Below are 115,343 nucleotides of genomic sequence, written 5' to 3'. Positions count from 1 at the left end.
CGTCACAACATCATTTGGCTTCATGATTAATCATTCACTTCTAAAGTTAAAAAGGGATTAATGAATATGCAGTAGCTCACGCGGTCTAACTGTATTCACTAAATAAAGGTTCTTTAGTTTAACTATAGGTGAATGATCTCTCAACCGTTAACTTAGGTATTTGATTTCAATTCGTTCATTTTCAAATTGGAAAATACAATAGCTTACCAAATCGTAAAATATCCGCTTTTGACTGAGCCAGCAGATCAGTGCATGCTCTTAGGGTCAGACAAGCTTTATGAAGACGCATGATCTAGAAGAAATGACTTTGTAAATCAATGCATAAATAAGATACGATTTTTATGTTTTTAACAAAGAAAATTATGTTTTTGCTTGCCTTGTCGATTGTAGTTTGCTTATGCTTCCTTCATTCAGAAAAAACCATGGCATTAGTCCATGATTAGGAGATTACACAATGAGTTTTCCTCAAGTCGAATTAAACACCAATAAAGGTCGTATTGTTCTTGAATTAAACGCTGAAAAAGCACCTAAAACAGTAGCTAACTTCTTGCAATATGTACGTGACGGTTTTTATGACGGCGTAATTTTCCACCGCGTTATTGATGGTTTCATGATCCAGGGCGGCGGCATGGATGAAAACTTCAAAGAAAAAGCAACACGTGATGCGATTGAAAACGAAGCTGACAACGGTTTAAGCAACGATGTAGGCACCATTGCAATGGCACGTACTCAAGCACCTCACTCTGCTTCTGCTCAGTTCTTCATTAACGTGAAAAACAACTCTTTCCTTAACCACACTGGTAAAACTGCACAAGGTTGGGGTTATGCCGTATTTGGTAAAGTAGTTGAAGGCATGGACGTTGTTGATGCAATCAAAGGCGTTCGCACTGGCAACCGTGGCTACCACGCTGACGTTCCTTTAGAGAACGTTGTGATCGAATCTGCAAAAATCATTTCTGAGTAATTTTAAATTCTCCCTAACCCTCCTTTAATAAAGGAGGGAACCACCATTTTTAAAGATGGTTTTTCTCCTCACTTTTGCAAAGGGAGGTCGGGAGGGATTAAAAAATAAGGAAAAGATTCGTGACCTATCTGTTTATCTCAGATTTACATTTGTCACCTGATCACCCTCGACTCGTTCGGGGGTTTTTAGATTTATTGGCAGCTTATCAGCATAAAAATACCCAACTGTATATTTTGGGCGACTGGTTCAATGCCTGGATTGGAGATGACTACACTGCTCCCTGGCTGGATGAAATCGTCAGTGCTTTAAAACAGTTTAATCAAGCCGGCAATCAAATCTATTTTCTCGTCGGTAACCGTGACTTTGCCTTAGGCCAAGATTTTCTGGATCAATTTTCCGGACAGCTTTTACCTGAAATGACCAGTTTAAATATCGGTTCGATCCGATACCGGATCGAACATGGCGATGCACTCTGTACCGATGATGTGTCCTATCAACGTTTCAGAAAAGTCATCCGTCATCCCTGGATTTTAGGCTTTTTAAGAAAAATGCCTCTTAGCTTTCGAGCCAGACTCGCCAACGGTTTCCGCAAGAAAAGCCATGAAGCACAGCAATTGAAAAGCTATGAGGTTATGGATGTAAACCCATCTGCGGTAGAAGCAGCACTCAAAGAAGCAGATGTGCTAATTCACGGACATACTCACCGCGCTGCAATCCATGATGTAAATGGTAAAAAAAGAATTGTTTTAGGAGATTGGAAAGCTGATTATGCTGAGATTTTAGAGCTGGGCAGCTCGGATATTGATATTCATAACATTCAGCTAAAAATCTGGTATTACCCATAAAAAAAGCAACTGCGAGTAGTTGCTTTTTATATTTTATTTAACTTAAACGGTATAACTGGTTAAAACCAGTATAGAAACTTTTACCATCCAGATTAAATGGATATTGTTCACCATTTTCAAGTTCAATCATCTTGCCCACATTGACCATAATCATACCATTGATGGTATTTTGCTGACGTTGCATTGGTACAACTTTGACTTGAATTTCACAACCATTAATGGCGGTCGCGATAGACCATGTATTTAAATTTTTCAAAATATTCACTCATAATATGAGCTTTTTGTGATTAAACAAGGAGAGCTATAGACTAAAAATAAATCTTATTTCTGGGTTTGCTAGAGTTTTTTTAACAGGAAAACCTGTCTTTCGTGTATCACAATCAGCTAAAAATAAACCAGCGAAAACAGTATTCGCTTTAAAGTAATTATCTTATAACTCTTTTTTGACCAAATAGCAAAATTACATTGTAATGACATATGTCAAGAGTAGTATTTTTCAGATGCTTTTTCGCCTATCTGAATGTCCAGTAAAGAAGTATTTCAACATATAAAACAAACCGATCAACATCATGATACTAAAGCCAGAGATCAAATCACCTGAATCAAGAAAGTTTAAAACTGCCAGATATCCACTAAGCAATGTATAAGTCAGCATTAAAGACGAATAAGATACGTTGCCCTAAATGATAACGTTGTTGTTTTTTTGCTCATGGATCTGTTTTTGCTGCTCAAAAAATATATCAATTTCTTCTGGTTTCATTTTACAATCCCACCCATCTTATTTTTTAAACTACTATAGCTAAAGTAAATAAAAAAGCTCTGACAAATCAGAGCTTTTATAAAATATCTTCTATGTAAGTAATCAATATTGAGAAACCACAATTTACGACTCTCTGATATTTTTATAATCAATAACCGCCTTCTGACTTGATGACTTCAGCATCAGGTTTATATTTCGCCAAAAGTTCACGAAGCGAATTCATCAGAACACTGGTATCAACCCCTACTGCAACGAACTCAGTTCCAAGCGCCAGATATTTCTGGGTAGCTTCATGCTGAGTCGATAAAATCCCAGCAGCCTTACCTGATGCACGAATCCGCTGAATAGCGTCTACTACTGCTTTTTGTACTTCAGGATGGTTCGGATTCCCCTGATAACCCATAGTCGCTGAAAGATCTACCGCCCCAATAAATACACCATCAATCCCCTCAATCTTGAGGATTTCATCCAGATTTTCCAGACCTGTCACCGATTCAATCTGAATTAACAAACAGATATTTTCATGAGCAGTCTGATAATAATTCGGGATACTGTTCCAGCGTGTCGCACGTGCCAGCGCAGCACCCACACCACGAATTCCTTCCGGTGGATAACGGACTGCTTTGACCATTAATTCGGCCTGCTCCACAGTTTCTACCATAGGAATCAATAAGGTCTGTGCGCCAATATCGAGTAACTGCTTGATCAGTTGTACACTGCCGATTGGTGGGCGTACTACAGCTTGAGATGGATAAGCAGCGATACTCTGTAATTGAGAGAGCGTTGTTCTTAAATCGCTTGGGGCATGCTCACCATCAATCAAGAGCCAGTCATAGCCCGCATTTGCCGCAATTTCTGTTCCATACGCGTCAGCCAGTCCGACCCACAAGCCAATTTGCTGCTGCGTCTTTAATTTACGTTTAAAGTAATTGGTATATTGCATCGGCCCACCTATCTTGCATGCTATTGCCTGAAGTTCTTATTAAACTCCTGTTACCAGAAACTGCCAATATACAAAAGCTTGCTTTTTATCTGATTTAACTCTTAGTTTTTCATAAAATTTCACTCAAGATTATATAAATATAAACTTTGCCGATGATGTTTTTATTGTAATAATCTTTTGATCAGAAAAATCTAGATGCCTAAAGCATATTTCTAAACGCCTTATCAAAAGATTGGAGTCCATCAATGGATTTACTCAAGATCGCTCAAACCCGTTATACCACTAAAGCTTATGACCCTAACAAGAAGGTTCCAGCAGAACAATTTGAACGTTTATTAGAAATCTTACGCCTGACGCCATCTTCGATTAACATTCAGCCTTGGCATTTTTTTATTGCCGACAATGATGCCGCTAAACAGCGTATTGCCAAAGCACTAGTTGGAACTTATGCCTACAATGCTCCCAAAGTGCTGGACTCTTCACATACCATTTTATTTTGTACCAAAGCCGATATTGACGAGTTACATCTGGACAATCTGTTAAATCGTGATGATCTCAGTGGTCGTTTTAAAGATGAGAGCGCCAAAGAAGGTCAAAAGAATACCCGTACCGGCTATGTACATTATTATCGTAATGAAAAAGGTGATATTCAGCGCTGGGCAGAAAACCAGACCTTTATCGCGCTGGGACAAATTCTATTAGCTGCAGGAAGTGAAGGGATTGATGCCACTCCGATCGGTGGTTTTGATGAAGACATTCTGAGTGAGGAATTACAGTTAGCTGAACAGGGCCTGATTCCATCAGTACTGCTTACTTTAGGTTATCGCAGTGAAAATGATTTCAATGCCAAATTACCGAAATCCCGTCTGCAAGCTGAAGATATTTTCACCAAACTGTAAGCATTTTATGTTATAAAAGGGGTCTAGTGCCCCTTTTCTTGTCAATTTGGGCCTAATTTTTGCTTTATTCTCCAAACATCCAACTAGAATAACAATTAGAGGTACCCATGTCTGTTTTACCATCCAGCTCTTTAAAATTCGAATGCAAACACTGCGATAAGATCTATTTACATCACTATGCTAATGCCCAGCATCGTTATCCGCATTGTCCAGACTGCAAACAGGCAGGCTTATTGCTTGGACGGGCTGAAAAAGAAGACCTGTTACGTTATCCGCTTGAATTTGCATCTTCCTATGTTAAACAGACATTGCATATGCTAGGCAAACAACACTAATCACACCTAGAATCAACCCGATCACACTTGCAGGTTTGAGTCGTTCTTTAAAGATGAGCAATCCTGCAATCACACCAAAAATCACCACCAGAATATTCATGCCCGCAAATACAATCGCTGGCGTATCTTTGAGCATCATGTGTGCTTTGACGTAAAAAGCAATATTGGCAAAGTTCAACGCACCCAATAACAGACCGAAACCAATATCCTTGCCAGAACCCAGATGACGATATTGCAGCAGCAGATAGATCATCGACAGAATCATGGCGCAGATAAACATCAAGTTCAGTGCCACAGCAAATTGTAGACCAAGGCTGGTGGTATATTTCAACAAGACATCAATCAGTGCATAACCAAACCACACCAGACCCAGAAAAAACATTCCCTGCCTGGAGCTTTCTGATGCCTGACGGTGTGAGAATAGAATGCACAGTACGGAACTTATGCCTAAGACAATACCCAGCATCTTGAGCTGGTTAAATTGTTCCTGAAAAATGAAATAAGCAGCGGCCAGTGATAGTACAACCGATAATCGCTGGGCAATTTCAGTTTTTAAGATCCCTGCTGTTTGTAATGACTTGGCCAGAAACAGGAAGACACTCGGTAATAAAACGCCAAGCGCCAGAATCAGTAGCCATGGAGTCTGACTCATGGAAATATGCTGGATGTCTGGCTTGAACCAGAAAAAACACAATACGCTGGCTGTAACATAATTCCAGCTAATCATGTGGATGGGGCTCAAGCCTCTATTTTTAGCAATTTTTAAGAGTATCGAGACTGCAACACTACATAATGCTGCAATAAAAATCAGTTCCATATGCTGCTCTTATTCTTCATCTTTATTTATATATAAAAAAGCCCACATTCGCTGTGGGCTCTTCTTATAAATTATTCACAAGGAATTATTTATAACGCTCAACCATTTTCTCTAAAGAGATTGGACGAATCTTGTCTGCATTACCTGCAGTACCAAATGCTTCGTAACGGTCGATACAGATTTGCTTCATTGCATCTACAGTTGCGCTGAAGAATTTACGCGGATCGAATTCGCTTGGTTTTTCAGCCATCATACGGCGCATTGCACCTGTAGACGCTAAACGCAAGTCAGTATCGATGTTGATTTTACGAACACCGTGTTTGATCGCTTCAACCAGTTGCTCAACAGGAACACCATAAGTTTCTTTGATGTCGCCGCCATACTGATTAATCACAGCCAGCCATTCTTGTGGCACAGAGCTTGAACCGTGCATTACAAGGTGAGTATTTGGCAGTGCTTCATGAATTTCTTTAATGCGGTCAATTGCAAGAATATCGCCTGTAGGTGGACGAGTAAACTTGTATGCACCGTGAGAAGTACCCACAGCAATGGCTAATGCGTCAACATTGGTATCTGCAACGAATTGACGAGCTTCTTCAACTGAAGTTAGCAGTTGAGAATGGTCAAGTACGCCTTCAGCGCCTACACCATCTTCTTCGCCTGCCATACCTGTTTCAAGGCTACCCAGACAGCCGATCTCACCTTCTACTGAAACGCCACATGCGTGTGCCATTTGTACAGTACGGCGAGTCACATCAACATTGTATTCGTATGAAGTTGGTGTTTTACCATCTTCACCCAGTGAGCCGTCCATCATGACTGAAGTAAAGCCTAACTGGATTGAACGTTGACATACGTCAGGGCTAGTACCATGATCCTGGTGCATTACCACTGGAATATGTGGCCATTCTTCAACTGCAGCCAAGATAAGGTGACGTAAGAATGGTGCACCTGCATATTTGCGAGCACCTGCAGATGCCTGCACGATTACAGGTGAATTCGTTGCATCTGCTGCGAGCATGATTGCGCGCATTTGTTCTAAGTTGTTTACGTTAAACGCTGGTACGCCGTAAGCATGTTCGCCGGCGTGATCCAAGAGCTGGCGCATCGAAATAAGAGCCATAATATCCTCCCAGGTAATGGGCCATATTCTACATGTTCAACTATTGCAATACAGCCAAAAAATACAATATTTTATAAAAAATCCCTGCAAAAGCAGGGATTTTTACTTGCATAGTCTGAGTTATGGTGTCATAGGCTCGGAAGCGCCTGATACAGATTGATCTACAGTCGCAGCATCTGCAGGTGCATTGGCAATTTCAGCTGGAACATCTGTATTTTTTTCATCCAGAACCGGTTTATCAATTGCATCAATTGCGGCCTGCTGTTCCGGACTAATGAACTCTTCATTTACAGCTGTTGTATTTTCTACGTCCTCGGCTGGTGTATTTTCCTGCTGGGTACAGGCAGTAAAAATAAAAGATGCTGCCAGCAATGCAGCTAAAGTGAGGTGCTGTTTCATCAAAAGATCTCATCTCCATACTCTATTGTCTGCATCTTATGACAGCTTTATTGCACTTTAATGAATCAGTGATGAACAGATCTGGAATAAATAAGCGATAAAAATAAAAAAGCTGGCATCAAGCCAGCTTTTTACATTAGGACATGCGATTAAGCACGTTCTAATAATACCGCAACTGCAGGAAGTGTTTTGCCTTCAACGAATTCAAGGAATGCACCGCCACCAGTCGAGATGTAGCCAATTTTGTCAGCAACTTCGTATTTGTCGATTGCAGCTAAAGTATCGCCACCACCAGCAATCGAGAAGCCTTCAGATTCAGCAATTGCTAAAGACAGTGCTTTAGTACCTTCACCGAACTGATCTACTTCGAATACGCCGACTGGACCATTCCAAAGAATTGTTTTAGACGTTTTCAGGATTTCAGCAAATGCTTTTGCAGTTTCTGGACCAACGTCAAGGATCATGTCATTGTCAGCAACGTCTTCAACTTTCTTCACAGTCGCTTTAGCCGCAGCCAATGAACCCAGGAAGTCATCAAAGTTGATTTCAGAGGCATCAGCAACCACAACATCAGTTGGAAGTGGAACTGAAACTTTTGCTGCAATGGCTTTCGCTGTATCGATCAGGTCATTTTCACACAATGATTTACCCACATTGTAGCCAGCAGCTGCAAGGAACGTATTTGCAATACCACCACCGACGATCAATTGATCACAGATATCAGACAATGAAGTCAAAACATCAAGCTTGGTAGAAACTTTAGAACCCGCAACGATCGCAACCATTGGTTTTTCAGGCGTTTTCAATGCACGGCCAAGAGCATCTAGCTCAGCTGCCAATAAAGGACCTGCTGCTGCTACTTTAGCTAAACGAGCGACACCTTCAGTTGATGCTTCTGCACGGTGTGCAGTACCAAATGCATCCATCACGAATACGTCACAAAGTGCTGCATATTTTGCTGCAAGTTCAGGATTGTTTTTCTTTTCACCTACGTTGAAACGGCAGTTTTCCAGTAAAACCACTTGACCCGGCTGAACTTCAACACCGTCCAGATAGTCTGTGAAAAGTTTTACTTCCTGACCCAATGCTTCTGTCAGATAAGCTGCTACAGGTGCAAGAGACTGTTCAGCCTTCGGCTCACCTTCAACTGGACGACCAAGGTGTGAATACACCATGACAGCCGCGCCCTTTTCTACTGCAGCTTTAATTGTTGGTAATGCAGCACGTAGACGCGCATCGCTAGTGATTACACCATTTTTAACCGGTACATTTAAATCTTCACGGATCAGAACACGTTTACCCGTCAGGTCAAGGTCAGTCATACGCTGAAAGTTCATTGTAGAGCTCTCTTTATAGATATTAAAAACGAGGCGATTTTAAATGATTATGCAGAAAAAGGTTAGCATCTTTTGCAGAAAACATTATGAATGCCAAAGTTTTGTTATGATAGAAAAAAGCTTCTTCCAGATTCAGTACCTATGTCGATACATCCTGATCCTAATCTTAACCGTCTTAATGTTCTGGGCGAGCCTTTGGCGAGCTGTTGTTTTGATCCCATTACTGGATATTTCCGTAATGGCTTTTGTCATACCGCACCTACCGATCTGGGACAGCACACTGTCTGTGCACAGATGACTTCTGAATTTCTGAATTTTTCCCAGAAAGTGGGCAATGACCTGATTACACCGTTACCAGAACTGGGATTTCCTGGACTGCAACCTGGTGATTTCTGGTGTATCTGCGTCACACGCTGGGTAGAAGCTTATGAAGCTGGACAAGCACCACCGATCAAGCTGCAAGCCTGTCACAAAGCTGTCCTCGCTTATGTTCCTCTCCATATTTTAGAAGAATACGCTGTCTAATGAATACCGCAAAAATCATCTTGGCTTCTTCAAGCCAGACCCGTAAAGAACTGATGAATCGTTTACGCCTTGATTACGTATCGGTCGTCCCGGACATAGATGAATCACCCCAAGGTGAAAATCATGCGGACGAATTAGCCAAACGCCTGGCTTTTGAAAAAGCTCGTCATGTCGCTGAGCAACATCCTGATGCGATTGTGATCGGTTCTGATCAGGTAGCCTGGCGTGAAGGCGCACCAGATATCTTTATGGGTAAGCCTTTAACAATAGAAAAGGCCATTCGCCAGCTGCAGGCCAATTCGGACAAGATTGTGTATTTCAGTACGGCTCTCAGCGTTCAGCAGAAATCTACCGGTTTTGAACGTACGCTGGTAGAACATTATAAAGTCAAATTCCGCAAACTGTCTCGAGCGGAAATTGAGCGTTATGTAGAGATCGAACAGCCGCTGCATTGTGCCGGTAGTTTTAAATGTGAAAGCCTTGGGATTAGTCTGTTTGAAACCATGATCGGTCAGGATCAAACTACCCTGATGGGTATGCCGATGATTCAGCTATGTAATATTCTGCGTGAGCTAAAGATTTTAGTTCCTTAATCTCCTTTATTTTAGGCTTTATTCATGTCCCTACCTCTAGACGTTTTAGGCGGTATTACCGCTGAACAATTCCTTGCCGAATACTGGCAAAAAAAACCGCTGCTGGTACGTAATGCCATGCCTGAAATCGCAGGCCTGCTAGAGCCTGATGATGTCATGGAGCTAGCACTTGAAGAAAATGTCACTGCACGTCTGATCAAGCAGAAAGATCGTGATCCAAATCAGTGGTCGGTCAAGACATCCCCTTTATTAAAAGCTGACTTCCAGAAGATGCCTAAGCTCTGGACTTTGCTGGTTCAGGCTGTGGATCACTATTCGTTCGACCTATCTGAACTCTGGAAAAAGTTTGCTTTTATCCCTCAATGGCGTCGTGATGACATCATGGTGTCTTATGCGCCTCAAGGTGGTTCAGTCGGTCAACATTTCGACTTTTATGATGTTTTTCTGGTTCAAGGCTATGGTCATCGCCGCTGGCAACTGGGGCAAATGTGTGATGCCGAGACCGAACTTGTACCGGGACAGCCATTAAAATTATTGCCAGAAATGGATGTGCATTTTGATGAAGTTCTTGCACCCGGTGATTTGCTGTATGTTCCACCCGGTCTGTCTCATTACGGCGTAGCAGAAGATGACTGTCTGACTTTCTCTTTTGGTTTCCGTATGCCAAATGTCAGTGACATGATGGACCGTGTAGGCGATAAATTTTCGGAAAATGAAGTCTTACGCAATCCATTGACTGACATTATTCGTGATCAAATTAGTGCTGCGGGTGAAGTCACAGGCAATGAACTTGAATATCTGAAAGGCAAAATTATGGAGCAGTTGCATAACTCCAATGTGCTTGAAGACGCCATCATGAGCCTGATGTCAGAACCAAAATATGAAGAGAATATTCCGGAGGCTGAAGAAATTGGCACAGGTGATCTGGAAGAAGCACTTGATCAGGGCTATAGCCTGATGCTTGAACCCGCTTCACGCCTGCTCTATACAGAAGAAGACGGTGAAACCTTGTTCTGGGCCAATGGTGAAAGAATCTGTATTTCAGAAGCATTTACTTCAAAACTGAAGCAGATTGCTGATGGTGCGCGTGTCTTATTGGATGAAGATTTCGCTGACGAAGATATACTGGAGGATGTTGCTGAGCTATTGAATGATTCTGTACTGATGCTAGTGCCACCGGCTGAAGAAGAGTAAGTTTTTATATCTCGGTCATTTTAAATCTATAAAAAAAGAGGATCATATGATCCTTCTTTTTTATGTATGTATAATTTTGAGATGATTAAGGCTGATAGAGTTCCATCACCACGTGTACGCAAGTATCGCCTTTCGCAGACTGAATATCCAGCATTCCACCCATGCGTTCAATACGCATTTTCATACTGCGCATACCAATGCTCATGCCATTTTTCTGCACCATCTCCGGATTAAAACCGATACCATTGTCCTGAATTTTTAAAGTCAGTTGATGTGGTTGTGTATATTCCATACTCACACTCACTTTTGTGGCCTGACTATGCTTGATAATATTGGTCAAGCTTTCTTCTACCACACGGATCAGGGTCAGACATTGTAAAGCCGTAGGTTCACGCTGCCAGACTTTAGGAAATGACCATTCTACGGCGATATCCATTTCTTCCAGCAATTGAGTAAATCGGTAACGTACTGGCGCAATCCAGATCACTGGCGTTTCAGGCACTTTATTGTCAATAGAAGAACCGCTATCGATGATTTGACGCAGGTCATCCCTAAGCAGCTTCAGCATAGATAAAAACTGTCGATTGGAAATGTTTTCGGTACTTTGATCCACCAGAATCATGGAACGCACAATCGAGCCACCTAGTCCATCATGCAGTTCATGTGACAGATTAATCCGTTCCTGCAAACGCACATTATCCAGTTCCAGCTTATGCTGATCACTCAGGCTTTTATTTAGATCTGCACTGACTTGCCGTACTTTGGATTCCAGCTGCGTATTAAATTTTTCGATTTTTTTAATATTACGATTCAGTCGTGTCCCCATAATTAGCACGACAAACAGGATAATAATCGGTGATGTATAAGGTGATAAAGGTGAGAATTCACTAACCGCCGTTTGACCCAGAATGATCAGATCTATAATGACACACAGCAAAATTCCCCACAGACAAAGCATCAGAAACAGATATTCGCCATTTCGAGTTTTAATTGCCCAGTAGCTAACATAGATGACACAACTAATATAAAGCAGCACATAGCAGACAAAAGCAACACTTAGCACTGCTTCTAAATGATCTAAAGAACTGGCTATGATGAATAGACTGAATAAAGCAGTCACCCCGATAAGTCCCCGCTCCAAACGCTGAAATTTCTGCTTCAAGAACCGAATTAGATACAGACAAAAACAGTGCATATAGAGGATAAAGAAAATCAGATTGGCTTTACCGGCCCATATACTGGAGGGAAAAGGAAAATTCTCTGTGGTTAATACATTGGAGATAAACAGAATCCACAATAATGAACTCAACGCCAGCCAGCCAAAAGTGGTTTCTGAACGTCGGAATAGCCAGATAATCAGGCTAATGACTCCAATCGTACCGGATAGAATCATATTGATCTGAAAGAGCGTACGGCGATCCCAGATCTTTTTTGAGTAATGCTGGTCATTGGCCATGATGTTGTGAAATTCAATTCTGCCAAGCCCTGCACCCTGGAAACTATAGCCTCGTACATAAATCAGCAGTTCATTGTCTGTCTGCTTCAAGCCCGCAATGGGCAAAATCCAGTAACGTGGTACATTCCAGCTTTTAGACAAAGGCTCTTGCAGGTTTTGATCCGACCACAGCAGATCATCATTCAGGAAAACAGCTCCAGCAGAGTTCAGATAATCAATACCAAAAACAATGGGTTCAGCGAGACGTATATTGTCCTGACAAGACCAGCCCCAGCGAATTTTATACCAGGCACCCCCATTATATTTCGGCCAGTTATTTTTCCAGTTATCCGGCAATGTTACAGGTTGCCAGCCCGCATCCGGAATTTCGAGATGACTTGGGACTTGAACTTTTTGTTGCTGTTCAATGTTCACCTGACAAAGCTCGTTAATCTGAAAATTATTCTGTGCCAAGCTGATGCAAGAGAATAGGCTCAGCCAGCTCCCTATCATTAATAGAGCGAAGAGCCTTAATCTTTGTCCAACCATCTTGCTAATAGATAGCGTTTGCACTAAAGAATACCTAAATGCCGTGCTGTGCTGACTGCTTTGGTTCGCTTGCTGACAGAGAGCTTGCGGTAAATATGCTTGATATGACTCTCTACGGTATAACGTGACACGCAGAGTTCATCAGCAATTTCACGATTGCTGAGTCCCTGTGCCACCAATGAAAGAATTTCTTTTTCCCGTTGAGTCAAGCTTTCCTGTTCAGGATCAAGTACGATCTGCTCCAAAGAGGAAGATGGCTCTGAACTGGAAATCTGCTTGAGAATTTCCCGTGCAATAAAAGGATCAATGGGTGCACCGCCACGCAAAATACTACGAATTGCGAGACTCACTTCTGTATCATCGCGTTCCTTGAGTACATAACCGGTTGCTCCCGCCTTAATTGCTTTTAACAAGCTATCCTGAGTGCTCCAGGCAGATACCACTAGTATTAAGGTTTGTGAACCGAGCTCATGTATTTTTTCAATAATGGAAATGCCATTTCCATCTGGCAGTCCAAGATCAATCAGTGCTAAACAGAACGGTTCTTGTTGCAGAAGATATTCGGCTTCCCTGACATTATTGGCGAACAGCAATACCTCATCACTATATCCCAGATCCTTCAAAATATTTTTTAAACGGCACTGAATGACATATTCGTCTTCAACAATTAATACAGGTACCGGTAGTACGGCGTCTTGTGCTGTCATAAGCACACCCCTTATCGTTATTCTTATTACCCCATTGAAATTAAAATATAAACAAAAAAAGAAGAAAAATCATGAGTTTTTTTAACTTTATTGTGAGTAGCTCTAAGTATGAATAATTTTGAAAGCAGAGTTCTTGTTCTTGGAAAATTCAAATTTATAAACCATAAAAATGCCATCTATTTTCAGATGGCAATTTTTTATCTTCCAAATATTAGGAGCAGTTTATTTTCTGCTTTTCTTCTCAGAACCGTATTGCTGCTTCAAATACTCCACAATATCTTTGGACTCAAACATCTTTGTATTGGTATTTGGGTCAACGAGATAAGGAACCTGAATATTATCTCCCATTACTTTTAAGACCTGTTCACGCTTACCACCCGGTAAAGGTTCATATTTCCCCGGTTTTAAACGCAGTTTTGCCAGACCTTGATCCTGCCAACGTTCTTTTGCCACATTATGATAGATGTAAGGGATTTCCAGTTCAGACAATACGCCACGGACAATACGGGTATATGGACTGGCTTCAAAGCCCCACAGCTCAAGAAGCTGTTCAGGCGCAGGGCTATTCTTCGACAACGGTTTAGCCATGCCACCACGTAGACCATTCACCATCGTACCTGCAATGGCAGCAACCGGCACTTTTGGATAATTTGAATATTTGGCTGGAGTCTTACCTGTCTTGCCATAATGCTTAAACAGGTGATGAATAATATCTTGAGATTCGTATAGCTTATCTCCGGTATTTTCATCTACTAAAAATGGAAATTGAAGTTTGCCACCTTGCTGTTTCACTTCGGGACGAAAGCGTTTACCGCCTCGTGGGCATGGATACACTTCATAATCGAGGTTCAGTAAAGTCATCACCTCACGAACACGACGACAAAATGGTGATCCTTCATATTCATAAAGCTTGAGAGGCTTTTCAGGCTGATTCGGAAATGGTGTCCCGGTCGTACCACGTCCACCTTCCAGAAATGCGGATGCCAATGCCTGTGCTACTTTAATCTGATGGCCTAACATATCGTCTGTCCTCTTTATTATTTTCAAACCGTGAAAGCAGCAATCTAAACTGCCTGACTTCCACGGTATAGCTTGTTTTTGTATATTTTCAATAACCGGAATTAGTCCACCAGTTGCTCTTTGGACAGGACAATGCCGTTGTTATCAGCATAGACATACTCGCCTGATTTAAAGGTCACGCCACCAAAATAAAGCGGCACATCTACCTCACCAATCCCCTTACGGTTGCTCTTTTGAGGAATAGAAGCTAAAGCATGTACACCAAGATCAAGCTCAGCAATCGCATCGACATCACGGACACAGCCGTAGATAATCACACCATTCCAGTGGTTTTTCACCGCAGATTCAGCAATCAGGTCACCCATCAATGCACAGCGCATCGAAGCACCACCATCTACAACCAGAACCTTGCCGGAACCATCTGTCGCCAATAACTCTTTTACGCGAGAGTTATCTTCAAAGCATTTTACGGTCACAATCTGGCCGCCAAAGCTTTTACGTGCACCATAGCTTCTAAAGAATTTGCCATCTAGGCATGGGGTGACTACCTGCAGGTCTTTATCCGGATTGTCATCAAGCAGGTCACAAGTTACAAATGGTACGCTGGACACGATTTTTTACCCTCATTTCATTTTTTGTATGGCTAAATTATCATAAATTTCAAATTTCACAGTCTGATTCAGTGCTGCATATACCATAGTATGAGCCACCTGCTCTGCTGTCACTGGCTTGTATTTAAAAGAATCGGGGATGAAATGCGAAAACTTGTCAAACAGGTTCTGTGCCGCATCTTCCAGTAAACGCTGATGATCTCGCTCACCAATCAACAAAGAAGGTCGGAATAAGCTGATACGCTCCAGAGACAAGGTCTGGATATAATCCTCTAATTCACCCTTTACCCGGTTATAGAACAGTCTGGATTTTGAATTGGCACCCATCGCACTAATCAACAGATAATGAGCATCCGTTTGCTGCACCAGTTCGGCAAAATGGGCGTTGATGGTGTAATCGGTATTATAAAAAGCTTCTTTGGAGCCGGCTTTCTTTAGCGTGGTACCCAGACAGCTAAAGGCATGAGTATGGCCACTGACATCCTGATCATTGAGCATTAAGAAATCCTCAACGACCACCTGCTTGACCTTGTGCCACTGTTCAAATTCTGGTTGATGTTTACGCACGATGACGCTAATACGCTTACAACTAGGTTCATTTACCAGCTGTTGTACCAAAGTCTTTCCGACCAAGCCTGTAGCGCCAATCACGATAGGATATGTAATGGTTTTAGTCATTTTTTGTACGATCTCCCTGCTTAGATACTAATCTAACGTTTTCTTTAGAATTTTTCTGCAACTAAAATGTTGTCAAAGCATGTCAAGACTTGACTTAAGCCCATAGTTTCCTCAAAATATGGCACTTGTTTACGGGCTGGTGATAGTTCTTCTGATGTGGTTTTCAGTTGAGTTTCAGCCCGCCCAGACCAATCTATTTCAAGGAGTGCACGAGTGGCAAACTCTGCTCAAGCAAAAAAACGTGCTCGTCAAAACGTTAAAGCACGCAAACACAACGCAAGCTTGCGTTCTATGGTTCGTACATATCTTAAACGTACAGTAGCTGCTATTGCTGCTGGCGACTATGCTGTTGCTACTGAAGCTTACAAAAAAGCTGTTCCAGTAATCGACCGTATGGCTGACAAAGGTATCATCCATAAAAATAAAGCAGCTCGTCATAAGAGCCGTTTGAACGCGCAAGTTAAAGCATTAGCTTCTAACTAATCGCAAATCAAAAGAAGCCCTTTTAGGGCTTTTTTTGTGCCTGAAATTTAATACCAAATCAACAATAAAGAATGACGAATACCAGATTATTCCCAATTCTAGTCATAGAAATCTTTTACTTAGACAAAAACAGAATAAACTATTCATCCTTATCCATAGAATGAGGTGTTGTGGTCTGATCTTGCTGCGCATTGTCTGTATCACGCTGACAGGCAGTTAATCCCAGCATAACGACCAGACTTAAAATTGTGATTATTTTCATGATAACTCCTATGCTTCCAAAATTGGTTTAAATATCAGCATAGTGATATTTCATCATTACTCTATTTCACTTTCATACGATAAATGTAAAAAGCTCAACCTAAATGATTGAGCCTTTGAATTATTTATTGACCTTTAATTCGGTATTCTGAAATTGGGAAATATCCAGCTCATGCACTTTGCCCCGCCAGATCCATTTTAGTTTAGATTCCTCAAATACATCACCTTCAAACCAGACAAACAGACCTTCCATCATTTTCGGCCAGTCTTCACGGCTGACTTCCTGATGCCCAGACATCACTGCAATCATCGCTGCCAGAATGGTGTCATGACTGACCGCCAGACTGAGTCCATACGGCGTTTTCGGATGAGTGTTATAAATCAATTCCAGTACATCCACTACGCCATTAATTGGATGTTTCATTCCGGGCAAGGCATTATTGACGAAGCTATTAATAAAGCCCAATGCCCCCTGCTTTTTGAAATATGGCCCTGCTTTTTGAATATCCAGTACAAAGCTGCCTGGCTCAACTAGCAAACCCTGTTCCACGATTTCAATCTTATGGGTATGCGGTGCTTTATCCGTTGCATCTGCCCCCTCGATCATCAATGCTGCGGTATCTACGCAGCGCTGAATCGGACTCGATATACAATGCTGGATATGCCGATCTGTCTGATTGACCAGATAAGCGCCCCATTCCTGCGCCAGATCACGTCCTTGCGGCGTCAACTGCAAATCATACCCTGCCAGTCCCTGACCAGCGACATCTTCACGCAGAGAATGCCGCGTAAACAGAGTCACAGGTGTCTTGGTATCAGGCAATAAATCTATTGCACTGAGCATACTTGGTGGAAGCAGTTTTAATGCCACAATCTTGCCAACTGATCTATCAACGGAATCTTCCTCACTATACCATGAACGGCTATGAGCTCAATCATTGTCTTGCATGTCCGCCAGTGCCTGTAAGGCTAGTATTTTCATAGCTTCATTCTTATAGGCGATAAATCCGCCATTCAGTAAGGTCTTGCGCTGGTTGTAGATGAATGGCCGACCTTCCAGATCAACCAACCCTCCGCCAATCCGCTCGAGCATGCATTGACCGGCACTGGTATCCCACTCAGAGGTTGGATGGAAACGAGGATAAATATCTACCCGGTCTTCAAGGATCATGCAGAATTTATAGGCACTTCCTGCCTTGAACTCGGTGTACGCGCTAAGTTTAGCCAGACTTTGCAGATACTCGATATATTTTGGCTTCTGCTGACTGCTCTGACTCAGACCGACAAAGACATCCTGATGATCGGTAGCTGACTCATAGCCAAACCATGCCTGATTCTGAATATCGTATTTAATCGGCAAGCCTTCTTCAGGACAGAAATAAATTAGCTGCTGCGCAGGAACCGCCAGAATCGCAAAGGTAGTCAGACTGCCTCTGACCAGACTCAAGTTAATAGTGAATTCTGGGCGCTGATGCAAAAACTCTTTGGTGCCATCCAGAGGATCAAGCAACCAGAAGTCTGTCCAGGCATGACGCTGATCCTGCTGCCCCTCTTCTGACAATAAAGGCAATTCTGAGATTTCCGCTAAAGCTTGGGTTAAATAACTATTCACCCGATAGTCTGCCTGGGTCACAGGAGAATCATCACTTTTCTTGACAATATCAAACGCAGCACCTGAACAATAACGCTGATATTCTTCTCGCAAAATTTCACAGGCCTGTGTCAAAATGGGCACAAACTGCAAAATCATCGGATCTTGTGGTGCTATTGTCGCTTTAAACATAGAAAACCTTATATGTCGAATTGCTCAGAAAAACCGCCTGTCATTTTTGATATGGACGGAACTTTACTTGATCTTGCCTACGATGATTTCATCTGGAACGAGTTATTACCGGTCCGTTATGCTGAAACACATGGCTGTAGTCTGGAACAGAGCCGCGAAACGCTTTATGCATTCTATCAGCAACATAATCATACCCTAAACTGGTACTCTTCTCGCTTCTGGACGGCTAAAGTCGAAGTCGATGTTCTGGCCATGCAAATTGAGCATAAAGATAAAGTTAGCTTACGCCCTTATTGCCTCGAATTACTCGATTATCTTAAAAATAATGGCTATCCGATCTGGCTTGCCACCAATGCCGACTGTGCAGGACTCGCCTTCAAACTGGATCATCTGAATCTCAAAGATTATTTCAATGTCATTGTCAGCTCGGAAAGCATTGGACATGCCAAGGAATTTGTAGAATTCTGGCAAGGTCTGAATGCTTTGCACCCCTTTGATCCTGAGCAGGTCTATTTTATTGATGATACCGAAAAAGTCCTGAATGGCGCCAAGGCTTATGGCATCCAGAACCTGTTCTGCATCCAGCAACCTTCTTCCAGTAAAGTTGCACGCCAGACTTGCAATTACCCGATGCTGCACCAATTAACAGATTTAATCACTCATTTAAATCAGTCTGAGGTAAACAAGCAATATGCGTAAATCGTCTTTACCCGAAGATGCGGTAGGCATGCGTATAGATAAATGGCTGTGGGCGGCACGTTTTTTTAAAACCCGTTCCATTGCCAAGAATGCTATTGAGGGCGGTAAAGTCCATCATAATGGTGAGCGTGTAAAAGTATCTCGCGAAGTCCGTGTGGGTATGGAGTTGACGATTCAGCAAGGTATCGACAAAAAAACCGTAGTTGTAAAAGAACTTTCTGATGTTCGTGGTCCTGCACCTGTGGCACAGAAACTGTATGAAGAAACTGAAGTCAGTATCGCTCGCCGGGAATTGATTGCATCACAAAGAAAGTTGCATAATCTAGCGCGTCCCGATCATCGGCCAAGCAAAAAAGATCGTCGAGACATCAGTCGATTCAAGAATGAAAATAGTCAGAACTTTGATCAACATTGGTCATATAATGATGATTAAATTCAAGCGTCAGCATGTGTCGTAACACTGCTGGATTTTATAGAACACAAGGGAAATTTCTGTCACTATATTCCTGTGGAACGAAGCTCTAATGTAAGACATCCACTTGAGTACTAAGTTTGTGACATCGTATTGAGGTTGTAAGATGGATGAGAATAAAAACAAGGCGCTCAACGCTGCCTTAAGCCAGATTGAAAAACAGTTTGGTAAAAACACAGTGATGCGTCTTGGTGACAATACCGTGCAAGCAGTTGAAGCTGTATCTACAGGTTCTTTAACGCTTGATATCGCACTCGGTATTGGTGGTTTACCGAAAGGCCGTATTATCGAGATTTATGGTCCTGAATCTTCAGGTAAGACCACAATGACATTGCAAGCGATTGCTGAATGTCAAAAAGCTGGCGGTACATGTGCATTCATCGATGCCGAGCACGCGCTTGATCCTCAATATGCCCGTAAACTCGGTGTAGATATTGATAACCTGCTGGTTTCTCAGCCAGACAACGGTGAACAGGCACTTGAAATCGCTGACATGCTGGTGCGTTCTGGTGCGATTGACCTGATCGTAGTCGACTCTGTTGCTGCCTTGACCCCTCGCGCAGAGATTGAAGGCGAAATGGGTGACTCACATATGGGTCTGCAAGCACGTTTGATGAGCCAGGCACTGCGTAAAATTACCGGTAATGCCAAGCGTTCAAACTGTATGGTGATCTTCATTAACCAGATCCGTATGAAGATTGGTGTAATGTTCGGTAGCCCAGAAACGACTACTGGTGGTAATGCACTTAAATTCTACGCTTCGGTACGTCTGGATATTCGCCGTATCGGTCAGGTAAAAGAAGGCGATGAGATTGTAGGTTCTGAAACCAAAGTCAAAGTTGTGAAAAATAAAATGGCACCTCCATTCAGAGAAGCTCTGTTCCAGATTCTGTATGGTAAAGGTGTTAACCATCTTGGTGAACTGATTGACCTTGCAGTACAGCAAGAAATTGTTCAGAAAGCGGGTGCATGGTATTCATATCAAGGCGACAAGATTGGCCAAGGTAAGAACAATACCATCCGTTATCTGGAAGAACACAAAGAGCTGGCGGATACTATTGAAAAACTGATCCGTGAGCAACTGCTTACTACAGGCAAAGTAGTCGAAGATAAAGACGAAGAAGAACCAGCAGACTTTCTGGATGCATAATCCTTGAACGTCATAACAGAGCGCCCTACGGGGCGTTTTTGTTATTATGGAATAGATATTTTTATCGAGATCAATATGTCAGACGCAAAATTCAGCAAACTTTTGGACTATGACGCGATTAAACAGCAGTTTGGTGATGCTGAAGACTCAGTCACTCCTGCACCTGTTGAGCCACAGACTTTGCCAGAATTTGATCCGGAAGACAGCTTATTTGGTAACTCCGATAAAGAGCAGAAGAAACCCGGTCTAACCGGCACCCGTTTGCGTTCTTATGCCTTTGCTGTACTAACTCGTAAAGAATACTCCAAAGCTGAACTCATTGAGAAACTGGCGCTTTATGCAGAAGATCGTAATGAAGTGGTCACTTTGGTTGAGGAACTATCTAGAGAAAACTATCAAAGTGATCAACGTGTCGCTGAAATCATGTTATCGAGCCAAAAGCGTAAAGGCAAAGGTCCCAATCAGATTAAAATGAAGCTGAAAAGCAAAAAAATTGATACTGCCCTGATCAGTGAAGAACTGAAAGAAACGGACTGGGTACAACAGGCTTATGAACTGAAGCTTAGAAAATATGGTCCAGAAGTGACGAAAGACCCAAAACTTAAAGCCAAACAGATCCGTTTTCTAATGTATCGTGGTTTTGAAATGGATGCGATCATGAAAGCGATTAGCCGCAAAGCCGAAGATTAATTCTTTTGTATTTGTGAAAAATATGCTTAGGCTATTTTTTTATTTTCCTCTTTGCCATCCTGCTTAACTTAAATAGTTTCCCTTAATTTACAATTAATCCCGAACAACAAAAAGCTTTCAAAAGCTCAAATTAAGATAGTCTATTCAAAAGATTGAATTTCTATATTCCAAACAATATGGCATCCACGAAAGCAGCTGTGAATAGAAGATTGAAAGTAAAGATTAAAAGGAATAGAAAACAATAGAAATTAAGATTGAAAAATAAAAAAATAATATAGAGAAATTTTATAATTATAAATCTGGTGGCAACCCTACCAGCAAAGCTCCGGCACATCATAGATCTACTACCGTTGCTACCTTCCGGTCCTGGCGGGGTTCATAGAGTACAATTGCGAAGTAACCGGCAGGGCTACCATTACAGGAACAGAGTATAGAGATTTTTATTGAAGTTGCAAGGGCTGTATTTCAAATTTTCGGCATAAGCTATCCGTTTGATTATTTTAAAAACAATATGCCCCAAGATGCTGATTTTTTAATATTCTTCACAATTAATTCATGAATATCGAAATTCACATGATCTTTGTAAAACCTTGTTGCAATTTCTAAAAATGCCGTTTTAAATGTGAAGCTATAAACGGGTTATCTCTTTTAGAATAAATGAGCTGCGGATACATAATCTCGCCAAGAATCATGGAACTTATATGATGTTTAAGAAACAGGTATTGTGTGCCCTCACTGCACTCTGTACAACCTCTCTTTTTGCTGCGATTCCTATCGAATCACGTGGACTCAGCCAAGGTGCTCAATCAAATAATATCAGCACTCAATCTGCCATTGCTACAGGCGCAGATGCACCTCAGACCAATACCAGCTGGCAGCTTATGCAAAAAAACCAGCAGCTTGAAAATGATCTACGCAGTTTACGTGGAAAAATCGAAGAACAAGAAAATGAGATCGAGAGATTAAAGAGCGAATTAACCAACCGCTATGCCGATCTAGATCAACGTCTGGAACTATTGCAGCAAAAAATTGAACCTGCTGAAGATACCTCCACGGAGGATAACCAACAGGATATTTCTCCCAGTTTAAGCTCTAATGCTCCAGCTACCACTCATCAGGCATCCACAACGCAACAGCCGAGTGAGCAGGAAAAAGCGGCTTATACCATTGCACTAGATGCCTATAAAAATGGTGGTGCAGCTAAAGCCATTGCGCCCATGCAAAATTTCATCAAGAATAATCCGAATAGCGTCTATATCAGCAATGCTCACTTCTGGTTAGCTGAGTTTAACCTGTCCATTGACCCACCGAATTTTAATGAAGCAAAGAAGAATTATCTGATCGTGGTTGACCGCTATCCGAATTCTGCAAAAGCCTCTACTGCTCTTTATCAGCTTTATAATATTAGTAAGGATGTAGAAAAGAACGCTACTCTTGCTTCACAATATAAAGCGAAACTACTCAAGAATTATCCGAAAGCTGAAGAAGTTAAATTTTTGAAGTAAATAAAAAGTCCATAAAAAAAGACACCACGAAGGTGTCTTTTTTTAATTCTACTTTCATTTCTTTAGCTTAGCGCACAATGCCACGCTTTGATTGTTCGAGTGAATCAATCAGACGTTGTGCTTCAGAAACTTCTGGAAGAATCTCGTTACGGATTTTCTCGATGGCTTCCTGAGTCGTTAAGCCAGATTTGTAAATCAGCTTAAAGGATTCACGTAAACCGTTAATCACGTCTTTTGACCAGCCTTTACGACGCATGCCTTCCACATTCATGGCAAATGCATGTGCCGGATTACCCGATACCATCACATAGGCAGGAACATCTTTCAGAATCAGTGAAGCGCCCCCAATCATGCTGTAAGAGTCAATTTTACAGAACTGGTGAATACCTGAGTTACCACCAATCACGACATAATCGCCTACGTGTACGTGACCCGCCACACCGACATTATTTGCGAAAATATTATGATCACCAACCATACAGTCATGTGCAATATGGGTATTTACCATTAACAGGTTATGACTGCCAATCTTGGTAATACCTTTGTCTTGCACCGTACCACGGTGCAGACTGCAGTGTTCACGAATCTTGTTATAATCACCAATTTCCAGCCAGGTTTCCTCGCCTGCATATTTCAGATCCTGGCAGACTTCACCGACACTGGCGAACTGAAAAATTTCATTATGTTCACCAATACGTGTGAAACCACCCACCACGACATGTGAATGCAGTTTGGTACCAGCACCAATCGTGACATTTGGCCCAATAATACAGTAAGGGCCAATCTGTACATCTGCAGCAATTACTGCAGATGCGTCAATGATGGCAGTTGGATGAATTAGGGGATTATTGCTCATGCCTGCTCGACTTTCAGATGGGAAACCATAATTTCCGCGGTTGTTGCGACAATGCCATCTACTGTGGCAATGCAATTATATTTATAAATGCCACGTTTTTGCATCACTAATTCAGATTTAAGTACTAATTGGTCACCAGCAACCACTTGTTTTTTAAATCGAACCTTCTCAGCGCCAGCAAAAAGGAATAATGAACCTTCTTTTGGAGTTTCATTATTCATGACAAAACCAAGGATACCTGAGATCTGTGCTAATGCCTCTACAATCAATACGCCTGGCATGATTGGATAGTTCGGAAAATGGCCTTGCAGAAACTCTTCATTAATTGAGACGTTTTTATAACCAACAATACCATTTTCAGTAATATCGACGACGCGATCTACCAGCAGAAATGGATAGCGATGGGGCAAATATTCACGAATCTTTTGAATATTCATTGGCAATTCAGGCTTCGTGAATGTAGGCAAATTCGACTCTGTCATCATAATTATTTACGCAACTTAAATGTTGATTCAATGGACTCAATTTGAGATTGCATATGATCCAATCGTTTCACCAACTGGGTCAATGGCACATCTGCTAATTGTCTTAAGCGAACCACTGTGCGTTTCCATTGCTGATTTGGCAACAATCCCATGCCTGAAGAATAAGTACCTTCTTCAGTAATGTTATTTGTCACCATTGACATTCCTGTCAAGGTCACATTATCGGTGATATGTAGGTGTCCTGCTACCCCACAGGCCCCCGCGAGAATACAGTTTTTGCCAATCGTGGTACTACCAGCAATCCCGCATTTGGCTGCGATCGCAGTGTTTTCACCAATCTTGACGTTATGGGCAATTTGCACAAGATTATCAATAATGACACCTTGCTCCAGAATTGTGTCATCCAGTGCACCTCGGTCAATACTACAGTTTGAACCGATCCGGACATCATCTGCAATACAGACTGAACCCAACTGGGCAATTCGATGCCATTTCCCTTGATAAGGTGCAAACCCAAAACCTTCACTACCAATTACGGTATTGGCATGGATCCGAACACGATTACCGATTTTTGTAGCACCTGTTAAAGTCACATGTGCATCAATAAAACAGTCCCGACCAATTTCAACCTGGTCGTCGATCTGAACGTGTGACTGGATAATCGTATTTTCACCCACCACACAATTCTCACCAATAACGGCATAGTGGCCAATATAGGCACTGTCAGCAATGATGGCAGATGGATGAATTTGTGCGGTACTTTCAATTCCCTGAGTCGTATGTTTTTTCTCAAAAACGTGAGTCAGAATTGCAAAAGCCAGATAAGGATTGGCTACGACAATGAAGTTCTGCTGGGAAGTTAGCTGCTCTTTTAATTCAGCAGTCACAATTAAAGCGCCCGCCTTACTCTGAGCTGCCTGTTCCAGATATTTATCTGCATTGACAAATGCAAGGTCATGAGAGGTTGCATTTTCAAGACTTGCCAAACCTCTCAAACATAAATCTGCCTGACCTACATACTCACCTTGGACAAGACGAGCGAGGTCAGCTAACTGAAGTTTTTGATGATTCATCGATTATTTAATTGCATTAACCTTTTGAATCATTTTATCAGTTAAATCATACTTCGCGTCATAAGCAAGTACGGAATTTTTATTTAAAACCACATCTAGCTTGTTTTCTTGGCGCAATTGTTCAGCAGCACGCTTCAGATTTCCTTCAAAAGCTTTATTCACACTTTGCATGCGCGTTTGCACGGTTGCCTGTACCTGTTGCTGCACACCTGCCAGTTGAGTCGCTTTGCCTTCAAATTCTTTGGCTATTTTTTCACGTTCTGCCTGTGTTTTTGCAGCCTGACCTTTTTGCTTGATTGCAGTAAGGTCTTTTTGAAACTGTGCAATCTGTGCAGTTTGCGGCTTAATATCATTTTCCAGAGTGGCATTTTGCTGCTTTAAATAAGTACTGTTTTGTACCACTTTTTCCAGATCAACGATTCCGTAATCATCGGCATGTGACAATGAAGTTAAACCCGCTAAAGCAATACCCATTGCCATCATCATTTTTTTCATGTTTTTACCCATTCAAAAAATTTTGCTCACAAAACCTGATGGCTTCATGAGCAAAATTTGTATTTAAGATCAAAATCTTCTTAGAAAGTACGCCCAATTTCGAACTGAACATTTTGAGTTTCATCACCGTCTTTATCATTCAACGGGTATGCATAGCTCAGTGATAATGGACCAATCATGGTAATCCAGGTGAAACCAGCACCTACGCTATAACGCATATTGCCTGCATCGAAATCAAAGTTATCCTTACAATATTGGCGCAGCTCAGCAGATTGTGAAACATCACATTTTGTATCAAATACTTGAGCACCTTCAGCAAAAAGAACTGGACGAACCTGACGCGCCCAATCCCCCTTAAATGGAACAGGAAGAACTAATTCAGTACCAAACTGAACCAAGGCATTACCGCCCACTTCTTCTGGATCAAAATTACTCAAGCCTGAATTTTCAGCATATACACTGTCATACTTTGGACCTAAAGTACTATTTTCATAACCACGCACAGAACCATAACCACCGGCATAGAAGTTCTTATAGAAAGGTAGGTCATTACCATAGCCTAAACGGCCATAACCACGTAGAACAAAATCTTTGCCTAACGGGAAGAAAGCCTGCGCATCATAAGTCAGTTTTTGATACTCCACATCGCTACCTGGCAAGGCAATTTCTGCATTGACACGATGTGACATACCTGTCGTCGGGAACATTGGACGGTTTAAAGTATTATAAGACCATCCTAAGTTTAGGTTATAGGTTAAAAATTCACCTTGGAAACGATCTGCTTTTGGTTCTGTAGCACAAGGGTTAGCATCATCAATACAATAAGGACTTTGGCCTATTGTTTTACCATCATTTGCTAATAAGTAATCACGAACATAAGTAGAAACACCATTACCCGTAGTTACCTCAGTATTATCGATATTTAAACCTAAGCTTACACTCTGATTCTCATCAATTGGATAACCAAAATTAATACCACCACCAAAACTGTCTGTAACATAATTATTTACGTTGTAATTATCATCTAGCTTTGTTTTACGGTAGTAAAGATTATAACCGCGACGTACACCATCAATCGTGAAGTACGGATCCATTACACTCAAGTTATAATAATCTTGAGTTTCGGAACGTGACAGGTCAATCGAAACGCTGTTCCCTGTACCCAGGAAGTTAGTCTGACTTAATCCAGCCTGGAACGTTACACCACCGCTTTGTGAGAAACCAACAGCTAGAGTACTAGTACCTGAATGCTGCTCTTCAACTGCCACATTCAAATCAATTTGATCCGGTGATCCTGGAATACGAACAGGTTTGATATCAACTGTTTTAAAGAAACCAGTACGTTCTAAACGTACTTTAGACAGGTCAATCTTCTCATTGCTTGCCAGCGCACTTTCCATCTGGCGCATTTCGCGACGCAATACTTCATCGGCAGTTTTAGAATTACCTGTGAAGTTGATCCGACGTACAGTCACTTGTTGACCCGGATTAATATAGTAGTTCAGGTCAACCTGTTTAGTTTCATTATTAATTTGAGGTACAACATTTACTTCAGCATAATAATAACCAGCATTACCATATTTACGTAGCAATAGCTGCTTGACCGCATTCACTCGTTCCTGAGAATAGGTATCACCTTCTTTATACAACTGCAAAGCTTGTAGCTCTTCAGGTTTATAAAGCGCATCGCCTAGGAATTTGGTTTGTCCAAACTTAAACTGTTCGCCTTCATTCACTGAAACTTCAATAAAGACATTCTTTTTATCTTCACTCAGATTCAGACTTGAATTGGTAATATTGAAGTTGATGTAACCGCGGTTCAGATACATCGCACGTAAAGCTTCCAAACTCGCAGCCATTTTTTCACGTGCATAACGGTCATTACGCGAAATGACCGAGCTCCAGCCACTTTCTTTAACAGCGAAAGCCTGCTTGATATCTGATTCTTTAAAGACAGTATTGCCGATAATATTGATATCAAAAACTTTAGCGGCTTTACCTTCAACAAAATCAATCAGCACTTCAACGCGGTTATTTGGTCGCGGTGTCGTTGTTACCGTAATATCGGCATCATAACGACCTTGCTGCATATATTGCTGTTCCAGCTCGGTTTCGACTGTTTGCAGTGCAGATTTCTTCAGTACCTCACCTTCAGCCAGACCCATTTTTTTCAGGCCTTCTTCCAGCGCTTCCTTTGGAATCAGCTTATTGCCTTTCAGCTCAATTTTCGAAATTACCGGACGTTCTACGACCTGGAATACCAAGGTATTGCCCTGTTGAACGGCTTTGATGTCATCAAATAGTCCAGATGCATACAGGCTACGAATCGCATTGGCAATGATCGGATCATTCACCCGGTCACCACTGTTGATTGGCACCAAGCCGTACACATTTTCTGGAGTTAAACGTACCAATCCATCAAATTTTATATCTTGTACAATGAAGTCTTCTGCCGCATATACTTGTTGTGCTACTGCCATTGCACTAACGAGTGCCAAAGGCATAAATAAATGTGTGTGCTGCATGCCAGTCTTTTCCGCTGTTAATTATTCCATTTACGTTATTATAAACGCATAAAGTCATTAAATAATGCCAAAAGCATCATACTGCCGAGCAGTACCATACCAATTTTTAATCCAATCAATTGTATTTGTTCAGAAACAGGTTTACCACGAATTAATTCGATAAAATAATAAACCAGGTGTCCGCCATCAAGCATTGGGATTGGCAATAAGTTTAATATCCCTAAACTTACACTCATTAGCGCCATAAAGGAAATAAAAGTTTCCCAACCCATTTCCGCGCTTTGTCCCGCCACTTTGGCAATGGTAATCGGGCCTGAAAGATTATCCAGACCAATCAGACCACGTACCATTTTGACGATCGAGTTCAGAATCATTGAAGACAGATGTGCTGTCTTGTCAAAGGCCATCACCATCGCCTCAACAGGCGTATAGTGAATAGTCTGTTTATATTCAGCAGGAATTGTCACCTTGCCCGGATCGCTTTGAACTCCGAGCATACCGGTTACATTCCCCATATTGTCACGTTTGCCTTGCGGCATGACCTGAAGATGCACGACCTGATTACCACGTAATACATCTATCTTAAGTAATTTTTCTGGTGATGCCTGTACCACTTGTACCACATCGAACCAGTCTTTCATCTGTACACCATCAATCGCCAGAATCTTGTCACCTTCTTTAAGACCCTGACGAATGGCTGCACCATCTTCACTCAGTTTGCTCACCACAGCCGGAATTTCCGGACGATATGGCAAGAAACCTAGTGTATCAAGGGGTGACTGACTTTGATCTTTAAGAAAGTCTTGAATTGGTAACTGGAATATCTTGTTTTCACCCGCACGATCTGCCTGAATCGAAACCACACCAGTTTCACCCACACGATCCACCAAGGCATAACTCAGTTTTTCCCAAGTTTCGACTTGTGTACCATCTACAGCGACAATCTTGTCGCCCGGCTGCATCTGTACCGCGGCTGCAGGTGTGTTTGGTAAGACCTTACCTACACGAGTATTCAGCTGTTCCTGTGCAGGTAAAAAAAGTACCCAAAACAGGACAACAGCTAAAAGCAGGTTAATGAGAGGACCCGCAGCAACGATGGCAATACGTTTCCAGGGATGCTGACGGTTAAAGGCTTTAGGCAAGTCTTCTTCTGCCACACTGCCTTCACGCTCGTCCAGCATTTTGACATAACCACCCAAAGGCAAAGCTGAAAGCTGATATTGGATACCGGATTTTTTGGAAGTCCACTTTAGAAGGGTTGGTCCAAAACCAATGGAATAGACCAGTACTTTAACGCCCAGTTTACGTGCCACAATGTAGTGACCAAACTCGTGAATCGCAATTAAGGGACCGAGTAATAGGATTGCGGCTGCAATAATAAACAAGGCGTTCATGTCTTAACTTCCTTTATTCACAACATATTGCTGTGATAAACCTCGTGCTGTGTGATCTGCATGCAGGATAGTATCCAGATCGTGTGCTGGTTGATTGTTCATCTGGTTCAGGACAGTTTCAACCACCTGAGGAATTTGGGTAAATCTGATTTGCTGATTTAAAAATGCAGCAACTGCAATTTCATTGGCCGCATTCAAAATTGTAGGCGCAATTCCACCACTCTTCATGGCTTGACGCGCTAATTTCAGTGCCGGAAAACGAACCACATCCGGTTCCTGAAAATTCAGTTGTGAATGCTTAAACAAATCCAGAGCCGGGATATGGGTACTGATCCGTTGTGGCCATGCCAAAGCATGTGCAATTGGCGTGCCCATATCCGGGTTACCCATTTGTGCCAATGTCGACCCGTCCACATATTGCACCATGGAATGAATAATACTCTGTGGATGCACAACAACTGTAACAAATTGTTCTTGAACTGCAAACAAATGACACGCTTCGATAAGTTCCAGCCCTTTATTCATTAAAGTAGCGGAATCTACGGAAATCTTTTGCCCCATTGACCAGTTAGGATGTTTGCAGGCTTGAGCAGGTGTCACATCATGCAATTGTTCAAGCGAATGGTTCAGGAATGGACCGCCAGAAGCAGTCAGTAAAATCTGATGAACACCGAGCTTAGGTTGACCATTACGTTCGGCATCAAAGTAGTTTTGAGGCAGGCACTGGAAAATTGCATTATGTTCAGAGTCGACAGGCAATAATAATGCACCATAATCTCGCGCGGCTTGCATCATGATGTCGCCGGACATGACCAAGGCTTCTTTATTGGCCAATAGGACACGCTTACCCGCTTTGACTGCAGCCAAGGTAGGAAGCAGGCCTGCCGCCCCGACAATTGCTGCCATTACGATATCAACATCCGCATGCTCTGCAACTGAAATTAAGCCTGCTTCGTTCTGAAGAATTTCGATATCTGATAAGCCCTGCACTTGTAGCAGCTGAGAAAGTTCATCGACTTTATTTGCAGGCACTACAGCCACTTTAGGACGGTACTGCTGACAGATTTCTGCCAGCTCAGTAATACGACTTTGCGCTGTCACAGCGAAAACCGAGTAAGCTTCAGGATGTTGCTGCAAAATTTTTAAAGTACTTTGACCAATTGAACCTGTAGCACCCAGTATACAAACAGCTTGTGACATTTATAAATCTACGCCAATAAGTTTTAAAACATATATGCCTGTTGCAAAGATAGGAGCTGCAGCAAGCAAAGAATCAATACGATCTAGTACACCACCATGACCCGGCAAAATACGGCCCGAATCCTTGATTCCAGCACGACGCTTAATCATGGATTCAAACAAGTCACCTAGCACTGAACTAAACACGGTAATAACAGAAAGAATCAGGAATAGACATAGCTCTGGCCAAGTCATATCCAGATAAAGTGAAGCGACGGCAACCACGATGAGCATGGAGGTAAGAATACCGCCATAGAGACCTTCTACCGACTTGTTTGGGCTGACATTTGGTGCGAGTTTTTTCTTGCCGAACTTGCGTCCAACAAAGTAAGCGCCACTGTCTGCACCCCATACCAGCAGGAACAGGTACATCAACCACCATGGGGAGTTTAGCCAAACCGAGAAGATTGCTGTAACAGCAGCAGAAACCAGTACAATCCCGATGCCATGCAAGCTGACATTGTACCAGCCATCATAATCAGGATAGGTTTTAACCCAGTAGATACTTAGCAACCAAGTCAGGATAGAGGCCGACCACAATAATAAGGCCACATCCCAATAGTATAAAGCCAGTGCAGATAAGGCTGCAGTCAGTAGACCATAGCCCCACGCCACTGGCTTGATTACATTTTTACATTTTCGCGGCATGAGTTTAAACCACTCATAGCCTGCCACCCCGGCAGCCACAACCATCAATGCGAACATTGGATATTGTGATTTGGTCGCAAACATACAGCTCAGTACGACCGCAACCAGCACCAATGCGGTTATAATCCGCTCAAACATGTGTATTAATTCTCAAGTCTTTCTTGAAGAATCTGCTCTGATGTTTTACCGAAACGACGTTCGCGCCCGCCAAATACAGCAAGTGCGTCATCGAATTCCTCTACGGTAAATTCTGGCCATAAGGTCTCAGTAAAATACAGCTCTGCATATGCTGCCTGCCAGAGCAGGAAATTGGACAGGCGGAAATCTCCACCGGTACGAATCAGCAGATCAACAGGCGGCAAGTCACTCAAACTGACATATTGACCGAACACATCAGTATCAATTGCTTCAAGATCTAATTTATTTGTTAAAACATCCGCAGCAATCTGCTTTGCAGCTTGTGCCATGTCCCACATTCCACCATAGCTGATTGCAATGGTAAGCGTCATACTATCGAAATTAGCAGTCCTTTGTTCTGCTTGCAACATCAATGCTTGCAGTTCAGGAGATAAACGCGACCGATCACCAATAAAACGTAAAGCAATATTAAATTTTTGCATACGTGGCAACTGTTCATGAATCGTGTCTTCCAACAACTTCATGAGCAGGTCGACCTCATATTGGGGACGGTTCCAGTTTTCGCTGGAGAATGCAAAGACCGTTAAAGCCTGGATATTTCTTTTTCTACAATGTTCAACAATCGGGTCTAGAACCGTTTTTCCTTCACGGTGTCCATCGCCTTTCTGCATCTGATTTTTTTTGGCAAAACGATTGTTGCCATCCATGATGATGGCAACATGTTTTGGAAGACGGGAATTTTCTTCAGAAGCGGTCATTGATGAATTAGACCTTCATCAATTCAGCTTCTTTCGCAGCCAAGCGCTTGTCAACTTCAGCAACAAATTTGTCTGTGATTTTCTGAATTTCGTCAGACGCACGACGTTCGTCATCTTCAGAAATTTCTTTTTCTTTCAACAATGCTTTGATGTCACCCAATACATCACGACGGATGTTACGGATCGCAACTTTGGCATTTTCAGCTTCGTTACGTGCAACTTTCTGCATGTCACGACGGGTTTCTTCAGTTAGTGCAGCCATCGGTACACGGATCGCATCAGCAGTAATCGGGTTCAAACCAAGATCAGACTCACGGATCGCCTTATCAATCGCAGCAACCATTGAACGTTCGAATGGTTGAACCAGCAATGTACGTGAATCTTCCACGCCTACGTTTGCAACCTGATTCAATGGCACATCAGAGCCGTAGTAAGGAACCATGACGCCGTTCAAAATTGATGGATGCGCACGTCCGGTACGAACTTTAGCGAAACCATGTTCTAACGAGTCAAGAGACTTGTTCATACGCTCTTCTGCGTCTTTTTTAAGATCGTTAATCATATGATCTTCCTTACTTAATTCTTAAAAGATGTATTTACTAAATTAGGAGGTAGTATAAAGGGCTTTGTAGCTCACGTCATTAATTGGTGACGTGAGTTCCTTCTTTTTCACCCATCACCACTGAAAGCAATGCGCCAGATTTGTTCATGTCAAATACTTGAAGTGGCACATTGTGGTCACGACATAAGCAGATCGCAGTTAAATCCATGACGCCCAACTTCTCGTCCAACACCTGATCAAATGTCAATGTGTCGTATTTCACGGCATCTTCGTATTTGCTTGGATCTTTGTTATAAACACCATCAACCTTAGTAGCTTTCAGGATCAGGTCAGATTCAATCTCGATACCACGCAAGCATGCTGCTGTATCCGTAGTAAAGAACGGATTACCTGTACCCGCTACAAATACGCACACTTCACCTTGAGTCAGATGACGAATCGCATCACGGCTAGAATAAGATTCAACCACTGCACCAATCGGTAATGCAGACATCAAACGGGTTTTGATATTACGGCGTACCAAAGCATCACGTAATGCCAGACCGTTCATGACAGTTGCCAGCATACCCATCTGGTCACCGGTTACACGACCTACCAGACCATCTTTTTGCAACTGGCTACCACGGTACAGGTTACCACCGCCCACGACGATACCGACTTGTACACCCAAACCCACGAGATGCGCAATAGAAAGTGACATCTGATCGAGCACTTGTGCATCGATACCCATGTCTTTGTTCCCTGCCAGTGCTTCACCAGATAGCTTTAGCAGGATGCGACCAAATCGTGGCTTTTTAGAATCCAACATCATAAAACTCCAAATTATTTAATATAAATTTTTTTAATTCAAAATCTTAAGCAGACTTGATTGAGATCAGCTTAGCAAATAAATCATATTCATCTGCATCAGTGATTTCGACTTCAAGCAAATCCCCTGCCTTAATCACACTTTTGTCGATATCTTCAACAAAAACATTACCATCAATTTCAGGCGCATCCGCATATGAGCGTGCTACAGCAACCGGGAATTCTTCTTCTAGATCATCGACTAGCACAGTCATTTTCTGGCCAATACGTTTTTGTAGCTTCGCTGCTGAAATTTCCTGCTGAACCTGCATGAAACGTTCATAACGTTCTTGCTTGATCTCTTCCGGCACATGGTCTGGAAGATCATTCGCTGTCGCACCTTCAACTGGTGAATAAGTAAAACAGCCCACACGATCTAGCTGTGCTTCTTTCAGCCAGTCCAGAAGCATCTGGAAATCTTCTTCCGTTTCGCCCGGGAAACCCACCACAAATGTAGAACGGATGACTAGGTCAGGACATTTCTCACGCCAAACTTTTAAACGCTCCAGTGTATTTTCACTGTGAGCAGGTCGTTTCATCAGCTTCAGGATTCTTGGGCTGGCATGCTGGAATGGAATATCCAGATAAGGCAGGATTTTGCCTTGCGCCATCAAATCGATTACGGCATCTACGTGTGGATATGGATAAACATAGTGCAGACGCACCCAGATGCCCAATTGACCCAGTGCTTCACACATGTCATAGAATTTGGTTTTAACTGGCTGGCCGTTCCAGAAGTCCAGTTTGTATTTGGTGTCAACGCCATAAGCAGAAGTATCTTGGGAGATTACGAGTACTTCTTTGACACCTGAACGTTTCAGTGCTGCAGCTTCTTCAAGCACAGAACCGACTGGACGGGAAACCAGATCACCACGCATACTTGGAATGATGCAGAAGGTACAACGGTGGTTACAGCCTTCCGATATTTTCAGGTATGCATAATGTTTAGGGGTTAAACGAATACCCTGCTCAGGTACCAGATCAATAAATGGATTGTGTTTTGGCGGCTCAGGAACATATTCATGTACCGCATCCATCACTTCTTCATAGGCCGCTGCACCTGTCACTTTCAGGACGTTCGGGTGCATTTGGCGAATTTTATCTTCGTCTTTTCCTAGACAACCTGTTACGATTACACGACCATTCGCGCTCATCGCTTCACCGATGGCATCTAAAGACTCTTGTACTGCAGATTCAATAAAACCACAGGTATTTACTACTACTAAATCAGCACCGTCATAATCCGATGCGACATCATAACCTTCAGTCTTTAACTGAGTTAAAATTCGTTCAGAATCTACCAATGCCTTAGGACAACCTAAAGATACAAAACCGACTTTGGGGGACTTCATGAATCTGCGCTCCACTAGAATGCGCGTATTGTATGTCTTTTCGCATCATAAAAATAGTTGAAATGGCCACTCTTTGCATCACGCACTAAAATAACGCCATAAAATATTCAATATAAAAGCTTATGCACCAAAATGAATCATTTTAGGTTTACAGCCTCAATTTAATCCGTTATACCTGAGTTTGATTGGGCATCCCTGTCAGATTTCGTGCATTTTTCAGCAAAATTTTAACAAGAGTTCTAAAGTTGGCGTGCATCTTGCTTATTTTGCCTCAAATCTGAACTTTGAAATTGTTATTTTGCTTTATGAAGATGCCATTGCGCCATTTTAATACAGGAAAACCACCGCTAATGGATCAGCCTCTTTCCATCGACTATCGCCTTTTGGTGGACAACCTGACCACTGCCATTATGCTGGTTGATAGTCATCTGAATATTTATTACTTAAATACAGCCTGCGAGGCCATGTTTGATGTCAGCCTGTTACGCGCATCAGGCACGCCGGTATTAAATATACTGCAAGCGCCGACAGATGAATTCAATACTGAAGAATCACTCTATAACACGCTGCATACCGGCCAACCTTATACTCGCCGTGAGGCGACGATCATCGTCAACTTTAAAGACATTCATGTGGACTATACGGTTTCCCTGCTCAATGCGGGCAAGCCAAATCACCCTTTATTACTGATCGAGCTGAATCAGCGTGACCGTATGCTGAAAATCTCACGTGAAGAAAACTATATCCAGCAGCATCAGGTCGCGCGTCAGTTGATTCGTGGCGTGGCACATGAGATCAAGAATCCACTCGGTGGCATTCGTGGTGCAACCCAGCTTCTGGCACGTAGCCTTGAAGATCCAAAATATAAAGAGTTCACTGACATTATTATTAGTGAAGTGGATCGCCTGAGAAATCTGGCAGATAGCATGCTCGGTTCACGCCAGTTACCCAGCTATGAAATGGTTAATGTGCATGAGCCTTTAGAACGCGTTCGTTCACTGATTGTGAACCAGACTAAAAAGAAAATTAAAATTACCCGGGACTATGACCTGTCCCTGCCGGAAGTTCTGGCAGATCGCGATCAGCTGATTCAGGTCATGCTAAATATCTGCGTGAATGCCGTTCAGGCGATGACAGAAAACAAGGATTTCTTTGTCGAGCATCAACCGGAACTTATTTTAAGAACCCGGATTCAGCGTCTTTATACCATTAGTGGTGTGATTCACCGATCTGTGGTTCGAATCGACATTGAAGATAATGGTCCGGGTGTTCCAGACGATATTATCGAAGCCGTGTTCTACCCGCTTGTGACCAGCCGTGCCAAAGGTACCGGACTAGGTCTCAGCATTGCTCAAAATATTATGCATCAACATAACGGAATGATTGAATGCCAGTCAGTTCCAGGAAAAACCGTATTTAGCTTATTTTTACCTTGGGAGTCAGATCATGTCGCGAAATAAAATATGGGTGATTGATGACGATCGTGCCATGCGTTGGGTACTAGAAAAAACATTTAAAGAAGAAGGTTTCGACGTTACTAGTTTTGAAGAAGCCCAGTCAGCACTTGATCAGTTGGGCGTAGATGCACCTGATGTGATCCTAACCGATATCCGTATGCCAGGTATTGATGGTCTGACCTTTTTAGGCAAGGTGAAAAATACCAATCCTGATTTGCCGGTTATTATTATGACGGCGCATTCGGATCTGGAATCTGCTGTATCCAGTTATCAAACAGGTGCTTTTGAATACCTGCCAAAACCATTTGATATTGATGAAGCGCTAGCACTGGTCAATCGTGCGATTTTACATATCACCAAATTACAGCAGCAAGAATCTGCCAAATCTGCACCAACCATTCAATCGACTGAGATCATTGGTGAATCGCCAGCAATGCAGGAAGTCTTCCGTGCCATTGGTCGTTTGTCTCAGTCCCATATTACCGTGCTGATTAATGGTGAATCCGGCACAGGTAAAGAACTCGTTGCGCATGCCCTACACCGCCATTCACCACGTAGCAATAAACCGTTTATTGCACTGAACATGGCTGCAATTCCAAAAGACCTGATTGAAACTGAATTATTCGGTCATGAAAAAGGTGCATTCACTGGTGCAAATACGCAACGTCAGGGCCGTTTTGAACAGGCCAACGGCGGTACGCTATTCCTGGATGAAATTGGCGACATGCCTTTTGAAACACAAACGCGTTTATTACGTGTCCTGGCAGATGGTGAATTCTATCGCGTTGGTGGTCACATTCCGGTTAAAGTTGATGTACGTATTGTGGCTGCAACGCATCAGGATCTGGAAAAGCTGGTACATGATGGCCGCTTCCGTGAAGACTTGTATCATCGTCTAAACGTGATTCGTATTCATATTCCTAAACTGGCACATCGCTCTGAAGATATTCCAATGCTGGCACAGCACTTCCTGGCGCGTGCAGGTAAAGAACTGGGTGTAAATCCTAAAATCTTACGTCCTGAAACTCAGGAATATATGCAGAAGCTGCCTTGGCAAGGTAATGTGCGTCAGCTTGAAAATACCTGTCGCTGGCTAACCGTGATGATCACAGGCCGTGAAGTTTATCCAGAAGATCTGCCACCTGAATTAAAACAGATTCCAATTCAGCAGCAAGATCCGGGTGCTCCAATTCCAAACCTGAATCAAATTGCGCCGCATCACTGGGATGAATTACTGGGTCAATGGGCAATCCAGAAACTGAAAAACGGCGAAATGAAGCTGTTAGATGTGGCTACACCAATGTTTGAACGCACACTCATCAATGCTGCACTACAACAAACCCGTGGTCGTAAGCGTCATGCAGCCGAACTATTAGGTTGGGGACGTAATACCCTCACCCGTAAGTTGAAAGAACTCGGCATGGACAGTGCGGACGATGATGAAGTCGAAGAAGTCGAAGGCCAGGCCTGAAATTAAAAAAGCACCCTTGGGTGCTTTTTTATTGCTTATGTATAGTAATGAGATTCCTACACTGTTAAACCGATATAACGCGAATAACCTGCTGCACCTAAATCTGACTTTAAAATCAGATAATTCGGATAAGTACTTGTGGTGATTTCCTCGAACATGTTTACAACATCATCATTAGCATGCAGTTCATCCACTGTTTTTCGCATAGTTTGCTCAAATTCATCGGTGATGTATTCAAAACCGATATCCATGGCAATAAATAAGGTATGTTCACAGGGTTGAACATACTGTTCTTCTTGCCAGTTAATAATTTCTTGATGGCAATGTGGGCAAGCGATATTGTCAGTGGCTTGGATGTCGAGTTCAATGAGTTGGTATGGCATTGGAATGATCTAGATGTGGAACTTTTGAATATTTTAGCAAATCCCAACATCATCGCAGTCATTCTTTAGAAAATTTCTACAACCATTGCACAAGCAATTCTTCCACCATTTCTTTACCTCGTAAATGATTCATCCAAGATGATGGAATTGCATCTACACCATAATATAAACCAGCTATACCACCCGCCACACATGCAGTCGTATCTGTATCATTACCCAGCGCAATTGCTGTCTTAATCACCTTTTCATAATCGCTAGCTTGTAGTGCGTAATATGCCGACTTTAAACAATCTACGACATAGCCAGTACCTGTCGGTCGATCCCAGTCATCACTTAAAATATGGTGCTCAAGCTCATCTAACGCACCATTCTGATCACTCAATTCACGCTTGAGTATTTCAATTGCTTCTATCCATGAATCTTGAATAGAACAACCATCTAAAATTTTACGTACCTATAAACAATATAATGCACAACATAATTTAGAACGGATATGCGCATGAGTCAGATGTGATTGTATAAATGCCGCCTCTATTAATTCACGATTAGAGCCTTGATGCCAGAGCGCTAAAGGCAATACACGCATCAGCGCACCATTACCATTGGCATATTCATCATTTTTCGCAACTTGATTTAACTAGATACCCGATTGATAACGATGTATCGCATCAACCGTTTGAATTCCCACATCGAATACCTGACCATCGACAGCCATATAACCTGATTGGTACCAATCGCAAATCCGTTGCATAAAATCTTCAGGATTGAGTTTCTTTTGATCTAACAATGAGGCCAACAAACATAATGCTTGTGCACCATCATCTGACCACGTTCCAATTGGAAGACTGGCATAAGTCCGCGCAAATCCTTTTGGGGGAATCATATCAATCTGTTCAATATCAGGCAGCTGGCTCGGCACTTTAAACTCATAAGGCACACCTACCGCATCACCAACAAGTAAACCGTAAATCGCGCCCCGTATGTATTTTTCTCTATCCATGTTTTGGCTTCATTGTTGTACATTTCCCATAATTAACATAGCAAAATTACTGAATTTATTCATGAAATAATTGATCTTTTAATTTTTTTAACTTCATTAAATATAAAAAACCCGCACTTAGCGGGTTTTCTATTACTTCATGATCTTAAGCAGATTTTTTCGCTTGAGCATTCTTACGAATAGTGATCATCACCAATTGAACTGCTGCTGGTGTTACACCCGGAATACGGCTTGCTTGAGCCAGTGTTTCAGGACGAATATCTTTTAACTTCAATGTAATTTCACGCGAAAGACCTGAAACAACATCATAGTCAAAATCAGCAGGAATCTTGGTTTCCTCTAAACGCTTCATTTGTGCAACGTCTTGATGCTGACGGTTGATATAACCTTCGTATTTCACCGCAATCTCAATTTGATCACCGACTTGTGGCGAAACTTCTGAACCTGTCAATTCTGCAATTTGAGCAAAGGTGATGTTCGGACGTTTTAACAAATCAATTGCAGAACATTCTTTAGAAAGATCCGCTCCGGTCATCTCAACGAATTTTTTACCCATTGGATTGTTTGGCGCTGCCCAAAGATGTTGCAAACGACCTGTTTCTTTCTCTACAGCTTCCATTTTTTCACAGTAAGCTGCCCAACGTTCATCATCTACCAGACCCATTTCACGGCCGATTGGTGTTAAACGTTGATCCGCATTGTCTTCACGTAGCATCAAACGGTATTCCGCACGAGACGTGAACATACGGTACGGTTCTTTAGTACCTAGTGTGATCAAGTCATCAACCAGTACACCCATGTACGCTTCATCACGTTTTGGTGTCCATTGCTCCTGATCCCAAGCACGACGTGCTGCGTTCAAGCCTGCAAGCAAGCCTTGTGCCCCCGCTTCTTCATAACCGGTTGTACCGTTGATCTGACCAGCAAAGTATAGGTTATTGATCGCTTTGGTTTCCAAAGTGAACTTCAATGCTTGCGGATTAAAGTAATCGTATTCAATCGCATAACCTGGACGAAGAATGTGCGCATTCTCCATACCACGGATTGAGCGTACCAATTCAAACTGAACATCAAATGGTAAAGAAGTAGAAATACCATTTGGATAAAGCTCATGTGTATCTAGGCCTTCTGGTTCAAGGAAGACCTGATGGGAGTCTTTATCAGCAAATTTATGAATTTTATCTTCAATTGATGGACAGTAACGTGGACCTACACCTTCAATCACACCAGTGTACATCGGTGAACGGTCTAAACCGCCACGAATGATCTCATGAGTACGTTCATTGGTATGAGTGATGTAGCAATTCACCTGTTCAGGGTGCATAGACACATCACCCATAAATGACATGGTTGGAGACGGGAAATCACCCGGCTGCGGTGTCATGACAGAGAAGTCGACTGAACGCGCGTCAATACGTGGCGGTGTACCTGTTTTTAAACGACCCACAGGTAAATTTAATTCACGTAGACGATGCGCCAGGGAAATTGACGGAGGATCACCGGCACGACCGCCTGAAGCATTGTTTAGACCAATGTGAATCACACCACCCAAGAATGTACCCGCAGTCAGCACTACAGTTTTCGCATCAAAACGAATACCCATCTGGGTCACGACACCTTTAACAGTATCGCCTTCAACAATCAGGTCGTCTGCCGCTTGCTGGAAGATATCCAGATTCGTCTGGTTTTCCAGAGTTTCACGAATGGCCGCTTTATAACGTACACGGTCAGCCTGCGCACGGGTTGCACGTACTGCTGCACCTTTACGTGAATTCAGAATACGGAATTGAATACCGCCTTTATCGGCAGCCAGTGCCATTGCACCGCCCAAGGCATCAATTTCACGCACTAAATGTGATTTACCGATCCCGCCAATGGCCGGGTTACAGCTCATCTGCCCTAAAGTCTCAATGTTATGAGTTAAGAGTAATGTCTGTCGACCCATACGTGCTGCAGCCAGTGCTGCTTCCGTACCTGCGTGACCGCCACCGATAACAATGACATCGTATACTTTAGGATAGTGCATAGTGGTAAATAGAGAGATAGAAAAAGGATAGCTGAACATTATAGCAAACTTCCTTCCAAAGTTGACAAAATCACTTGAATTTATCCTTTGGAATTTGCCCTGCCCGCCTATAAAGCAATGTAATTAAACTTTGCAGACTTACTATATAAATTAAACATCTAAACTCAAAAAGTTACTCGACTCATATTGTTTAATATTGATTAGTTTTTAATCTATAAAGTGGTCACATTACAAACAAAGGTATACATGATGAATAAGAATATTTTCCTAGCAACAGCGCTCTGCGGTCTATGTTTCGCTCCATTTGCAGCCTCAGCAAATGATAAAGTCGAGAAGGTTTATAATGCCCAAAAATACCAGCAAGTTTGTAAAGGTAAATCAGAGGGCGCTCCTGTAAGTTTTGCTTACCGCGGCATTATCTGGAATGGTACCTGTCAGCAACAGTTCTTCCCTTCATCATCAACCAATATCAAAGGCGATGAACCTGAACTTTATACATCTTGTAGTTCAGGCGGCAAAACTTCAGCAACCATTAATGGCACTCAGGTCAATGGTAAATGTGCATTAGGCTTTACCCCTCCACGTCCACAGTCACAAATGCAAACTCAGCCTCAAACCCCATCTCAATCAGGGATGTAAATCACTATATAGCTGATTAAATATATTTTTAATCAGAAACTTAACGGGTAAAATGCATAAATTTTACCCGTTTTTATATTGCTTATTTATTCATCTACGCTAAACTCAAAACATACCTAAAAAATGAATAATAAAAAGGAAACTTCATGGATTCGGGGTTTTTTAGTTTGTTTTTGCCGATTACTTTGGCAATTACAATGATGGGGTTAGGACTACAGTTAACAGTCAAGGATTTTCTGCATGTTAGTCGTTATCCCAAGGTGATTTTTATTGTCTTATTCTCACAACTGGTCATTTTAACCGGTTTAACCTTTTTAATCTGTCTGGTACTGGATCTGCCACCATTGCTTGCTGTAGGCATGATGCTGCTAGCTGCCTCTCCAGGAGGTGCCACTGCCAATCTGCTGAGCTATCTTTATAAAGGTGATGTGGCGCTTAATATCACGTTAACCGCCATCAATACGATTATTTCTATTTTCACCTTACCTTTTATTATGAACCTGTCCCTGTACTATTTTATAGGACAGGATACCGGCATCGGCTTACCGCTTGAAAAAATGGCTCAGGTTTTTCTGATTACAATTATTCCGGTTGTGATCGGCATGCTGATTCGGGCAAAATTTCCAAAGCTTTCAGATATTGTACATATGCCAATGCGGTTTCTATCTATCGCTTTTTTAAGCATGCTCTTGATTTATGCCATTTTCCAAGAGCGCTTTAACATCATCGAATATTTTGCCAGTATCGGGATTGCTACTTCCATATTATGTTTTTCCAGCCTGTTTCTCGGTTATTGCCTGCCTTTATTAATGGATATCCCAGACAAGATGGCACGCGCCTGTACCTTTGAAGTCGGCATTCACAACACAACTGTATCAATGACGATTGCGATTTCTGTCCTCAATAATGTCACCATTGCCATCCCTGCGGGTATTTATTCAATTGTCATGTACGTTTTTGCCGGTATTTTTGGTTTTATGATTAGTCAGCAAAAGCTTAGCTATAGTGGCAAGAGTCGTTTATCAGATTTGTAACTTCTTAAGTCAAATGCCTGCTTAAGCTGTATGCTTTTTATAGAAAATTTAAAACTATTAAAATAAATTTCTATAAGGAGCATGCAGATGGACTCTGGCATCATAACAATATTCCTCCCCCTCGCACTCGCCATCATCATGGTGGGATTAGGACTCGAACTCACGCTCAAAGATTTTGCCCGGGTAAGCCAGCACCCTAAAGCAGTGCTGGTTGCCTTGTTTTGTCAATTAATTCTACTGGTAAGCATTGCTTTCATTCTATGTAAAGTTCTGACTTTACCACCTTTACTCGCTGTTGGTCTGATGTTGCTGGCCGCATCGCCAGGTGGCAGTACCGCAAATCTGTTCAGCTATCTGTTTAAAGGCGATCTAGCCCTCAATATTACCTTGACTGCGATCAATTCGGTGGTTGCTGCATTTACCTTGCCTTTAATTATGAACTTTTCCATTATGCATTTTATGCAGGACAGTCAGCAGATCAGCTTGCAGTTCGGAAAGATTCTGCAAGTGTTTGGTATCATTATTATACCGGTCGCGATTGGTATGTTGATTCGTCATTATGCCCCAGCACTCACTGTAAAGCTGAATAAGCCTCTTCGCATTTTTGCAGTCCTCTTTCTGGTGCTGATTATTGCCGGAGCAATTTATAGTGAACGCGCCAATATTGCCGAATATCTGACTCAGGTAGGTTTAGCAACCGCCCTGTTCTGTCTCTTCAGCTTAATGATTGGCTATTTTGTTCCACGACTGATGAATATCAATTCCGCTCAGGCACGTGCCAGCGCTTTCGAGATCGGTATTCATAACAGTACACTCGCCATGACCATTGCACTTACTGTCATGTCCAGCACTGTGGTTGCCATGCCTGCAGCGGTCTATTCCATCTTCATGTATATCTTCGCGGCTATTTTTGGATTATTACTGAATCGCTTTGCTCCAGTAACTGCACGTTCTAGCATTTCTCCCACTCAGGAAAATGCGTTTTAACCGGTTTTCATAAAAAGGATGCGAAAGCATCCTTTTTATTTAACTCCGTCTCAAGAAGATCACACCTTCAAGCCGAACTTCCGTTACAATAGCTTTTTGAAAAAATGTATAAAGGTTATTTCTGTGAAGTGGTTACAAATTCATATTACAGTTGATCAAGCTCAGGTAGATTTTACTGAAACATTACTTAGCTCACTGGGCGCCGTAAGTGTCACTCTGGATGATGCTGAAAACCAGGATTTACTGGAACCACTTCCAGGAGAAACACCGCTCTGGAATAAAGTGATCGTGACTGGCATCTATGCTCAGGAAGATGACGAAGAAGAAATCGATGTAGCTGCATTGGAAACCTTTATTCGCGCACAACTACCTGAAGCACCGATCCGGCATGAATTCCTGGAAGATCAAGCTTGGGAACGCACCTGGATGGATGCCTACGAGCCAATCCAGATTTCTGAAAAATTCTGGATTGTTCCAGAATGGATGCAAGCGCCTGAAGCAGATGCAGTGAATATCAAGCTTGATCCAGGTTTGGCTTTTGGTACAGGTAACCATGCATCTACTTTCCTTTGCCTGCAATGGCTGGGCAAAACCGATGTAAAAGACAAGATCGTGATCGATTATGGCTGTGGTTCAGGTATTCTGGCTGTCGCGGCCCTGTTACTCGGTGCCAAATATGCCTATGCAACTGATATTGACCCACAAGCTGTTTTAGCCACCAAACAGAATGCTGAACTGAATGGCGTATTGGATCGACTTTATGTTGGTTTACCGGAAGAGTTCAACACAGAGCTTGGCGAGCAGAAAGCAGATGTGTTTGTTGCCAATATTCTGGCTGGCCCACTCATGATGCTTGAGCCTGAGTTCGCAGAATTGGTCAAACCTGAGGCAGAGTTCGCACTCGCAGGTGTTATTGAAGAGCAAGTTGCTGATGTTACTAGCATTTACTCAAAACATTTTGATATATTAGAAGTAGAAAAACGCGATGAACACTGGTGCCGTATCTCGGGGAAACGCCATAAGAATTAAAGAGTCTATAAAACATTTATGAGTGACAAGCGAACCCACTGCCCGACCTGCTCTACAACCTATAAAGTTACGGTTGCGCAATTAACCATTGCCCAAGGCATGGTTTGCTGCCCAAAATGTACAACTTCCTTTAATGCTTTATCGCATCTGGTGACCGAAGCACAGAATTCGGTCGCCCTTACTCATACGCCAAGTCATGTTTCTTATATTAATAGAAGCCTCGCTGAATCTACTTCTTCAGCTAATTCTTCAGATCAGCACTATTTACTGAACATCTTTGATGAAAAAGTTGAAAACTCCAATATTGATCTGAAGACCTATCTGAACAACCTGAATTATTTCAGTACTGAACCGATTGCAGTACTGCCTAGCATGAACTGGGATGATCAGGCTGATAAACAGCACAATAAAGGCCCGCTTTATTATTTAGGCTGGACCAGCCTAAACCTGTTCTTATTTGGCTTACTTTTATTTCAATTCTTCTGGTTCAATCCACACTATATTAAGAATAGTCATGTGATGAGTGTGGCTTTTAACAATATCTGTGAAGTGTTCAACTGTTCCAATCTGGAAGAACATTACAATCTGATCAATACCAATAAGGTCAAAGCCAAAGCGATTGCCACAGATAAAACCCAGTTTAGTGGTGAGCTAATCAATTTCCACAAGCGCAGTCTGGAAATGCCAAACTTAAGAGTTCACCTTAAAGATCAGGGTGTAGTCTTGGCGACTTATAATTTAAAACCTCAGGAATACCTGATCGAAAGCCTGATTAAGATTCAACGTATTCCCCAAAACAGCCCATTTAAATTTGAATTTGTGCTTCCTGTCGACCGTAAAGACTTCGATAATTACAGTTTGGAAATAATTCGACCTTAATATTGATAAAAACTATTAAAAAACGAAAAAAAAGTTAAAAAAAATGCAGTTTTCTTGCTCACTTTTCCCGAGACAATGGTATTATACGCGCCACGAAAGCTATGTGCTGCAAACTCCTCGCTACTTTTTCACAACAAATACAGTCTTGCCTAATGCGCTATAAAACTTATTGCGTATCGAGCAGATTTTTTTGTTTTGATTTTGGTCAGTAACAAAACTTTAACTATTGTTACGCTTATTTTTCGACCAAATCGTCGAGATGTGGCAAGCTACAAGCTCAATGTAATGACCAAGTTTTAGAACTCCAGTTTTAGGATCTAAAATGGAGTTCATTTCAATTTCTAGACCACTTTTATATATCGCTTTACCCAAGTGATATTTGATTTTTCGGATTAATTCGCATGAATAGCAAATCTCCTATTTTTACTGCACAATCTGATGTCGCTCTTCGTATTCACGTAGATCGCGCAGTTCGCCACTACTTTGCACAACTGCAAGGCGAGCAACCTTCTCAGGTGTACGACATGGTGCTGGCAGAAATGGAGAAGCCTTTATTATCTGTCGTTCTAGAATATACGCGTGGTAATCAGACACGCGCTGCCGAGATTCTCGGACTAAACCGCGGTACTTTACGTAAAAAGTTAAAAGCTCACGGTTTAATGAGTGAATAAATGATAAAATGCTTGCGGCTACCGCAGGCATTTTTTTTGACTGTTAATTAGCTATTTAGATTTAATCTGTTCCTTGGTAACTGTGACGAAGATCATGACTATTAAACGCGCTTTAATCTCTGTTTCCGATAAAACCGGTATTGTGGAATTTGCACAAGACCTTGCTGCTCTTGGGGTAGAAATTTTATCTACAGGTGGTACATACAAATTGTTGAAAGACAATAATGTTGCTGTAGTAGAAGTTTCGGAGCACACTGGTTTCCCAGAGATGATGGACGGCCGTGTAAAAACGCTACATCCGAAAATTCATGGTGGCATCCTGGCTCGTCGTGGTCTAGACGAAGCTGTGATGGCTGAACACAACATCGATGCGATCGATCTTGTCGTTGTTAACCTGTATCCATTTGCTGCAACTGTAGCGAAACCAAACTGTTCACTAGCTGATGCAATTGAAAACATCGACATCGGTGGTCCAACAATGGTTCGTGCTGCTGCGAAAAACCACGCGTCTGTTGGTATCGTAGTAAATGCTGCTGACTATGCAACTGTAATTGCTGAGCTTAAAGCTGAAGGTGCTTTATCTTATGCTACCCGTTTTGACCTTGCGGTTAAAGCATTCGAACATACTGCTCAATATGACGGTATGATCGCATCTTACTTAGGCGCTCGCGTAGGTAAAGAAGAAGGTCAGGCAGACAAATTTGCACGTACTTTCAATACTCAATTAAACAAAGCTCAAGACTTACGTTACGGTGAAAACCCGCATCAGTCTGCTGCTTTCTATGTAGATCCTGCTGCAAAAGAAGCTTCTGTTGCGACTGCTAAGCAGCTACAAGGTAAAGAACTTTCTTATAACAACATCGCGGATACTGATGCTGCACTTGAATGTGTGAAATCATTTGCGAAACCTGCTTGTGTGATCGTAAAACATGCGAACCCATGTGGTGTTGCAGTTTCTCTAGACGGCATCAAAGCTGCTTATGATCTTGCTTATGCAACTGACCCTGAATCTGCATTCGGTGGCATCATTGCATTCAACCGTGAATTAGACGTTGCAACTGCACAAGCAATTGTGGATCGTCAATTCGTTGAAGTGATCATTGCACCAAGCATCGCTGACGGCGTACTTGAAGTGACTGGCGCGAAGAAAAACGTACGTGTACTCGTATGTGGTGAACTTCCAGCAATTAACGAACGTGCTCCACAGCTTGACTACAAACGCGTAAACGGTGGTTTATTGGTTCAAGATCAAGACTTGGGCATGATCACTAAAGATGACCTGAAAGTTGTGACTAAACGCGCTCCAACTGAACAAGAAATCGATGACATGATCTTCGCTTGGAAAGTTGCGAAATACGTGAAATCTAACGCGATTGTTTATGCGAAAAATCGTCAAACCATTGGTGTGGGCGCAGGTCAAATGAGCCGTGTCAACTCTGCTCGTATTGCTGCAATCAAAGCTGAACATGCAGGTCTTGTGGTTGAAGGTGCTGTAATGGCGTCTGACGCATTCTTCCCATTCCGTGATGGTATTGATAACGCTGCCAAAGCTGGTATCAAATGCATTATCCAACCGGGTGGTTCTATGCGTGATGAAGAAACAATTGCAGCAGCTGACGAAGCTGGTATTGCAATGGTATTCACTGGCATGCGTCATTTCCGCCACTAATTTTTAAGTATTAAATTTCAAACCCTCCTTTTCATAAGGAGGGTTTGCTACATCAGTAGATTGTTTAATATCTTGCTATAAGATGTTAAAAGATTTTTAAACCTCATTGGGTTTGTGGAATTTCATTTTCGAGGGAATTTTCTAAAGATGAACATTTTAGTTTTAGGTGGTGGCGGCCGTGAACATGCACTTGCATGGAAAATCGCACAAGACGATCAAGTAGCAAAAGTATTTGTTGCACCGGGCAATGCAGGCACCGCAACTGAAAATAAATGTGAAAATGTCGCTTTGGACATTCTCAATAACCCTGCCATCATTGATTTTGCAAAAAACAATGCAGTTGAAATGATTATTGTGGGTCCTGAAGCACCATTAGTAAATGGTGTAGTTGATGCTTGCCGCGAAGCAGGCGTGAAAGTTTGGGGTCCAACTCAATTTGCTGCGCAGCTTGAAGGCTCTAAAGCATTCGCGAAGCACTTCTTAAAACGCCATAACATTCCAACTGCTTTCTACGATGTATTTACTGAAGTAGACGCAGCAAAAGCATTTGTTGAGAAAAATGGCGCACCAATCGTGATCAAGGCTGACGGTCTTGCTGCCGGTAAAGGCGTAATTGTTGCCATGACTAATCAGGAAGCATTTGATGCGATTGATGACATGCTGGCAGGCAACAAATTTGGTGATGCGGGTTCTCGTGTAGTGATTGAAGAATTCCTTGCTGGTGAAGAAGCATCTTTCATTTGTATGATTGATGGCGACAACATCTTGCCAATGGCAACATCGCAAGACCATAAGCGTATTTTTGAAGGCGACCAAGGTCCGAACACTGGCGGTATGGGAGCATACTCTCCTGCTCCTGTTGTGACTGCTGACGTATTCGAAAAAGCCATGAATGAAGTGATGCGTCCGACTGTTGAAGGCATGAAAAAAGATGGTCACGTATACACAGGTTTCTTATACGCAGGCTTGATGATTGACGACAAAGGCCAACCAAAAGTGATTGAGTTCAACTGTCGTTTTGGCGATCCAGAAACTCAACCAATCATGATGCGTTTAAAATCATCTTTGGTTGATTTAGTCCAAGCAGGTCTTGAAGGTAATTTACCTGCAGAAGCTGAATGGGATGAGCGTAAAACTGTCGGGATCGTACTGGCATCTAAAGGCTATCCTGAAACTTCTAGTAATGGCGATGTGATTTCAGGTTTAGATACTGAAATGACTGATGCGAAAGTCTTCCATGCAGGTACAAAAGCCAATGAAAAAGGTGAAATTGTCACTGCGGGTGGTCGTGTTCTTTGTGTCACTGCACTGGGTAATACCATTGGTGAAGCGCAAGCCAAAGCTTTAGAACTTTGCCAAAAAGTAACGTTTGATGGTGTTCAATACCGTAAAGATATTGGTTACCGTGCAATTGCGCGTGAAAATGCTTAATCTAAATTTAGATTAATAAAACCCCGATTCGTTCGGGGTTTTTTATTCAGAAACCATAAAACTTACCAATAGCCTCAGCCAACAAAGTACCCGCTGTAGCCACACTAATCTCCCAACTTCCTGTAGCAGCTTTGCCTACCATTTTACCAATCCATTCACTTACATTTTTTCCAAATTTCTTAGATTTATTTGGGAGATCATCTGCATCAATTGCATCTTTTAATTCCTGGATATCTGAAAAAGTAATTTTGTTATTAGTTAGTACCTGTGCCAAAGAATCAAAATCTTTAGCATAAACATTCATTTGATTATTTTGATTAACCGTACTTTCATTAACATGACCAACAACCCCTTGCATATTCTGAATATGATAATTGTGAACTGACATGGCAACCTCTTTTTCTTTTTCAGTGAATCTAAAACCTTTTCCTAAAATCCCTTCCTCTTCCAACTCTATCGACCATCTCAAAATGCTATTCCTAACTTTCGTTATAATTGCTAAAAGCTGTGATGGATAAATAATAACTCGGGGTTCAAGTTGAACATAATCATCCTGCAATCGCATTAAAGCTATCTTTTGTTTATTTGATAAAGTTTTAATAAAGTGTGAATTATTCTGTTTTAATAAATTTTGTATTTGTCCAATAGAATCATACATATCAACATGAGTTACTATAGAATCAAATTCATCAGGAATAATAAAAGGCTGTAAACCATGATAAGGATTAAAAACTTTTAATTGACCATTAAACTTTCTATAATCAGGTACATTATCTTTACCATATCCAGCCAATTCTGCTTCACACCACTTCTTGAATTCTTTAATCTTAAGTTTTGATGCAACAAGTAATGCTTTGTTTAAAAGTTCCTCAATGTCACTATTGGGATCGCTTGCAAGCATTTGTAGCTGTAAAACTATGGAGTCAGTCAATTTACACCTTTTGTAATTTATTATTAAAAATTAAGAAATTATTAAGATATCTTATACCAAACTTCTTATCATATAGAAAATTTATTTAATTAAGCATGAATATGCCTTCCTACACCATTAGCACCCCTCGCCTGATCCTCCGCCAATGGCAAGACTCCGACACTGCCCTATTTATCCAAATGTGTGCAGATGATAAAGTTATGCGTTATTTCCCCGCCCCTTTGACACCTGAACAAAGTCTACATTTTATTGAAAAAGTGACTCGACAGATTGATCAACATGGTTGGGGTTTATGGGCAGTTGAATTAAAAGAGTCTAAAGAATTTATTGGCTTTATTGGCCTGCAACCACAACCTGATCTGTTTGAGTTTTCACCCTGTGTTGAAATTGGCTGGCGACTTGCCAAAAAGTATTGGCATCGAGGTTATGCGACTGAAGGTGCACGTGCAGTCCTAGATTATGCCTTTAATACTTTAAACCTAGATAAAGTTGCGTCGTTTACTGCCAAATCAAATACCCCATCTGAGGCTGTGATGAAAAAGATAGGTATGGTAAAGACTCAAGAATTTCAGCATCCAAAGCTGCCGGAAGATCACCCTTTATGTTGGCATGTATTGTATGAAATCAAAGTAATTACTTAGGTAAATAAGACACGGCTCAAATCCTCCCTAAACATTTATTAAAAAAGATCTTTCAGTAGCTTAATGAGCTGATGTATTTATCATGTTTATTCATTTTTATGATTTCTATTGGATAAAATCTTATAAAGATCAATCTTTAAGCGATATGTAATTCTGATTTATCTTCAATAAAAATAATATATTGTATTCATTAATATTTTAATCATTTTCATCTAATATATATTCTACTAAATAGATAAGTAGATAGTTTTTATCCACTATATCGAATAAATAATAATTGCTATGATTGCGCCCATTCAGAGCACCAAATTTGACTATATCTTTTATAAAATCTCTATTTACTCTCTCCAAATAGAAAACCGATATAGTGGTTTGGTGAACTCTGACCCGATCGAATTAACGTGAACTGTTGCAGTACATTTGCATTTTCCCTGCCGGAGCCACATGCGACATCGATCCAGAGTCAGATGAAAGTGTAATAAAACTCCACTTTAACATGACCTTAAAATGCATATACTTTAGGCAACACGAGAATTAGGACATCTTTATGAAAAAGCTACTTGGCGTTTTACTCAGTGCATCTGTATTGACACTAACTGCATGCGGAAAACAAGAAGCGCCTGCAACGGACGCAGCACAAAACAAAGACTCAGGTGAACTTCAAACAGTTACTATGGCATCCACTGGTTCAGATGCTGACGTATGGCGCTACATTTCAACTTTGCCTGAAACTAAACAAGCCGGCATCAAACTTGATGTGAAAAACTTCACTGATTATGTTGCGATGAACACTGCGGTTGCCAACAAAGAAATTGATGTTAACGCATTCCAGTCTTATGCCTATATGGTGGCTTATAACGACGCCAATACTCAAAAGATCGCTCCACTTTCTACGACTTATCTTGAGCCAATGGGGATTTACTCAAGCAAAGTGAAAAAAGTTGAAGAGTTTAAGCAAGGTGCGACAATTGCTATTCCTAACGATGGCGCGAATGAATCACGTGCATTGTTACTTTTACAATCTGCGGGTCTGGTAAAACTTAAACCAAACTTTGACCTGGTAAAAGGTACGCCTGCTGACATCACTGAAAATGCGAAACAGATTGTCATCAAGCCAATTCAAATGGCGACTGCAGTCCGTGTGAAAGATGAAGTAGATGCGATTGTTCTAGGTAATACTTTGGCAATGGAAGGTGGTCTGAACGTATTGAAAGATGCGATCTATTACGAAGCGATTGATCAAAGTACTAAAATGAATGTTAACATTTTAGCTGTCGCTGCTGACCGTCAAAATGATCCTGTACTTCAAAAAGTTGGCCAGTTGTATCATACTCCTGCTGTGAAAGCCTATGTTGATGAACACTTCGGTGGTACTAAAGTTGCTGTCAATAAACCAGTGACTTATTTAACCGAAGAAAAGTAATACAATAATCAATATTCAGAACAGGCAAGATTTCTTGCCTGTTTTTTTATTCTTGATGCAGTATTTGACACTATGATTGAATTTAAAGACATCTCCAAACAGTATGAGCTCAAGGGTCAAACCTTACGTGCCTTGAATCGGATTAATTTACAGATTCCAACCGGCAGTATCTTTGGCATTATTGGCTATAGTGGTGCCGGTAAAAGTACCCTGATCCGCCTAATTAATCTGCTTGAACGCCCTACTTCTGGTCAGGTGATTATCAATGGCACGGACTTTACTGCTTTGGATGCCAAATCATTGCGTCAGGAACGTACCCAGATCGGTATGATTTTCCAGCACTTCAATCTGATGCAGACCAAAACGGTGGCTGCCAATATTGAAATGCCAATGAAATTGCTTGGTTGGAGTAAAGCTGAACGAGAAAAACGTCTCGAAGAACTGCTGGATTTTATTGATCTGAAACATAAGCGGCATGCTTTCCCAGATGAATTGTCAGGTGGTCAAAAACAACGTGTGGGTATTGCGCGTGCCCTCGCGAATCATCCGAAAATTCTGCTGTGTGATGAAGCAACTTCTGCTTTAGATCCGCAAACCACCAAATCTGTACTGCAATTGCTGAAACGCATTAATCAGGAACAAGGCATTACCATTGTTATGGTCACCCATGAAATGGATGTCATTGAGACCGTATGTGATTATGTGGCTGTCATGGAAAAAGGTGATGTGATTGAAACCGGTTCTACCCTGCAGATCTTTAGTCAACCTCAGCATCCAACAACCAAGAATTTCATTCAAACTGTACTCCAGCAAAACTTGCCAGTGAATATTCTGGCGAATCTGGAAAACCAGAATCATCACAGTATTTATTGTTTAAAATTCCTGGGCAGCTCTGCGCAGGAAACCGTGATTCAGGGTGTGATCAAACAGTTTGATATCAGCTTGAATATCCTGTTTGCCAATATGACAGAAATTAATGGGTCGGTGATTGGTCAGATGTTTATCCAACTTTTAGGCGATTCAGCGCAAATCACAGCTGCAATGCAATATCTGAGAGATAACGGCGTACAAGTAGATCAGGCAGGAGTACAAGAATGAGAGACTTAATTGTACAGTGGTTGACCACTATTACTGCGCCATTCTGGAAAAGTTCGCTGTCGATGGATCAGTTTGTCACCGCACTGCAAGAAACCTTTCATATGGTGTTCTTCGCAATGCTATTTGGCTGTATCTGGGGCTTTATTCAAGCGATCACTTTGCTGGTAACACGTCCAAACGGGATTCTGCCAAATCGTGTGATTTACCACGTTCTAAACCCGATTGTGAATGCACTGCGCTCCCTACCCTTTATTATTCTGCTGATTGCAGTTATTCCCTTAACAAAATTCTTGGTCGGTACTTCTATCGGTACTTGGGCAGCGATTGTACCTCTAACTATTTATGTCGGTCCTTATATCGGCCGTCTGGTAGAAACTTCTCTACTGGAAGTGAATGAAGGCATTATCGAATCTGCACAAGCGATGGGAGCAACGCCAATGCAGATTATCTTTAAGTTTATTCTGCCAGAAGCACGTAGCTCACTGATTCTGAACCTGACCACAGCAACCATTAGCCTGATTGGTGCAACCGCAATGGCGGGTGCCGTTGGTGCTGGTGGTATTGGTGACTTAGCGATCTCTTATGGTTATCAGCGTTTTGATACATCTGTGGTGATCATGACTGTGATTGTCTTATTGATTCTGGTGCAGATTGTACAAAGTGTTGGCGACTGGTTATCGCGACTTCGTTAAGCTAAATTCCTAAGTAAATAAAGCCCTCTTTTTGAGGGTTTTATTTTCTACCCATAAAAATATCTGCATCTTAAACATCGAAGCGAACATTTGATACATGACTTAGCAGCATGGATGCTGCCGTTGATCTGTCTTACACAAGCTTTAAAGCAATGCTTAAAGCTTGCTCAGGAAGTGCCATCAGATCAACGAGGGGTTTTGTTACTTTTGGCCCGTCAAAAGTAAGGCATAACTACTCAAAATTTAAATTAAAGTAAAAATAATGAAATTCTAATTTTCAAATAACTTTATGAATAAACTTACTGACACTTGAAATTCTTCTTTTACTTTTGAAAGATCAAAAGTAACAAAAATCTTCTGTTAGCTTGATGATACTTCCCTGTATCACAAGCCAACGGCGACATCCATGTCGCCTCATACAAATTCAATTTGGGTGCGTAGTTCTATTTCGATAAAATGATAAGCATAGCTTTAAGTCAATTCTAATTCACAATCTAAAAGTTCAGCATTTCCCCTCAATTTCAAACTGAAACAATAAATCCCGTGCTAAACTATCGAGTGGTTTTTGCAGGGACTCATTTATGCACTTTGTTCATCTTGGTATTCATACAGAATTTTCGATTACTGAATCCATCGTACGGATACCGGACCTGGTCAAAGCTGCTGCTAATGACGAGATGCCAGCACTCGCGCTAACTGATTTGTCTAATCTGCATGCCGCAGTCAAATTCTATAAAAAATGTCTGGATAAAGGCATCAAGCCAATTCTCGGTTCTGAAATCCGCCTGAATGATGCCGAGCATCGTGTCACCCTGCTTTCCATGACCAATAAAGGCTGGCGCAACCTGACTGAACTAGTTTCTGAAGGTTTTATTAGCGGCCAACAACTAGATATTCCTTGCGTACAAAAAGATTGGATTTTAAAGCAGCACGATGACATGATTGTATTGCTAGGTATGCAATCTGATGTCGGCAAAATGCTGATTACCTCAAATCCCGATAAGGCTGAACCTTTACTACAAGAATGGGTAGAGAAATTTGGTAATCGCGTATATTTAGCGCTTACTCGTACCAGTCGTCCTAATGAAGACCTTTTCATTGAAGAAGCGGTCAAACTCGCCAAAAAATATAATATCGGTGTAGTCGCACATAATGACGTGCACTTTATTGCACGCGAAGACTTTGAAGCACATGAAGCGCGTGTCTGTATCGCAGATGGTTATGTGCTTGGTGATAATCGCCGTCCTAAAACCTATAGCCCTGAGCAATATTTTAAAAGCTCAACAGAAATGGCGGAACTGTTTAGCGATATTCCAACCGCGATTGAAAACACCTTCCATATCGCAAAACGTTGTAATGTCACCCTACGTTTAGGTTTCAACGATCTACCAGATTATCCAATTCCTGAAGGCCATACTATTGACACCTACTTCGCACATTTATGTGAAGAAGGTTTAGAAGAACGCCTGAACTTCCTGTATCCACCAGAAAAACGTGAAGAAGATTGGCCTATAATCCGTCAGCCTTATGATGAACGTCTGGCCTTTGAGATCAAGATTATTCTGGATATGGGCTTCCCAGGGTACTTCTTGATCGTCATGGACTTCATTCAATGGTCCAAAGGAAATGGCGTACCGGTAGGTCCGGGCCGTGGTTCAGGTGCGGGTTCCCTCGTAGCCTATAGTTTGAAAATTACCGATCTTGATCCTCTGCGCTATGACCTGCTGTTCGAACGTTTCTTGAACCCGGAACGTGTGTCAATGCCCGACTTTGACGTCGATTTCTGTATCGCTGGTCGTGACCGCGTGATCGACTATGTGGCACGGACTTATGGCCGTGATGCGGTATCGCAGATTGCGACTTTCGGTACCATGGCAGCGAAAGGTGCGATTCGAGATGTAGCCCGTGTCTTGGGTAAATCTTATGGTCTGGCTGATCGTATTTCCAAACTGATTCCCACCAAACCTCTGGGTTTAAGCCTTGAAGAATCATTGGAAGCTGAACCTCAACTAAAAGATATCGTCACCAATCCATCGAATCCCGATTATGACGATGCCTCAGAAATCTGGGAAATGGCACTCAAGCTTGAAGGCATTACCCGTAATACCGGTAAACATGCCGGTGGTGTAGTGATTGCACCGACCAAACTGACCGACTATTCAGCCGTGATGTGTGATGCGGATGGTACAGCACGTGTAGCCCAGTTCGATAAAGACGATGTCGAAGCTGCCGGCCTGGTCAAATTCGACTTCTTGGGTCTGCGTAACCTGACTGTAATTGAAGATGCCATCAAGCACATTAATGCTCGTCCCGATGTCACTGAGCCAGTCAATATTTCCTATATTCCTCTGGATGACAAGCCAGCCTATAACATCTTTGCGACGGCGAATACCACCGCGGTATTCCAGTTTGAATCCGTCGGCATGAAGAAGATGTTGAAGGAAGCGCGTCCAAGCAAGTTTGAAGAAATTATCGCCTTCGTATCCCTGTACCGTCCGGGTCCAATGGACCTAATTCCTGACTTTATCCACCGTATGCATGGTGGCGAGTTTGAATACCTGCATCCTTTGCTGGAAAAAGTATTAGAACCGACCTACGGGATCATGGTCTATCAGGAACAGGTAATGCAATCCGCACAGTTCTGTGCCGGTTATAGCCTGGGTGGTGCGGACTTACTTCGTCGTGCGATGGGTAAGAAAAAACCTGAGGAAATGGTCAAGCAGCGTAAGATCTTCATTGAAGGTGCTGCGAAAAAAGATATTGATGAAGCTACAGCCAACCATATCTTCGACTATATGGAAAAATTCGCAGGCTATGGTTTTAACAAATCGCACGCTGCAGCCTATGCCCTTGTTGCCTATCAAACGGCCTGGTTAAAAGCGCATTACCCGGCTGAATTTATGTCAGCGGTGATGACCTCGGAAATGCAGAACACTGACAACGTGGTATTCCTGATTGATGACTGCCGTCATAACGGACTGGAAGTATTGCCACCATCGGTAAATATGTCGATTTATCAGTTCCATGCCAGCGACCCAAAAACCATTGTCTATGGCCTAGGAGCAATTAAAGGCGTTGGTGAAGCGGCTATGCAATCCGTGATTGAGTCTCGTCAGAAAGAAGGTCAATATAAAGACCTGTTTGACTTCTGTCACCGTATCGACCTGAAAAAAATCAACAAACGTACGCTCGAAGCCTTGATCCGTGCGGGTGCGCTAGATTGTCTTGGTATTGAACGTGCTGACCTAATGGCGCAACTGCCTGAAGCGGTACAAGCTGCGGATCAGGCCCGTCAAAACCGTGAAACCGGCATCATGGACCTGTTTGGTGAAGTTGAAGAAGTTCAACGGAAACCTGCCAAACCGGTGAAACCTTGGTCAGATGAAGTGCGGCTCAAAGGTGAAAAAGATACACTCGGCCTATATCTAACGGGTCACCCAATTGATATATATCGTAATGAGCTGAAAGCCTTTGTTCCTTGCCAGATCAATGAATTAACCCCAACCCGTCGTGGTGTAACGACTGTGTTTGCCGGTCTGGTAGTCGATGTCGCTAACTTCCCGAACCGGATGATGGTGACATTAGATGATGGTACGGCACGTATCGAAATTTCTACCAACCATGAACGCTTCCAGCGTTTTAAAGAGATTGTTCAAGTCGATAAAGTGGTGGTGATTGAAGGTGAAATCTACGAACGTGAAGGTTTTGACCGTCCACTCGGTCGTTTAACTAAGGCCTTTAGCCTGAATGAAATCCGTCAGAAACGTGCTAACAGCATCAAGATTACCTTGCAAGCTGAACATTACAGCAAAACCCTCAGCCGTGACTTGCAGCAGATTCTAGTGCCATATACCAATGTGGACATGAGCACGCATATTCCCGTGATTCTATATCTGGATTATGGCTATGCCACGGCCGAACTGCATCTGGGTTTAAGCTGGAAAGTTGCGCCGCTGGATGATCTTCTCGCCAAGCTGCGTGATTATTTTGGCAAGACTGCGCTCTATATCGAGTATCAGGTGAAGTCTAAAGCTGCACGTGCCGTATCTTATGAACAAGCCAAGCCGGTCGAGGTTCCGCCTCCACCTGCTGACATGAGTATGGACGATGCTCTGGCACAATATGAAGCTGAATCTCAGCCGCAGTATTCATAAATCTCCCATTTTAATATATCCAAACTGGAATCATCATGAGTCAAATTGACAATGCTGCTGTTTCAGCACATCTCTCCCATGTGCGTATTGTCATGGTTAATACCACCCTGCCTGCCAATATTGGTAGTGCCTTACGTGCCATGAAAACTATGGGCCTGTGCAAACTGGTCTTGGTTGCACCAAAAACCTACCCACATCCGGACATTGATGCCCTAGCTGCAGGTGCAACCAATCTGATCGAGCAGATTGAAATCGTAGAAACACTGGAAGAAGCCATTAAGGATTGCCAGATCGTCTTTGGGACCAGTGCGCGTAGCCGCACCATTCCATGGCCTTTACTAGATGTCCGTCCAGCGGCAGAAAAAGCACTTTCTGCTGTGGTGCAAGAAAAACAGGAAATTGCGATTCTGTTTGGCCGTGAAGACCGCGGTCTGACCAATGAAGAACTGGCAATGGCGAATTATCACTTAACCATTCCTGTGAATACGGATTATGGTGTTTTGAATGTTGCTCAAGCCATTCAGGTGATCTGCTATGAACTGCGTATGGCAGCACTGGATCAGGTTGAACACCCACGTGATCCAAAAGCCACCATGCAAGTCATTGATGGCATTGAAATGGAATGGGATGAACCACTGGTGACCCATGAACAGATGGAACAGTTCTACCCGCATCTGGAAAAAATGCTGGCAGAAATTGAATTTATGGATCCAAAAAACCCACGATTACTTCCTTTACGCTTGCGTCGCCTTTTCGGACGTATACAATTAGATCGTATGGAATATCACTTACTTCGTGGTATTTTCACTCGTGTTCAGGCACTGAATAACGGCACCTGGAAAAAATCTTCCCATACATCACAACAGGATGAGGATCAAAACTAATGCTAAAACAGCTCAAAGAAGATATCCAAGCTGTCTTTGCGCGCGATCCTGCAGCACGCAATACCTTAGAAGTCTTAACCACCTACCCTGGCATCCATGCACTGATTATGCATCGCATGGCACATGAGCTATGGAAAAAAGACTGTAAAGGTACAGCGCGTGTTTTATCCTCTTTTAGCCGTTTTGCAACAGGTATCGAAATTCACCCAGGTGCCAAGATTGGTAAACGTTTTTTCATTGATCATGGCATGGGCGTTGTGATTGGTGAAACTGCGGAAATTGGCGATGATGTCACCTTGTATCATGGTGTGACTTTGGGTGGTACCACCTGGAATAAAGGCAAACGTCATCCGACTCTGGAAGATGGTGTTGTTGTTGGTGCAGGTGCTAAAATCCTGGGGCCATTCACGGTAGGTAAAAATGCCAAGGTTGGTTCCAATGCTGTGGTTACCAAAGCAGTTCCGCCGAATACCACAGCGGTCGGCAATCCTGCCCGATTTATTACCAAAGACCAGCCAAAAGATGATGCTGAAGCTCGTCGTCGTGATTATGCAGAAAGCATTGGTTTTCAGCCTTATGCAACAACACAGGATCAGACAGACCCGATTCTGGAAGGCATGCGTGTTCTACTTGACCGTATTCAACAAAATGAAAAACGCATGAATACACTGTGCAACCGCCTGTCTTTGCTTGACCCGACTTTTAAGAAAAACCAGTTAAATGAACAGCCATTTAGCAAGGAAGAACTTAAAATTCTGGAAGATGCGCGCCGTGAGTGCGAAGCACAAACCAGTCAGTCCAAGGCCTGACTATAAATCGTAATTCTTTTGTAACACGCATTTGCTTGCATGATCGCAGCACTTTTCATAGACTGACGATCATGCATTTTTTGAATAGATGTTTTAAAAAATAACATGAATGGACGGATATTATGACCTTGAAGCCCTTAGCAATTGCTTGCTTAGCTTTTACCATGACGGCGTGCTCTATGGCACCGACCTCAAGCAAACAAGAACAGAAACCAGCTGATCAGGTAGTTTTTGTTGAACCTGAACTTACTCCGCCATTTTATGCTTTAAATCCATTTAACTATAACGAACCACCTCCATTTGAAGTTCATTTGCAAAAAGCCGCTGCGCAGCCAGTGACGAAAATGGTGGTCACTGATCCTAAAGATCCGTCTAAACAGTTAACCCTAGATGTGAACAAGCTGATCATCCCGATGGTGGATAGCAATACACGCAGTATGCGTTATGCAGCACTTGCCAATGAAAATGAAATCGACATTACCGAAATCGATGATTTCTTGCAGATGGTAGAAGGTAAAGCGCGTCATTATCCACCCCGCTTTAGCGACCGTCAGGAACGCCGTGGTTTTGAAGCAAAACTTCGCGAAGTTTCTCAACAGCTGGATACCTTGGCTTCACGTCCGAATGCTTCATTTGATGTCTTAATGCGTGCATTTAAGGCCAGCGTGATGGCACGTAATCTTGATTTGGGTTCTATCTATACCACCAAATCAATGACCTATGCACAGCGCATTCTTCGTATTAACCAGGATGATGCTGAAGCAAACTTCTGGTTCGGTTTTGGTCTGTCTGAAGGTGGTGGTCACCGCGAAGCAATTCAGTATCTGGACAAGGCAATGCAGGCGGGTGTTCAAGAAGCTTATTTATCTGCGGCAAATAACTACATTGCCATGGAGAATAAAAAGAACGCTGTTCAGGTTCTGAATAATTACAAAATTAAATATCCGCAAGAAGCTGAAGTCGCTGATCGTCTGATTCAGGAAATTGAAAAACAGGGTCGCTGGAACGTATGGCAAGTCATGCAAACAGCCGCTCCTGCACCAACAACCCCTGCGCCTACACCAGCACAATAAGCTATATTTCAGATTCATAATATTACAAATAGACCGCTTCGGCGGTCTATTTTTATGGGAAAAAATTAGTAAAATACAAAGCATTATCAAGCTTTATAATTTTAAATGAGTGTTCAAAGTCTTTATGCACGAGAAAATAAATAAGATAGCATTACTTTGCACTGTACTCATGACAGCTGTACTGAGTGGCTGTCAGGTGGTGAGTGTTAAAGAGCAGGCTATTAATGTCACCATCAATAATGAACGCGATAGCATTCTTACACGCGATAAGTTGAGTGAAGCCAGTCTGAATGTCCTGTCCATGACCGGACGTGAAGCACAAGTCTGTGAAAATAATCCAGAAGAATGTGTGAAAGAGCTACAAGAAATTCCACAGATTCTGGATGAGCAATTACTTTCAACATCGAGTGAATTATATCTAGCTAAATCACTCCAGCTTGGTAAATCGGCTGAATGTAAAACCAGTGCTCTGGCTAAAACTCGATCTGAAGAAAAACAGCAACTGCAAACCCAGAACCTGCAAAAATGTCAGGAACAGCAGTTACAAATGCTGGATAAAAGTATCCGCTACAGTTATGCCTATCTGTTCCAGACTGAACGTGCACCACAGGACCGGATCTTTGACAACCGACAAGTTCAGATTCGTGACTTTTATAACCTGGCAATTGCTCATTTAATCCAGATCTACGCAGAACGTTATAAAACTAAAGAAGCCGGTCAACGTCTGCAGGTTGGAAACAGTATCTATACCATTAATCTGGACAATTTCCCCCAGCTCAAGAATCAGCCAATTGAACAGTTAATGTCGACCTATAACATGAACTTCTCTGGTCTGCGCTCGATTACCCGTCGTGACGGTTTCGGCTCTGAGTTTCTGGTGGTCTTGCCAGAAGAAGAAATTTCCAAAAAAGATAAAAAATATCTGGTCGATCCACTAAATTACCAATATCAAAATGGCATAAATCCTTTTATTCATTCAGCACGTTATCTGGCAACCACGATTACCGCCATTCCAGAATCAGCAAACTCTGTAGAACAGATCCTGAATAACAGCAACTTCCATTTAAAACTTTATGACCCGTATAAATATGACAAGATTAAAGTTGCCAATAAGGAATATGCTTTAGCGGCAAACTTTTCAGCGCCTTATGGGCTATGGCTGGCAGAAAACAATCTGGGACGCGCAGCTTATCTGACACTGATCAATCGTGACGATAATCTGGTCATGCCGCATCTGTTTATGCTGGAACCTTATAATCCAAATAAAAAGGTTTTAGTGCTGATTCATGGTTTGGCCAGCAGCCCAGAAGCCTGGATTCGTTTAACGAATGATATTATGGGTGATCCGGTCTTAAGAGAAAATTTCCAGGTGTGGCAGGTCTTCTACTCAACCAACATGCCTATACTGGAAAGCCGTTTCCAGATTAATGCGCTGCTTCAACAAGGTTTTGCGCGTATTAGCAATAATGCACCAGCCAAAAAAGAAGCTGTACTGGTTGGACACAGTATGGGCGGTGTCATTGCCCGTCTATTGGTGAGTGATGCAGATATTACTGAACCCGCTTTTAATATTGTAAAAAATTCCCAGTTGACCAAGTTCCGGGACAATCCACTCTTTAAAGCGCGTTTAAAAATGCAGCCGGTTCCGAATTTCAGTCGTGCTATTTTCCTGGCAGCACCGCACAAAGGTACCGATTATGCAGATCGCTGGCATACCAAACTGGCACGTAAAATTATTCGTGTGCCAAGTGCCTTTTTGGGTGCATTTGCTGACACTGTCCAAGGTGAAATTGGCTTAAGTGATTTTCTGCATGAAGTTGGTCGTGATCTGATTCAGAATGGGCCGAGTGATCTTAGTAAGAAATCAAAATTCACGGCACTGACTAAAGATATTAATCCGGCACCGGGATTCAAATTTCACTCGATTATTGGCAATAATACAGATAGTGATGATGAAAATATCATGACTGATGATGTGGTTGCTTATCAGAGTGCATATCTCGAAGGTGCAGCTTCCAATAAAATTATCAAAGGTGGACATTCTGTTCAGGAAACGCCTGAGGCTGTACTGGAACTCCGCCGCCTTCTCAGATTACATCTGGTCGACCTGGGATTATATGACCCTGATTAAATCTTGATAAAAGATATAAAAAGCTGCCTATCGGTGGCTTTTTTTATGGGCAACCCATGTATCAATACCCTTTTATGCTTTATATCGACTAAGTCCGTACAAATACAGATTCCTGCGGATTTATGTTTCTTTCTAAAAATTAAATTTGTTAGACTTGGGGCAATTATTTTTGACATTCAAACCAGTCTTTACAGGATTTTAGCTTAGGCTATTTTTCAGGTTTTCCGAGGATAGTGTTTCGGAAAAAGATTTCGGTTTTGCTTTATATATTTAAAGGATTTTTTCTTAATGACCAGTTCAGAACTTGTGGCTGATCTCTCTAGCTTAACGCCCATGATGCAATAGTACCTAACCTTTGTTTTTATTATATTTTTTTAACATCCAATACATTTAGTATACTAAAAGGTATACATAATAAAAAAGCATGCCTCTAAGAGTATGCTTTTACATTTAATTCTTCCAATAACAACTCTACCATAGCTTGCTGATGCTTTTCTATACTCACTTCATTCCATTCCAATTCGCTCTGTGCAACCTCCATCATCAACTCCAACTTCAAACTGTTTGGTGCTTTCTTGTTATTCCTTAGCCATTTAGCTTTTTGGATCGGCATATCATTAGTGAGTGTAGAATTTTCACTTTGATTTACCAATCCTAGATTACCAAAACCATGCAACAGTGCATCATCCTTTAAAGGTTCACCTACCTTAGGATTCTGTGGATAGAAATGCTCGATAGAATCTTTGTAGCTAAAGTAAAATTTAGAATGGTTTACCTTTTCCTTCTTTAACAAAATGTAATCTAAATAGTTAAAACAGAAGTGTGGAATTTTTCCATAAGTAAAATGCGTTTCAATATCTTGTGAAGTCACTACAGTGTCGCAATCAACTTTTTTAGCATACATGAAACTTTCATAGTCTTGTTCTATTGCTGTTAAGTACCGTTTCTTGATGATACTTCGTGCCAGGTTCTCCACATATGCAAAATAGGCCTCTAAACTGATATCGTTGTCACTCTGATCAATAAACCAATACAAAATGCTGAGTAACCAATTCTTACGTGCATGTGTCGGATAAGAAACATGAAATGCTGATAAAAGCATTACAAGGTTTCGTTGACCTCCTTCTAATGCTAATTCATTTTCCCCTTCCTGTTCAGATTGCGAAAAGGTGTTTACATAGCTCACAGTACCAGAACTATAGTATTTGGGCTTCTTGAGTGACCAACCTTTGTACTGAGGACTATTCTCACGTTTGATGACATACAGATCGAATAAATATCGGGTTTTCAGAAGTAGGTAAATAAAGTCTTTTACATGACCTGCATCTACAATCGTGCTTTTAAAGCTTTCTAATAAAGTCTTATCATCGAGTGCAATCTTGCTAGAGTCACCATCAGTGAATTGTGTTTTGACATATATTTTCAAAACTTGCATCAGGAAATTTGGATAATCAATAATGCTTGTGAAGCGCTCACTCGACTCTTCATTGGGCTTTTGAGTCACTGGAATAGACTTAAGCTTTAGAATTCCTTCCAAAGTGAGCTGATCCCCATATGAGCTCTTCCCTTCAGTCCTAGCATCTTTCAATTGTGTTTCGATAGGTAAGCATGACTTCAACTGTTCATAATCATTAACAGACCAATCATGATATGAACCACCAAATATCCGCTTTCGCTGATCTGCATTAAAACCATAGGCAACATATTTATACATATCCTGACATGCTGACCACACCTGATGAACAACATGACGATTTACATCATCATCACTTAAAAGACTCAGAAAATGTGCCTTAATCACTTCATGGGCTTCTAACTGTTCACCACGGTTATTCAGCGCATCAAAATAATGCGTCACATCTGCAAGCTCTGGAATCATAGTGCGTAAAATCACGACGTGATTCAGTAAATAGTCTGCAAATTTTTCAAGCTCACTCTCTTGAACTATCTTCAAACACTCAGCATCAATGATTTGATAGCCTCTCAGGATAGAGTGATCACCATACTCTACATTCAATCTATCTAGATCTTTTTCAAGGGTTTGATCGCTCGCAAACTTCCACAAAGAGTTTAAAATAATCGCTGACTTTTCACGGCTTTCAAAGCTCAATCGTATTTTCTGAAATTGATCTAGTTGCGAATTTTTAAGCTTAGACTTCAAAAATAAAGCGATAAGATTTAAAGTCGTAAATCGCTGTTGTCCATCTAACACTTCAAAGTACTTTTCTTTTTTCGCTACGACTAAACTACCAATATAATAGTTTTCATCACTTACCTTTGATTTTAGATAATAATCATAAACATCCTGTATCAATGCTCGGATCTGTGGTTTCCCCCAAGCATAGTTCCTTTGATATACAGGAATTTGATAATTTACATCTTCGCTCAACAATTGAAAGATGGTATATGGCTGTGTTTGCTCTTTTGACATTTATCCCTGCTCCGCCATATATTTCATTTCTACAAATAGTTTTTTAATTCCTTCAACTTTACTTTTATTACTTCTCTCGCTTAGCTTACTCGAATCAATGATACTCAAAGAAAAATTAAAGAAGTCTTTGGGTCTTAAGGATTCGCCCAAACGTCTAAAGAGGTTGTGATCTATGACATGACTTTCAATGCTTGATTCATAGATGCTTGATTGCGTGAGTCTTAAACTATAAGCCCAAATGAACCCTATTTCTAAAGCACTAGAAAAATCTACTTCACCAAAACGATCGTAGTATGCCAAGAGAAAAGCATTCAGTATTTTACGGACATAGCCATCACCCGTCCGTGTTCGACCAGAGTAAACATAATCTTTAGAACTCTCAGTGACAGTAACGCCATTGATGACGTTCCAAATTTTTTTCGACATTTCTGTTTTCAATAATGGTTCTACCCAAGCATCATTGCCGAGTGGATAAAGCAGACCTAATGCTTTGCTTTCATAGTGCGTAAACCATTCAAAAAAGCGTCGCCCATTGATCATCGTTTGAGTAATTTGAAATGGATAGACTAAATGTAGGTGATCTACTTTACGGAAGCGATCACAGTTGTACTCATCAACCATGCTATGCAAGATACGATATGACTGGCTTAGTGGAAAACGATCTTCCAGATGCAGTGACAAACCTTTAAAACCATCAACCTGCTCTTTACCAAAGGTGAATGCCTTTTCCCCTTTCGTCCATTGTCTGATTGGATAAAGCAAATGGGAGAAAATCTTATGTACATCCTTTTCTTTTCTTTGCTCCCATTGCTGAACAGCTTGTGCTTTTAATTGCGCTTCTGAGGGATCAAATTCTCGTAGATGGTATGCCTTCAACAAGTCATGTGGATGTAGATCTAATCCTCTTGAGTTTTGTGAATCAAAGAACTGGAAAGCCTCAGAGAGCTTGCCTAATTCAACGATGACGAACTCACATTTAGATAGCAGGATATCAATGTATTCTTCTAGAGGCTTAGATCTCGGTTTATCGAGTAGCCGAACAACGACATCATAATTCCTGCGTAGATTTTCTTGGCTAATACGGCACGCAGGAATATCTAGACTAAATTGAGGCAGTCTAACCTTGTTTAGTTCAGTTTTTCTCGCTTGTAAGGCATGCCAAATGAGATAAAAGGTCAAAGTACGTTGCTGACCATCTACGATATCCTTTTTTGCTTCAGCAGATTCCTTATGTAAAACAATAGTCCCAAGACGATACTTATAACGATCATCATCACGATTCTTAGGCGTGATGCTAGCAACAAAATAATCCAAATCATCAAACAGCGTTCTGACATGCTTCTCTGTCCATTTATACGGACGCTGATAATCAGGAATGCTTAAAGATTGCTCATACAACGTTTTTAATGAGACAACGCTTGGCTCTAAAGTAGCTGTAGTCATGGTTTGCCAATATTCATTTTAAATTGATCTTTATGGAGTGACATTCGCAATGCACAAGCGGAATAGACGCTAGATGCTCTGTGGTAATGCCACTCTGCCAAGACATTAATTTTTTAGTCGACTCATTACAACTTCAAACTATAACGGCTTAATAAATCAGATGTCTTCGCATGTAACTCTGCAAAATAACGACCACGTTTCAGCAATGGTGGCTTTTGTATTGGGAGCTCCTTAATCTCATGAGGCAACGGAAGGCGCTCGGTGAAATTAAAGTTATCTGCGACTTTATCAAACTCAGGCTTTTTCAACTGTTCATCACGGCAGAAGCCCTCATAAGCTTGCGCTCTTTCAGCATCCCAAAAGGCAGAGAATGCTTGTTTCACCGTTTGACCTGTGATCATCTTTGGCAGTTGTTGTTCAATGAATTTTTCAATCAGTTCTTTTTTGTTATACATCTTGGCATCATTGCTCAGCATATCCATCAACTCTTTTCTGCGTTGATCCTTCTGCGTTTGACTTGATGCAGTCGCAATCAGTCCAAGCAGTGCAATGATGTAATCTTGATTCACTCGGTCGTTGTGTACTAATTCGAGTTGGAAGTCGATATCATCCAATACGGAGACTTTATCCTTACCATCAGATGGCTGTTTGATGCGGTTATAGAGGTCTTTATATTTACCTTTATAGTCCTCCAAATCTTGCGAACTAATCGGTGCCTTGTTTTTATCGAACTCAGTAAACATATTGAGTAAGTTGCTCAAACGTAAAACTTCTCTAAATGCTTCCACGAATTTTAACTGTTCAGCTTCAAGCTTTAAGTCATCTACATTCTGACAGTTTGGCGTCAATGTTTTTAACTGTGCTACTGCTGTTTCGTACTGTCCTAAGAAAACACTCATTTCAGGCACAGTTACGATATCAACGGTATTTTTATTTGAGAATAAAGCCAGTGCTTTATCTGTCGCTTGTTTTAAATTGCGATAACACACGACATTACCGAATGGCTTAGATGGCTTGTATACACGGTTGGTACGTGAGAATGCCTGAATCAAACCATGATATTTTAAGTTTTTATCGACATAGATGGTATTGAGTGGTTTTGAATCAAACCCTGTCAGGAACATATTCACCACAAGCAATAAGTCGATTTGCTCATCTTTTTCATACTTGATGTTATAGAACTTCACACGCTTACCGAGGTTCTGATAATAATCATAGAAGCTGTCAGTGGTATTGTAGCTTGATCCGTAGGTTGCATTGTACTGTGCGATATAACGATTCAGTTTGGCTTTACGGGACTCATCCACACTGTTTGGTGCATCGACAGGCTCTTCGGCAATCATGCCTGCTTCTGTTTCTTCTATGCTTGCTTGCTGATCTTGTTCTTCTGTCGCATAAGAAAATATGGTTCTGACTGAGATTGGCTGAAAATAGCTTTCATTTCGTTTCGCCTCTTCCGCCATTTCTGCCTGTACTTTCTCAAATAGCTCATAGTACTGAATCAAGTTCTCGACTGAGCTGACACAGAACATGGCACAAAATTCTCGGTTCTTAGTCTTCTTGTCATGGATACTTAAGATATGACGAACAATTTTTTCCAAACGTTCTGGATTGTCATACAGCTCCTTGGTATCGATACCTTCAACCTGCTCAGTCGCCCCACTTGCATCAGAACTACTGTATTTACCCCAATAATCAATTTGGAAAGGCAATACATTTCTGTCCGTGATTGCATCTACGATCAGGTATTCATGTAGTCTTACAGGGAATAAATACTCCGTAGTAAAGGTCTCACCCGATTTCTTTAGGCTGTTGGTGGAAAAGATTGGTGTGCCTGTAAAACCAAACATCTGTGCATTTTTAAAGAAGCGCTTGATGTTCTGATGTGTTTCACCAAATTGGCTACGGTGACATTCATCGAAGATAAATATGACTTTTTCATTTTGTAGATCCGCCATCTCTTTTTGATGTCGATCTTTGGTGATCGCATTATTCAGCTTTTGGATGGTGGTTAAGACAAGACGATTATCTAAGGAGCGTAACTGTTTGATCAGATTAGCTGTGTTGTTGGTACTGTCTACAGAGCCTTCTCGATAGGCATTGAATTCTGTATAGGTTTGCTCATCTAAATCCTTACGGTCAACCACAAAAATGACACGACGAATTTCAGGATTTTTGATTAGCAATTGACTTGCCTTAAACGAAGTTAATGTTTTACCTGAACCCGTTGTATGCCAGATATAGGCATTTTCCTTTGAGGTCTGTACATGCTGAACCATACGCTCAATCGCATAGATTTGGTATGGGCGCAGAATCATCAAAAATTCATCTGAGTGATGCAAGACAATGTACTGAGACAGCATCTTGAAGGCATGTGCAGGATTTAAAAATGCATTCGTAAATTCTGTAAGGTCATTAATGTTTTTATTGTTTTCATCTGCCCAAGGGAAAGCGAACTCAATACTCTTTGTACCATTGGCATAATACAAACAGTTCACGCCGTTGCTGATTACAAAGAACTGGATATAACCAAATAAGCCATCACCTGCTTTATAAGCTGTTTTTGCGTATTCAATCGTTTGCTTAAAGGCTTGCTGAATTTCTACGCCACGTCGTTTTAGTTCCACTTGTATCAGAGGAAAGCCATTCACCAATAAAGTCACATCAAAACGACTGGTCTTACCATTCAAAGTAGAATGGTCAGATACGATTTGATTAGAAACTTGAAAAGTATTGTCTAATGCATTTTCACCAAGAAAATACAAATGTTTGACTGTGCCATCATCAAATTTTAATGGAAAACGATCACGTAATAACTGTGCCTTTCTAAATACGGTATTTTCTTTAGTAAGGTAATGCCAAACCTGTTTCCATTCTTGTTCTGAAAATGGATTTGAGAGTTGATTAAGTTTTTGAATTTGTAGTTTTAAGTTATCAAGCAATGCCTTTTCGGTGCGTAGATACACCCTTTGATAGCCTAGTCCTTCAAGTTGTTGAATGAAGTTATTTTCTAGCTCAAGTTCTGCTTGTGTACTCACTCTTCAGTCTCTTATTCGATATTTATAAAACAATGATTTAAATCATTTTAAAATGTTAAAATAGCACTTATTAAGTGCATTTCATATACAACGGAAGGTTTATGGCTATTTTTAATGAAATATATAGTGATTCTTTTTATTTACTGACAGAGTCAGGAGAAAAGTTATTTCCATATCAACAAAAAAATAGAAAAACAAGACAAATTAGTTTTCGTGTAGGACGTGAAAGTTCACATAATTCCCTTACTCATAAAGATCCAACAAAAAGAGTATTGGAATTAGATGAACATGAAATGTTTGACTATGTGATTAATCAAGGTGCTTTTGCTCGCTTCCATATTCCAATGGATGAAGGTCTACAATCTAATTATCGTTCAATCCATAGCAGCGATATTAAGGATGTTGTGATTCACCCTGGCTGGTTACATCTAAAAAAGTAAGATAAAAATATCACTGCATGACGATGGTCATGCAATGATAAATAAGTTAAGCCTTGTTTGAAAATACAGCTATTTCTTCATCAATAATATTTAAAGCATTCCCTTTGGAAATAATAAAGTCATACTGATCTTTCATTAATTTACGATTAAGTAAAGGATGTTTTTCATCATCTAACTGATTAATCAATCCTTTTTCTGCTTGGGCTAAAGCTTTCGCCAAATCCGAACGCGTTTTCACTTCCGCAAATATAAGCTTTTTTTGACCTTTAGGTGTTTCAACAAGTCCATCAATCAACTTAATACTGTTAAAGTGAGCCTTCATACGTGTGCGAATATTCTCAGACTTTCCAACGTAAAGTGCTTCTTGATAGCCCCCATATTCTCTATAAAAAATATATACGCCTGAAATTTCAGGAAGTAATGATAAGTCAAAGTTCTTTACATTCTCTTTCAATGTACTTGAACTTCTCAATCCTATAGGCTCATGCCAATCTAGTTCAACATTCATTTATTCTCCCCCTTTCTTTCTATTTAACAATCAAATTTTAAACGGATAACGAACACCCAACTCGTCACAAAATTTTCTTATATCCAAATCAATCTCTTCTAAATTTTCATCTATTTTTTCCAATTTTAGAGCCACATCGTCAATATCAATTTCAGGCTCAGGTTCGAATAAATCAATGTAGCGTGGGATATTCAGGTTATAGCTATGCTCAACAATTTTTGTCCGTTCCACATAAGCGGATATTTGGGGTATTACTTTTTTGGTACTATATATTTGTGTAATTTCAGCAATTTGAGTTTGCGAAATAATATTGAATGCTTTCTGCTTTTCGCAAAATTCTTTGGCATTGATAAAGAGTACTTTATCGTCTACTTGTCTATTTTTCTTTAAGACCAACATGGCAACTTCAGTGTCTATCACAGGAGATAGATCTTTCGCCAAGCCAACCACCGCATCAATACAATTTAGCTGTTCAAGCAAAAACTTACGAATAACCCCTTCAGAGTCACCTCTAAATAAAACCCCATGAGGAACAAGTACGACAGCAATGCCATCATCCTCTAGGGAATAAACAATATGTTGTATAAAAGCAAAGTCAGCTTTTGACTTTGGTGCTAGCTTTCCATAAGGTGCAAATCTTGGATCACTCTTTTTAGCATTGTCATTATTCCAAGTTTGTGAAAACTTCGGATTACACACAATGACATCAAATTTCATATCCAAATGTTTTGGCTTTTCTAAAGTATCTTCGCTTTCTAATTTTAGTTTTGAATAATGATAGCCATTAATCAGAAAATTCATTCGAGCTGTTTTTAAGTTACCATCGATTAGGTCTTGCCCATAGATTTGATCTACAAACTCTAAAGTTTGATCAGTCTGAATCAACAATGAACCAGAACCAAAGGTAGGATCATAGAGGCTACGAACTCGGCTTTTTTCCGTATGAATGATACTTGCCATTAATGCAGACACATGAGCTGGCGTATAGAAATCTCCTTTTTTCTTGCCCAAATTCATCGCCATAAATTCAATTAAACTAAAGAAAGCACCCCCTAAAATTTTAGGATAATCTTTCGAGTAGAATTGAATTGCATTCAAATCTACCAACATTGAACCTAAAACCTGATTTATAGCTTTGCCAGAACTCCCCAATAATGAGCTTGATGTATTAATATCGCTCAATAACCCATCAAAGACATCTTTGGATTGATCTGTTAGGTTTTGTTGAAAATGCAGAATTGCTTTATCAAACTCTTCTAAAAAGTAGTATTCATTATTATTGCTATAAGCCTGAGCAAATGCTCCGATCAAATGTTTAGGTGCAATGAAATATCCTAAAGAATCTTGTGCCTCTTCTTTAAGAGCAAGCATCAGGTCTTCATGCTGATGCTCATCTAGGACAATATACTCAAATTCATCTTCTAAATTTTCATTTGCAAACTGTTCAAATTGCTCAGATAAAAATTTGTAGAAAATCAGACTTAAAGCCACGTTTTTATACTGAGTAATATCTTTAGAGCCAAAATGCTTCTGAAGCCAATCCTGCAAATTTTGGCTTAAATCTTTAGTTTTTTGTTCTATGTTCTTCATGATGAAATCTCAATAAAAAAGCAGTATTGATGTTGCTCAATACTGCTTTTACTTTATACAAACATTTGCTGTAACAAGCCTTTTTTCCATTGCTTGGTTTCTTCAATCTGCTTTACAACCTTTTCAATTTTTTGGTCAATGGCGGAGAGGAAATTAGCGATTTTGGTTTGTTCTTCTAGGCAAGGAAGCTCAATCATACATAAACCAATTTCACCCAAATTAATCTTCTTAGGAAATGCTACATGAATAGTTCTTTCATGTAGTTCTCTTTGAAAATTTTGAGATTTAATATACTGATCGATAAACGAAGAATTATCCTCATTTTTGATCTTAATGAGTGCCAAACTCACATAAAAAGAAGCTCTTACATCCCAATCAATTAAGCGACTAGTGCCAATATCACCAATCCGAGTCATTAGAATGTCACCTTTTTGCAAACTGATACGCTTCAACTCAGCTTGATATACATCTTCAGCAATAAACTTCGTATTTGAGAAATCATTCGCTGTGACATGTTCAACACTATAAAAAGGTACACCTTGCTCAACATAATTTGGCGTTTGATGTGTACCATCATAAATATCTGCAATATCTTTTAGCTTATAATTTCTCCACTCCCCAAATTCACTTCCATCATCGGCTTTAAAACGAATTTGCTGACTAAACAGTTTTTGCATCATACCTTGTTTATATTGGCTCAGCAGTTCATGTTTTTGGGTCAGTTGGCTAATCTTTTCATCCACAGCGGAAAGAAAAGAAGCGATTTTGGTTTGTTCTTCTTTGGATGGAGCAAATAAATTAAGATTCATAACATCTGGTTTAGTAATATTTTTCATACTATCACTTGTACCTGATGCTAAATCTCTAATCTGATTTAAGCCTTGGTCCGAACCCAAATAAAATGCTAACCAGCGAGTAACAGCTCTATCTTTATTAACTTTCAGTTGCCATAGGCGATCTGGTAAAAAAGTTTTCGCAGGAGCCTTCAATACGTAAGCATTCCTACCAACTAAAAGTGGTGTATTCATACGGCTCATTAAAATAGAATCGTCTAATACACGTTCTTTTAATCGCTCAATTTCGACCTTTAGAAGAACTCGCTTTCTTTCACCTTCTTCAAAATACCCTGAAGAAATGCAACTCGTTTTTAGCACTGAATATTGATCACTTTCAGGTTGAATATCTTCAGAATTTACTGATACTCCAGCATCTAGTGACTTAACAAGGTCTTTAATTTTAAGACCATCCCAATCCCCATCAAACTCTTTAAATCGTAACTTAGGCGTAGCCATTACTTCACCTCCGCAAATGGTGAATCAATCCCTAATTCTTTACAGAATCCTGCAATCACTGCATCTGTTTTTTGACTTTCCACTTCTAAGGCTTGAAGCTGTTTCGCAATCGCATCTAAATCAATTTCAGCTTCCGCTTCAAAGGTATCGACATAACGCGGAATATTCAGGTTGTAATCATTGTCTTTGACTTCTTTTAAAGACACAACTTTGGCATATTTTTCAATATCCTGACGGTTTTCATACGCACCAATAATATTGTCTAAATGCTCAGGCAATAACTTGTTTTGATTCTTCTGCTTATCAAACTCATTGCTGGCATCAATAAACAGAATATTGTCTTTATGCTCACGGTTTTTCTTCAGAACCAACACACAGGTCGGAATAGTTGTGCCGTAGAAAATATTGGCAGGTAGACCAATGATCGCATCGACTACATTCATCTTCTCAATCAAATGCTGACGAATATGACCTTCACTTGAGCCACGGAATAACACCCCATGCGGTAATACAATCGCAAGCGTACCTTCCTCATCAAGGTGATACAACATGTGCTGAACGAATGCCATATCGGCTTTAGAACTTGGTGCAAGCTTACCAAAAGACTTAAAACGCTCATCACTTAAAAATAACGGATCAGCAGACCATTTTGCAGAAAATGGCGGATTTGCCACAATCGCATCGAACTTCATGTCCATATGCTGTGGTTTCTTTAAAGTGTCTTCTTGCTTGATATCAAACTTATAAAAATGAACATCATGCAAAATCATGTTCATTCGCGCCAAGTTGTAGGTGGTACGGTTCATTTCCTGACCGTAGATCGCATCGACATTGTTTCCGACTTCACGCTTCACTCGAAGTAATAAAGAACCTGAACCACAAGTTGGGTCATACACGCTACGCAAACGGTCTTTGCCAAGCGTCACAATACGTGCAAGCAAAGTTGAAACGGTTTGAGGTGTATAGAACTCACCTGCTTTCTTCCCTGCACCAGATGCAAACTCACCAATCAAGTACTCATAAGCATCACCCAGTACATCGGCTTCAGTATTGGAAATATCAAAATCAATCGCATCTAAATGTACAAGGACTTTAGAGATCAGCTCATTTCGATCTGTCGCATTGTTACCTAGCTTGGTAGAAGTAAGATCCATGTCCTCAAACAAATGAGCAAAGTCTTCAGAGGATTCAGCATCAAGGGTACTTTGCTCAATGGCTTTGAGCGTTTGAATCAGTTCATCTAAAATAAATTCGTTATTCTGAGCACGTTCAGCGAGGCTATGGAACAGTTGCGCTGGCTCTAAGAAGAAGCCCATGTTCTCAAGGCTTTCTTGTTTGAGTGCTTCTAAAAATTCTTGATGCTCTGCGTTCTCAGCATCTAAATCGGTAAATTGTAAACCTTCATCTTTTAGCTCTTGGTTGGCACTGTTTAACACTTTTTCAGACAAGTACTTGTAGAAGATTAATCCTAAAATATAGTCACGGAATTCATCTGCTCCCATTTTCCCTCGAAGGTCATTTGCGATGTTCCATAAGCGTTTTTGCAGTTCTTGAAGCTGTACTTGGGTCATGTTAAAAATCAACCAAAATCATTATTTTAGAATGCGGTTACTTTGCCATAAGCCAAATGCGATATAAAGAGTAAAACATGAAAAAGGAGGCTTTCGCCTCCTTCTTATAGTCACTTCACGATGATGATGCCTGGTGAAATTTCTTTCGAGTGATAGTAGAGATATAGATGACTCGATAAGAACTGTTGAAATGACTGCTTGACACATTCTTGATCAAAACCATCTAAGCCATGTATATCAAGTGGATCTGCGTTCACCTTAAACATATACGTAGAGTGTTCTATTGCTGAATTAAACCCTGCACTCTGATTCGGATCTAACAGTATTGAGTTTGTAGTAAAAATTAATTTCCGATCTGTAATCACAAAAATCTGTGTGTAATATGCGCCAGAAAGATCACGGTATGTCCTGTGAAACAAATGAAAAACACCTTGTTCATTTTCATGCAACAATTCACAAACGACTTGCTGTGCTTGAATCGAAATTTTCCTTTCAATCTCATCTTGAGTTAAATGTGCAATGTTCAATGTCAAATGATTGACTGTAACCACCACTAAATTTGCTCTTTGCTCCTTGTTATACACTTTTCTAAACAAAGCCATAACACTCTTGAGTTGATCACTCATCCACAGCTTACGCCCAGCCATATCTTTCATATGCAATGTGCTAGTAGAGAATCGTTTGAATGCATTCAAAATATTTTCTAAGATTGGTGCAATACAGCCGATATAGTTCTGATCCGATAATTGATAAGTATTGATTCGAGTCGGCAATAGCTGAATTGCTGGCTCAAGCACCTCATTCATCTGACGAATATGCTCTGCGAATTTATAATTTTGATTATTAAGCGCATATGCACCTATTGGGATATACATGTTAATCATATTCATGTAATCCAATGTCTTTTCTGATACAGGTACAATGATTTGGGCTCCTGCATATGATTTCTTTAGCTTAAACAGTTTAAAGCTTTTCTGTGTGATTACTGAGAACTGTTGTGAACAATGCTGGACGACTCCCTCACTTGCAATAAACGCATATGGTGATTCAATGGATAGGTCTGTATTTGAGTAAATATATGCTGGTTGAGCGAATGATAGTGTCATGTGTTAATTCCAAAAAATAGAGTTCAATATCGAAAATTGCTTAGGCTAATTTTTAAGGTTGTCCCGAAGTCGACCTGATTGAGACTTTTCAATCTTTCTAGTACTCGTACCAAATACCCGATATTTCTTGAGTGTCTTTTCCATCAAAAACTGATGCGTTTTAGATAGATAAGACATGACAATCTCTAAGTTTTTTCTTGCCTCTTCGTCATCGTGAGAAATGCAACCAATTGCAAGATTACGATATTTAAACTTACTCGCATTACAGTTGTGGAAGATGCCCTGATCATCTGTAACGTGTTTCCATAGCTCACCTAGCTTTTGAGCATAGTAAGAATCTTTACTATGTTTACTGCCATCCATAAAGAAAATGCAGTGATAGTGATAACCCTTTTGTACACCGTACTCTAGTTTCCAGATATACCCCTCAATGCCTTTAAGCTCGCCCTTATTCACCAAAACTTTCTTCAGGAAGAATCTCATCATATTCTTCAAATCAGACAGAGATAAATTGCTATCCGCTTTTAAAGCAAAGTCCACTCGTATAATCAGCAACTTGCAATATACTTCAAAGAGCTCGTTAATCAGCTTCATCCCTTTTTGGAATTGGTTCTGACTCCGCTCTAAACGGTTTTGTACTGCCTGCTTGTAAGCAGGTTTTTGAATTTGCAATAATATTTCATCCACTAACTTGACGAGGAAGTTTGCTTTAACCAAACCAATACGCTGAGAGTTTATAGGCGTGTTTTGGGACATACTCCAAAAGATTGGCTCTTGTAGATATGTAAGTTGGTGCTGTGGCACATGCTTCTTTACCGCTTCTACAAAAGTATTGATTTCAGGTACATCATATTTTTCATCTAAATTGATCGTATGACATAGTGTAGAAAGTAATTTATGCAATGTCGTATTGGATGGTCGATAATTACCTTTATTATCCAATATATAAAGACTATCCACCGTCCCTTCTTGATCATTAAGCTGATTGATATGCTGAACGATACTGATAACCTGTATAGCATCTTGCACTTCTGGATTAGCATGAATCTCTAACTTATTATCATCCGTTTGAACCACAAACATTTCTTCATAGTTCACAATATTTTTAAAAGCTTGATTTACATTAAATTGCTTAGAACTATCTACTTCTTTGTTCATATATAACTCTGATATGTAAAATTTAAGTTGAGTCTCCCTAGCCAATGCCAGTAGAGCATCGGCTTGTATAACTCAGTTGTATGTTCTTTTAACATTAAGATATTGTTTATTAATAATATTAATTAAACATATATCCTAAATTATGACTGCTCAGCATCTACGAAATATTGGTTGATACCTAAGATTGGTATGCCCAATAGAATCGAGTTCTGAGCCCAGTTTGTATAATGGAAAGTTAATCAGCTAAAACGCTCATTTGCTTTGCTCTCCAACCATTCTAAAACCTCATGTTCCAACCACCCCACAGCATTACGACTCAGCCTGAGTTGCTTAGGAAAAGTCTCGTCATAACGACTAGACTTTTCATTTAATTTTTCATATAAAGTCGAACGACTTAGACCACTTAACTTACTGACTTCACTAAGTCTAATGATCTGCATTTGATTTCTGTTGATTTTTTCCATGTGTGCTCTGCACCCTTGTGTTAAGTACAGAACAATATTGGAATAACAATTTAGGAATTGAATTAAAAACTTTTTTCCTAAAATACCCTTTAAAGCTAACTCAATGAAAAAACAAGATAATTTATTATTATTTGTAGAAGATTCTGCTTTTTTTCTAATTCAAGCCATCTTAATGCTTGAATATGAAAGGTATCACGCAACTACTCAATGCCCATATATCTTTGAACAGTTTACAGAGGTCAATCATTTCCTTTCGAAAAAAATTGATCATCTGATCAAGCAGAATAGTCATGAAGTTAGCAAATATGCTCTTGAGTTAGTAAGTGATTGGCATTGTAAAAAACATGATGAGGAAATTCTTCGATTTGATTTACTTCAAGCATTTTGGTGGGAATACCAAAATAGTAACTATGGTTTCTTTCAGCAGAGTACAGACTATTTCAAAATACCGTATAAGCCATTAAAATCTTTATTTTTTACTTGGATTCAGGATGTCTTCAGAGAATTCCCTGAGCATGTACAGAGTATCAATATATTAGCTAGACAATACAATCTGAGATCAATCAATAAACTTTACTCAATTGAAGACTACTTTGTAGAACTATATGTGAGTTATTATTGTATTTATGAAAGACTATTCGAAACACCCGAAGAAATTTATACAATCATAAAAAATATCAATCATTTATCACCATTCAAAGATCTAATACAAGGTGGCAATGACTTTCAGGTATTAGAAAAAAAACCCAACGATTCTGATTTTTTAATTGGACTTCAAGTACCAGTGAGAGCGCAAAGTAATATGATAGATGTTCTTCATAAAGTTTTTTTACAGATGATTAGCATGTTACTTCTAAATCAAAAAAACAACCATCATTTAGAAGCTCAGTTACAGCAAGCTGTTGATATTGCTACCAACCTCATAACGCTTCAAAAGAGAAATAAATATCCACTCACTCAGAGAAAGTCTCCACTCAGAGCCTTAGAAGCACTACTGTATCAAAACTTTAAAAACAAACATCCAACTCAAAGCTCTACTGACTTTATGGAGTATCTTCAAAATTTATTTATAGATAAAGGCTTTAAAACAACTCTTGAAAAATCATCAAATAGTAGCTCGGATAGAATGACCCCTCTCAATACAAATGATCTTCTCCTTTGTATAGATATTCAAAGTTATCCACCTTTATTGAATTTAAAAAAAATAGCTCAAGAATATCCACCTACTCCTAGGCAAGACACCTTGCTACAATACTTGAAACAACACAGTACAGTTGAAATGAATTTTGGCTCAATCCGTAAAAACACCACTAATATTTCTAATAGATTTTACGAATATCTTAACCCTACTAGCAAAACATCAGATGTGGAAATTTATAACCCTGATCCTGAAATAATTGGCACAACTACAGTGACGCTCTCAGCCCTTCATAGTAAGGATAATGATCTTGATATCGAAAAAATGCTTCAAAACATACAAGGCAGGAGAATTTAATTTTTCCTTTCATAAAGATGACTTAGCCTAAAATTCCATGGTAAAAGCTTATCTTTCCAAGCACAATAATCTTGTGTTAATTAATAAAATACATGCTTGACTCACCCATAGATTGAGTTAATAATTAGCGCTGGTGATATTGACCTTGCTAGCACATGGCAGAAAAATAATTGAAATACTTATCTGATTTTTTATTCATAGCTGTGATCTTTAAGTTGCGCTGTGAGGTAAAAAATGTGCGCCTCATAGAAAAAATGCAACGATTAAAGGTGCAGATATGCCGATCTCAAAACACATCTCATTATTAGCGGAATGTTTAAACTCACCTGTTTGGGCAGTTCCTGATTCAGAAAAAATTTCTTGGTCATTTAAACATTCTCATGGATATGATCTTTTAGCCTGCATGTGTGATCTCAATAGATATGATTTCGAACACATTGGTTTTGTATCCTCAAGCTTAATGCCATTTGTACCTACTTATCAGCCTTATTCAGAAGACCTTAATCTAGAACTTTTAAATGCCATTCGGCAAAAAATCAAAGACAAACTAGACTTCACCGAAGATCAAAAACATACCTTAGATATTCTTGTTGATCGTATTGCAAGATACGGTTTCATTATTGATGAAAGTATCATTAGACATCCTGATCAGCTTACTGCTATGGTCAGAGAATTGTATGATTCTGAAGACTCAATTCTAGATCATCTCGACAGCCTTATCGAACTAATTGACAACCTGGCTTATGTTGCAAATCATAAGAAAAATAAAAAATTGCAACCTGTTCAGTATTGGTTATTACACTGGTGTTATGCAACTTTATTCAAACATCAAACTGCGCTAGAAAAACAGATCATTGCGGGAAATAGACTTCCCTCTAAATCTAAAGCATTGTTAGATGTATATAAGCCTTACTTTGACGATGCTTACCCTGCTCTCAAAAAATATTATCAAATTTGCCTAGAGCTAAAATTTGATCAAACAGTTGAATTACATAATAATTTAAATAGTTTCCTCGGTTCTCAATACTATGAAACAACCCATAGTTTTGCTGTAATTAACCCTCAAAAGGAGTTTGATTCATCAGCTCTCTTCGATTCAACTGGAAAACTTATTCCTAAAAAAACTACTAATCTTTTTTATGAAATAACTGATACAAATTACTTGGATTTTGAGAACGCTAATGCCTTCGACCAAGTTTTGTACTACAACCTAGAATCTAATTTATCTAGAATAGAAGAAGCCATCTTATCCTACGTCAAACGACTCTTTAGAAAGGATGATGTTGGATATGACCTCCACTTTGAAGATGGTGGTTTTGTTGATAAATATACATATTTATTTTCTGATGATTTTCTTAAGGAAGTTCAAGAGCGATATCAAGACATACATCCTTCAACTTTAAAGTACTTAATTGAACCAAGGGCAAATGAGCTCTTTAGTCACATGTATCGATACTATATAAAGCATCAAAATTTCAATGGCTACATACTCCCTCCAATCAATAGATCAGTAGAGACATAAACGTATTCTATTTTTTTTGAGATACATAACACCCTAATGAGAATCATGAAACTCTTTAGAGTCCCCATAGACATTTGAATATAAAGCCTGTCATCGCGCAGGCTTTTTTATGCCCTGAAATTAGGAGTCGAGCCATGAGCTTGAATTGCCCATTTTGTCATTCAACGAATGTAATGATAATTGAAGGAAACATACAGCAAACAAATTCAATATTATCAAATCTTGCATCACCCGCAGCATTAGGTGCCTTAGGCACAACTGTTGCGAAGTCTTTGAACTTGCCTCCCATCGTTGGAGGAATTGCAGGAACTGTACTCGGTGGTTTGTTTAATTCATTTACAGAGCAAAGCATACCTCCGCAGCAAAGCTTGTGCTTCTGTCATAACTGCTACAAAAAGTTCCCTCTTCAATATCTAAATTAATAACAAATCCAATTTTTAATAAGGAATAAAACTATGGCACATCAAATCGAACAAATGGCCTATGTAGGTGAAGCCCCTTGGCATGGTCTAGGCAATCAACTCACGCAGAATCAACCGATAGAAGTGTGGGCTCAGCAAGCCGGTATGGATTGGCGTATTGAATCATCTAATGTCAGTTACATGGCTCAGAATGACCGTGGTCAGAACATCATCCTACCGTTTGAAGAACAGCGTGTGTTGTATCGCTCAGATACACATGCACCGCTATCTGTGGTCAGTCAGCGTTATCAGGAAGTACAACCGAAAGAAATCTTGGAGTTCTACCGTGATCTGACAGAGCAATCAGGCTTTGAGCTTGAGACCGCAGGTGTACTGAAAGGTGGGAAGAAGTTTTGGGCTTTAGTGCGTACAGGGCAGACGTCTGCTTTAAAGGGTAAGGATGTTAGCAATGGCTATGTGCTCTTAGCATCAGCCTGTGACGGTACGCTTGCAACCACGGCGCAGTTTACGAGTATCCGTGTGGTATGTAATAACACTTTAGCGATTGCTCTCAAAGGAGCATCTGCGAGTGCAGGTGTGGTTAAAGTCCCACACAGTACCAAGTTTGATGCGGAGAAGGTCAAACAACAATTGGGGATTTCAGTGCGTGCATGGGATGAGCACATGTATGAAATGAAACAACTCACTCAACGTAAGGTTAGTCAGCAAGAAGCTAAGGCTTACATGGATGCTGTGTTTAACAATAGCACCATGTCAATCGCTGATCCTGAAGAGAACATTATTCAGTTCTATCGTCAGGTTGCACAAAATGCTGAAGCTCAAAACAAGGCTGAACCAAACGGTAAAGCCATGACCAAAGCCTTAGAGATGTTTAATGGTCAAGGTCGAGGTGCAGAGTTGTCTTCTGCTAAAGGCACTGCTTATGGACTATTGTGTTCGATCACTGAATTTGTTGATCATGAACGTCGTGCCATGAGTACCGATCACCGTCTAGATTCAGCTTGGTTTGGTGCAGGTGCAGGACTCAAGCAACGAGGACTCGAACAAGCCCTGTTTTTAATCGCCTAAGCTGAATAAACATTTACCTCGCAAGCCTCAATAATCGCTGATCAAAGCACTCACGTAATTCTCTCAATTTATTCAACAAGTATAAGCCATGTATAGCGCCATACCCGACTTCGTGTCGGGTATGGCTTTTCTATGCCTGTCTTTTTTACAACAACTCAGATTTATAAGGATAGAAACATGAATCAAATGACACCCATTTCACCATCAACCAACACGATGACAGCAACAGTCATTCCATCGAACCTTGGTACTAAACGTAGCAGTGGTGCAAAGCGTTTAGTGAATACTAAAAATATGGAATATCAAGATTGGCTTGAAGTCCGTAAACAAGGCATTGGTAGTAGTGATGCAGCAACGGCATGTGGATTAAATCCGTATATGTCGATGCTAGAGCTATGGCTGATCAAGACAGGTCGTCAGACTCAATCCATTGAAGATGAAAGTTCAGGTGTAGCACCGCTGTATTGGGGTAAACAGCTTGAACCTTTAGTGGCTGAATACTACAGCATGCACACCAATAACAAAGTTCGTCGTGTCAATGCTGTACTTCAGCATCCCGATCCTGACAAGTATTTCATGTTAGCCAACTTGGATTATTCCGTGGTGGGCAATGATGAAGTTCAAATTTTGGAATGTAAGACTGCCGGTGAACATGGCGCTAAGCTTTGGCGTGATGGAGTACCTTTGTATGTGCTGTGTCAGGTACAACATCAGTTGGCAGTTACAGGCAAACAATCAGCGCATGTCTGTGTACTGCTCTGTGGTCATGAAACCAAGATCTTTAAAGTAACTCGTTCTGAGTCGGTGATTGAACACATCATCAATGCAGAACGATATTTTTGGCAGTGTGTGGAAACGGATACACCACCATCGGTGGATGCAAGTGAATCGGCAGCTAAAGCGATACAGCAATTGTATCCAGCACATGTCCCACTTTCAGTCGAGGACTTCTCAGCCAATGAGAATGCCAATCTCATGTTCGATAAGCTCATTAAACTCAAAGAGGATATTCAGCATCAGCAAGAACGATTCGATCAGCTCAAACATCAAATCCAAATGATGATGCAGGATAAAGAACGTGCGGTGTTTGCTCGAGGCTCAGTGGTTTGGAAGAAAGCCAAGGACTCGGTAAGTCTAAACCTTAAAGCACTGCTAAAACATCAACCTGATTTGATTGAGCAATATCCGCTTAAAAAATATGGAAGTCGAAGGTTCAACATCTATCAAGAATGATAAATCTTTCATTAATTTCACTAAAACGGCAAAAACTCCCCCAACTCACCAACACTCGAAAGTGTGGTGAGTCCAATTGGAAGTTTTTGCCTTTCATTCTGATCTTTTATCTTTGTCTTACATATCAAAGAGTCAGTAATAAAAAAATACTTGGAGCAGAACTTATGATTAAAGGTTTAGCAATTACTCCACCAATACTAGGGCGTATCAGTATTGGACGAGTTGTAGAGAAGAACGGTAAACGTCTACCTGAAAAAGATGATCAATTTACCATCACTTCACAGATTCAAAATAAGGATGGATGGATAAAGCATCCACTAGATGAACAGCTTCGCTCAAATACACCCAATCAGAAACTTCGCACAATTCCTGTCAGATTGATTTTTAATGATCCTGATCTTAATTTGCGAGCAGAGTACACAATGTTTGATCGTCAGACTGGACGACCTATCTGTGTGGGTGATGGTCAAACTTGTCAGCGTTTAACAAATCAAGGTGTTGAACAGCATACATGCCCTTCACCTGATCTATGCCCTTTAGCCCAAGGAGGACACTGTAAGCCATATGGACGTTTGCATGTAAACCTAGATGACTCAGATGAGTTTGGAACATTTGTGTTTAGGACAACTGGTTTTAACAGCATACGAACTTTGGCAGCTCGATTGAGATATTATCATGCAGCTTCAAATGGTCTGCTCTCCTGCCTACCACTACAGCTAACATTAAGAGGTAAAAGCACAACACAGAGCTATCGTCAGCCAGTGTATTACGTGGACTTAACATTAAAGGACGGAGTTTCTTTGAATGAAGCAATACTCCAAGCTCAGCAAATAGATAAAGATTGTAAAGAATTTGGTTTTTCACAGGAAAATCTTGACTCTATAGCAAGAAAAGGATTTTTAAATGGAATTTTTGAAATATCAAGTGAAGAGTATTTTGATCCATTAGAGGAATTTGACTCCACCTCAATTAACTCTACTAAAAATCAAAATATATCTCAAAACGGAAATCAAATGAATAATATAAAAAACCACCTAAAACAAAGTGTTACACCAATATAATAAAAAATAGAACATCTAACGTATAGATGTTCTATTTTTTTTAATTTATAAACTTTGAAAGTTCAAATTTAAATAAATCATCCTGCTTTTCAAAAAAGTCAATGAATTTCTCATTAGGTCTAACCACCCCATTTCTACCTAATGATAAATTTTTCAATTGATCATTTCTTTCAAGTGAAGCAACGATGTTACTACTTAAACCCAATCTAACATAATCATTAGTTTCTTTGCTAATACTACCGTATGTAAATAAATTATATTCATCTTCACTAACCAGACCTATATCATATAAGACATTAGCAAATTTATATAAAACAAATGATAGAAAATCAGATTCTATTTTTATCTTTATTAATGCAATATTTACCAGTTCTTTTTCATCTTTAGTTGAAAGATCAATATAATTTTTGGAAAAGCTATTATCATTAATTGAAAACTCGCCATAGGATGCGCCTACGTAAAAATTTTTACCAGCATAGCTATCCTGAATTGAATAAAAATACTTTAATAAAAATCTTATATTCTGATTTACATTTAATTTATGCTTGTTTTCATTAAACATTCTATAAAAATTTCTAGCTTTCTCTTTATTTAAACGCAATAAATTTTTATTAGCAATATATTCATCCATACCATCAATAAAGAAAATAGAAATTTTATCTATAATATCTAATTCCATCCAATTCTTATTTGACTTATATTTAATAAATTTACTCTCCAGTACTTTATATGCTAGATCAAAATCAAAATATATTGAATCAATCTTTGATTCAATTAAAGAGCACTTAAACTTAAAATCATCATTAAGATCATTAACAATCAAAAAATCCTCCCTTATTTTTATAATATTTTCTGAAGAAACATTTTTTTCACCTCCCTCCCCCAAAACATCTAGTTTATTTTCATCTGAATAATTTAATAAAACAGGATTATCCACCTTATCCTTAAACACCCCTGATTTAATTTTCTTGATAGTGTTTCTTAATTTAGCACTTTCACCTGTAAAATATGAATCATAAACAAAATGAATATCTGGATTTAATTTATATAGACCACTATTATTTTTATCAAACACTTCATTCAATCTATTAACACGACCCACTAAATTTATCAATTTTTTTGAATCTAAACTATATATATTTAAAATATACAAATTATCAATTGGTAAATTTACACCTTCCAAAATCACAGAATTTGACACTAAATATTTTATTTTCGATAAATTTTTAAATTTATATTCTAAATATTCCTTGATGATATCAGGCAATTTACCATGTAAATAAATCAAGCCTTTTCTAACAAAATCAACGCAATAAAAGTCCTTATGAATATTTCTTGCTAGACTTTCACTAATTACTTGGAGTTCTTCATCAAAGTCAATAGGTAATACTGAACAAATATTAGACGCTAACTGCTCAACCCTTTTAGGTTTCCGCAAATAAAAAAAGTTTTTATTTTTTTCATGAGAAAAAATATAATCCAAAAAGTCAGAGTAACTTTCAACCTTATAATAATCATCAAAATATCTATTATATAAATAGTAATTTTTATCACTATCATAAAGATGAATAGATGGCTCTTTAATATTAAAATCTATTTTTCTTTCAAATATATTTTGACTATTACTAAATTTAATATTTTCAATATTTGATATTAAAGGAGATAAATATAGTATATTACAATCATGATTTCTAAATTTATTTCTTCTTATCAATCTTAGCAACAATATACTTCGTACATCTTTATCCATCAAATTATGAGCTTCATCAATTACCAGAAGATCAAAACTCATATCTTTATTTTTACTTAATAAACGTAATGCACGCTCTTGAGTAAAAATAGCAATAAAATTATCCTCACCTTGATACATTTCATCGTGAAAAATTATTTTTCTTTCATCAAACAAGTCCTTAACAGTGTTATAAGTTTGAGTTAAAAGCGATTTAGTAGGAACTATAATAGCAATTCTATTATAATCTTTCTTTTTTAAAAATTCTTGAATTAATTTACTTTTTCCAAATGATGTAGGAGCAATATATGCTTTTTCATCAACATCCGAATTTAACAAATCCAATCTATTATTTTTTTGTTTATATGTCTCAACAATTCCTTCAAACTCAAATTTATCAACTCTTGCATCAGAAACTACGTGAAAAACCTCTATATCTTCAATTAATTCTTTTTCAAAAATAAATCTTGAAATTGGATACCAACCCATATTTATTGATATATCATATAATGGAAGATAATATTTATTAACTAGTGCTACTTTTAGAAGTATAAAATAAGCAAATGAAAGACAATTTTTTTCTCTACTGTCTTTTTCATATTTCTTTAAAAAAAGAATCGCACAACTTAGTAAAAAAGTTAATTCATCTTGATCCAATACTTCATTCAAAAATAATTTTTTAATAGCGTTCGAAAATCTTTCATCTTCTTTCAACAAAGCAGTATTAATCATTAGAATCCTCCAACCCTAAAAAATCTATAAAATTGGATAATTTTAATTTAGTCAATATTATAACATCGCATTTTTTAGCCATCAAAAAATTCATTTTATCAACCGAATTTAAAAAATCATTTATAAATACATCTTTCCACTCATCATCCAAAAATATTGTTGAACAAGGCATTATATTATAATTTTCTATATCCCCATATATTTCATCATCATACAAATTAGCAAGTTTTTTAATTTGTTTTTTTAAAGAATCCTTGGCTTTTATATCACTATGACTTGCATGATTATAAGCATTTCTCCATGGATTATTATTACCCTTTTCACTTGAGCCATCAAAATATTTTTTTAAGTCAGTATATGCTTCTTTTATTTTACCAAAGTGTGATATATCTTCAGTTTTCTCACTACCAGATTTACTTTCTAAGACATATATTTCATCATCTTTTGTATATAAACCATCAAATCCTTTCTTTATTGATGTCTCTTCTAAATTAAAAAAAAGAAACTCTTGCTTATAATTACAATCATTTAAATATAGATGTATAAAAAATTCAGCTATGGCACCCATTTTTGTATTTGGATGTTTTGTTGAGATGAATTTAAGGAGCCTTTTTTTCACTCTTTGAATATCTTCAGAATCTTCACCCTCACACACTTTTACCAAATATTTATTTATTAATTCTATTAATTGTTCATCATAAGTATGTACTTTTAGAATATGTAAATTTCGCCCCACCTCTAATGATTGCGTAACAACTTCCATACCGCCCCATAAAAAAATCTTTTAAAGTCCAATTGTTACACAAATCGTTTAATTTTCCATCATATTTTTATCTAAATAGTCAGCCCACTTCTGCAACCATTCAGCACACTCTTTTTCGTAAGTATGTAAATCATACGTTCCCTGTATCCCTTTTTTAGAATGACCCAATACTGCTTCCGCCACCTCTGCTGGACAACCCAAACGTGACAACCCTGTACGTACCGTCCTTCTTAAGTCATGCGGATTCCAATCAGGCATGTCATTCAACCACAACTGTTCAGGTCTATATGTTTGTTTATACACCATCTTTTCAGGGTGTTTCATTCTCCATTTACATTCAGTAATCGTTTTTTGCAAAAGTGGCTTTCCACTTTTTTCCATTTGAAAAACATATTCCAAATGCTTATTAGGAAGATTTGCAATAAACTCAGCACACTGACGAGATAGTTGAACATAGCGTTCCGAACCATTTTTACTCTGTCTGATATGCCATGTTCTAGACTCTAAACTTATATCTGCCCATTTAGCTTCACAAACTTCACCTGTTCGGCATCCTGTCCAAAGTGTGATCATCAAGACTTGTTTATGTTTTGCTGAAAACCCTGAAGTTGGCAACCACTGCAAAACACGCCTTAATTCATCATCACTTAAAACTCTAGTTCCTTTCGTACAAGTCAGCTTTAATCTGGCTTGTTTCGCGCTAGCCTTAGCCTGCAAAGCTGGGTTAGCAAAATCCTCTTTAAACTTTTCAAGCCCAATAGCGTACTCATAAGCTAAAGTTAATTCAGACAAAACTCTACCTGCCTGAACATTGGCTCCTCTTGCCACTATATCTGACACCAACTGTACGATATCTTTACGAGTAATTTTTTCAGCAGGTAAATGCCCTAAGACTTTTACTGCATCTCCATACAGCGTTCTTCTTGTTTCATCTTGCCCCTTCTTCTTACGAGACCCTCGAATCAATTTCTTTAACCCAGATCTTGGATCATCTACGTACCTATCTTCGATTACGTTTGTAAGATATAACTCGATTAAATCTTTAACTGTAAATTTATGAAGTTCCTCTTTCTTTTTTTCTGCTTGAAGCTTAGTTAGCCGTTCCAATTTTTCTTCTTTTGCATAAGTACTTGGGCAAATGCCTGAACGCCTTTGAACTTTTAGCTTTTGCAACTCGATCCTTGCTTCAGCCAAAGATAATTCAGGAAAAGTACCTATCTTCATTTTTTTTAACGAGTTATCAATAGGACTACGATAACGATATATAAAAGATGTTAATCCAGTCTTCCCTTTATATACACGCAAGCCTTCATTTTCACCTATATCGGCTTTATAACTATCATTCTTCATTTTCTCTATCGCTTTAGCAGATAGAGCAACTTTTTTAGTTGCTTGAGTTTCTTTTTCACTCACCTAAAAATCCCCTTAGAAACAAAGCCACGGTTTTTGTTAGAATCCGTTTCAGAAATTCAAAAATCGAATCATCTTATTCTTAGTATTTTAACCACACACCAAGAAAAGGTACACCAAAAGGTATACTTAGTCATTGGATTGTTCAGGTTTAGACAAGATTCAACAGGATTCGTCAGGAAAAGTTTTGTATGCAATTAATTGTAAATATTATTAATTTTAAAGGTGTTAAGTGACATGAATACAGAAAATATTGGACCTGACCTATCCACACTAACACCTATGATGCAGCAGTACATGTCGGTCAAAATGCAGCATCCACACTCATTGATGTTCTATCGCATGGGTGATTTCTATGAACTGTTCTTTGAAGATGCCCATAAGGCCGCCAAAATTTTAGGCATTACCCTGACCCATCGCGGTAAAGCCAATGGCCAGCCAATTCCCATGGCCGGTGTACCTTTCCATGCTGCTGAAGGCTATCTAGCTCGTCTGGTGAAAAAAGGCGAAACGGTGGTGATCTGCGAGCAGATCGGTGAAGTGACTGGTAAAGGTCCAGTTGAACGTGGGGTCGTCCGAATTATCACTCCCGGGACTTTAACTGATGATGCCTTATTAGGTGCGCATCAAACCTCCAACCTGGTTGCTCTGTGTGTTCAACACCAACAAATCGGAATTGCACTTCTCGACCTGAGTGCGGGTTTATTTAAAGTCCAGCAAATCGATTATGACTTAAGTCAGTTAGCCATTGAGTTGGCACGCCTGATGCCAAGCGAAATTGTGATTGATGAAAATCTGCAAGATCAAGCTCTGGTAAAACACTTAAAACAACAACTAGATGTTCCTATTAGCAAACGTCCGAATGTTGACTTTAACCAAAACAATGCCCAGAAGACCTTATGTGACCAGTTTGCAGTGAGTACACTTTCAGGTTTCGGAATTGATCATCTGCCCTTGGCCAAAGCTGCTGCAGCCGCATTGATTCACTATGCCAAAGAAACCCAGAAAACGGCTTTACCACATATCCGAACCATTCAACTGGAACAAAGTTCAGACTTTATTGCACTGGATCCAGTGACCCGTCGTAATCTGGAGCTAATTGAGCCTTTATTTGAACATGGCACTTCATTGTTCCAGCTGATCAATGACTGTCAGACCGCTATGGGTGGCCGTCTGCTTAGCCGAACCTTGATGCAACCGCTTCGTGATACTGCGATACTGGATGAGCGACTGGATGCGACACAGGCATTGCTTGAAGGTTTCCATGAATCGCCAGTCCGTCTGGTCTTAAAAGAAATTAGTGATATTGAACGTGTACTCAGCCGTATCGCTTTAGGTAGTGCTCGTCCACGTGATTTAGTGCAGTTGCGTCAAGCCTGTGCACAGATTCCATTTTTACGCCATGCGTTACAACCGCTGTTAAGTCAGCAGAATTCGAAATTATTACAACAGCTGAATGAAGAACTGGGCGATTTTCATGGCCTGCATCAGCGCCTGATGTCAGCTATTGTTGAAAATCCGCCGGTACTGCTACGTGATGGCAATGTCATTGCAGAAGGTTTCGATAGCGAGCTGGATGAGCTGCGTAAAATCCGTGATCATGCCGGACAGTTCCTGATTGATCTGGAGATTAAGGAACGTGAGCAAAGCGGCATTCCTACCCTGAAAATCGGCTATAACCGTGTCAGTGGTTATTATATCGAACTGACTCGTGCACAAGCTGAACAGGCACCTGAACATTATATCCGTCGCCAAACGCTGAAAAATGCTGAGCGTTATATCACGCCTGAACTAAAAGCTTTTGAAGATAAAGTATTGTCTAGCGAATCCCGTGCACTTGCTCGCGAGAAAATGCTATTCGAAATGTTGCTGGATGAACTGCGTCAGGATATTGGCAATCTACAGATGATGAGCAGTGCGATTGCCCAGATCGATCTGTTGGCAAACTTTGCCCATCAGGCACGTTTACGCAATTGGGCACGACCAAAATTCAGCCCTGAAATTGGTGTGAAAATCGTTGCCGGCCGTCATCCTGTGGTGGAAGCCTTAAGCAAGGCAGCCTTTACTCCAAATGATACCCAGCTGGATTATCAGCACCGTATGGCCATTATCACCGGTCCAAATATGGGTGGTAAATCCACCTTTATGCGCCAGACTGCCCTGATTGCCCTGCTGGCTTATTGCGGTAGTTATGTGCCAGCGCAATCGACAACACTGGGTCCAATTGACCGGATCTTTACCCGGATTGGCTCTGCAGATGATTTGTCGACTGGCAAATCAACCTTTATGGTGGAAATGACGGAAACTTCGCAAATTCTGCATCATGCTACCAGTCAATCTCTGGTTCTGATGGATGAAGTGGGTCGTGGAACCAGTACTTATGACGGGCTGTCCCTGGCTTGGGCTTGTGTGCTGGATCTGACTAAACGGATTCAATGTCTATGTCTGTTCGCAACGCATTATTTTGAGCTAACCGAACTGGACAAAGAAGCAGGAATTGATAACTATCATGTCACAGCCAAAGAACTAAATGGCAACCTTATTCTGCTGCATAAAGTCCAACATGGCCCAGCTAGCCAGAGTCATGGTTTACAGGTCGCTAAACTGGCAGGTATTCCTGCGGCTGTAATTAAAGAAGCTCAGCATCGCTTGAAGATTCTGGAAAAGCAGCATCAGGCCAAACCACAGAGTCCGCAGCATGATCTGTTTGCGATGCCTGAAATCATCGAAAAAGTCATCGAGATTGAAAAGCCTTCAGCAGCGCTTGAATTATTAGAAGACATTGATGTCGACAATCTGAGCCCACGTGAAGCATTACAGCAACTTTATGCTCTTAAAGATCTCATGAAACAGCCAAGTTAAAATCTCTTCTAAGCCCTATCCCGCATAGGGCTTAGCTGATGATGATTCTCATTCCCTAAGCCTTTCATCCAATCATCGCAGTTTTTTCAAATTTAACAGCCCTATATATAACAAATATCAATAAAAGGAATTGTTTGTTCCCTCTATTTTTGCCTAAAATACGGTATTCGTCATTAGAACCATATTTTTTAGGTAGCTGTCGCCATGACCTTCGTTGTCACTGAAAATTGTATTAAATGTAAATATCAAGACTGTGTTGAAGTTTGCCCAGTAGACTGTTTCTATGAAGGTCCTAACTTCCTTGTGATTAACCCGGACGAGTGTATCGACTGCGCGTTATGTGAGCCTGAATGTCCTGCGAATGCAATTTTCTCTGAAGATGAATTACCGGAAGGCCAAGAAGTCTTTATCGAGCTAAATGCTGAACTGTCTCAAAAATGGCCGAACATCACACAAATTGGTGAGCAACCTGCTGACCGTGAAGAGTGGAATGGTAAAACTGATAAATTACAATATCTTGAAAAATAATTTTTCAAATCTTAAAAAAAGACCAGCATAGACTGGTCTTTTTTTATACCCCATCCACACATTTCATTGCAATTTATCCTGATTTTCTCCGTAAAAGTGGACTAAAATAGCGCTATTTTAAAATATCTGAATTGCTATCAATGAAGCATTTAATAAAGGGGTTATTGAGTGTTTGTATAATCCCGCTTGTCTTTGTAGGATGTGCTACCACCACAAAACAGTCTGGTAAAGTAACTCCAGATAAAAGGATTTACATCCCAGAAGAACGAGTCCAGTACAACCATAAACCACAGCCTAAACCGGTTCCTTATGTCTATACTCACTGGGTATCGGCACTAAATAACCTGTCTCTTGTACGTGAATATGAAAACTTTTTGGCCCAGCAAGGGGTCGGAAATATTATTCCAAGTTTTGAGCTGATGCGTACTGCACGGGATTGGGCTAAATGTGGTCGATCGCAATATATGATTCCAAGCCGTGAGCTCTGGTCAAATCAGGTGCCTACTTTACGTGTCTTCAAATATCTGGTTGCTGCCAATGTACTGACTGATTTTGAAGTCACTTCGGTTTATCGTGACCTGCCTTTAAATCAGTGTGCCGGTGGAGCCAATTCTTCACGTCACCTGTTTAACTCGGCAATTGATTTTCGGATCGGACCTGAGTACCCACAGGCTCAGGATTATGCAGCAATTGAAAATACCAAGTTCAAACTGTGCCAGTTTTGGTTACAGCATGGACAAAGCCTGAATATGGGGCTCGGTTTATATGCCTCTGGCCAAATCCATATTGATACTCAAGGTTATCGCACTTGGGGCCCGGATTTAAGTCGTCGCTCATCAATGTGTAATTACTAAGTCATTTCATTTTCTATACAAAGCCAGCTTTTGGCTTTGTATAGCCTAAAAAATCAGCGAATATAGAACAATAAATTGCGCTGTGCTCGGAAAAGTTTAAAATGCACGCATCACAACAAAGGTGCGAGTACTATGCAACAAATGTGGACAGATATTGACCGCTACATTGATTCACATTTAATTCCTGAAGATCCTATCCTGAATCAGACTCTTGAAAATACTGCTGCACATGGTTTTCCAGATCATCTGGCTGTTGCGCCGAATCAGGGCATGCTGCTGCAAATGCTGATCCAGATGAATAAGTGCAAGCGCGTACTGGAACTAGGAACCTTTGCTGCATATAGCACCATGTGGCTGGCTCGTGCCCTCCCTGAAGACGGTTATATCCTGACAATCGAAGGCCGTGATACACATTCTGCGATGGGACAGGAAAATATTGATCGTGCACAGTTAAAACAGAAAGTTGAGCTGAAATGTGGCCGTGCTGCAGATGTGCTTCGTGCCCTGCCTCAAGATACTGAAGCCTTTGACTTTATTTTTATTGATGCCGATAAGCAAAGCTATCCTGAATATCTGGAGCTGAGCTTAAACTTTTCTCACTCCGGTACCATTATCTTCCTGGACAATGTGATTCGTGCCGGTGATATCATCAATCCGGATAATAAAAAACCAAGTATTGAAGGCATTCGTGACATGTTTAAAGCGCTGGAAAATCATCCACGTATCTTATCTTGTACTGCTTTACAGACCGTTGGCAGTAAAGGCCATGATGGTTTTGCACTCGCAATTGTCAAATAATACGACTAGAACAAAAATCAGCCAATAAAGTATTCTCGATAAATAACATCATCTTACAGAATGTAACCACAGAGTTATCCACAATATATGAGGATAACTCTGGTTATTTTTAATTCAAGCTGTAACAATTTATCAAAAAATACATTTCTGTAGGTTTTATCACCCTCTTTCTACTTCGCTACCAATAATGGCACTTTAGAATTTCGGAAAATCGTTGTCGCAATACTGCCCAAGAAGAACTGGTGGATCTTGCTGTGACTGAATGCCCCCAAGACAATTAACTGAATCCCATGTTCCTGCTGATAAGACAGGATATTTTCAGCTACTTCTCCATAGCGGTATTCTGGAACGACCTCTAGTCCTGCTTCTGTCAAATATTGCAGAGGCTCATTCAGGATTTCCACATGATCCCCGATATAAAGCAGATGACATTGTAATTGTCTTAATAAATCACTTTCTGCAATGCGTTTCATCATCTTCACACAGGTTGGTGAATATTCATAAGCAAAGATAAAACGTGTCGGTGGTCTGAAGTGTTCCCCTACAGTCATCACTGTACAGTTAGCACCACGGATAAAGTTTTCTACATTGGTGCCGATTGGCTTGTTTTTCTCGGCAGAACGCTCACCGAGTAGTCCGATTACAGCAATATCATCAGGTTTTAGAATCTGAAAACTTTGTTCCAGAAAATCACCCTTTTCCTGAATATGGGTGGTGCGGATGCCATAATCTTTAAAGATACGATCCGAAATATGCTGGAGCAGATTATTGCTATAACTAAGCGCAATTTCACTTTGCTTTTGCTCCAGCTCAGCCAGCTCTTTAAGCAACATGGCATTGCTTTCAAAGCCAATCACACCGCTAATTTCCCCAAGATGATAACTGGCCGGGTAATAATCCAGAACCTGTAATAAAACCAGTTCACGGCCGGTCTGTTTGGCAATCCATGCAGCCGCATCTGCAAGTGCGTTCGTGCATGGTGAGGAGTCTATGCAGGCAATGACACGTTTCATGTTCAGCCTCTCTTTTATAATAAAAATTTCTTAGTTATTTTTAACTTAGCACAAGCATTAGTAAATGTGCACTGAAATCTGTAAGGCTTGAATTGAAATATGTTAACTTTTATGTGATGTGATAAGACCTTTACCTAATATTAAGCGCTTGATATAAATCCTTTTTCCAAGCACCTTTTTTACTATTTTAATCCCGATATCGAATCAATTTTGCCGGATTTCCGGCGACAATTGCACGCGCTTCAATATCCTTCGTGACCATGCTATTCATCCCTATAATCGCCTGATCGGCAATTTTCACCCCATCTTTAATGCCGACATGAGCACCTAGCCAGACATCCCGACCAATCTCAATCCCTTTAGACCTGACTGGCTGCTGATAAATTGGCTGCTCCAGTTCCATCCCATGATCAAAGGCATAAAGATGACAATAAGCTGCGATACGTACCTGGTCATGCAGTTTAATGCCCACCCGACCACCATCCAGAATACAGTGATGATTAATGGCGACTTCGTTACCAATCTCCAGAGGACCATGTAGCGTACAATCTGCCGCAATAAAGGTATTATCTCCGATACTAATTTTACGACCCGGCTCAGCAAAGATATGCGCCAACGGCGAAATAAAACAGTTTTCGCCAATTTCGACTGTTTCCATCTCCATCAGATAGGTCTGATATTCTTTCTGCCAAGCTTCAGCCCAACCACGATTCTTGGGTTTTAAGGACCAATATAGCCAAGGCATATAATTCAGGCGGTGTTTATGCTGCTCACGATATTTCAGTAATGGATCTGGTTCAGTCATCTGTGGCTTCTTCTATGATTTTTAATTGTTCACGTCCGCGAGTAACATCCTGAATCTTCAGAGCAAAAGGCTCAATCTGATGTTTCTGAAATTGTGCCTGAACCTGTACACCTTCAGCCATATATTCTTCCTGATAATCAATCTGCTGCTGATTCAGCTCATACTGAAAAATCGCCCACTCATTAAACTGGCAGGCAAATTCGACCTTTTTCTTTTCAATCAGCTTAATTTTTTCAGCTAATAACAAACATTGTCCAGCACAGCCCCCATAGGCACGGACCAGACCGCCGGTGCCTAGTTTAATACCGCCATACCATCGATTCACCAGTACCAGTACATTGGTTAGCTCATTGCCTTCAATAGTCGCGAGGATCGGCCGGCCGGCGGTACCCGATGGCTCACCATCATCATTAAAGCGTACATGATGACCGATTTTCCAGGCCCAGCATTGATGAGTGGTGGTCGGATCACGATAGGCCTCCAGAAAATCCTTCACATCCTGCTCATTTTCTACAGGTGTGGCAAAGGCCTGAAATCGGCTTTTTTTGATGTCTTCCTCAAAACTGACAAGGCTGGCAATGGTAAATGGCATAACTTCAGGCATTCAAATTTCACCTGTGCAGTATACCTGTTTTGAGGTGGCAAAGAAAAAGCCTCTCTATACGAGAGGCTTGATTCAATTTAATTTTATTAATTACTTTTAAATTTAACGTTCACGCAATGCTTCTTTAGCCTTGTTGAATGGCTTGATCAGATAGTCCATTACCGTTTTTGCGCCGGTACGAATGTCAACAGAGGCCACCATACCTGGTGTGATATTAAACTCCTGCCCGGCGGCATTTCTCAATTTGTCACTATCGGTACGGATATACACACGATAGTAGAACTGATCCTGTTTGACTTCATCCCGCAAGGTATCTGGCGAAATCACGGTCACTTTACCTTTTAGACCGCCATAAATCGAGTAATCATAGGCAGTAATCTTCACCAGTGCTTCCTGATCAGGACGGATAAAAGCAATATCACGTGGTGAAATTCGGGCTTCAACCAGTAATTTCTCGTCCAGAGGCACGATGGTCATCAGCTTGCCATTTTGTGGTACCACTCCACCCAAAGTCATGACATCAATTTCTTTCACCACGCCACGAACTGGGGATTTAAAAATGGTCCGGTTCAAGGTATCTGACTTGCCGCGTACCACCTGTTGCTGAGTTTCCACATCAGTATTGGCTTTGGAAAGTTCTTCCCGTGCTTTAACATAGTACTGGTTACGAATATCATTCATCTGGTTACGCAGGTCATTGGCTTCTCGCTTCAACCGTAAAACTTCAACTTCACTGGCTGCCCCTTTAGCCACCAATGGCGCGGTCATTTCCAGTTCCTGTTGTACCAGTACCAATGCCTGTTGCAAGCCGGCAAGAGATTCTTCCAGATTGGCACGACGTGACTGATACAGTGCGGTTTCTTCTTTAACCAGTTTCGGATATTTCAGCACTTCTTCAGGGAAAGACAATGGCGTACCACTCACTTCTGCACGTAAACGGGCGGAAGTCGCACGTGAAGCGATTAGTAAGGATTCTGATTCACCGACATTTGATTCAAAGCGGGTTGGATCAAGCTGCGCCAAGACTTGGCCACGTTCTACAATCTCGCCTTCTTTAACATTTAACTTGGTTAGAATGCCGCCCTCCAGAGACTGAATCACCTGTTCTTTGGAAGATGGAATGACTTTACCCGTACCGGTCGAGACCTCTTCCAGTTTAAATAGCCAGGCCCATGTCAATAGAATTAACAAGCCAATGCCCACAATCCAGATAATCAGACTGGATTTAGGTAATGGCGGTTCCTGAAAGCTCACTTTGTTTGAACGCGTTAATGTTTGTGGTTCACTCATGCGCTTGCTCCCACGACCCGTTTAGTTCCTACCTGTGACTGATTTAATATCTGGTCTCGTGGACCATCCATGACAATTTTGCCATCATTGACCACGAGAATACGGTCAACTAACTCCAGTACGGCGCGACGATGCGTTGCCACTACCAGTGTACGATGTGCAAGATACCCTTTCAGATGATCAATTAACTGCTTTTCTGAAACGTCATCAATCGCTGCGGTTGGTTCATCTAGCAACAAAATTTTAGGCTGGCGGATAAGGAGCCGTGCCAGTAACAAGGCTTGACGCTGTCCACCCGAGAAGCCCACTCCACCTTCCAGAATGATATGATCCAGACCTTCTTTTTTCTCCTGAACAAAGTTAAGTGCACCAGTGATTTGCAGGGCTTCCAGAATCTGCTGATCCGTAGCGAGCGGTGCACCCAAAGTCAGGTTTTCACGGATACTACCGTAAAAGAGTTGTGAATTCTGATTGAGCAAGCCCATATCACGGCGTACATCTGAAGGATCAATCAGGGTCAGATCAATACCATCCAGTTTGACCTTACCCTGTGCTGGGGTTTGCATACCTGACAACAATTGCAACAGCGTCGATTTACCTGCACCGTTACGACCCAGAATTGCTATTTTTTCACCGGGCTTGATTTCCAGTTTTGGAATGACCAGACTCGGTTTGGGATCATCATCGCCATATTTAAACACCACGCCACTCAGGTCATAATGACCATCTAAAACAGGACGGTGAATCAGATGTGAATAATCCGGCTGATCCACCGGTTTTTTCATCAATTCATCCAAACCGCCCTTGGCAACTTTGGCTTGCTGTAAACGCCCCAAGACACCAGTGATTTGTGAAATGGGTGCCAGCATCCGTGATGATAAAATCGAACAGGCAACTAAAGCACCTGTCGTCATCTCACCATCCATTACTGCAAATGCACCCACCAAGACCACAATAGCAAAGGTGAGTCCCTGAATTTTTTGAGTCCATGCGGTCATCAATCCAACAATTTTACGTTGTTGCATGCTGACATCAGCAGAGACCTCATTCATGTGATTCCATTGGTTCTGGAAACGGGTTTCAGCTCTTAACAGCTTGATATCTTCAATCCCTTGTACGGCTTCTACTAATAAAGCATTACGGATCGCAGATTCACGCATTCCTAACTGTGCCAACTTGGCCAGTTTTTTCTGCGCCAGAATTCCCGGAAGAATCATGAGTGGTACTACCAGTAGCATGACCCAGAACAGGTTGCCGCCAATAATCCAGAAGATTCCCAGGAACAGGAAGAAGAATGGCAGATCTGCAATTGCCGTCACGGTAGTGGAAGTGACCAGTTCACGCACACCTTCGAGTTCACGAATCTGCGAAATAAATGTTCCGGTCGATTTGGAACGCTCACTGTTTTTAATTCTTAAGGAATGCCCAAATACCCGGTCAGATATTTTCAGGTCAGCCCGTTTACCAATAATGTCTGAAAGATAAATACGGGATACCCGCAATACAAACTCGAAAATCGCCGCAATCAGTACACCGCCGGCCAACACCCATAAAGTAGGAATCGATTGTGAAGGAATGACACGGTCATAAACGTTCATCGAGAAGACAATCGTTGCCAAAGCCAGAATATTGGCGATTAAAGAGGCAAACATCACATCAATATAGCGTTTCCAGTCTTTAAGAACAATTGACCAGAACCAGTTTTTCTCAAAGGGCTTGATGTATTCGTCGACACGCGCATCCGGCACAGAAGACTCTGGTCGCAGGATATAAACATGCTTCGCACCTGTTTCTAACTGCTCGATGGTAAAACTTTGCGATAAACCGGCATCACCACTCAGTTGTACACTGACATTACCTTGTGTGTCGATACATTCAATAACACCGACATCTCCGCTATCAAATTCAACCAATAAGGGCAAACGCCAAGGATTCAGCAGACTGCTATCAAATTTATTTTTGCGGACATTCAATCCCATCTGACGGCTAACAATCTTGAGCATTTCATCAATGTCATGATGCTGGTTCCAGTCCAGTTGCAGACGAATCCGTTCCTCAGATGGTTCAATCCGATAATGCTTGGCAATATTCAAAACTGCCTGAAGCCACGGCTGATAATTTATTATAGTACTCATGGCTGAACTTCAAACCCCTGAATAGAAATACGGTTAAGCGCGTAAATATCCCGTGTACGACCTGTCACCTGAATGTATTGCACAATTGCCGAATAGATGTCATAGCGCGCTGATTCAATTTCCTGTGCTGCGCTGTGAATCGCCTGTTCTGCGTTTAATAAATCCACTACAGTCCGTGTGCCCAATTTATATTGTTCTTGATATAGCTCTTTGGTTCGTACCGTGGTTTCACGGCGCTGAGCCAGGACATTCATTTGTCTTTGTTTATTTTCAATCTGTTCCCGGATTAAGCGAACCTGATCCAGCACATCCAGATAGACAGTATTGACCTGTGCGCGTGCAGCTTCTTCGGCATAACTGGCAGCACGTGCCTGAGACCGAACAGCGCCCCCCTGATAAAAATTACTGCTGGCTTCAATCATAATTGAATTATAAAAGCCATCGTCTTCATTATTATTCGGATTTCGACCATTGACCGCCTGACTTAAGCTACCTTTCAGATTAATGGTCGGATAACGGCTTAAACGTGCCTGATCTTTTTGCAATCGGGCTACATCTACTCCTGAATGTGCCAGGATCATGCTTGGAATCTGGGTAAATTGGGGATCCTGATAAAGATCAGCCTGAGTCACGATACGATCTGGAATTTCCCATTGAACTGCAGAGACATCAAATCCCAATAAAGTTCGCAGACGTTGCTGATATTGTCTTAACTGGGTTTGTTGCACGATCAGGTTAGATTGTGCAGCTTCCAGATTGGATTGCGCCTGAACCGGATCGGCCTGTGTGCTAATCCCGGCACGGGCACGTAAATTGGCAATTTCTGCAATCCGTGCGATGCCCTGAATCTGTTGCTCGGCAATCTTGGTAATTTCCTGATAGCGTTTAATGTTGACAATAGCATCCGCTACTTCCAGTGCGACCTGATCCAGACTTACCAATACTCTTGCCTGGTCTTCTGCCAGTCTCGCCTCTTCAACACTGACATTGGTTTTAATCTTGCCAAAGTCATACAGCATCTGGGTTGCATTCAGAGAAACCACCTGACGTCCACGTTCACCTGAGGTCAAATCTCCGGTACCCACACCGCCAGATAACTGTGGATAATACGCTGCTTTGGCCACATCAATATTGGCTGCCTGTGCAGATAAAGACGAAATACTCTGGGCAATTTCCGGACGACGCTGAACTGCAGTATGAACCGCCTCAATCAGACTCATTTTTGCAGGAATACCAGCATTTATAGGTTGAATTGAAAATTGTCCCTGCTGTGACCGACTAATCTGCGGCAGTTCAGCCACCTTTGAGGTATCCAGTGAGTACTGACTGAGTGAGCTAATATCAATCGTTTGTGCTGATCGCATTGGCTCCGGTGCAATCAGTTTTCCTAATCCACTTTTAATATTATTAAAATAATTCTGTGAATTTTCTGCATGTACGAATGGCACAGATAAAGGGAAAAGAAGAATGATCCATATTCCCTTATTTTTATCTATTATCCCCTGAACATTTTTTAAGTGCTGCACCCTAAATTGCATAATAATGAGTGTTTCGTGTTTTAGCCTAACAATATATCAAATCATACAAAAAGATAGCTTTTTCGTCTTAATTTAAGTAAAAAAAAACCGCATTTGACGACTAAAGTCTTAATGCGGGTTTTTTCTGATAATGAAAATTTTCTATACAGTAAAGTCATCACCTAGATAAACTTTACGTACCGTTTCATTGGCCAGAATTTCTTGTGCCGTGCCTTCAGCAATGACTGAACCTTCGCTGACAATATAGGCATGTTCACAGATGGCCAAAGTTTCACGAACGTTATGATCGGTAATCAATACACCAATTCCACGATCTTTCAGCGTCGTAATAATATCTTTAATATCACCCACGGAAATCGGATCAACCCCGGCAAAAGGTTCATCCAGTAACATGAATTTAGGGTCAGCTGCCAAAGCACGAGCAATTTCAGCACGACGACGTTCACCACCCGACACGCTCATACCCAATGAATCTTTAATATGGGTAATTTTAAAGTCTGCCAGTAATTCAGCCAGACGTTGCTGACGCTGAGCTTTAGTTAAATCCTTACGCGTTTCCAGAATCGCCATAATATTTTCAGAAATGGTTAGTTTTCTAAAAATAGAAGCTTCCTGAGGTAAATAGCCAATCCCTTTTCGCGCACGTTCATGCATTGCCAAGTCAGACAAATCGAGATCATCCAGATGGATTTCACCCTTGTCCATACGCACCAGACCCACCACCATATAGAAACTGGTAGTTTTACCTGCACCATTAGGCCCTAAAAGCCCAACAATCTGCCCACTTTCCATACTGAAGGAAACGTCCTTGACTACCCAGCGTTTACTATAATTTTTCGCCAGATGCTTAATGGTTAAAGTTTGAACCTGATGCGTCTGTGCCATTAATCACGTGCTCCCGGAAAGGATTTCGAAGATGAAGGCGGAATCACGATTTGTACACGACCTGCTGCTGAACCGGTTTTATTTGGTGTACCTGTTGCTTCAATATCGCCTTTATTCATGCTGTATTTCAGTGTATTACCACGGATACTAGCGCCATCTTGCTGCAAGTAGGCATTTCCAGATAGGGTAATAATCCCGGTTTCTGCATTATAGACAATTTTCTGTGCCTGACCTTTGGCCAAACCTTTGGCAGGATCAACTTTCTGCTGAAATTGAGCCGGGCTACCTGTTGCCGTAATCAGGCTAATCTGTTTTTTATTATTCAGATTCGCCACAATTGAATTGGCCTGCAATTTCATGGTGCCCTGTTCAATGATGACATTACCCGAATAAGTGGTGACTCCAGTACGCTCATTAAAAGTCGCACGGTCAGCTAATAAGGTAATCGGCTGATTACGGTCAGATGGCAATGCAAATGCAGTGGCTGAACCCAATGCAACCAGACTTAATAACGCAGCGCGCTTAAGGAAAGTGTTCATCATTTTAGCTCTAGGAATTTGGTTCATACTTTCCTCGAATATTAAAGAATTCGTATTGACCATCATTAAGATTGGCTTTTAGGCCCTGACTGATAAATTCAGCCTGTGGAGATTCAACAATGACGGTTTTATCGGTTTCAATTTCACGTGTTTTCGGAAAAGCCGTCAGCTCCTCGGTGCGGAACTGCATTTTTCCATTTTGCATGATCTTGGTCGCCAGCACTTCTTGAGAAAGTACAACTTTTGTATTGTCATCATAACCGTTGCCCTGTTTGGCAAAGAATGTCGCATCAATCTGACCGTCTTTATAGGTCGTTGCCTGCAGATTTTTGAGACTTGAAGTCTCTAGCTGCAGGTTTTGTTCAAGCTGGTCGACCTGGGCACGAACAGACAACATGCCCTTTTCATCAGTTTGGGTTAAGTTAATATTATTCGCAGAATAGGTCATGCTACGTGCAGAATCAGTCTGCAACTTGTTGCCTTTACCGCTGTAATAGTAATAACCACCACTTATTGCGGCAATGATAATAGCCGTAAGATATAAAACTCTAGTGTCCATAAGCGGTGTACTTAATCCAGGATGTATGACTTATTAATAAGGCGCACGAGTATATTTTTCAAGTAACTCTTGGTACTTACCTTTGGACATCAGTAACATGTCACAAATCTCGCGTACCGCACCACGACCACCATAGGCTTGCGTTACCAGATCAGCACGACGACGTACTTCAACATGGCCGTTTGGAACAGTCACTTTCATGCCAGCAATCGCGAAGGCAGACAGATCAGGCCAGTCATCACCCATGTATAAACAGTCTTCAGGGTCGATATTGAGCTGAGTACACGCTTCACGTAAAGCAGTCCCTTTATCTTCGCGGCCCTGATAAACCAGATCTACACCTAAATCCGACATACGTTTTTGTACGATATTGCTTTGACGTCCAGTGATAATGATCACTTTGATTCCGGCTTGCTGTACCAGTTTCATACCCAGCCCATCACGGATATCAAAAGACTTGATCTCATCACCCGTATTGGTCAATGTAACAAAACCGTCGCTTAAAATACCATCTACATCAAGTACCAGTGCCTCAATATGACGTGCCTGCTCTAATAATACATAAGATGCCATTTATTAATTTACCCCAGCCTGAATCAGGTCATGCATACTAATTACACCAATGACTTTATTGGCATCATCAACCACAACAAATTGATTAATTTTACGTTCGTTCATTTTTTCCAGTGCAACGACAGCACGCGCTTCCTGAGAAATCGTCAGCGGATTTTTGGTCATTACTTCCTGAATCGGTAAATTGACATCAAAACCTTGCTGTTTGTCGATCAGGCGGCGCAAGTCACCATCAGTGAAAATACCCAGCAGAACATCATTTTGATCCACAATTGTGGTCAAACCTAGGCGTTTATTTGAAATCTCGTATAAAACTTGATTCATCGGTGTATCTGGTGACACTTTTGGCAATTCCGAACCTGTATGCATGAGGTGTTTTACATGCAGCAATAAGCGTTTACCCAAGGCACCCGCTGGATGTGACAATGCAAAATCGTCAGCAGTAAAACCACGGGCATCCAGAAGAGCGACAGCCAGAGCATCACCCAGCGCTAAAGTTGCTGTTGTACTCGAAGTCGGTGCCAGGCCAAGTGGACAGGCTTCCTGAAGATGACCCAGAGTTAAAGCCACATCAGCATTTTGTGGCATTGGGCCTTTGGCATCACCACTAATGGTAATTAAGGGAATTTCCAGACGCTTGATCAGAGGCATCAGCATCATGATTTCATCGCTTTTGCCTGAGTTTGAAATGGCGATCAGTACATCACCCGGTACCAGCATACCGAGATCACCATGCCCTGCCTCGCCCGGGTGCATGAAGAATGAAGGCGTACCCGTAGAGGCAAAAGTTGCCGCCATTTTACGGCCAATATGCCCGGATTTCCCCATCCCGGTAATCACCAGACGACCTTTGCACTGCAAGATAATTTCACATGCCTGATTAAAACGCTCATCAATCTGCGTGGCTAAAATCTGTAATGCTTGTTCTTCGATACGCAAGGTTTCAAGTGCAACTTTCTGGAAGTCTATTTGATTTGGCATATTTGGTGGGTTCAAAGTAGGTTTACCTTAACTCTATACAGAGTTGACTCAGTCTAGCAAAAATAATTTTCGCAATTTTATCATATCTATGCAAATGTCAGGTTTCAAAATGTAGAGCTTTTCATAAAACTTAAACAGAATGTTTAGAAATCTCCCTGACCGAAAGCTCTTCATTATTCAGAATTTCATTATGTAAATCAGTTCTGATTGTCCTTTTTATTTTGCGTAGGCAATAAAAAACCCCAATCTTCCGATCAGGGTTTTTTGAATTTTGGAGCGGGAAACGAGACTCGAACTCGCGACCCCAACCTTGGCAAGGTTGTGCTCTACCAACTGAGCTATTCCCGCAATATGGGAGTGAATTATAGAGAGTTTCTGCTAACTGTCAACTCTCTATCGATTCAACTGCCGAATTAATCAGCACGACGCCATACAGTTCCTTGACGGGTATCTTCCAGCACCACCCCTTGGTCTAATAAAGACTGGCGGATTTCATCGGCACGAGCAAAATTTTTCTCTTTTTTGGCATCTTTACGTTGCTGGATGAGATCTTCAATCTGCTCTTCAGACAAGCCTAAAGCTTCCTGACCAATATCAGACTTCAAGAATTCATCGACATTGTGCTGTACCAGACCCAGAATATTAGTCAGGTGACGCAGAGTAGAATAATAAACTGTAGCCTGTTCCTGATTCTGATCTTTTACTGCACGGTTCAGCTCTTTATTCAGTTCAAACAATACAGCAATGGCTTCTGGTGTATTGAAGTCATCACACATGGCTGTATTGAAACGCTCAACAAAGCTTTGATCTAAAGTTTCAACAACCTGCTCACCATATAGCGCTTGATAAGCTTTAAAAGAATGATAGAAACGCATCAGCGTATTTTTTGCTTCTTTTAAAGCTACATCTGAATAGTTCACTGGGCTGCGGTAGTGTGAAGATACGATAAAGTAACGCACCACTTCCGGATGGAATTTTTCAATCACATCACGGATGGTGAAGAAGTTACCCAAAGACTTCGACATCTTTTCACCATCAACATTGATGAAGCCGGCGTGCATCCAGTAATTTACATACTGTTCGCCAGTGGCTGCTTCTGACTGTGCAATCTCGTTTTCATGATGCGGGAAGCTTAAGTCAGCACCACCGCCATGAATATCAAAATGATTGCCGAGGCAGCAGGTAGACATGGCTGAACATTCAATATGCCAGCCTGGACGGCCATTGCCCCATGGTGATGCCCAAGAAGGTTCATTTTCTTTGGCATGTTTCCAAAGTACAAAGTCAAACGGGTGTTTTTTCTCAACTTCGACGTCTACACGTTCAGAAGCGCCTGCCTGCATATCTTCCAGTTTACGGCCTGAGAGACGCCCGTATTTGGCGAATTTTTCAACCTCGAAGTAAACATCGCCATTATTTGCCGGATATGCAGTCCCTTTTTCCACCAGCGTACCAATCATGTTTTGCATCTGATTGATGTAATCAGTGGCTTTTGGTGCTTCATCCGGTGCAAGACAGCCTAATTTGGCAAAGTCTTCATTCATGGCATCAATAAAACGGCTGGTCAGTGATGAAATGCTTTCCCCATTTTCATTGGCACGTTTAATAATCTTGTCGTCAATGTCAGTGATATTGCGTACGTATTTTACTTTCCAGCCCTGACTGCGCAGGAAACGGATAATATAGTCAAATGCAACCACTGTGCGTGCATGTCCGATATGACAGTAGTCATAGACCGTCATCCCACAAACATACAGATCAATCTGACCTTCTTTACGAGGTACAAATTCTACTTTTTTACGTTGCTCTGAGTTATATAGAACAAATGGTTGCATAGGTCTTCTAGAATGCTTTTACAAATGATGGCTCATCTTAACCTAAGCATTATTTTTCATAAAGTTTTAAGAAAAGTTTTCAGGGCTTTTTCTGCGGTTATTTCTATATTGTATAAAAAGACCAGCTATTGCTGGTCTTTTCAAATATCAGGATTTAGCTTCTGTTTTGCACTGTATTAACATCTGTTTGGTTTTTGGACCTAATGAATTACTCAGGCTGGTATTTAAAACACGCGCATAGTTTTGATGATCTTTCTGGTAGAAATCTACCGTAGTCCCTTGGTACTCGGCGGTAGTTAGATATTGATAATCTTCAAAAGATTTTTCAGACTTAGGCTCAATTGACTTTAATAAAGCACGCTTTTGCTTAGCAGAAATTAAGCGCAAAATACTTTTTTCACCAATCACATAAGATAAGCTATGAGCTTTTTGCTTTGAACAATCTAAAGCATATCGGCCTTGAAGTTTACCTAGTTTTACCGAATCCCCTACAGCCGTATTGGCATGCGTAAATGCACTGATTGAAGTCAGGAGTGCAATACTCACAAATAATTTTTTCATAGTTTGCTCAATATTTAAAAATGGCGAAGCATAGGGTGAAAGCAAATGCTCCCACCCTATTGGCGAATTAATAGATGATTTGATTGTTTTTCAACAAATCAGCAAGTGTCGTCTCAACGTTATTCAATGTCAGCAATTCTGTCATTGCATATTGATTACCTGAGATCGCTTTTCCGCTGTCATCAACAACTGTCTCGCCATCTCGGTCAATACTAATAATCGTATGACCATCTTTGACTTCAACAGATACAAATTTCGCTAGGTCAATACTACCGCCTTCAGATTTTTGATCTGCTAACAGTGCAGAAATATCAATTACATCTGCATCAGCTGATGTGTTCACATCACCTTTAGCAAAGTTTTTCCATAAATCTTGGTCATGACCACCTGTAGCATCAGCCGCATTCAATACGTCATAAATTGCTGTATCACGTCCACCACCTACTGTAGAAATGAACGTATCTCTACCCTCACCACCATTAAAGATGTTATTGCCAGTGCCACCATATAAGAAGTCATTACCTGCACCACCTACAAGCACATCATTACCAATATCACCATATAAGGTATCGTTACCTGCACCACCATTTAGGTAGTCATCACCAGAACCACCTTTGATGGTGTCCATGCCTTCACCACCATAAATCACATCATTACCTGAACCACTGCTAATAATGTCTTCGCCATCATAGCCGTAAATTAATAAGTCTTTAATTTCAGTTGAGCGATTGATCGTTTCAGTTGGTGCATCATTGCCTTCAACTAAGTTCACAGCGCCATTTAAGCTATTTCCTGTGATTAAGCTTAAATCAACAAGCTTACCAAGTGATTGAGAGGTAGAAACATTTTGCGAATCGGTAGCAGTAATAGTCATGGCATTCAAGACATCAAGAGATAGTAAATTACCGTCTAGAAGACCTAAAGCGCCATCTTGCGAACCGAATTGTAACGTTGCTAATAACTGATTAATCGCTTCATTTGAAATCTTACGATCTGTATTGCTTGCACTTGTAATCGTAATCGTTGTGGTTTTGCCAACAAGATTTGCAAGCCCGTCAGTTGTGGTTTGTACAACATCAAGACCTAATTCTTGTTCTAAACGTTCAGACCATTTAAATGCAGGATTGGTTACATTTAAAGATACACCTTGTGCAAATGTAATAGATACTTCGCTTAAGTTATTGTCTACATCGTAAACAGCTAAATCCTGATTACCTAAGTCTAGGATATGCAATAAATCTACACCAACAAGCCCAAGCAATGAAGTATCTTGGCCAAATACAAACGGTGCTTGGTTTAATGGATCAAATATCACAGATTGTAAGTCTTCACGGTCAAAGGTAACTTTAGTTGATGCAGTATCACCATCATTATCTGATATTGTGAAATCTACAACGGTTTGAGCACCACTGCCTGTATTGGTTTGAATTGGTAAAGCATCTGTAAGCAATTTGCCTTGACCAATTAAGCTAGAGATTAAGTGATAGTCTGAAGTAAATCCTTCGGTTAAATTTACACCAATCAAGTCGATAATTTGTTCAACTTTTGCAGTATGTACAGCTGCATTAAAGCCACCTACAAATTCACCTTTTGTATTGATATATAAAACAGTTTTGTTTGCTACTGCGTCATATTCAAAGTGTAAGTAATTCGTTAAGTTACCAGCCCCAAAACCTTGATATCCTTCACCTTGCAATAAATTTGCTAAGTCAAGTACATCACCACCAAATGCTTGTGGACGGATATCAAAATCTTTAATCGTGTCTCGTGCAATTGTGACTTTATTCATTAAATAGTCATCTTTCTCCCAACGGAAGATATCAGCACCTGTACCGCCAATCAGGGTATCATTGCCCTGTCCACCTACTAGCACATCATTACCAGCATTACCCGTTAAGGTATCGTTGCCTGTACCACCGTATAAAATATCTGAACCAAGACCACCGACTAATGTGTCAATACCGTCCAAACCATATAATGAATTTGAAACCTTAGAGTTTTTAACCACTAAAGTATTATCTAACCCAATTTGGTCAATTTGTTGAGTGTTATCAACATCACCTTTTAACAAATCATTCAATAAACCAACTTCAGCGACTTCAACTTGTGCTTTATATGCAAGACGCTGTCCATTAGCATCTTTAGCTTCAATACTAATGCCAGGTAAAACACTTAAATTAAGTGTACCAGTTAAACCACCATCAATACTTACCGTACTTAATAATTGATTAACTTGGAAAGCATCAAGCTCTTCACCAGCAGGATCAGATTTAATACTTAAATTTAACGCACCATCTTTAATCGTTGAGTTTACATCCAACCCAAACTCTCTAGCTAAGTTTTCGTCAAATGTGAATTTTTTAGGATCTCCAGTCAGAATAAGGCCTAAGAGAGCACCAAGATCCAGACCAGACATAATCGCTTCAACTTCATAAATACCCTCACCTTGCACTGTTAAAAGCTGTTGATTTTCCATTGCGATAAGTCCAGCAACGTTTAAGTCTAAGATACCTAATAAGCTACTATCCCCCCCAATACTTACACCTACAGGAGAACTTGCAGTATATGTGTTGGCATCAAATACCTGAACATCATACTGATATTGACCAGTGACTAGATTCACAACCAATGTTTCACCTGTTGCAGTAGTCACCATCAATTGACCATCTTCTAAGCCTTTATTGTTATAAGCATAACTAATAATGTTAGATGATGTACCCATTTGAGTTACGGTATTTGCTTGTGGATCAAATACAAACGTTACACCGTTTAAGGCAACCGATTTAACAAAGCCACCATCAGCACCATAATCGACAACTAAACCATCATTAATTTGATAAGTACTTGTGCCTAAATCATGTACTTTATTAGCTTTAGCTTCAGGCTGATCATCTGTTAATACAACACTGATGTATTGTGACTCAACAGTAGTGCCTCGTGCATCAGCAAAATTCATACGGATATCAAAACCAAGTTTGTTATCTGTACTAGAACCTTGAGCACCATGATCTAAAGGCTGTTTTAATGTAACGTCATAAGTACCATCTTTTTGGATATTTACCACAATCACTTCTTGACCGTTTGCACGACCAATAAGTTGTTGATTCACACTTTCCCAAACAATTTTTTGACCATTTGACGTCAATTCTTGGTTTGGTGCTTGTAAATAAATATCTGTATAAGTGGCTTGTGGTTTAGCAAATACGCCTGAACCTTTAACTTCGGTCACAGCAGTATTAATTAAATCAGCTTCATCCATGTTTACAACTTGGCTAGCTGTATCTCGGTCAGCATCTTTAAAGTAGACGGTTTGTGTTTCAGTCGCTTTATTGCCTGCTTTATCAGCCACTTCAGCTTCAACTGTAAAGTTAGTGTTTGGTGATAAACCTAATCCACTTAACTCTGTGTCAGAAATTTGAACTGACCACTGACCATTGGTTACAACTGCATTTTTAACAAGCGCACCAATCGTTACCGTTACAGGACGACCATCTTCTGCACCTGTTGCCTGGCCACTAATAGTTAAGCCATTTGCCAATTCAACATCAGTTAAAACACCATCACCAGAAACAGTGTCAATGCTAAGTTCTGGTGCTACAGTATCAATCACTAAGAACTCAGTAGCTGCGCTATTGGTATTTCCAACTTTATCAGTAATAGTGACTTCAATTAAGTATTCACCATCAGGCAATGCTTTATTAGCAGGAATAGACCAATTACCCGCTGCATCAACCACTGCTGAACCAAGCACATAACCATTAGCAGTCACTTCAATGGTTGAACCTGGTTCTGCAGGTGCTTTTCCTGTATTAGACCATGTTGGTGTTGAATCATTGGTAATACCTACAATTGCAGTACCATCATCATTCAAGATCGCATATTCTGGTGCATCTACTTTTGTATCAACAATGAAAGTACGTTCAGCTGTAATATTACTACTAGAACTCAATCTCATCTTAATAGTATAAGTACCATCTGCAAATTCTGGTGTGTTTAAAGGCAATGTTGAAGTCCAAGAGGTAGCTCCACTTGAACTATATATATATTGACCAGTTCCACTGCCTGAAGATATAGCTGGTTTTACCCAATTACTTCCACTGAGTACATATCTATCACCATTTGCAGCAATTATTTCACCATAAAGAGTCCCATTGGTGAGTGTACCTTGGGCACCACCTGAAATAGTTAATGAACCAAATTCAGCAGCATTAACAATATCGTCTTTATTAGTGGTTAGCGCATTAATAGTAATAAAGGTATTAGAGCTATCCGCTGTTGTTGATTCAGTATCATAATCCACATTTCCGGCTAAATCTGTTGCTTTAGCTGTAAAGGTATTAGCAGCTGTAGTTACTTCACCTGCAGGTACAGTAATCTTCCAATTGCCATTTGCATCCGCTTTAGCTTCTACTGGTCTACCATTAGTATTTAATACATTACCGTTAATTTCTAAAGTAATGGTACTAAATGGCTCAGCGGTACCCACCACATCAAAACCTTGACTAATTTCTGCTGCATGCAGTTGATTATCAGTTGCAATACTAACAATAGTAACTTCACTCATAACCTTATCTAAAACAACAACTTGATCAAGTGTACTAATTGAGCTATTGCCCGAAGCATCGGTTTGTTTTACCTGAACTTGGCCAATTGGATATACACCATCCACAGCAATCGTAAATTCTGCTTCAGTTGGCATTACTGTAGATGCAGTAAATGATGTAAATGTAAGACCACCATCTACACTATATTCGTATGCTGCGCCTTCTTCCAAGCCTGAAACTTTAATAGTTCCATTGCTTGTTACACCATCACCAACAATATTTGTATCATCTACCAAAGTTAAAGTAGCTTGAGCAGGTGCCGCTGTATCACCGGTAATATCTTGATCTAATTGACCTTCTAAACCAGCTTTACCTGTCCCTACACTCACATAACTATTTGCAGGTACAGTGATCTCAACATCTTTAAGGTCACTCGTTGCATTTGGTGTAAATGTTGCTGTGTAAATGAGTGGATTAGTAACATCCTGTTTTAAAGCTGTGAGTTGTCCACCTACTACACGAATATCAGACGCATCAAAACCTGCTACTAATTCACTAAAAGTAAATGTAATGGTTGTGGTTTCACCTGCTTTCACTGTATAGCTATCAGATGTGATCGTCACACCTGGCGGTAAAGTTAAGTTCACTAAAGGATTAACGACTGTCACTTGAGGACTAAAGTTACCCGCCTCATCAGCAATTACACCATCCTCAACAACAATTTGTACTTGGCCATAAAAATCTGGTGTATTTGGTTTAAATACAATAACGTCATCACCAAGTTGGTTTTGCTCTACAGCAAATGTACCTTCATTGCTATCAAGTAAGTTTGCTAAGTCAGTTAAAGTAGCGATTTGTGGCTGGCCTTGACCATCAAGTACATAAAGCACTTCAGACGGATTAAAGCTTACAATACCATCTTCACTAATACTTAAACCTAAATCAGGTGCAGTCTTATCAAGTGTATATGCGCTATAAGCCAATGTATCTGAAACGTTACCTGCCGCATCTACTGCTTGTACAGAAATATCAAGTGCACCATCAGCCAACGTTGCTAGATCACTTGGATCAATTGATACATTCCAATTGCCTTGTGGATCTGCAGTCACAGTCAATGGTTGATTAAGGCCCGCAACCTCTACTGTAACTTCAGCCCCTGCTTCTGCAGTACCTTTGATGACAATAGCTTGTTGTTGCTCATCGGCATTGATAAAGAAATCTTGTGGGTAAATTAAGCCTGTTGTACCTGTCGTTTCAACTTCAGATATTTGTGGCGTTACTGTTTGAGTATCAACTGTAAAGACTTTTTCAACACGTTCAACTTCGCCGAATGCATCTGTTGATGTAATGACTATTTTGTTTTGACCTTCACGTACAACAACAGAAACGATCATTTCACCTGCTAAAATATCATCAGCAGTTACAAGATACTTTTCACCATTCACACTGATAATATCGTCTTCTTGAGCATCCGCACCAAGCTTAATCTTAATATCAGTTCTTTGATCATCACCAATTTCAGCTTTATTTAGAGTATCTAATGGTGCTAGAACATCATCAACTAACTCAATGGTGCCAATTTTATCAGTTGCTGTATTGATAAGTTCAAATGAGATGATTTCTCTATCAATCTTACCATCGGCATCAATTGCTTCAACCAAATAACTATTTTCACCTAATACAACAGATACAAGTAATTTAATAGAACCATTGGCGATATCATCTGTGGTCAAGGTATATAGCGTCGTACCCACAAGCACTTTATCACCTGTTTGAGCACCAGTGATGCCATTGGCTATATCGGCAGGAGTTAAATTAATAGTTAAATTAACCTTACCTTGAGCATTTAAATCTTGTTCCGTAATTTCAGTGTTGGCGATTGGTTTACCGGTTACCTGAACACTTGCAATGATATCAGTTAAACCTGTTCCCTCATCTCCCTTGTCACCTTTGTCGCCGGCTGCACCTTGTGCTTTGATGCCGGTATCCGTGCCGTTAATGACCCACGTGCCCGCATCGCTGATGCTGATTTCACCAATCGCAGAAACACCTGTGTCCTCTGTGCCGATCCACCAGTTGCCATTGCTACCAATTTCTGGCGTTAGGCCGTTTTCACCATCTTGACCGTCAGTACCATCTTTACCATCAGTGCCTTGTGCTTTGATGCCGGTATCCGTGCCGTTAATGACCCATGTGCCCGCATCGCTGATGCTGATTTCACCAATCGCAGAAACACCTGTGTCCTCTGTGCCGATCCACCAGTTGCCATTGCTACCAATTTCTGGCGTTAGGCCGTTTTCACC

The 115,343-nt window shown here is 40.6% G+C and carries 99 protein-coding genes, 1 tRNA gene, 1 other RNA gene and 2 pseudogenes (1 of these 103 running past the window's edge); 43 read left to right on the top strand and 60 right to left on the bottom strand.

The window, feature by feature from the left end; translation table 11 throughout:
• Positions 1–24, bottom strand: the 5' portion of a protein-coding gene (locus FTV34_RS01195; protein WP_180003190.1) for a glutamine--tRNA ligase/YqeY domain fusion protein. It extends 1,704 nt beyond the left edge of the window; only the first 24 of its 1,728 coding nucleotides appear in the window; its start codon is at positions 22–24; the stop codon falls past the left edge of the window.
• Between the two features lie 430 nt (positions 25–454).
• Here FTV34_RS01195 and FTV34_RS01190 point away from each other — a divergent pair, with 430 nt between their 5' ends.
• Both FTV34_RS01190 and FTV34_RS01185 read left to right on the top strand, forming a co-directional pair.
• A complete protein-coding gene (locus FTV34_RS01190; protein ID WP_004786097.1) occupies positions 455–964 on the top strand; it encodes a peptidylprolyl isomerase in 510 nt (169 codons plus the stop codon).
• Positions 965–1,083: 119 nt separating this feature from the next.
• On the top strand, positions 1,084–1,809 hold the full coding sequence (locus tag FTV34_RS01185; RefSeq protein WP_180068518.1) for a UDP-2,3-diacylglucosamine diphosphatase: 726 nt from the start codon (positions 1,084–1,086) through the stop codon (positions 1,807–1,809).
• Positions 1,810–1,846: 37 nt separating this feature from the next.
• Here FTV34_RS01185 and FTV34_RS01180 read toward each other — a convergent pair whose 3' ends face one another.
• Positions 1,847–2,065 carry a hypothetical protein gene (locus tag FTV34_RS01180; protein ID WP_004786100.1) on the bottom strand — a complete coding sequence of 73 codons (219 nt, stop codon included), beginning with the start codon at positions 2,063–2,065 and terminating at the stop codon, positions 1,847–1,849.
• Between the two features lie 652 nt (positions 2,066–2,717).
• Positions 2,718–3,512: a 4-hydroxy-2-oxoheptanedioate aldolase gene (hpaI, locus tag FTV34_RS01175; protein WP_125278322.1), complete on the bottom strand. Its 795-nt coding sequence runs from the start codon at positions 3,510–3,512 to the stop codon at positions 2,718–2,720.
• A gap of 245 nt (positions 3,513–3,757) precedes the next feature.
• Here hpaI and nfsB point away from each other — a divergent pair, with 245 nt between their 5' ends.
• Together nfsB and FTV34_RS01165 are read left to right on the top strand one after the other, a co-directional pair.
• On the top strand, positions 3,758–4,411 hold the full coding sequence (gene nfsB / locus FTV34_RS01170) for an oxygen-insensitive NAD(P)H nitroreductase (RefSeq protein ID WP_166136614.1): 654 nt from the start codon (positions 3,758–3,760) through the stop codon (positions 4,409–4,411).
• Positions 4,412–4,518: 107 nt separating this feature from the next.
• Positions 4,519–4,746 carry a hypothetical protein gene (locus FTV34_RS01165; protein WP_004786112.1) on the top strand — a complete coding sequence of 76 codons (228 nt, stop codon included), beginning with the start codon at positions 4,519–4,521 and terminating at the stop codon, positions 4,744–4,746.
• Here FTV34_RS01165 and FTV34_RS01160 read toward each other — a convergent pair.
• From FTV34_RS01160 to FTV34_RS01145, 4 genes are all read right to left on the bottom strand, one after another.
• Entirely contained in the window at positions 4,709–5,563 is an 855-nt protein-coding gene (locus FTV34_RS01160) for a DMT family transporter (RefSeq protein WP_034702593.1), read from the bottom strand. The two genes, FTV34_RS01165 and FTV34_RS01160, sit on opposite strands and share 38 nt — an antisense overlap.
• Before the next feature lie 85 nt (positions 5,564–5,648).
• Complete coding sequence (gene fba / locus FTV34_RS01155; RefSeq protein WP_104426189.1) at positions 5,649–6,686, bottom strand: class II fructose-bisphosphate aldolase; 1,038 nt, start codon at positions 6,684–6,686, stop codon at positions 5,649–5,651.
• Between the two features lie 120 nt (positions 6,687–6,806).
• Positions 6,807–7,085 (bottom strand): hypothetical protein, encoded by a 279-nt coding sequence (locus FTV34_RS01150; protein WP_180003184.1) that lies wholly within the window; start codon positions 7,083–7,085, stop codon positions 6,807–6,809.
• Between the two features lie 149 nt (positions 7,086–7,234).
• The gene (locus tag FTV34_RS01145) at positions 7,235–8,422 is read right to left on the bottom strand and encodes a phosphoglycerate kinase (RefSeq protein ID WP_034702596.1); all 1,188 of its coding nucleotides are present in this window, start codon (positions 8,420–8,422) and stop codon (positions 7,235–7,237) included.
• Positions 8,423–8,563: 141 nt separating this feature from the next.
• On the opposite strand from FTV34_RS01145, the gene FTV34_RS01140 reads away from it, so the two are divergent.
• The 3 genes from FTV34_RS01140 to FTV34_RS01130 are packed head-to-tail and all read left to right on the top strand — an operon-like array spanning position 8,564 to position 10,734.
• On the top strand, positions 8,564–8,947 hold the full coding sequence (locus tag FTV34_RS01140) for a DUF2237 family protein (RefSeq protein WP_034170328.1): 384 nt from the start codon (positions 8,564–8,566) through the stop codon (positions 8,945–8,947).
• Complete coding sequence (locus FTV34_RS01135) at positions 8,947–9,540, top strand: nucleoside triphosphate pyrophosphatase (protein ID WP_180068516.1); 594 nt, start codon at positions 8,947–8,949, stop codon at positions 9,538–9,540. Before FTV34_RS01140 ends, FTV34_RS01135 begins: the two co-directional genes overlap by 1 nt.
• Before the next feature lie 24 nt (positions 9,541–9,564).
• Positions 9,565–10,734, top strand: a complete 1,170-nt coding sequence (locus tag FTV34_RS01130) for a cupin domain-containing protein (RefSeq protein ID WP_180068514.1) — start codon at positions 9,565–9,567, stop codon at positions 10,732–10,734.
• Between the two features lie 85 nt (positions 10,735–10,819).
• On the opposite strand, the gene FTV34_RS01125 is transcribed toward FTV34_RS01130, so the two are convergent.
• The 5 genes from FTV34_RS01125 to FTV34_RS01105 all read right to left on the bottom strand — a co-directional run bounded on the left by FTV34_RS01125 (position 10,820) and on the right by FTV34_RS01105 (position 15,734).
• Positions 10,820–12,682: an ATP-binding protein gene (locus FTV34_RS01125; protein ID WP_180068512.1), complete on the bottom strand. Its 1,863-nt coding sequence runs from the start codon at positions 12,680–12,682 to the stop codon at positions 10,820–10,822.
• 59 nt (positions 12,683–12,741) lie between these two features.
• Positions 12,742–13,425 (bottom strand): response regulator transcription factor, encoded by a 684-nt coding sequence (locus FTV34_RS01120; RefSeq protein WP_034702603.1) that lies wholly within the window; start codon positions 13,423–13,425, stop codon positions 12,742–12,744.
• Positions 13,426–13,647: 222 nt separating this feature from the next.
• Positions 13,648–14,445 (bottom strand): glutathione S-transferase N-terminal domain-containing protein, encoded by a 798-nt coding sequence (locus FTV34_RS01115; protein WP_180068511.1) that lies wholly within the window; start codon positions 14,443–14,445, stop codon positions 13,648–13,650.
• A gap of 101 nt (positions 14,446–14,546) precedes the next feature.
• On the bottom strand, positions 14,547–15,056 hold the full coding sequence (gene rraA, locus FTV34_RS01110; RefSeq protein ID WP_180003107.1) for a ribonuclease E activity regulator RraA: 510 nt from the start codon (positions 15,054–15,056) through the stop codon (positions 14,547–14,549).
• Positions 15,057–15,068: 12 nt separating this feature from the next.
• Positions 15,069–15,734, bottom strand: coding sequence for an NAD-dependent epimerase/dehydratase family protein (locus FTV34_RS01105; protein WP_034702612.1), 666 nt, complete (start codon positions 15,732–15,734; stop codon positions 15,069–15,071).
• 213 nt (positions 15,735–15,947) lie between these two features.
• Between FTV34_RS01105 and rpsT the strand changes: the two genes are divergently transcribed.
• Positions 15,948–16,217, top strand: a complete 270-nt coding sequence (gene rpsT, locus FTV34_RS01100; RefSeq protein ID WP_004786139.1) for a 30S ribosomal protein S20 — start codon at positions 15,948–15,950, stop codon at positions 16,215–16,217.
• A 139-nt stretch (positions 16,218–16,356) separates the two neighbouring features.
• Here the strand turns inward: rpsT and FTV34_RS17880 are convergent, their stop codons facing one another.
• The 3 genes from FTV34_RS17880 to FTV34_RS01090 all read right to left on the bottom strand — a co-directional run bounded on the left by FTV34_RS17880 (position 16,357) and on the right by FTV34_RS01090 (position 18,261).
• Positions 16,357–16,479 carry a hypothetical protein gene (locus FTV34_RS17880; RefSeq protein ID WP_004786141.1) on the bottom strand — a complete coding sequence of 41 codons (123 nt, stop codon included), beginning with the start codon at positions 16,477–16,479 and terminating at the stop codon, positions 16,357–16,359.
• 120 nt (positions 16,480–16,599) lie between these two features.
• Positions 16,600–17,349 carry a histidine phosphatase family protein gene (locus FTV34_RS01095; RefSeq protein WP_180068510.1) on the bottom strand — a complete coding sequence of 250 codons (750 nt, stop codon included), beginning with the start codon at positions 17,347–17,349 and terminating at the stop codon, positions 16,600–16,602.
• A 60-nt stretch (positions 17,350–17,409) separates the two neighbouring features.
• Positions 17,410–18,261, bottom strand: coding sequence for a 3'(2'),5'-bisphosphate nucleotidase CysQ (locus tag FTV34_RS01090; protein ID WP_180068508.1), 852 nt, complete (start codon positions 18,259–18,261; stop codon positions 17,410–17,412).
• 12 nt (positions 18,262–18,273) lie between these two features.
• Between FTV34_RS01090 and FTV34_RS01085 the strand changes: the two genes are divergently transcribed.
• From FTV34_RS01085 to FTV34_RS01070, 4 genes are all read left to right on the top strand, one after another.
• The gene (locus FTV34_RS01085) at positions 18,274–18,960 is read left to right on the top strand and encodes an HAD hydrolase-like protein (RefSeq protein ID WP_004786146.1); all 687 of its coding nucleotides are present in this window, start codon (positions 18,274–18,276) and stop codon (positions 18,958–18,960) included.
• Entirely contained in the window at positions 18,953–19,393 is a 441-nt protein-coding gene (locus FTV34_RS01080; RefSeq protein ID WP_004786147.1) for an RNA-binding S4 domain-containing protein, read from the top strand. Before FTV34_RS01085 ends, FTV34_RS01080 begins: the two co-directional genes overlap by 8 nt.
• 145 nt (positions 19,394–19,538) lie before the next feature.
• A complete protein-coding gene (recA, locus tag FTV34_RS01075; protein ID WP_004786150.1) occupies positions 19,539–20,582 on the top strand; it encodes a recombinase RecA in 1,044 nt (347 codons plus the stop codon).
• A gap of 75 nt (positions 20,583–20,657) precedes the next feature.
• The gene (locus FTV34_RS01070; protein ID WP_180053924.1) at positions 20,658–21,272 is read left to right on the top strand and encodes a regulatory protein RecX; all 615 of its coding nucleotides are present in this window, start codon (positions 20,658–20,660) and stop codon (positions 21,270–21,272) included.
• 309 nt (positions 21,273–21,581) lie between these two features.
• Here the strand turns inward: FTV34_RS01070 and ffs are convergent.
• Positions 21,582–21,678: signal recognition particle sRNA small type (ffs, locus tag FTV34_RS01065), an RNA gene on the bottom strand.
• Between the two features lie 295 nt (positions 21,679–21,973).
• Between ffs and FTV34_RS01060 the strand changes: the two genes are divergently transcribed.
• Entirely contained in the window at positions 21,974–22,777 is an 804-nt protein-coding gene (locus FTV34_RS01060; protein WP_180003113.1) for a YbgF trimerization domain-containing protein, read from the top strand.
• Positions 22,778–22,844: 67 nt separating this feature from the next.
• On the opposite strand, the gene lpxA is transcribed toward FTV34_RS01060, so the two are convergent.
• From lpxA to rimO, 12 genes are all read right to left on the bottom strand, one after another.
• Positions 22,845–23,633, bottom strand: coding sequence for an acyl-ACP--UDP-N-acetylglucosamine O-acyltransferase (gene lpxA, locus FTV34_RS01055; RefSeq protein WP_004786156.1), 789 nt, complete (start codon positions 23,631–23,633; stop codon positions 22,845–22,847).
• Positions 23,630–24,115: a 3-hydroxyacyl-ACP dehydratase FabZ gene (gene fabZ / locus FTV34_RS01050; RefSeq protein ID WP_171064833.1), complete on the bottom strand. Its 486-nt coding sequence runs from the start codon at positions 24,113–24,115 to the stop codon at positions 23,630–23,632. The genes lpxA and fabZ overlap by 4 nt, the downstream gene beginning before the upstream one ends.
• A 5-nt stretch (positions 24,116–24,120) precedes the next feature.
• Positions 24,121–25,191 (bottom strand): UDP-3-O-(3-hydroxymyristoyl)glucosamine N-acyltransferase, encoded by a 1,071-nt coding sequence (lpxD, locus tag FTV34_RS01045; protein ID WP_125278336.1) that lies wholly within the window; start codon positions 25,189–25,191, stop codon positions 24,121–24,123.
• Between the two features lie 3 nt (positions 25,192–25,194).
• On the bottom strand, positions 25,195–25,686 hold the full coding sequence (locus FTV34_RS01040; protein WP_218947817.1) for an OmpH family outer membrane protein: 492 nt from the start codon (positions 25,684–25,686) through the stop codon (positions 25,195–25,197).
• An 80-nt stretch (positions 25,687–25,766) separates the two neighbouring features.
• Entirely contained in the window at positions 25,767–28,211 is a 2,445-nt protein-coding gene (bamA, locus tag FTV34_RS01035; RefSeq protein WP_180014142.1) for an outer membrane protein assembly factor BamA, read from the bottom strand.
• Between the two features lie 38 nt (positions 28,212–28,249).
• A complete protein-coding gene (gene rseP / locus FTV34_RS01030) occupies positions 28,250–29,605 on the bottom strand; it encodes an RIP metalloprotease RseP (RefSeq protein ID WP_180068506.1) in 1,356 nt (451 codons plus the stop codon).
• 3 nt (positions 29,606–29,608) lie between these two features.
• Positions 29,609–30,805: a 1-deoxy-D-xylulose-5-phosphate reductoisomerase gene (gene ispC / locus FTV34_RS01025; protein ID WP_180068504.1), complete on the bottom strand. Its 1,197-nt coding sequence runs from the start codon at positions 30,803–30,805 to the stop codon at positions 29,609–29,611.
• A complete protein-coding gene (locus tag FTV34_RS01020; protein WP_004786167.1) occupies positions 30,806–31,630 on the bottom strand; it encodes a phosphatidate cytidylyltransferase in 825 nt (274 codons plus the stop codon). It abuts the gene before it with no gap.
• Positions 31,631–31,635: 5 nt separating this feature from the next.
• Positions 31,636–32,388, bottom strand: a complete 753-nt coding sequence (uppS, locus tag FTV34_RS01015) for a polyprenyl diphosphate synthase (RefSeq protein ID WP_179992307.1) — start codon at positions 32,386–32,388, stop codon at positions 31,636–31,638.
• Between the two features lie 7 nt (positions 32,389–32,395).
• Positions 32,396–32,950 carry a ribosome recycling factor gene (gene frr, locus FTV34_RS01010; RefSeq protein WP_005235283.1) on the bottom strand — a complete coding sequence of 185 codons (555 nt, stop codon included), beginning with the start codon at positions 32,948–32,950 and terminating at the stop codon, positions 32,396–32,398.
• A 79-nt stretch (positions 32,951–33,029) separates the two neighbouring features.
• Positions 33,030–33,758, bottom strand: a complete 729-nt coding sequence (gene pyrH, locus FTV34_RS01005) for a UMP kinase (protein WP_004786170.1) — start codon at positions 33,756–33,758, stop codon at positions 33,030–33,032.
• 46 nt (positions 33,759–33,804) lie between these two features.
• Positions 33,805–35,148 (bottom strand): 30S ribosomal protein S12 methylthiotransferase RimO, encoded by a 1,344-nt coding sequence (gene rimO, locus FTV34_RS01000; RefSeq protein ID WP_004786172.1) that lies wholly within the window; start codon positions 35,146–35,148, stop codon positions 33,805–33,807.
• 350 nt (positions 35,149–35,498) lie between these two features.
• Here rimO and glnL point away from each other — a divergent pair, with 350 nt between their 5' ends.
• Both glnL and glnG read left to right on the top strand, forming a co-directional pair.
• Positions 35,499–36,608, top strand: coding sequence for a nitrogen regulation protein NR(II) (glnL, locus tag FTV34_RS00995; protein ID WP_125278343.1), 1,110 nt, complete (start codon positions 35,499–35,501; stop codon positions 36,606–36,608).
• Positions 36,595–38,076, top strand: coding sequence for a nitrogen regulation protein NR(I) (gene glnG / locus FTV34_RS00990; protein WP_005235270.1), 1,482 nt, complete (start codon positions 36,595–36,597; stop codon positions 38,074–38,076). Before glnL ends, glnG begins: the two co-directional genes overlap by 14 nt.
• A 56-nt stretch (positions 38,077–38,132) precedes the next feature.
• Here glnG and FTV34_RS00985 read toward each other — a convergent pair whose 3' ends face one another.
• The 3 genes and pseudogenes from FTV34_RS00985 to mnmG form a co-directional block, all read right to left on the bottom strand.
• Positions 38,133–38,459, bottom strand: coding sequence for a hypothetical protein (locus FTV34_RS00985; protein ID WP_180068502.1), 327 nt, complete (start codon positions 38,457–38,459; stop codon positions 38,133–38,135).
• A 76-nt stretch (positions 38,460–38,535) separates the two neighbouring features.
• Positions 38,536–39,459: pseudogene (locus FTV34_RS00980) on the bottom strand (ADP-ribosylglycohydrolase family protein).
• Between the two features lie 145 nt (positions 39,460–39,604).
• Entirely contained in the window at positions 39,605–41,485 is a 1,881-nt protein-coding gene (gene mnmG / locus FTV34_RS00975; protein WP_180068560.1) for a tRNA uridine-5-carboxymethylaminomethyl(34) synthesis enzyme MnmG, read from the bottom strand.
• Positions 41,486–41,734: 249 nt separating this feature from the next.
• On the opposite strand from mnmG, the gene FTV34_RS00970 reads away from it, so the two are divergent.
• The 8 genes from FTV34_RS00970 to purD all read left to right on the top strand — a co-directional run bounded on the left by FTV34_RS00970 (position 41,735) and on the right by purD (position 49,824).
• Positions 41,735–42,124 (top strand): hypothetical protein, encoded by a 390-nt coding sequence (locus tag FTV34_RS00970; RefSeq protein ID WP_051065385.1) that lies wholly within the window; start codon positions 41,735–41,737, stop codon positions 42,122–42,124.
• A gap of 146 nt (positions 42,125–42,270) precedes the next feature.
• Positions 42,271–43,158, top strand: coding sequence for a bile acid:sodium symporter family protein (locus tag FTV34_RS00965; RefSeq protein ID WP_179992304.1), 888 nt, complete (start codon positions 42,271–42,273; stop codon positions 43,156–43,158).
• Between the two features lie 87 nt (positions 43,159–43,245).
• The gene (locus FTV34_RS00960; RefSeq protein ID WP_180068500.1) at positions 43,246–44,145 is read left to right on the top strand and encodes a bile acid:sodium symporter family protein; all 900 of its coding nucleotides are present in this window, start codon (positions 43,246–43,248) and stop codon (positions 44,143–44,145) included.
• Between the two features lie 123 nt (positions 44,146–44,268).
• The gene (gene prmA / locus FTV34_RS00955; RefSeq protein WP_159122777.1) at positions 44,269–45,174 is read left to right on the top strand and encodes a 50S ribosomal protein L11 methyltransferase; all 906 of its coding nucleotides are present in this window, start codon (positions 44,269–44,271) and stop codon (positions 45,172–45,174) included.
• A gap of 18 nt (positions 45,175–45,192) precedes the next feature.
• Positions 45,193–46,053, top strand: coding sequence for a DUF3426 domain-containing protein (locus FTV34_RS00950; protein ID WP_180068498.1), 861 nt, complete (start codon positions 45,193–45,195; stop codon positions 46,051–46,053).
• A 401-nt stretch (positions 46,054–46,454) separates the two neighbouring features.
• Positions 46,455–46,724, top strand: coding sequence for a DNA-binding transcriptional regulator Fis (gene fis / locus FTV34_RS00945; protein WP_001086304.1), 270 nt, complete (start codon positions 46,455–46,457; stop codon positions 46,722–46,724).
• Positions 46,725–46,818: 94 nt separating this feature from the next.
• Positions 46,819–48,393 carry a bifunctional phosphoribosylaminoimidazolecarboxamide formyltransferase/IMP cyclohydrolase gene (purH, locus tag FTV34_RS00940; protein ID WP_180068496.1) on the top strand — a complete coding sequence of 525 codons (1,575 nt, stop codon included), beginning with the start codon at positions 46,819–46,821 and terminating at the stop codon, positions 48,391–48,393.
• A gap of 147 nt (positions 48,394–48,540) precedes the next feature.
• Entirely contained in the window at positions 48,541–49,824 is a 1,284-nt protein-coding gene (gene purD / locus FTV34_RS00935; RefSeq protein ID WP_180068494.1) for a phosphoribosylamine--glycine ligase, read from the top strand.
• 46 nt (positions 49,825–49,870) lie between these two features.
• On the opposite strand, the gene FTV34_RS00930 is transcribed toward purD, so the two are convergent.
• Entirely contained in the window at positions 49,871–50,755 is an 885-nt protein-coding gene (locus tag FTV34_RS00930) for a hypothetical protein (protein WP_180068492.1), read from the bottom strand.
• Between the two features lie 95 nt (positions 50,756–50,850).
• On the opposite strand from FTV34_RS00930, the gene FTV34_RS00925 reads away from it, so the two are divergent.
• From FTV34_RS00925 to FTV34_RS00885, 9 genes are all read left to right on the top strand, one after another.
• Positions 50,851–51,396, top strand: a complete 546-nt coding sequence (locus tag FTV34_RS00925) for a GNAT family N-acetyltransferase (protein ID WP_257226083.1) — start codon at positions 50,851–50,853, stop codon at positions 51,394–51,396.
• A 547-nt stretch (positions 51,397–51,943) separates the two neighbouring features.
• Entirely contained in the window at positions 51,944–52,819 is an 876-nt protein-coding gene (locus FTV34_RS00920; protein ID WP_005235248.1) for a MetQ/NlpA family ABC transporter substrate-binding protein, read from the top strand.
• 72 nt (positions 52,820–52,891) lie between these two features.
• Positions 52,892–53,917, top strand: a complete 1,026-nt coding sequence (locus FTV34_RS00915) for a methionine ABC transporter ATP-binding protein (RefSeq protein WP_180068490.1) — start codon at positions 52,892–52,894, stop codon at positions 53,915–53,917.
• The gene (locus FTV34_RS00910) at positions 53,914–54,609 is read left to right on the top strand and encodes a methionine ABC transporter permease (RefSeq protein ID WP_180068488.1); all 696 of its coding nucleotides are present in this window, start codon (positions 53,914–53,916) and stop codon (positions 54,607–54,609) included. The genes FTV34_RS00915 and FTV34_RS00910 overlap by 4 nt, the downstream gene beginning before the upstream one ends.
• A 581-nt stretch (positions 54,610–55,190) precedes the next feature.
• A complete protein-coding gene (gene dnaE, locus FTV34_RS00905; protein WP_180068487.1) occupies positions 55,191–58,763 on the top strand; it encodes a DNA polymerase III subunit alpha in 3,573 nt (1,190 codons plus the stop codon).
• 35 nt (positions 58,764–58,798) lie between these two features.
• A complete protein-coding gene (locus FTV34_RS00900) occupies positions 58,799–59,647 on the top strand; it encodes an RNA methyltransferase (protein WP_180068485.1) in 849 nt (282 codons plus the stop codon).
• A complete protein-coding gene (gene cysE / locus FTV34_RS00895; RefSeq protein ID WP_004786206.1) occupies positions 59,647–60,456 on the top strand; it encodes a serine O-acetyltransferase in 810 nt (269 codons plus the stop codon). Before FTV34_RS00900 ends, cysE begins: the two co-directional genes overlap by 1 nt.
• A 122-nt stretch (positions 60,457–60,578) precedes the next feature.
• A complete protein-coding gene (locus FTV34_RS00890) occupies positions 60,579–61,529 on the top strand; it encodes an ABUW_2363 family tetratricopeptide repeat lipoprotein (RefSeq protein ID WP_004786208.1) in 951 nt (316 codons plus the stop codon).
• A 124-nt stretch (positions 61,530–61,653) separates the two neighbouring features.
• On the top strand, positions 61,654–63,660 hold the full coding sequence (locus tag FTV34_RS00885) for a triacylglycerol lipase (RefSeq protein WP_180068483.1): 2,007 nt from the start codon (positions 61,654–61,656) through the stop codon (positions 63,658–63,660).
• 430 nt (positions 63,661–64,090) lie between these two features.
• Here FTV34_RS00885 and FTV34_RS00880 read toward each other — a convergent pair whose 3' ends face one another.
• The 3 genes from FTV34_RS00880 to FTV34_RS00870 all read right to left on the bottom strand — a co-directional run bounded on the left by FTV34_RS00880 (position 64,091) and on the right by FTV34_RS00870 (position 70,572).
• Entirely contained in the window at positions 64,091–66,091 is a 2,001-nt protein-coding gene (locus FTV34_RS00880) for a DUF262 domain-containing protein (RefSeq protein ID WP_180068481.1), read from the bottom strand.
• Positions 66,092–67,534 (bottom strand): DUF262 domain-containing protein, encoded by a 1,443-nt coding sequence (locus FTV34_RS00875; protein ID WP_180068479.1) that lies wholly within the window; start codon positions 67,532–67,534, stop codon positions 66,092–66,094.
• A gap of 125 nt (positions 67,535–67,659) precedes the next feature.
• The gene (locus FTV34_RS00870) at positions 67,660–70,572 is read right to left on the bottom strand and encodes a type I restriction endonuclease subunit R (protein WP_180068477.1); all 2,913 of its coding nucleotides are present in this window, start codon (positions 70,570–70,572) and stop codon (positions 67,660–67,662) included.
• 101 nt (positions 70,573–70,673) lie between these two features.
• On the opposite strand from FTV34_RS00870, the gene FTV34_RS00865 reads away from it, so the two are divergent.
• On the top strand, positions 70,674–71,012 hold the full coding sequence (locus FTV34_RS00865; protein ID WP_180039986.1) for a hypothetical protein: 339 nt from the start codon (positions 70,674–70,676) through the stop codon (positions 71,010–71,012).
• A 46-nt stretch (positions 71,013–71,058) separates the two neighbouring features.
• On the opposite strand, the gene FTV34_RS00860 is transcribed toward FTV34_RS00865, so the two are convergent.
• The 7 genes from FTV34_RS00860 to FTV34_RS00830 all read right to left on the bottom strand — a co-directional run bounded on the left by FTV34_RS00860 (position 71,059) and on the right by FTV34_RS00830 (position 78,701).
• Positions 71,059–71,520 carry a GIY-YIG nuclease family protein gene (locus FTV34_RS00860; protein ID WP_180068475.1) on the bottom strand — a complete coding sequence of 154 codons (462 nt, stop codon included), beginning with the start codon at positions 71,518–71,520 and terminating at the stop codon, positions 71,059–71,061.
• A 30-nt stretch (positions 71,521–71,550) separates the two neighbouring features.
• The gene (locus FTV34_RS00855; RefSeq protein WP_180068473.1) at positions 71,551–73,110 is read right to left on the bottom strand and encodes a type I restriction-modification system subunit M; all 1,560 of its coding nucleotides are present in this window, start codon (positions 73,108–73,110) and stop codon (positions 71,551–71,553) included.
• A 53-nt stretch (positions 73,111–73,163) separates the two neighbouring features.
• Complete coding sequence (locus FTV34_RS00850) at positions 73,164–74,402, bottom strand: restriction endonuclease subunit S (RefSeq protein ID WP_180068471.1); 1,239 nt, start codon at positions 74,400–74,402, stop codon at positions 73,164–73,166.
• Positions 74,402–75,973 (bottom strand): type I restriction-modification system subunit M, encoded by a 1,572-nt coding sequence (locus FTV34_RS00845; RefSeq protein ID WP_180068469.1) that lies wholly within the window; start codon positions 75,971–75,973, stop codon positions 74,402–74,404. Before FTV34_RS00845 ends, FTV34_RS00850 begins: the two co-directional genes overlap by 1 nt.
• A 110-nt stretch (positions 75,974–76,083) precedes the next feature.
• A complete protein-coding gene (locus FTV34_RS00840) occupies positions 76,084–77,079 on the bottom strand; it encodes a hypothetical protein (protein ID WP_180068467.1) in 996 nt (331 codons plus the stop codon).
• A gap of 45 nt (positions 77,080–77,124) precedes the next feature.
• The gene (locus FTV34_RS00835) at positions 77,125–78,237 is read right to left on the bottom strand and encodes an inovirus-type Gp2 protein (protein ID WP_180068465.1); all 1,113 of its coding nucleotides are present in this window, start codon (positions 78,235–78,237) and stop codon (positions 77,125–77,127) included.
• Positions 78,238–78,476: 239 nt separating this feature from the next.
• Positions 78,477–78,701 (bottom strand): AlpA family transcriptional regulator, encoded by a 225-nt coding sequence (locus tag FTV34_RS00830; protein WP_180068463.1) that lies wholly within the window; start codon positions 78,699–78,701, stop codon positions 78,477–78,479.
• 103 nt (positions 78,702–78,804) lie between these two features.
• On the opposite strand from FTV34_RS00830, the gene FTV34_RS00825 reads away from it, so the two are divergent.
• The 6 genes and pseudogenes from FTV34_RS00825 to FTV34_RS00800 form a co-directional block, all read left to right on the top strand.
• Positions 78,805–80,196, top strand: a complete 1,392-nt coding sequence (locus FTV34_RS00825) for a hypothetical protein (RefSeq protein ID WP_180068461.1) — start codon at positions 78,805–78,807, stop codon at positions 80,194–80,196.
• A gap of 277 nt (positions 80,197–80,473) precedes the next feature.
• Positions 80,474–81,718, top strand: coding sequence for a hypothetical protein (locus tag FTV34_RS00820; protein ID WP_180068459.1), 1,245 nt, complete (start codon positions 80,474–80,476; stop codon positions 81,716–81,718).
• A gap of 134 nt (positions 81,719–81,852) precedes the next feature.
• Positions 81,853–82,140 (top strand): hypothetical protein, encoded by a 288-nt coding sequence (locus FTV34_RS00815; RefSeq protein WP_180068457.1) that lies wholly within the window; start codon positions 81,853–81,855, stop codon positions 82,138–82,140.
• A gap of 33 nt (positions 82,141–82,173) precedes the next feature.
• Positions 82,174–83,208 carry a DUF932 domain-containing protein gene (locus FTV34_RS00810; protein ID WP_180068455.1) on the top strand — a complete coding sequence of 345 codons (1,035 nt, stop codon included), beginning with the start codon at positions 82,174–82,176 and terminating at the stop codon, positions 83,206–83,208.
• Positions 83,209–83,385: 177 nt separating this feature from the next.
• Positions 83,386–84,441 carry a YqaJ viral recombinase family protein gene (locus FTV34_RS00805; protein ID WP_180068453.1) on the top strand — a complete coding sequence of 352 codons (1,056 nt, stop codon included), beginning with the start codon at positions 83,386–83,388 and terminating at the stop codon, positions 84,439–84,441.
• Positions 84,442–84,605: 164 nt separating this feature from the next.
• A pseudogene (locus FTV34_RS00800) lies at positions 84,606–85,397 on the top strand (hydrolase or metal-binding protein); the annotation flags it as partial.
• Between the two features lie 145 nt (positions 85,398–85,542).
• On the opposite strand, the gene FTV34_RS00795 reads toward FTV34_RS00800, so the two are convergent.
• The 3 genes from FTV34_RS00795 to FTV34_RS00785 are packed head-to-tail and all read right to left on the bottom strand — an operon-like array spanning position 85,543 to position 90,139.
• Positions 85,543–87,963, bottom strand: a complete 2,421-nt coding sequence (locus FTV34_RS00795; protein ID WP_180068449.1) for a DEAD/DEAH box helicase — start codon at positions 87,961–87,963, stop codon at positions 85,543–85,545.
• Positions 87,956–88,726: a hypothetical protein gene (locus FTV34_RS00790; protein ID WP_180068447.1), complete on the bottom strand. Its 771-nt coding sequence runs from the start codon at positions 88,724–88,726 to the stop codon at positions 87,956–87,958. Before FTV34_RS00790 ends, FTV34_RS00795 begins: the two co-directional genes overlap by 8 nt.
• Before the next feature lie 48 nt (positions 88,727–88,774).
• Positions 88,775–90,139: a site-specific integrase gene (locus FTV34_RS00785; protein ID WP_180068445.1), complete on the bottom strand. Its 1,365-nt coding sequence runs from the start codon at positions 90,137–90,139 to the stop codon at positions 88,775–88,777.
• A 234-nt stretch (positions 90,140–90,373) separates the two neighbouring features.
• Here FTV34_RS00785 and mutS point away from each other — a divergent pair, with 234 nt between their 5' ends.
• The 4 genes from mutS (at position 90,374) to FTV34_RS00765 (ending at position 95,178) form a co-directional block, all read left to right on the top strand.
• Positions 90,374–92,998 (top strand): DNA mismatch repair protein MutS, encoded by a 2,625-nt coding sequence (gene mutS / locus FTV34_RS00780; protein ID WP_180068443.1) that lies wholly within the window; start codon positions 90,374–90,376, stop codon positions 92,996–92,998.
• A gap of 204 nt (positions 92,999–93,202) precedes the next feature.
• Positions 93,203–93,526, top strand: a complete 324-nt coding sequence (fdxA, locus tag FTV34_RS00775; protein WP_004786212.1) for a ferredoxin FdxA — start codon at positions 93,203–93,205, stop codon at positions 93,524–93,526.
• Between the two features lie 140 nt (positions 93,527–93,666).
• Positions 93,667–94,380: a D-Ala-D-Ala carboxypeptidase family metallohydrolase gene (locus FTV34_RS00770; protein WP_004786214.1), complete on the top strand. Its 714-nt coding sequence runs from the start codon at positions 93,667–93,669 to the stop codon at positions 94,378–94,380.
• A 132-nt stretch (positions 94,381–94,512) separates the two neighbouring features.
• On the top strand, positions 94,513–95,178 hold the full coding sequence (locus tag FTV34_RS00765; RefSeq protein WP_180068441.1) for an O-methyltransferase: 666 nt from the start codon (positions 94,513–94,515) through the stop codon (positions 95,176–95,178).
• Positions 95,179–95,348: 170 nt separating this feature from the next.
• Here FTV34_RS00765 and FTV34_RS00760 read toward each other — a convergent pair whose 3' ends face one another.
• The 15 genes from FTV34_RS00760 to FTV34_RS18065 all read right to left on the bottom strand — a co-directional run.
• Positions 95,349–96,191 carry a universal stress protein gene (locus FTV34_RS00760; RefSeq protein ID WP_034703837.1) on the bottom strand — a complete coding sequence of 281 codons (843 nt, stop codon included), beginning with the start codon at positions 96,189–96,191 and terminating at the stop codon, positions 95,349–95,351.
• A 187-nt stretch (positions 96,192–96,378) separates the two neighbouring features.
• A complete protein-coding gene (locus tag FTV34_RS00755) occupies positions 96,379–96,996 on the bottom strand; it encodes a DapH/DapD/GlmU-related protein (protein ID WP_180068439.1) in 618 nt (205 codons plus the stop codon).
• On the bottom strand, positions 96,989–97,588 hold the full coding sequence (locus FTV34_RS00750; RefSeq protein ID WP_034170371.1) for a YigZ family protein: 600 nt from the start codon (positions 97,586–97,588) through the stop codon (positions 96,989–96,991). Before FTV34_RS00750 ends, FTV34_RS00755 begins: the two co-directional genes overlap by 8 nt.
• Before the next feature lie 114 nt (positions 97,589–97,702).
• A complete protein-coding gene (locus FTV34_RS00745) occupies positions 97,703–98,890 on the bottom strand; it encodes an HlyD family efflux transporter periplasmic adaptor subunit (RefSeq protein WP_004786223.1) in 1,188 nt (395 codons plus the stop codon).
• Positions 98,887–101,025, bottom strand: coding sequence for a type I secretion system permease/ATPase (locus tag FTV34_RS00740; RefSeq protein ID WP_180068437.1), 2,139 nt, complete (start codon positions 101,023–101,025; stop codon positions 98,887–98,889). Before FTV34_RS00740 ends, FTV34_RS00745 begins: the two co-directional genes overlap by 4 nt.
• Positions 101,022–102,563 (bottom strand): TolC family outer membrane protein, encoded by a 1,542-nt coding sequence (locus FTV34_RS00735; protein WP_180068435.1) that lies wholly within the window; start codon positions 102,561–102,563, stop codon positions 101,022–101,024. Before FTV34_RS00735 ends, FTV34_RS00740 begins: the two co-directional genes overlap by 4 nt.
• Positions 102,564–102,704: 141 nt before the next feature.
• Positions 102,705–103,448 (bottom strand): LPS export ABC transporter ATP-binding protein, encoded by a 744-nt coding sequence (lptB, locus tag FTV34_RS00730; RefSeq protein ID WP_180068433.1) that lies wholly within the window; start codon positions 103,446–103,448, stop codon positions 102,705–102,707.
• A complete protein-coding gene (lptA, locus tag FTV34_RS00725; RefSeq protein ID WP_004786229.1) occupies positions 103,448–104,014 on the bottom strand; it encodes a lipopolysaccharide transport periplasmic protein LptA in 567 nt (188 codons plus the stop codon). The genes lptB and lptA overlap by 1 nt, the downstream gene beginning before the upstream one ends.
• The gene (gene lptC, locus FTV34_RS00720; RefSeq protein ID WP_034705852.1) at positions 103,998–104,546 is read right to left on the bottom strand and encodes an LPS export ABC transporter periplasmic protein LptC; all 549 of its coding nucleotides are present in this window, start codon (positions 104,544–104,546) and stop codon (positions 103,998–104,000) included. Before lptC ends, lptA begins: the two co-directional genes overlap by 17 nt.
• A gap of 33 nt (positions 104,547–104,579) precedes the next feature.
• Positions 104,580–105,119: an HAD family hydrolase gene (locus tag FTV34_RS00715; protein WP_034170294.1), complete on the bottom strand. Its 540-nt coding sequence runs from the start codon at positions 105,117–105,119 to the stop codon at positions 104,580–104,582.
• Between the two features lie 3 nt (positions 105,120–105,122).
• A complete protein-coding gene (locus tag FTV34_RS00710) occupies positions 105,123–106,100 on the bottom strand; it encodes a KpsF/GutQ family sugar-phosphate isomerase (protein WP_180068431.1) in 978 nt (325 codons plus the stop codon).
• A gap of 272 nt (positions 106,101–106,372) precedes the next feature.
• Positions 106,373–106,448, bottom strand: a tRNA-Gly gene (locus FTV34_RS00705).
• A gap of 65 nt (positions 106,449–106,513) precedes the next feature.
• A complete protein-coding gene (cysS, locus tag FTV34_RS00700) occupies positions 106,514–107,935 on the bottom strand; it encodes a cysteine--tRNA ligase (protein WP_180068430.1) in 1,422 nt (473 codons plus the stop codon).
• Positions 107,936–108,082: 147 nt separating this feature from the next.
• A complete protein-coding gene (locus FTV34_RS00695) occupies positions 108,083–108,496 on the bottom strand; it encodes a hypothetical protein (protein ID WP_180068428.1) in 414 nt (137 codons plus the stop codon).
• Positions 108,497–108,563: 67 nt separating this feature from the next.
• The coding region (locus tag FTV34_RS18065) for an Ig-like domain-containing protein (RefSeq protein ID WP_218949321.1) at positions 108,564–115,343 on the bottom strand (6,780 nt) is incomplete at its 5' end.

Origin of the sequence: Acinetobacter sp. YH16038, assembly GCF_013417275.1 — a bacterium.
Taxonomy (GTDB): domain Bacteria; phylum Pseudomonadota; class Gammaproteobacteria; order Pseudomonadales; family Moraxellaceae; genus Acinetobacter.
This window is presented reverse-complemented; position numbering and strand designations above follow the sequence as displayed.

What these genes read in the sequence shown, in the direction of transcription:
- FTV34_RS01190 (WP_004786097.1), top strand. Translation starts at nt 455, where the DNA reads ATGAGTTTTCCTCAAGTCGAATTAAACACCAATAAAGGTCGTATTGTT.
- hpaI (WP_125278322.1), bottom strand. Translation starts at nt 3,512, where the DNA reads ATGCAATATACCAATTACTTTAAACGTAAATTAAAGACGCAGCAGCAA.
- nfsB (WP_166136614.1), top strand. Translation starts at nt 3,758, where the DNA reads ATGGATTTACTCAAGATCGCTCAAACCCGTTATACCACTAAAGCTTAT.
- FTV34_RS01165 (WP_004786112.1), top strand. Translation starts at nt 4,519, where the DNA reads ATGTCTGTTTTACCATCCAGCTCTTTAAAATTCGAATGCAAACACTGC.
- FTV34_RS01160 (WP_034702593.1), bottom strand. Translation starts at nt 5,563, where the DNA reads ATGGAACTGATTTTTATTGCAGCATTATGTAGTGTTGCAGTCTCGATA.
- fba (WP_104426189.1), bottom strand. Translation starts at nt 6,686, where the DNA reads ATGGCTCTTATTTCGATGCGCCAGCTCTTGGATCACGCCGGCGAACAT.
- FTV34_RS01150 (WP_180003184.1), bottom strand. Translation starts at nt 7,085, where the DNA reads ATGAAACAGCACCTCACTTTAGCTGCATTGCTGGCAGCATCTTTTATT.
- FTV34_RS01145 (WP_034702596.1), bottom strand. Translation starts at nt 8,422, where the DNA reads ATGAACTTTCAGCGTATGACTGACCTTGACCTGACGGGTAAACGTGTT.
- FTV34_RS01140 (WP_034170328.1), top strand. Translation starts at nt 8,564, where the DNA reads ATGTCGATACATCCTGATCCTAATCTTAACCGTCTTAATGTTCTGGGC.
- FTV34_RS01135 (WP_180068516.1), top strand. Translation starts at nt 8,947, where the DNA reads ATGAATACCGCAAAAATCATCTTGGCTTCTTCAAGCCAGACCCGTAAA.
- FTV34_RS01130 (WP_180068514.1), top strand. Translation starts at nt 9,565, where the DNA reads ATGTCCCTACCTCTAGACGTTTTAGGCGGTATTACCGCTGAACAATTC.
- FTV34_RS01125 (WP_180068512.1), bottom strand. Translation starts at nt 12,682, where the DNA reads ATGATAGGGAGCTGGCTGAGCCTATTCTCTTGCATCAGCTTGGCACAG.
- FTV34_RS01120 (WP_034702603.1), bottom strand. Translation starts at nt 13,425, where the DNA reads ATGACAGCACAAGACGCCGTACTACCGGTACCTGTATTAATTGTTGAA.
- FTV34_RS01115 (WP_180068511.1), bottom strand. Translation starts at nt 14,445, where the DNA reads ATGTTAGGCCATCAGATTAAAGTAGCACAGGCATTGGCATCCGCATTT.
- FTV34_RS01105 (WP_034702612.1), bottom strand. Translation starts at nt 15,734, where the DNA reads ATGACTAAAACCATTACATATCCTATCGTGATTGGCGCTACAGGCTTG.
- FTV34_RS17880 (WP_004786141.1), bottom strand. Translation starts at nt 16,479, where the DNA reads ATGAAAATAATCACAATTTTAAGTCTGGTCGTTATGCTGGGATTAACT.
- FTV34_RS01090 (WP_180068508.1), bottom strand. Translation starts at nt 18,261, where the DNA reads ATGTTTAAAGCGACAATAGCACCACAAGATCCGATGATTTTGCAGTTT.
- FTV34_RS01085 (WP_004786146.1), top strand. Translation starts at nt 18,274, where the DNA reads ATGTCGAATTGCTCAGAAAAACCGCCTGTCATTTTTGATATGGACGGA.
- FTV34_RS01080 (WP_004786147.1), top strand. Translation starts at nt 18,953, where the DNA reads ATGCGTAAATCGTCTTTACCCGAAGATGCGGTAGGCATGCGTATAGAT.
- recA (WP_004786150.1), top strand. Translation starts at nt 19,539, where the DNA reads ATGGATGAGAATAAAAACAAGGCGCTCAACGCTGCCTTAAGCCAGATT.
- FTV34_RS01070 (WP_180053924.1), top strand. Translation starts at nt 20,658, where the DNA reads ATGTCAGACGCAAAATTCAGCAAACTTTTGGACTATGACGCGATTAAA.
- FTV34_RS01060 (WP_180003113.1), top strand. Translation starts at nt 21,974, where the DNA reads ATGATGTTTAAGAAACAGGTATTGTGTGCCCTCACTGCACTCTGTACA.
- lpxA (WP_004786156.1), bottom strand. Translation starts at nt 23,633, where the DNA reads ATGAGCAATAATCCCCTAATTCATCCAACTGCCATCATTGACGCATCT.
- fabZ (WP_171064833.1), bottom strand. Translation starts at nt 24,115, where the DNA reads ATGACAGAGTCGAATTTGCCTACATTCACGAAGCCTGAATTGCCAATG.
- lpxD (WP_125278336.1), bottom strand. Translation starts at nt 25,191, where the DNA reads ATGAATCATCAAAAACTTCAGTTAGCTGACCTCGCTCGTCTTGTCCAA.
- FTV34_RS01040 (WP_218947817.1), bottom strand. Translation starts at nt 25,686, where the DNA reads ATGAAAAAAATGATGATGGCAATGGGTATTGCTTTAGCGGGTTTAACT.
- bamA (WP_180014142.1), bottom strand. Translation starts at nt 28,211, where the DNA reads ATGCAGCACACACATTTATTTATGCCTTTGGCACTCGTTAGTGCAATG.
- rseP (WP_180068506.1), bottom strand. Translation starts at nt 29,605, where the DNA reads ATGAACGCCTTGTTTATTATTGCAGCCGCAATCCTATTACTCGGTCCC.
- ispC (WP_180068504.1), bottom strand. Translation starts at nt 30,805, where the DNA reads ATGTCACAAGCTGTTTGTATACTGGGTGCTACAGGTTCAATTGGTCAA.
- FTV34_RS01020 (WP_004786167.1), bottom strand. Translation starts at nt 31,630, where the DNA reads ATGTTTGAGCGGATTATAACCGCATTGGTGCTGGTTGCGGTCGTACTG.
- uppS (WP_179992307.1), bottom strand. Translation starts at nt 32,388, where the DNA reads ATGACCGCTTCTGAAGAAAATTCCCGTCTTCCAAAACATGTTGCCATC.
- frr (WP_005235283.1), bottom strand. Translation starts at nt 32,950, where the DNA reads ATGATTAACGATCTTAAAAAAGACGCAGAAGAGCGTATGAACAAGTCT.
- pyrH (WP_004786170.1), bottom strand. Translation starts at nt 33,758, where the DNA reads ATGTTGGATTCTAAAAAGCCACGATTTGGTCGCATCCTGCTAAAGCTA.
- rimO (WP_004786172.1), bottom strand. Translation starts at nt 35,148, where the DNA reads ATGAAGTCCCCCAAAGTCGGTTTTGTATCTTTAGGTTGTCCTAAGGCA.
- glnL (WP_125278343.1), top strand. Translation starts at nt 35,499, where the DNA reads ATGGATCAGCCTCTTTCCATCGACTATCGCCTTTTGGTGGACAACCTG.
- glnG (WP_005235270.1), top strand. Translation starts at nt 36,595, where the DNA reads ATGTCGCGAAATAAAATATGGGTGATTGATGACGATCGTGCCATGCGT.
- FTV34_RS00985 (WP_180068502.1), bottom strand. Translation starts at nt 38,459, where the DNA reads ATGCCATACCAACTCATTGAACTCGACATCCAAGCCACTGACAATATC.
- mnmG (WP_180068560.1), bottom strand. Translation starts at nt 41,485, where the DNA reads ATGCACTATCCTAAAGTATACGATGTCATTGTTATCGGTGGCGGTCAC.
- FTV34_RS00970 (WP_051065385.1), top strand. Translation starts at nt 41,735, where the DNA reads ATGAATAAGAATATTTTCCTAGCAACAGCGCTCTGCGGTCTATGTTTC.
- FTV34_RS00965 (WP_179992304.1), top strand. Translation starts at nt 42,271, where the DNA reads ATGGATTCGGGGTTTTTTAGTTTGTTTTTGCCGATTACTTTGGCAATT.
- FTV34_RS00960 (WP_180068500.1), top strand. Translation starts at nt 43,246, where the DNA reads ATGGACTCTGGCATCATAACAATATTCCTCCCCCTCGCACTCGCCATC.
- FTV34_RS00950 (WP_180068498.1), top strand. Translation starts at nt 45,193, where the DNA reads ATGAGTGACAAGCGAACCCACTGCCCGACCTGCTCTACAACCTATAAA.
- fis (WP_001086304.1), top strand. Translation starts at nt 46,455, where the DNA reads ATGAATAGCAAATCTCCTATTTTTACTGCACAATCTGATGTCGCTCTT.
- purH (WP_180068496.1), top strand. Translation starts at nt 46,819, where the DNA reads ATGACTATTAAACGCGCTTTAATCTCTGTTTCCGATAAAACCGGTATT.
- purD (WP_180068494.1), top strand. Translation starts at nt 48,541, where the DNA reads ATGAACATTTTAGTTTTAGGTGGTGGCGGCCGTGAACATGCACTTGCA.
- FTV34_RS00925 (WP_257226083.1), top strand. Translation starts at nt 50,851, where the DNA reads ATGAATATGCCTTCCTACACCATTAGCACCCCTCGCCTGATCCTCCGC.
- FTV34_RS00920 (WP_005235248.1), top strand. Translation starts at nt 51,944, where the DNA reads ATGAAAAAGCTACTTGGCGTTTTACTCAGTGCATCTGTATTGACACTA.
- FTV34_RS00915 (WP_180068490.1), top strand. Translation starts at nt 52,892, where the DNA reads ATGATTGAATTTAAAGACATCTCCAAACAGTATGAGCTCAAGGGTCAA.
- FTV34_RS00910 (WP_180068488.1), top strand. Translation starts at nt 53,914, where the DNA reads ATGAGAGACTTAATTGTACAGTGGTTGACCACTATTACTGCGCCATTC.
- dnaE (WP_180068487.1), top strand. Translation starts at nt 55,191, where the DNA reads ATGCACTTTGTTCATCTTGGTATTCATACAGAATTTTCGATTACTGAA.
- FTV34_RS00900 (WP_180068485.1), top strand. Translation starts at nt 58,799, where the DNA reads ATGAGTCAAATTGACAATGCTGCTGTTTCAGCACATCTCTCCCATGTG.
- cysE (WP_004786206.1), top strand. Translation starts at nt 59,647, where the DNA reads ATGCTAAAACAGCTCAAAGAAGATATCCAAGCTGTCTTTGCGCGCGAT.
- FTV34_RS00890 (WP_004786208.1), top strand. Translation starts at nt 60,579, where the DNA reads ATGACCTTGAAGCCCTTAGCAATTGCTTGCTTAGCTTTTACCATGACG.
- FTV34_RS00885 (WP_180068483.1), top strand. Translation starts at nt 61,654, where the DNA reads ATGCACGAGAAAATAAATAAGATAGCATTACTTTGCACTGTACTCATG.
- FTV34_RS00880 (WP_180068481.1), bottom strand. Translation starts at nt 66,091, where the DNA reads ATGTCAAAAGAGCAAACACAGCCATATACCATCTTTCAATTGTTGAGC.
- FTV34_RS00875 (WP_180068479.1), bottom strand. Translation starts at nt 67,534, where the DNA reads ATGACTACAGCTACTTTAGAGCCAAGCGTTGTCTCATTAAAAACGTTG.
- FTV34_RS00865 (WP_180039986.1), top strand. Translation starts at nt 70,674, where the DNA reads ATGGCTATTTTTAATGAAATATATAGTGATTCTTTTTATTTACTGACA.
- FTV34_RS00860 (WP_180068475.1), bottom strand. Translation starts at nt 71,520, where the DNA reads ATGAATGTTGAACTAGATTGGCATGAGCCTATAGGATTGAGAAGTTCA.
- FTV34_RS00855 (WP_180068473.1), bottom strand. Translation starts at nt 73,110, where the DNA reads ATGAAGAACATAGAACAAAAAACTAAAGATTTAAGCCAAAATTTGCAG.
- FTV34_RS00850 (WP_180068471.1), bottom strand. Translation starts at nt 74,402, where the DNA reads ATGGCTACGCCTAAGTTACGATTTAAAGAGTTTGATGGGGATTGGGAT.
- FTV34_RS00845 (WP_180068469.1), bottom strand. Translation starts at nt 75,973, where the DNA reads ATGACCCAAGTACAGCTTCAAGAACTGCAAAAACGCTTATGGAACATC.
- FTV34_RS00840 (WP_180068467.1), bottom strand. Translation starts at nt 77,079, where the DNA reads ATGACACTATCATTCGCTCAACCAGCATATATTTACTCAAATACAGAC.
- FTV34_RS00835 (WP_180068465.1), bottom strand. Translation starts at nt 78,237, where the DNA reads ATGAACAAAGAAGTAGATAGTTCTAAGCAATTTAATGTAAATCAAGCT.
- FTV34_RS00830 (WP_180068463.1), bottom strand. Translation starts at nt 78,701, where the DNA reads ATGGAAAAAATCAACAGAAATCAAATGCAGATCATTAGACTTAGTGAA.
- FTV34_RS00825 (WP_180068461.1), top strand. Translation starts at nt 78,805, where the DNA reads ATGAAAAAACAAGATAATTTATTATTATTTGTAGAAGATTCTGCTTTT.
- FTV34_RS00820 (WP_180068459.1), top strand. Translation starts at nt 80,474, where the DNA reads ATGCCGATCTCAAAACACATCTCATTATTAGCGGAATGTTTAAACTCA.
- FTV34_RS00815 (WP_180068457.1), top strand. Translation starts at nt 81,853, where the DNA reads ATGAGCTTGAATTGCCCATTTTGTCATTCAACGAATGTAATGATAATT.
- FTV34_RS00810 (WP_180068455.1), top strand. Translation starts at nt 82,174, where the DNA reads ATGGCACATCAAATCGAACAAATGGCCTATGTAGGTGAAGCCCCTTGG.
- FTV34_RS00805 (WP_180068453.1), top strand. Translation starts at nt 83,386, where the DNA reads ATGAATCAAATGACACCCATTTCACCATCAACCAACACGATGACAGCA.
- FTV34_RS00795 (WP_180068449.1), bottom strand. Translation starts at nt 87,963, where the DNA reads ATGATTAATACTGCTTTGTTGAAAGAAGATGAAAGATTTTCGAACGCT.
- FTV34_RS00790 (WP_180068447.1), bottom strand. Translation starts at nt 88,726, where the DNA reads ATGGAAGTTGTTACGCAATCATTAGAGGTGGGGCGAAATTTACATATT.
- mutS (WP_180068443.1), top strand. Translation starts at nt 90,374, where the DNA reads ATGAATACAGAAAATATTGGACCTGACCTATCCACACTAACACCTATG.
- fdxA (WP_004786212.1), top strand. Translation starts at nt 93,203, where the DNA reads ATGACCTTCGTTGTCACTGAAAATTGTATTAAATGTAAATATCAAGAC.
- FTV34_RS00770 (WP_004786214.1), top strand. Translation starts at nt 93,667, where the DNA reads ATGAAGCATTTAATAAAGGGGTTATTGAGTGTTTGTATAATCCCGCTT.
- FTV34_RS00765 (WP_180068441.1), top strand. Translation starts at nt 94,513, where the DNA reads ATGCAACAAATGTGGACAGATATTGACCGCTACATTGATTCACATTTA.
- FTV34_RS00760 (WP_034703837.1), bottom strand. Translation starts at nt 96,191, where the DNA reads ATGAAACGTGTCATTGCCTGCATAGACTCCTCACCATGCACGAACGCA.
- FTV34_RS00755 (WP_180068439.1), bottom strand. Translation starts at nt 96,996, where the DNA reads ATGACTGAACCAGATCCATTACTGAAATATCGTGAGCAGCATAAACAC.
- FTV34_RS00750 (WP_034170371.1), bottom strand. Translation starts at nt 97,588, where the DNA reads ATGCCATTTACCATTGCCAGCCTTGTCAGTTTTGAGGAAGACATCAAA.
- FTV34_RS00745 (WP_004786223.1), bottom strand. Translation starts at nt 98,890, where the DNA reads ATGAGTGAACCACAAACATTAACGCGTTCAAACAAAGTGAGCTTTCAG.
- FTV34_RS00740 (WP_180068437.1), bottom strand. Translation starts at nt 101,025, where the DNA reads ATGAGTACTATAATAAATTATCAGCCGTGGCTTCAGGCAGTTTTGAAT.
- FTV34_RS00735 (WP_180068435.1), bottom strand. Translation starts at nt 102,563, where the DNA reads ATGCAATTTAGGGTGCAGCACTTAAAAAATGTTCAGGGGATAATAGAT.
- lptB (WP_180068433.1), bottom strand. Translation starts at nt 103,448, where the DNA reads ATGGCACAGACGCATCAGGTTCAAACTTTAACCATTAAGCATCTGGCG.
- lptA (WP_004786229.1), bottom strand. Translation starts at nt 104,014, where the DNA reads ATGAACCAAATTCCTAGAGCTAAAATGATGAACACTTTCCTTAAGCGC.
- lptC (WP_034705852.1), bottom strand. Translation starts at nt 104,546, where the DNA reads ATGGACACTAGAGTTTTATATCTTACGGCTATTATCATTGCCGCAATA.
- FTV34_RS00715 (WP_034170294.1), bottom strand. Translation starts at nt 105,119, where the DNA reads ATGGCATCTTATGTATTATTAGAGCAGGCACGTCATATTGAGGCACTG.
- FTV34_RS00710 (WP_180068431.1), bottom strand. Translation starts at nt 106,100, where the DNA reads ATGCCAAATCAAATAGACTTCCAGAAAGTTGCACTTGAAACCTTGCGT.
- cysS (WP_180068430.1), bottom strand. Translation starts at nt 107,935, where the DNA reads ATGCAACCATTTGTTCTATATAACTCAGAGCAACGTAAAAAAGTAGAA.
- FTV34_RS00695 (WP_180068428.1), bottom strand. Translation starts at nt 108,496, where the DNA reads ATGAAAAAATTATTTGTGAGTATTGCACTCCTGACTTCAATCAGTGCA.